This is a genomic window from Mesorhizobium sp. WSM4841 (genome assembly GCF_055811515.1).
On sequence record NZ_JBVVQC010000013.1, the window covers coordinates 1 to 108,468 of the forward strand.

Sequence of the window (108,468 nt, forward strand, 5' to 3'; positions counted from 1 at the left end):
TCAACACCTCCGGCCAAAAGCCAAAAGTGTTACCCATGTGTCCGGTACAAAACGTCACCTATGTCTCGGGTCGCTCACACACCGCGACGAGCAGCAGCCGTGCCGGCGCAGCTGCGCCGGACAGCATCTGCGACGGACGAAGCACCCCAGCGACCGACGGGCGGCCCGTATTTCCGGGCGTGCCCGCCTGAAGCTGCGAGGCGTCAGCCTTGGATGAACGCCAGGAGATCCGGATTGATGATCTCCGGGTGGGTGGTGCACATGCCGTGCGGAAGGCCCTTGTAGACCTTGAGCGTGCCGTGCTTCACCAGCTTGGCTGCAAGCAGAGCGGAGTCGGCAATCGGCACGATCTGGTCGTCATCGCCGTGCATGATCAGGACAGGCACGTCGAGCTTCTTCAGGTCCTCCGTAAAGTCGGTCTCGGAAAAAGCCTCGATGCAGTCGTAATGGGCCTTGGCTCCGCCCATCATGCCCTGGCGCCACCAGTTGTCGACAGCCCCTTGCGAGACCTTGGCGCCCTCGCGATTGAAGCCGTAGAACGGGCCGGCCGGCACATCCCTGTAGAACTGGGCGCGGTTGGCGACCAAAGCGGCACGGAAGCCGTCGAAGACCTCGATCGGCAGGCCGCCGGGGTTACTGTCGGTCTTGAGCATGATCGGCGGCACCGCGCCGATCAGCACCGCCTTGGCGACGCGTCCCTCGCCACCGTAGCGGGCAACGTAACGCGCCACCTCGCCGCCGCCGGTCGAGTGGCCGATATGGACGGCGTTCTTGAGATCAAGGTGAGCGACCAGAGCCGCGAGATCGGCGGCATAGGTGTCCATCTCGTTACCGGTTGCCGTCTGTGTCGAGCGACCGTGCCCGCGCCGGTCATGCGCGATCACGCGATAGCCCTTGTCGAGGAAGAACAGCATCTGGTTGTCCCAGTCGTCGGCGCTGAGCGGCCAGCCGTGATGGAACACGATTGGCTGCCCTGTGCCCCAATCCTTGTAGAAGATCTCGGTGCCGTCCTTGGTGGTGAATGTGCTCATCGTCGTACTCCGTGATGTGGTTGGCTGGATGGGCGGGGGAAGGTTCGTTCCTTCTGTGGACAAGCTATTGCAACGGAGTCATGGTGAGGATTGGCAAAACAGACATTGTACATGGCAAAACTGACAAATGATTGCGGCGCGTGATCCGGTCGAAATCGGCCTCGTTGTATATCCTGGCGTTCAGGGAGCGGCCGTTCTTGGGCTGACCGATCTCTTCCAGCTGGCCAACCGGCTGGCTGCCGAACGGTCGCCGGACGTGCTGAGACTTCGTGTCAGCCATTGGCAGTTGCAAGAGGCGAGCCAAACCGTCATCCGCACCTTCGACAGCGAGCCCGGCCCCGGCCACGGACCTGCCATGGTCATCTTGCCTCCGACCCTGGGTGATCCGATTCCGCGCGAGGCGGCCGCGCCCTATGCCGACTGGCTCAGGGCCCGCCATGCGGCGGGCGCGACGCTCGGCTCGGTCTGCGCCGGCGCCTTCGTGCTTGCCGAGACCGGTCTGTTGTCGGGTCGTGCGGCGACCACGCACTGGGCCTATCGCGACGCGCTGGCGATACGCTTCCCCGACATCGTGCTGGATGCCGACAAGCTGGTCATCGACGATGGCGACATCATCACCGCCGGCGGCTACATGGCCTGGACCGATCTCGGCCTGAAGCTCGTCGACAGGGTGCTCGGGCCGACCGTGATGATAGAAACCGCCCGCTTCATGCTGGTGGACCCGCCGGGGCGCGAGCAACGCTTCTATAGCCCCTTTGCTCCCAGGCTGAGCCATCGCGACGAAGCTATCCTCAAAGTGCAGCACTGGCTCCAGGCGAGAGGCGCGCGCGATGTGACGCTTGCCACCATGGCGGAGCATGCGGCCTTGGAGGAGCGGACCTTTTTGCGCCGCTTTCGCAACGCCACCGGCCTCAAGCCGACCGAGTATTGCCAGCACCTGCGCGTCGGCAAAGCGCGTGAGATGCTGGAAGCGACGACCCGATCCATAGACCAGATCGCCTGGGATGTCGGCTATGACGATCCTGGCTCCTTCCGCAAAGTTTTCGCCAGGATAACCGGCCTGGTGCCCGGCGATTACCGCAGGCGCTTCGGCGTGGAACGGGCGGCGCCGCCGGACGGTGGGATCTGAACGTGGCGGCAGTGGCGGCACTACCCGACGGCTGCGCGAGGCGATCGGACTGAAACGGAAGCGCGGGTGAGCCAATGACTGACCGATCAATCACGAGTTGCGACGAATGCGGCAGCACATATTTCGTCGAAAGCAGCGCAATGACCAGCCTTTGTGCTGAATGCGCGTTTCATCTCTATGGATGCCCGCCTGCGAACATCAGTTCGAAAACGGCCGATGCACAGGCTGCGGGTGGAATGGCTCTCGGTCAAAATCTATCGCCGACATTATCTCGTGGGAGAGCTCATAGGCGGGAGCGTCGACCTCGTAGCATTGTCGCGCGCATCTGGCGCAGACAACCCATGTTTAACGAGCGCTTTCGACGAGACGATTTGCCTGTCCCTCAACCTGAGCGCCAAATTCTGCAGTGGCAAACGAAATGATGCTGCTTAGGCGTGGCGCCATGCGTCGGTCACGGTGGTAGATGAGAGACATGGGCCGTTCATTCAGGTGCCAATCCGGGAAAAGCCGGACGAGAAGGCCAGCGCGTATATCCGAAGTCAGCAGTATGGATGGTTGCATAATCACGCCCAACCCAGCACGCGCAGCCATGCGGACAGCCTGACCACTATTGACGGTGATCGAGATTTTGGGAGCGACTTCGACCAGATCCTTGCCTTTCGATAGCCTCCAGGGCGACCGGGCTGCAGGGGTAAAGCCGATGGCTTCGTGGACGGAAAGCTCGCGAGGATGATCCGGGGTGCCCATGCGGGCAAGGTAATCCGGTGCAGCACAAATCATCATTCGATAGGGAGCAAGGTGACGAGCAATAAGGCGGCTATCCGGCAACGCTCCAATGCGAAACGCGATGTCGAAGCCTTCTTCCACGATATCGACATTGCGGTCGGTCAACGTGATATCCAGCGTCACGTCAGGGGCAATGTCGCGATAACGCTGCAAAGCTGGCATTAAAACCTCCGTCCCAAAAGTCGTCGGCGCTGTGATCCTCAGTTGCCCGCGAGGTATCGTCTGAGATGCCTCTGCGTCCTGATCCGCAACAGCCACACGATCCAGGATGTCCCGGCACTGCTCGACATAGCTCGTGCCAAAATCCGTCAAGCTCTGACGGCGGGTGGTCCTATTCAGAAGGCGTGTGCCGAGCCGCTCCTCCAGCGCGGCCACATGTTGCCCCACCATCGCTGGCGATATGCCGAGTTTTGCCGAAGCAGCGCTCATTGAGCCCTCTTGGACCGTCGCCACAAAAACCTGCATGGAGCGAAAAAGAGCCATTCGATACTTCTGCTTTCAAATGAATAAGCTTTTTGCCGAATTATCATGAGATAGCACAGGAATTACAGCTGCCATGTTGCAATTCACCGAAGGAACAAAGACATGGCACAAACCAGATTCATGGGCAAAACGGTTCTAGTTACGGGTGCGGGAACGGGTATGGGGCGGGCCGCTGCCCTTCGGCTGGCTGACGAAGGTGCACAGATTGCCCTTGTCGGACGCCGTTACGATCCGATCAGCCAATTGCAGTCGGACATCGAGGCAGCAGGCGGCAACGCAGTCGCGATTGCTTGCGATATTGCTGACAACGATGCAGTCGCGGCGACTGTAGGGATGACAATTGAACGCTTCGGGAGACTGGATGCCGTATTCGCCAATGCCGGAATTTTGGGCGACTTCAAACCATTGGCAGTGACCGACGCGGATGATTTCGACGTGTTGATCGGCACCAACCTTCGGGGGACGTTCTTTACGATCAAGCATTGCCTGCCGTTTCTGGAAGGCGGCAGCATACTCATCAACGCCTCCTGGACGGCGGGCGCAGTGATGCCGGGGGCCGGGGCTTACGCGAGTACAAAGGGCGCATTGCTTGCCATGATGCGTACGTTCGCGGTCGAGCAAGGCCCTCGGAACATCCGGATCAATGCCATCAATCCGGGTATCATTCTGACCCCGATGGCGGATGATGTCATAGGCCCTGTTTTTGCCAAGCGCCTAGCCGCCCACACGCCCCTCCGCCGTAACGGCGTATCAGAAGATATCGCAGGTACAGTTGCTTGGTTGCTTTCAGACGATGCAAACTTCGTCACGGGGCAAGAGATCACTGTCGATGGTGGGTACACTATCGGGGGGCTCCGGCCGTAGGTTGATCCAACCGGCATCCGTTCCCTGACCTAATCCAGGATCGCACCTTAAAGAACGCTTTCGATATCGGTCTTCGAAAAGTCATCAGCGCCGTAGAGGAAATCCTGGCTTCGCGCGGCGGATGGCCCGGCCTTTGCCTTTTCGGCGCCGGATGCCCGCATCGCCTCCAGCAATGCCCGGCAGCTTTTCCTGTCCGGCATCGCCTTGATGGCAACCAGGCGCACGGCCGCATGACCGTGACGGGTCAGAATGACTTCGTCACCTGCCTCGGCACGACGCACCAATTCTGTCAGCTGTCCCTTGGCGTCTGTAACGGATACCTGCATCGGCCCCTCTTCTATGGACCATCCTCTGGTCCATATTTACGAGGAAAATAGCCCGTTCACGGTCCATTATAACAGCCAAAGACGGCGCGGGACTACGTTTATCCGTGAGCGCGGTTGCCAGTGCCGTACGCGCGACTACCGACCCCTCATTGAAGGCAAGCTCGCCGGGAAGAGAACCCCAACCGCCTCATCTCCCGGCGAGCCTACAACCTGATTTGATACGCAATCAGGACCGGGGTTAGCCGGCAAGACTGACGTTGCAAGACAGATGCCAGTCTTCGTTTCCCGAAATGGAACACCGGCAGGGGTGGTCATTTTCCGCGTTCGACCAATCGGTGTTTCGACTTTGACGTAGCGTCCGGCGTCGTGTCATCCTGCGGGAACGGCGGGACGCCGATGTGAGGCGGGGCAAGTAGAATGAATGCTTCCTACCCTGGTGAAGAAGCAACAGCCGAACAGGTACTGGGACTCGCAAGCGAATTCAGAAATGCAGCGATCCGCCTGCTGGAACATCGACGCAAGGGTAACGCGCTTTCCCTGGTGCCCTGCCGTTTCACCGCCCTTCACGCAATCGAACTCTACCTCAATGCCCATCTCCTCCTGACTGGTTCTGATCATAAGGCGTTGCGTGGTCTGCAGCACGATTTTGCGACACGTACCGCAAAGGCGATCGCCTCGGGGCTGGTCCTGCGGAACGCACGGCACACCATCTGTCCCAACTTACTGGAAACCGAGAATATTTAGTGACGCGATACGGTCCAGAGATGACCACCGCCCTGTCGCAAATCAACAGGCTGATAGCGACTTTAAATGAAGTTGCGGCGAAAGTGGAAGAGCCTGCAGCCCTCCGAGGCAGCACGCCAAAGCCCACTGCAGTCTAAATCTCAAACTCGCCCTGCCCCTCATCCATGGCGCTGACGGTTTCGGCGGCGAGCGCCCTCGTGATCGGCGTCTTGCGCTCGAGCGCGGTGCGATCCAGCCGCTCCACCACCCGCATCGCGGTTGCCAGCGAGCGCTCGATGCGGCGCACCAGATATTGCACGACATGCGGCTCGACTTCGACCTGGCGGTCGGCGAACAGTTTGGTGATGACGCCGGCCAGCAAGAGATCGTCGGGCTCATGGATCTCGACTGTCGCCGCCGCCTTCAGCCGCGAAGCGAGGTCCGGAAGACTGACGCCCCAGGCGGACGGAAAACGCCGCGCGGTCAGCAGCAAGGTCGAGCCGGCCCCGCGCACCGCGTTGATCAGATGGAACAGCCCCTCTTCATCGACCGGACCGGCATCGACATCGTCGATCAGTGCCGGCCGCGCGCCGAGGCTGGCCATGCAGTCGCCGATCCGCCCGGCGTCGACCTTCACTGCGCCGGCGCGGGCGCGCCAGATCGAGGCCAGGTGGGTTTTTCCAGAACCAGCCGGACCGGCGAGCACGACCACCGGCGACGGCCAGTCCGGCCAGCGATCGACCAGCGCCACCGCTTGGCTGTTGGTGCCGGAGACGACGAGTTCGTCGCGCGAATAGCCGGTGCCGTGGCCGAGATCGAGCGGCAACTGGCGCGGCGGGTCGATCTTGTTGTTGTCCGGCATCTGGCTCAACTGCGCGGTCCACCGCTCCCGCGGCGACGCGCCGGCAGCGGCGGGACAGGTTCGGTGTTGTGGCCCTTGTAGAGCGGCGACTCCAGGTATCGAGCGATGGCAAAACGCACCAGAACGGCAACGGCGGCCGAGGCCGGCACGGCGATCAGCAAGCCGACGAAGCCGAACAGCGCGCCGAAGGCAAACAGCGAAAACATCAGCCACACCGGATGCAGGCCGACGCTTTTTCCGACCAGCCTCGGCTGCAGGATGTTGCCCTCGATGAACTGGCCGACGAAGAACACGCCGGCCACCGCCGCGACCATGGTCCAGTCCGGCCAGAACTGGACGAAGGCGACGCCGACGGCCAGCACCAGCCCGGTCAGCGAGCCGACATAGGGAATAAAGGAGATCAGCCCGGCGAACAGGCCGATGAGGATGCCGAAATTCAGGCCGGTCAAGGTCAGGCCGGTGGCGTACATGGCGCCCAGTACCAGGCACAGCGTGCCCTGGCCGCGCACAAAGCCGGCGGTGGCGGTGTTGATGTCGTTGGCGATTGCCCTGACGGTCTGGACATAGTCGCGCGGCACCCAGCTGTCGACAATCGCCACCATGCGGTCCCAGTCGAGCAGCATGTAGAAGGCGACGACGGGCGTGACGACGAACAGGCTGACCACCGACACCAGCGCCACGCCGGAGCTCCAGATCGAGGTGAACACCGTGGTCAGGAGGCCGAAGCCGGAGGTCAGCAGCGAGTTCAACCCTTCGCGCAGGCCATTGGCGTCGACGCCGAATTGCTCTTCCAGCCATCTCGGATCGAAGCTGGTGATCAGGCTCTGCAGCCGGGTCAGGTATTCCGGCAGCTTGCTGGCGAAATCGGCCATCTGCGAAGCCAGCACCGGAATGAGGATGACGAAGGCCAGCACCAGAACGACGATGAAGGCAAACAGGATGACAATCGTCGCCATCAGCCTGGACAGGCCGAGCCGCTGCAGCCGGTCGGCGACCGGGTCGAGGAAGTAGGCTAGCACCATGCCGGCGACGAACGGCAGCAGGATGCCGCTGAAGACATAGAGGAAGATCGCGAGGATGATGGCGCTGATCAGCCAGAAGCGGATTTGGCGGCGAAACACGCCGGACGCGGCAGCATCGGCGGCCGCAGCCTCGGCTGCCGCGTCGATGTCCTGGTCAGGTGTCCGGTGTGGAGCCTTCGCCATAGCCGCTCATATGCCTCAGCCAAGCCACGAGATAGGCCGCGGCCGAAGCCACGGTCAAGACCCCGGACAGCAATATGAGTACCGGCCTGAGCGGGTCGAGATTGATGGCGAGGGCAAGTTCGCCCAGCACCACCGCCGCCAGCCCGATCTGGATGGCGGTGTTGGCCTTCGACACGAACAGCGGCTTCATCTCGACCGGGTGGGTCATGACGGTGGACAGAACGACGGCGCAGACGATCAGTGCATCGCGCGACACCATGGTGACGACCAGCCACAGCGGCAATTCACCGATGAAGCCCAGCACCACGAACACCGAGACCAGCAGCAATTTGTCGGCCATCGGATCGAGATAGGCGCCAAGCTGGGAAAACTGATTGAAATGGCGGGCAATGAAACCGTCGACGCCGTCGGAAATGCCCGCAATCAGGAAGCCGGCGAAAGCCCAGTCCCAGCGCGCCTGCAGCATGGCCAGCACCACGCCCGGCACCAGCACGAAACGCATGATCGTGATCATGTTGGGGATGGTCAAACGCATATCCCGTCGCTTCTGTTTTGATGATACATGATGGAGATGTGAGGGTAGGGCAAGTGAGAGCGACGCAGAAGCTGCCAATCTCGCCCCTTGTGGAGGAGAGATTGGCTGTGTTCAAGGCTTTCGCCAATCGCCAATGTTGGAGATTTGCCTGAAGCCTCTGTCCACTCTTTTGTGATGCCGAAAGTGCCTGAGCCAGCCGTTATCCTTGCGAGGCGCAGCCGTTCATGCGAAGAGCCCCGGAAAGCAGGAAAGAGTGATGAGCAAGCGCAAGAACGGGCTCACCTATGCCGAGGCGGGTGTCGACATCGATGCCGGCAATCTCATGGTCGAGAAGATCAAGCCGCTGGTGCGCGCGACGCGCCGGCCGGGCGCCGATGGCGAGATCGGCGGCTTTGGCGGCCTGTTCGACCTCAAGGCCGCCGGCTTCATCGACCCGGTGCTGGTCGCCGCCAATGACGGCGTCGGCACCAAGCTGAAGATCGCCATCGATGCCGGCAAGCACGACACGATCGGCATCGACCTCGTCGCCATGTGCGTCAACGACATCGTCGTGCAGGGCGCAGAGCCATTGTTCTTCCTCGACTATTTCGCCACCGGCAAGCTCGACCCCGACCAGGGTGCGGCGATCGTCGGCGGCATCGCCGAGGGCTGCCGGCAGGCCGGATGCGCGCTGATCGGCGGCGAGACGGCGGAAATGCCCGGCATGTATCACGGCAACGACTACGACCTTGCCGGCTTTGCCGTGGGCGCGGCCGAACGCGGCCAACTGCTGCCGACCGACGACATCGTCGAGGGCGACGTGCTGTTGGGACTGGCCTCGTCGGGGCTGCATTCAAATGGCTTTTCGCTGGTCCGCCGCATCGTCGCCACCAGCGGCCTTGCGTGGACCGATCCAGCGCCCTTCAACGATGAAGCCACGCTGGCCGAGGCGCTGCTCGAGCCGACCCGCATCTACGTCAAGTCGATCCTCAAGGCGATCCGTAACACGCATGGCATCAAGGCGCTGGCCCATATCACCGGCGGCGGTTTCCCGGAAAATATCCCGCGCGTCCTGCCGAAGGATTTTTCCGCCGAGCTCGACCTCGACGCCATCGAAGTGCCGGCGGTGTTCTCATGGCTGGCGAAGACCGGCGGCGTGGCGCCCGAAGAGATGATGCGCACCTTCAACTGCGGCGTCGGCATGATCCTCGCCGTCGCCTCCGGCCAGGCGGCACAGGTCGCGGCCGTGCTGCAGGAGGCCGGTGAGAGCGTGACGCCGATCGGCCGCATCGTGCCGCGCCGCAACGCCGGCGTGATCTATCGGGGCTCGATCGGCCTATGAGCGCGCGCAAACGCACCGTGGTGCTGATTTCGGGACGCGGCTCCAACATGACGGCGCTGATTGCCGCGGCCAGCAACCCGGACTATCCGGCCGAGATCGTCGGCGTCATTTCCGACCGGGCCAATGCCGCCGGTCTCGGTATCGCGGCGGCGCGCGGCATCGCCACCAAGGTGATTTCGCGGGCGGACTATAGCAGCAAGGAAGCGCATGACGGGGCGATCGACGCCGCACTTGTCTCGTTCGGCGCCGAGTTCGTGGCGCTGGCCGGTTACATGCGCATCCTCGGCGCGCGCTTCGTCGAGAAATGGCTGGGACGGATGATCAATATCCACCCTGCCCTGTTGCCGGCCTTCAAGGGGCTGGATACGCATGCGCGAGCTATCCGCGCGGGCATCCGCATCCATGGCTGCACGGTGCATTTCGTCACGCTGGACATGGATGACGGCCCGATCATCGCCCAGGCCGCTGTGCCGGTGATGGTCGGCGACAATGAGGATACGCTCGCCGCGCGCGTGTTGAAGGCCGAGCACCGGCTTTATCCGCTGGCGCTCGGGCTGGTCGCCGAAGGCAAGGCGCGAATGGAAGGCGGTCGCACCGTGCTGGCCCACTTCGCCGACGATGCCGACAACAGCACCTCCGTGGTGATGGCCCCCGATCCGCTGCGCGAGGAGACCGACCTCGAGCATCTGGCGCGCATCACGCCCTGAGGCCCATCCTTGAAGATGGTGGCAATTATTGCCACCATCTTGGCAAGGAGACAGTTTGATGGCGACAGTCGAAAAAGTCAGCGTGGCGCTTTCCCCGGAACTGCTGGACATGGTCAAGAGCGCGGCGGCCAGCGGGCAATACGGTTCGGCAAGCGAAGTGATCCGCGAGGCTCTCCGCGAATGGCGCCTTCGCCAGCCCTTGCGCGATGCGGAAGCGCAGCGGCTGCGGAAAGCCTGGACGGAAGGGCTGGAGAGCGGCCTCTTCGCGCCTTTCGACATCGAGGAGATCAAGCTGAAGGCGCACAGCCGGTTCAGCGACGCTGCCAAAAAAACACCACGGCGTGGCTGACATCCTCATTGTCCGCAGCCCGGCCGCCGAAGACGATCTGATCGACATCTGGTTTGGCATTGCGGCGGAGCTTGCCGCGGATCGCTTTCTGGACGCGATTGCGGCGCGCATCCTGCAATTGGAGACATTCCCGCAATCCGGTCGCCAGAGACCCGACATCGGTGCCGAAGTGCGAGCATTGACGATCGGCAATTATCTCGTGCTTTATCGCCTTGCCGAACAGCGCGTCGAAGTCGTTCGCGTCGCGCATGGCGCACGCGACGTCTCAACATTATTTTGACAGATGCAGACAGGCAAATGGATCTCTTCGACAGCGCTATGCGGGCAAAAGGTGATCTGGCCGGTGCCTTCGAGTATGATGAGGCAGACAATCCAACGAATGCCACGGCGTACTTCTATCTGTATCGAGTCGAGGACGGGCGAGTGGGTTCCGTCATCGATGCAATTCACATTCGATCGGGCGATTGGGCCATTACTGAAGCAGACATTTCGGTCAAGTGGGATAAGGATGAACGGCGCGTAGGTTTGTTCATCTTTGGTGCGCTTTGGGCGACCTTTGATACCGCCATGGGCACAAAACATGGCGGCGGATATGGGAAAGACTTTCAGCCCGACATTCCTTGGTCTTAAATTGAACTCATGAAACAACTCCTTCTTCTGCGTCATGCCAAGTCGAGTTGGGACGATCCTGACCTTATTGACTTCGACCGGCCGCTTTCCGGGCGCGGGCTGAAGGCCGCGCCGCTGGTCGGGCGCGAACTGGCCAGGCAGGGCTGGCTGCCGGACCTGGCGCTGGTATCGCCCGCGTTGCGCACCCGCGACACATGGCGGCTGGTCTCGGCGGAATTGCCGGCGAAAACGCCGGCCAAATTTGTCCAGGCGCTCTACGAGGCCGGTGCGGCAGACATTCTCGCCAAGGTACGGCAGGCAAAAGCGGCAACAAGCAGCCTTTTGGTGATTGGCCATAATCCCGGCCTGGAGGAATTCGCGCGCCGGCTTGCGGGCGCCGGATCGGATGCCGCGGCACTCAAAAAGCTTGAAGAGAAATTCCCGACGGCAGCCCTGGCCCGCTTCGTTTTCGACGGTGACTGGGCACGGCTGGCCCTCGGCGATGCGCGGTTGACACACTGCGTTTGGCCGAAGGACCTGCGCTAAACGAGGGCTGTGACTTGATATACAAAAGCAGGAACGGCGGGCCAAGCCCGCCGCTCTTTGAGTTCCGAAGCTTGAGGATTTAGCGGCCCCAGTTGCCCCGGCCGGACTGAGGCACGACCGGTTCAGTCGTGCCGGGCTGGATCGTCGCGTTGGTATTGACGGTATTGTGCTCGGCCGTAAACGGCTTGCGGATCGAACCCGTGAACATATTATCGACAACAGGCGCATTGCCAACAGGCGCGGCCGGCTGGTTGACGCCGTCCGAACCATAATGGTCGCTGCCGGCAAAGGCGCTGCCCGTGGCAATGAGGATGGCGGCAGCGGTGAGAGCAATCTTGGTCATTTCAGGTACTCCAGTACTTTCATACTTTCAGTATTGTTGTCCGTCTCGTGGCGTGCCTTGGGAGGATTTCGCGTCGCTCGGACCACCCCGAGGTGGGTTGGCCATGCAGCAGTTTCCAATCACAAAGATGTTCCGGCCACGCCCTGAACCGGGTGCTTGAAATCCGCTAAAAGGCTTCCTTCGCCACAATCTTTGAACTTCTTCTCAATGCTTTAGGCGAATACGTCTGCCGCGCGGCCTGGCCATTTGCTGAGCCGACGTTCACTCTATCTTACACAATGCGTCAACAAAAACGAACCGATCGGTTCGATTTCCTGCACAAATGAAATCGCAGATCCGCCGGTTTTGCGCTGCCGCTCTAGACGTGCACGTCACCAAAGGAGAGTTCGCCCTCGTCGCCAGCGGTCAGGAACGCCGTGACCAGCAGGCCGGCATAGAAGGCGGCGACCAGCACGACGATGACCAAGCCGGGAATGGGCCCCAGAGCAGCGCCGGCAACGGCCTCGCGCACCGAGCTGACAAAGTCGATGCGGACACCTTCGGTTAGAAGACTGGGGGTCGACAGTTTCAGGATCCAGGCCAGCAGCAGGATCAGCAGCATGTGGATGTAGTTTCGACGCAGACGGCGCGCCAACGCCGCTCGTTGCGAAATGAGGAATTTTGGAGTGCGCAGGCTTTCGCCGACGACCAACAGCCAATCGGACGCGAAGTCCGGCTGCGGCGAGAATATCTGCGCGAAATAGTGCCGTTCGAACTGCCGCACGCGGGCCCGGTAAACGTCGAAGAAGCGATATCGCCGCGCTTCTATCCACAGCAGCAACAGGACAAGCAGCATGGCAAAAAGCAGCACGCCGTGATGCGCGCTGGCTGTCGAAAGCGAGATGGACAACATCGCCGCAACGACCGTTATCGCCCAATTACTCGTCCGGTCCAGGCGATCGCGCCACCCCGTCATGCGCAGAATCTCGGCGCGATGAAAGTGCGACATCGTGGTTACGAGTTCGCCGGGCGAAAGCGTTCTTCCAATGGGGTCCGGCGCTGCCAACACTTCTGCCATCACCATGTCTCCACCGCCACGCAAAAACGGCTGGTTGGATATATCGTTCCGAGGCCTCACTTCGCCGCGCGCAGCCAGACCTTGTTGTCGTGGAACGCAGCACCGCCATAGGGCGCCGGCGCATCGGCGCCGGTCAGGACGTTGATGCCCTCGCCGCGCTCGTGGGCGCTGTTGGGCCAGATGCCTTCGGCGACCACGACGCCGCGCTTGACGCCGTCGAACAATCTTGCGTGCAGCACGACTTCGCCGCGCGCATTGCCGATCTCGACGCGGTCGCCATTGGCCAGCCCATAGGCTGCCGCATCGTCCGGATGCAAAAGCAGTTCCGGCCGGCCCTCCTTGGCCTTCGACACCGGCGTCTCCGAAAAAGTCGAGTTGAGGAAATTGCGCGCCGGCGAGGTGGTCAGCCTGAACGGATGCGCCGCATCCGCCACCTCGATCAGGTCGACGTGGTCGGGAAATTCCGGCAGGCTTGCCACCGGCCCGAACAGGCCCATGCTTCTCGGCGGCCGGTTGGGCGCCGCCTGCCCGGTCCAGTCGGCGCGGAAGCGGAATTTTCCGTCCGCGTGGCCGAAGCCGCTGATAAAATGCGCCGCCTCGAAATCCGGCTGCAAGTCGACCCACTTCTCTTCCTTGAGGCTCGAAAAACTACCCAGGCCGCGCTTGCCCAAAATGATGTCGATGTGCTGCTGCTCGGTCATGCCGAAGCCAGGCTTGTCGCCAACGCCCAGCCTTTTACCGAGTTCCTCGATGACGAAATGGTTGCTGCGCGGCCCTTCCGGCGGGTCGATCAGCTTCGGCCCGAGCGTGATGTGCTGGTTGCCGCCGCCCTTGTAGATGTCGTCATGCTCTAAAAACATCGTCGCCGGCAGCACGACATCGGCGAGTTTTGCGGTGTCGGTCATGAACTGCTCGTGCACGCAGGAAAACAGGTCGTCGCGCAGAAAACCCTGCTTCACCAGCCGCTGCTCCGGCGCGACATTGACCGGATTGGTGTTCTGGATCAGCAGCGCGGTCACCGGCGGGCCGCCATAGAGCGCATCCTCAGCGCCGGTCAGCACCGGGCCGATGCGCGAATGGTCGAGATGGCGGATCGAGGGGTCGCGCATCCGCGTGCCTTCCAGCAGTTCCTGGTTCAGCTTGAAGATGCCCGAATTGGAATGGAAGGCGCCGCCGCCCTCATACTGCCAGCAGCCGGTGACCGCGGCGATCGAGGCGGCGGCATGCATGTTGACCGAGCCGTTGCGCTGGCGCGAGAAGCCGTAGCCGAGGCGGAAATAGGTTTTCTTGGTCGTGCCGACGAGGCGGGCGAAGGCCTCGATCTCGTCGACCGAAAGCCCGGTGATATCAGCCGCCCATTGCGGCGTCCTCGTCTGAAGATGCGCTTCCAGACCGTGCGGGTCGTCGGTGTATTTTTCCAAATAGGCGCGGTCTGCCATGCCGTCACGGAACAGCACATGCATCACCGCGGAGGCCAGCGCGCCATCGGTGCCGGGCTTCAGCACCAGGCCGAGATCGGCCTGCTTCATCGTCGCGTTTTCGTAGACGTCGATGACGACGATTTTTGCGCCGCGTTCCTTGCGCGCCTTGATCGCGTGGGTCATGACGTTGACCTGGGTGACCACGGCATTGGTGCCCCAGACCACCACGCAGTCGGACTTGGCCATCTCGCGCGGGTCGGGACCGCGCAACGCGCCGGCGCCCATCATCCAGCCGGTCCAGGCCAGATTGGTGCAGATCGACCCGAAGAAGCCGGAATACTTTTTCGCGTGGCGCAGCCGCTCGATGCCGTCGCGCTGCACCAGCCCCATCGTGCCGGCATAGTAATAGGGCCAGACCGTCTCCGAGCCGTATTTTGCCTCGGCCTCGATAAACTTTTCGGCGACGAGGTCGAGTGCGGCCTCCCAACTCGCTTCCTTCCAAAGGCCCTCGCCCTTGGCGCCCGCGCGGATCAGCGGCTTCAGCAAGCGGTCGGGATGATGGACGCGGTCGGCATAGCGGGCGACCTTGGCGCAGATGACGCCTGATGTGTAGCTGTTGGCCCTGGCGCCATGGACGCGGCCGATGCGCTTGCCGTCGAGCAGCTCGACCTCGAGCGCGCAGGTCGACGGGCAATCATGCGGACAGGCCGAATGGCCGATCCTGAGCTTGGCGTGCTGATTCATGGGAGCAGACTAGTCGGTTGCGAAAGCGGCGTGTAGGGCCAGATGCAGCGCTAACTTGCTTCTCCTTGCTGAGGCAAGCTGAAAATCTGGCGACCGCCAGCGCGGAGCCGTTAGAACTGCGTCGTCAACGCCGTCAGCCACTCGGGCGAAGCGTTGACGAGTGCGGTTTCCAACGCCTTGTCGAACCCAGACAGAATCGCGGCGGCGGTCATCACCAGCAAGACGCCTAAAGCGACCTTCAGCCCGCTGCCGGCGCCTGCGATGTGGCTGCGCCAACTCAGCAAGGTCTCGCGGGACAGTAGTCCGAGGATCAGCAACGGCACGGCAGCACCGAGACCAAACAGGACCATGGTGACCCCAACCTGGCCAAGGTCTTGGCCCTGCGCTGCAAGGACGGAAGCGGCACCGAGAGTCGGGCCAACGCAAGGGCTCCACACCGCGCCGAGCAGCAGACCGACGCCGAACTGCCCCCAAAGGCCAACGGAGGAAAAGCCGCCAAACCGCTGCTCGACCCAGTTGCCGGCCGGACCGGCCGCAAGCGCGATATGCGCCTGGAATGCCGGCACGATCAATATCGTGCCGAGGACGAGCATCAGAACTGCGGCGGCGCTGCGAAAGACACCGCCGTCAAGCCCGACGGAGAACCCGATCGTGGCGACGAAAAGCCCTATGGCCGTGAAGGATATGGCAAGTCCTGCGGCCAGCGCGATGGGGCCATAGCGATGCTGACTGACGGCAGCACCGAGCACGACCGGGATCAGCGGCAGCACGCATGGCGACAGCGTCGACAGCACCCCGGCCAGGAACGAAAATATGAAGCCGAGTAGCATCGCCGCCGCTCAGATCGTTTTATCAAGCAATTGCTTGATGGCATCCGCCTTGGTCACGCCAACAAGCCGACCGACTTCCGTTGCGCCCTTGAAGGTGATCAGCGTGCTCTGCATCCGCGCACCAAGAGCCCGAACAACCTCTTTTTGGGAATCGAAATCGACTTCGAAAACGGCCAGGTTTGCGTGCTCGGGCGCAGGCAGCAACTGGCCGAGCACCCGCTTCTGCGCCTTGCAGATCGGACACCAGCTGGCGGTGATCTCGACCAGGATCGGCTTGCCTGCCTTTTGCGCCTCTTCGAAGGCCTGCTGTGTGTAGGCCATGCGGCTGGCCGCCAGCGCCGCCGGAGCCGAGGCGAGGCCCGATATTGCGGTCAGGCCGATGAGGAAGGTGCGACGGTCTAGCATTTCTTGACTCCTGAAGGTGTCGGCGGGCAAGTAATCCCGCCATGGCGGACATGAGGATATGGTCCGTTGTTCGCGCCAGCGACGGCGAACGTTACAGGCTCACGGTAATGTTACCGAGGCCGCCCTTCCCTTGTGTCCACGTGCATTCGACGCCGTCAGCAGCCATCAGGTGCTGACGCCAAGCGCACCAGTGGCTTCAGCAAGCGCTCGGGACTATGGACGCGGCGGCGTAACGGGCGACCTTGGCGCAGATGACGCCTGATGTATACGTATCGGCCTTGGCGCCGTGGACGCGGCCGATGCGCTTGTTGTCGAGCAGCTCGACCTCGAGCGCGCAGGTCGACGGGCAATCATGCTGACAGGCCGAATGGTAGATCCTGAGCTTGGCGTGTCGATTCATGAGGCCAAACTAGCCGTTTATGGCGGCGGCGTGTAGGGCCAGATGGGCCTTCCCTTCTCCGCTTGTGGGAGAAGGCAGAGGGGCGTCGCGCTACTCCGCCGTGCCTTCCTCGTATTCCGCCGACATCGACAGCCATTTTTCCTCGTGGCCGGCCAGCGTCTGGGCAAGCTGCGAGCGCTCCTTGGCCAGCCGTGTCGCCGTCGAGGGGTCCTTTTCATAGACCGCCGGATTGGCGAGCTCGTCCTCGATCAAATCGATGCGCTTGCGGATGCGGTCCATCAGCGCTTCGGTGGCGCGGATCTCCTTGGCCAGCGGCTCGAAGGTGGCGCGGCGCGCTGCCGCGTCGCGGCGGCGGTCGGCCTTCGAGGCTTTTTCGGCCTCGCGCTTGCCGCGGCGGTCGCCGGACACACCGGTGACCAGCGTCTTGTAGTCATCGAGGTCGCCGTCATAGGGGTTGACCGTGCCGTCCTTGACCAGCCACAGCCGGTCGGCCGTCGCCTCGAGCAGATGGCGGTCGTGCGAGATCAGGATGACGGCGCCGGGAAATTCGTTCAGCGCATGGATCAGCGACTCACGGCTGTCGATGTCGAGATGGTTGGTCGGTTCGTCGAGGATGAACAGGTTTGGCCCCTCGAACGCCGACAGGCCCATCAGCAGCCGCGCCTTCTCGCCGCCGGACAGGTCCTTGGCGGCGGTGTTCATCTTCTCGGTGGTCAGGCCGAACTGGGCGACGCGGCCGCGCACCTTCGATTCCGGCGCTTCCGGCATCAGCCGGCGGACATGCTCATAGGCGTTTTCATTCGGTCGGAGATCGTCGAGCTGATGCTGGGCAAAGATCGCCACCTTCAGGCCGGGCGCCACCGTCATGGTGCCGGTCTCCTGCTTCAGGCGGCCGGACAGCAATTTGGCGAAGGTCGACTTGCCGTTGCCGTTGGCACCGAGCAGCGCGATGCGATCGTCAGCATCGATGCGCAGCGTCATCTTCTTCAGGATCGGCTCACCCTGGACATAGCCGACATTGACGTTGTTGAGCGCAATGATCGGCGAGGCCACCGTCTTCACCGGCTCGGGAAAGGAGAACGGCCGCACGTTGTCGTTCACAATTGCGGCGATCGGCTTCATCTTCTCCAGCGCCTTGATGCGCGACTGGGCCTGTCTCGCCTTGGAAGCTTTGGCGCGGAAGCGCTCGACGAAGGACTCCATGTGCTTGCGTGCGGCTTCCTGCTTGACCCTGCCCTTCTCCTGCAATTCGCGCTGCTCGGTGTATTGGCGCTCGAACTGGTCGTAGCCGCCGCGCCAGAAGGTCAGTTTCTTCTGGTCGAGATGGACGATCGAGTTGACGGCGCGGTTGAGCAGGTCGCGGTCGTGCGAGATCAGCAGCACCGTGTGCGGATATTTCGACACGTAGTTTTCCAGCCATAGCGTGCCTTCGAGGTCGAGATAGTTGGTCGGCTCGTCGAGCAGCAGAAGATCGGGCTCGGCAAACAGCACCGCCGCCAGCGCCACCCGCATGCGCCAGCCGCCGGAGAAGGACGAGGCCGGCCGCCGCTGGGCGGCGTCGTCGAAGCCGAGGCCGGCGAGGATGGTGGCAGCGCGCGACTCGGCCGAATGGGCGTCGATATCGGCCAGCCGCATGTGGATATCGGCGATGCGGTGCGGATCGGTCGCCGTCTTTTCCTCCTCGAGCAGTGCGGAGCGTTCAAGGTCGGCCTTGAGCACGATCTCGATCAGCGGTTCCTCGGTGCCGGGCGCTTCCTGCGCTACCTGGCCAATGCGCGTGTTCTTCGGCAGGCCGATCGAGCCGGTCTCGGAGGCGAGGTCGCCAGTGATCGCCTTGAACAAAGTCGTCTTGCCGGTGCCGTTGCGACCGACAAGCCCCGCCTTGCTGCCGGCCGGCAAGGTCAGCGAGGCATGGTCAAGAAGCAGGCGTCCGGCCATGCGGAGCGAAAGGTCGTTAATGATCAGCATGGCCGCGCTTTTGCACGGGACGTCAGCGCTTCGCAAGACCTTGAGCGCCGCTTGGCCGCATAAGGTATGAAAATGCCCGGCGCGGCCGGTTGCTTAATGCCGCGGTGGGGAAGACGATTGATCCGATCGCCGGCCTCGCCGGATCAGAGGCCAGCTTTGAATTGGGCCGGGACCCTGCTGCGACGGCGCGGCGCCTGGCGAGCATCGACTTCTCGCATCCGAAAATTGCAGTTTTGTCACATTTGTCAGTTGATTGCCTGTTCAAGGCGGTGGTCTTCCGCGATCACCCCATGACGCAACGGCAAGACTCAGCTATCTCTAGGTATGCGGCGGACCTGATACCCGCCTGGCCGGCGTCATCGCTCCCCTCCCAAGCGGCGCCGGCCACCTTTCCTACTGCGTTCCATCACTGCGCCGACGGCGCGCCGGGTTGATCATCGCCTGACGTCGAGTTGGGTGCAGGGTCGACCTGCGGGTTTTGATCGGCGCCGGGGGCCTTTGTCGGTGGGATGTTGTTATCGCAAGCCGCGACAGCCAGCGCCGCCGCCAAAGCCAGCGAGATTGATAGCTTGTTCATCGCAACCTCCTGTCACCGGGCAAACGAGACGGTGCCGATTTGGTTGCACGCTCAGGCAGAGCTCGGGGCCTTTGGAAAGCGGGGAACAAAACGCGGCCTCTTCGGTTGGTTCATACCAGTGGAGAAAATCATGATCCGTCTGCTCATAGCCGGAGCCGTCATCTACGTGGCCTACCGCATAGTCAGGGAAATCATTGACGAAGTGCCCGACGACTTCGATCCGCTGTTGCTACCGCCTCCCGATGACGACAAGTCGTTGCCGCGGCAGTCGGCGGCAATGGGCGTAGAGCCCCAGCGCTAGGTCCATCCGCCGGGGCGAGGAAACGCTGCATCGCTGTTGCGAACAAAGCAGAAACGATGCTTGATGGGCAATGAACCTCGCTGCCCGTGATTCGACCTTCCGGCCTGCCTATCTCGCGAAGCTGAACGCCGAGCAGTGCCTTGCCGTCGAGCATGGCGACGGCGCGGTCGCCGGGCCGTTGCTGGTGATCGCCGGCGCCGGCTCCGGCAAGACCAGCACGCTGGCACATCGCGTCGCGCATCTGATCGTCAGGGGCGCTGATCCCAGGCGCATCCTGCTGATGACGTTTTCGCGCCGCGCCGCATCGGAAATGGCCAAGCGGGTCGAGCGCATCGCCGGCGAGGTACTCGGCCGTGACGCTTCCGTTATCACCGATGCGCTGAGCTGGGCCGGCACGTTTCACGGCATCGGCGCCAGGCTGCTGCGCGACTACGCGCTGGAGATCGGCCTCGACCCGGCCTTCACCATCCATGACCGCGAGGATTCGGCCGACCTGATGAACCTCGCCCGGCACGAACTCGGCTTCTCGAAGACCGAAGGCCGTTTTCCAACCAAGGGCACATGCCTGGCGATCTACTCGCGTGCCGTCAACGCGCAGGCGCCGCTCGGCGAGATTCTCGGTTCGGTGTTTCCCTGGTGCGCCGGCTGGGCAGAACAGCTTAAGGCGCTGTTTGCCCGATATGTCGAGGCCAAGCAGGCGCAGAACGTGCTCGATTACGACGACCTGCTGCTCTACTGGGCGCAGATGGCCGGCGAGCCGGAGACATCAGCGCATCTGGGTGGGCGTTTCGACCATGTGCTGGTCGACGAGTACCAGGACACCAACCGGCTGCAGGCCGCGATCCTCACGGCGCTCAAGCCGGACGGATCCGGACTGACGGTGGTCGGCGACGACGCGCAGTCGATCTATTCGTTTCGCGCGGCGGAAGTGCGCAACATCCTCGACTTCCCCAAACAATTCGCGCAGCCGGCCGAGATCGTCATGCTGGAGCGCAACTACCGCTCGACCGAGACCATCCTGGCCGCCGCCAATGCGGTGATCGGCGAGGCCTCGGAGCGCTTTACCAAGAACCTCTGGTCGGAGCGCAGATCAACCGAAAAGCCGAAGCTGGTCAGCGTTCGCGACGAGGCCGAGCAGGCGAGTTACGTCTGCCAGGCGATCCTGACCGAGCGTGAGGCCGGCACGGCGCTGAAGGCGCAGGCCGTGCTGTTTCGCGCCTCGCACCACAGCGGGCCGCTGGAGATCGAGCTGACACGCCGCAACATCCCGTTCGTCAAGTTCGGCGGGCTGAAGTTCCTCGACGCCGCCCATGTCAAGGACGTGCTGGCGGTGCTGCGCTTCGCCGAAAACCCGCGCGACCGCGTCGCCGGTTTTCGCGTGCTGCAGCTTTTGCCCGGCATCGGCCCTTCGGCGGCTTCGCAGATCGTCGACACCATGGCGACGTCGCTCGACGAAGCGATGGGGCTGGCGCGCTACCGGCCGCCGCAACGCGCCGCCGACGACTGGCCGGGTTTCGTCGCGCTGTTCTCGCAGCTTCGCACCGGGTCGGGAAAATGGCCTGTTGATCTCGAACAGGTCAGGCTCTGGTATGAGCCGCATCTTGACCGCATCCACGAGGACGCAACGACGCGCCGGGCCGATATTCTGCAGCTCGAACAGATCGCCTCGGGCTACGCCTCGCGCGAGCGTTTCCTCACCGAGCTGACGCTCGATCCGCCGGATGCGACCAGCGACGAGGCCGGGCCGCCGCATCGCGACGAGGACTATCTGATCCTGTCGACCATCCATTCTGCCAAGGGCCAGGAATGGAAGAACGTCTTCGTGCTCAACACCGTCGACGGCTGCATCCCTATCGACCTCGCCGTTGGCAGCAAGGCGGACATCGACGAGGAGCGCCGCCTGCTCTACGTGGCGATGACGCGGGCCAAGGACGGCCTGCACCTGGTCATGCCGCAGCGCTTTTTCGTCCACGGCCAGGCGGCGCGCGGCGATCGTCACGTTTACGCTTCGCGCACCCGCTTCATCCCGGCCTCGATCCTCAGCGCCTTCGAACAGACATCGTGGGCGAGCGTCCAGGTCAAGGACGATCCGCGCCGCCAGCCGCAAGTGCGCGTCGACCTTGGCGCCCGCATGCGTGACATGTGGAAATAGGCCGCCTCTTCGGCACGGCGCTCATGCCAGGGGACTTGGTGGCGAAAACCAAATTTCGGCAACATGGAACCTGATGCCGCAATCCGCGTTTCTGGGCGTCCGATTCAGATCGGAGAGCGGCGTCCGCCGTCACCTCCGCCCAATATGAGAGGCCAGAATGCACGACACGATGCCCTTCACCCCGGTCGCCGTTACCGTCGGCGCCGGCCATAAGCGCATGCTCGCTTCGCTCTTCGACATGCATGAGTTCCTGACCGAGTTTCCGCCATCGCGACGACGCCTGAGCTATGGCGCGGCCGTGAAAGCCTGCGAGGCGGCACGCGCCGGCGAGATCTCGCCCGAAGCGGCACGCGATGCCTTGGTCACCTTCGCGGTGACGGCAGGCATTCTCTGGCCTTCCGCCCAGCCGGCGGTCTCGGTCAAGCCGGTCGCCCGGGGCCAGGGCGGATACGCCGCCTGACTGGCTAGGCCCCTTTTTCGACTATGGCCCGTCGAAGATGCTGTTCGTCTTCGACGGGTTTTCCAGTCAATTCGATCCGGATAATCCGAAATCAGGCGTAGGCGCGCCCCTCTTCGCTCCTCTGGAACAGCGTCAGGTCGAGTGGCACCGAAGGCCGGCCAAGAACGGTCAGGATCGCGTGCGCCTGGCCGCGGTGATGGGTCTGGTGGTTGAAGAAATGATCGAGCGCCGGCGCCAATCGCTGCGAGACGGTGCGCATGTCGGAGACGGTCATGTAGGAGAAGCGGCCGGACAAAGCCTTGTCGCTTAACGCCCTGACCCAGTCGATGATCCTTTTGTCTTCGGCCTCGCGCGCTAGCCGCAAACCCGGCAAGGCACGGTGCAGGATCGTGTCGAGCCTGGCCGGCGCGTCGCCCTCGCCGGTAAAGCGCCTCATCCAGATGCGGTCGGCGGTCAGAAGGTGGTTGAGCGTGCCCATCATCGAGCCGAAGAAAACCCCGACATTGCGGTGGAATTCCTCCTCATCGAGATCGGCGGCGGCATCGTAGATGCGGCTATTGGCCCATTGATTGTAAGCCGCAAACATCATGAAGTGCTGTTTCATCTTTTTCTCCCGACCCGCGAGACCCCGTTTCGGGTGCCTACCCGCATCTGCCCGAAACATCGCTCTAGTAGACCGCAAGGAAGCTGCCGCCAATGACCATTCTGCTCTATGACCTCGTCGGACGCGATACCGCCCGTCCGTTCAGCCCGCATTGCTGGAAGGCGGCGATGGCGCTCGCCCACAAGGGGCTCGACATCTCCACCGTGCCGACACGTTTTCTCGAAGTGCCGACAGTTGAAGGCGGCGTTTCGAAGCTCGTTCCGGTGATCCGCGACGGCGAGAAGGTGGTCGCCGATTCCTTCGCCATCGCACTCTATCTCGACGATGCCTATCCCGAGCGGCCGACATTGTTTTCCGGCGACGGCGGCAAGGCGATGGCGCGCTTCATCGAACGCTGGTCGCAACTGACCATCCATCCCTATGTCACCACTGCGGCGATCATGGACCTACACGCCATGCAGGACGAGGCGAACGCCGCCTATTTCCGCCAAAACCGCGAGCAGCGCTTCGGAAAGAGACTGGAAGAGGTCATGGCGGCGCGCGACGCCGGCCTTGGCGCCTTCCGCGCCTCGCTGGAACCGTTGCGCTCGACGCTCGCCTATCAGCCGTTCATCGGCGGCCAATCACCGCTGTTTGCCGACTACATCGTCTTCGGCGCGCTGCAATGGGCGCGCATCGCCTCCCCCTACCGGTTGCTCGACGACAGCGATGTGGTGGCGCAGTGGTTCGAGCGCTGCCTCGACCTGCATGATGGCCTCGGCCGCAAGGTGACGGCGGCCGCCGCCGCCGCATAGGGGAGTAAGGCAGTAAGGGAGTAGGGAGTAGGGAGTAGGGAGTAGGGAGTAGGGAGTAGGGAGTAGGGAGTAAGGAGTAAGGAGTAAGGAGTAAGGAGTAAGGAGTAAGGAGTAAGGAGTAAGGAAGTGCCGTAGTAGTTCTCAAAGGAGAAGGCCGTCAGGATGACGATCGTCGTCATCCACGGTGCATCATTCTTTCGGGGAAAGTTCAGGGCGCCGTTCAATGCCACAAAGATATCGATCGGCGCACTTGCCGTGGCAGCTGCCTTCACTGAAATGCCCGCTCTCTCGAGTTTTTCCAGGAAAGCCATCGTCACGAAGCCGCCCTGCGACCACCCGGCTAGGAAAAGTCCGGCGCTCCCAATCTTCAGATGATCAAGCACGGCCCGGCTTGCTGCCAGCATGTCGAAAGTGGCCTGGCCTGCTGATGGCTGCCCTTCACCAGATAACCCTCGGGCTCGTCGGAGTCCCCCAAACCAAAATAGTCCGCGCCGACAAGGACGTATCCTTGGCCGGCGAACTGAGCGATCATTAGCTGGGTTTCCGGGGACTGATCCGGAAATGAGGGCACTTCCTGTTTTCCATACGCGGTTCCGTGCTGGTATGAAATCATCGGGAAGGACGTCCCGTCCCTGTCAGGAACGGCAATGAGCCCGGTTGCGGTGATCGGCTTGTTGCCGCGCTCTGGAACAATGGACGAATAGGTGACGCGGTACAGCCGGACAGCGTTGCGGGCCGGACTGTAGGTCTCGGACAGCCCGGCGAACCGATGCGTATCGGTTTGGAGTATTTGGTTCAGCCGATCGACATCCCAGCGATCAAGATATTCGTATTGCACATCGGAGGTGACCCTCTGACCGGTCGCTCTCCTGTGCTGCGCAGGGCAAGCAAGCCAAGGCATTGGCTAGGAGAAGCGCAACGAATGCGAACGTCCGAACAAGACTCGTCATTTGTCGTGTCCCATCAACAGGTGGCGCGTCACTTCGATTGTCAGCGCGCCGATACGTCCCGCTGATAATACGACTTTATCGGGTCGTCGTGTAGCCGCTTTCTCCAATCGGCCGCTTAAAATGACAACCGAGATGCGCCAGAGTCTCCGCTAAATCAGAGCGCCGCTTGTCTCAAATTCCCTTGCGAAGTGTTGAGAACGAATGTCCTGCGCGCCATCGGCAAAAAAATGTCTGCCCCGGCGGGCAGACATCAATAAGCTGGATACCGGTAGGCGAAACCCTAATTCGCGATAATGAACACTCTCCAGACGTTCATCGCCATCATCGCGCCGCTCCTAATCCTCGTGGCAGCGTTGTATGTCCTGTCGTTATGGTTCTAAGTGATGGCGGTGGATCCGCTTGGGCCTTTCGGGCAGTGACCTCGAATGCAAGCCGCGCCTCTTCGCGATCGCCTTGCGTCAAGTCTGCTATCAGCATTTCGGCGGCCGCTTATTAACTCCAGTCGCACAACCGTGTCACCTTGAGCTGATAGACTACGGACCCTGACATCCTGCTCGGCCATCTCGGCCTTGAGCAGTTGCGACAGCTTCGGGATGGCGGGAGCCCTGTGAGTTCTGCGACGGCCTGTGCCATGCCGTGCATCTTGGCTTTCTGAGCATGCCGACGATGGCGGCGCTTGCGCGATCATGACGAGCATCAACCTAGCGTCCGCCGCTCTTCACGACATGGATAATGCCGCTGATTGCGCGACGAACATCGACGCGCGGCCTGCCTCGGGAGTCAGTCCGCAGATGTGGTTCAAGCAGCCCAAACTGCTCCTCGCCGAGCCAGAAATGTTCGCGATTGATAATTGGTCTCCCCCTCAGAGATCCGCGCAGCCTGCTGCTTATAATCACAGCCGTCTCGATCGACCGTTTAAGGCTTCAGGTTTCCAGGCTGCCCTTCGACTGTCAGGCCATCTTCCTCTCGCCACCCGCAGATTGCAGCGACCATCTGCACAGCGGCCGATGACCTATGGTGCCGCGATAGCCGGACAGGACTCTTGCCGACCTATCGGCAGAAGAATGGACGCGTGGGTTGTACTTGCGATCTGTCAGCCGCGGCGGTCAGGAACTCCCGATCGCGGGCAATTTAGCCCTGCAGCGAGGCGACCTGCTGCGTTTGGTCGGCCCGGAGCCGGTAGTGCAGAAAGCCGCTGCCACAATTGGCACCATCGTTGCTCCGCACCACGCTACCGATTTCATCGTGCTGGGCCTGGCGATCTTTTTCGGCGGTGCCGTCGGTGTCCTGCTGACTTTTTTGGTCGGCGGCATCAAAATCTCGCTAAGTACCAGCGTGGGCACTTTGCTCGCCGGGCTTCTGGTCGGCCATTTGCGGACTCGTTACCCGCTGTTCGGGCGCATTCCTGATGGCGCCATAGCGTTCATGACATCTCTTGGACTCGCAGCTTTCATCGGGCTGACCGGAATCCACGCCGGGCCGATCTTTCTGTCGGCTCTTAAGGAGGCGGGCCTCGGGTTGCTGCTCGGAGGCATGGTGGTGACCTTGGCGCCACAGATCGTGGGACTGGCGTTCGGCCATTTCGCCTTGCGCATGAATCCGATTCTCCTGCTTGGAGCGTTGACGGGGGCGCAGACGGTGACCGCAGCAATGGCCGCCATCCAGGAGCGATCAGGAAGTGCCGTAGCGGTGCTTGGCTACACGCCAGCATATCCAATCGCAAACATCCTGCTGACAACTTGGGGAACGATCGTGGTCGCGGTAATTGCTAGCTGAAAATGGCATGAAAAGGTTGCTAGGCGAGAACGACGTCGCCAATCCCATCAAAGTCTATCCAAGTGAAGCCCAGCGAGATGGTGTTGGAGATCAACGCTAACGTAATCACCTCGGCGGGGCGCTGATGTCCTTTAGGTTCGGACGGGATGAAACCTCCTATGGATTGCGGCAAGCATAGGATGCCGGGCTCGCTTACGCTGGCGCTACGGTCGAATTTCAGTAACGCTCGCTTCCCAACATGTCGCAGCATACAAAGGCCGGCGTCGAATTCATTCCCGAAAAATGGCGGAGGGTCCGGAGTGCGGCTGCGGAAGTCAAAATCCTCTGACGGATTGCAAACTTGAAATCGGAATGGCCAAGGCCATTCGATTCGCGTCGGGCGTCCAACACTCTGGTCCGCCAGCTTTCCGCCTTCCCTGAAACCGCGCTTGGGGGTATGGGACGCTTTCCACGATTTCGTAGCTAGAAATGCAGATAGATGCTCACTCCTGAGCCATTGTAATAGTGCGGGTAGTAACCACGGTGGCCGTAATAGGGGCTAAAGCCGTAATAGGGGCTAAAGCCGTAGTAGGGGCGATAAAAGGGTCGGTAGTAGGGCCTATAATAGCGGCGCGGGTAACACCCATAGTAGCCACACCCCCGCAATGCGTACCGTCGGTTCCAGTGACGACCACCCCGCCAGTGACCATAGTTGTGTCGCCAGTGTCTACGATGCCAAACCTGTTCGACGGCGCTGTTCTGCACCTGCTCAGATTTCGGAATAGAGAGAGGCGCGGCATTCAAAGGCAAGGCAAAAGCCGTACCGAAAACTGCGGCCACAAGGACAGACAAGAGCTTTTTCATGGCCCTCCTCCTTCGCTGGGCCAATGTTACACCATGGAACCTGAACCGCCGATGAACGCGGGCGCGCCTGATCCGACTGTGAACCAAAATAGCCCGGCCAGCATCGCCTGCCCTCCTGCCCTCTCCCCTACTCCCTTTAGCAAAGGCAGCACGACATCATGACCTCAGGACCGGAATTCCCAGACGATTTTCGCGCCGAGCTGGTCAATCTCTTCCTGTGGCGGCGGGACGTCAGGCGATTCAAGCCGACGCCGCTCCCAGATGGCGCGCTGGAGCGGCTGCTTGACGTCGCCAGCATTGCGCCCTCGGTCGGGCTGAGCCAGCCCTGGCGTTTCGTCATGGTCGAGAGTGCTCAGTGCCGCGCCGCCGTCAGGGCATGCTTTGAGCGCTGCAATGCGGAGGCGCTCGCATCTTTCGGCGGCGAACGCGCCGCGCTCTATGCGCGCCTGAAACTTGCCGGCCTGAACGAAGCGCCCTGCCAATTCGCGGTTTTCGCCGACCGCGCGACAGAACAGGGGCATGGGCTCGGCCGCCTGACCATGCCTGCGACCATCGAATATTCGGCGGTGATGGCAATCCACACCTTTTGGCTGGCGGCGCGCGCGGAAGGAATAGGCATGGGCTGGGTCTCGATCCTCGATCCGGCCGAAATAGCGACGATCCTGGACGCGCCGCCGGAGTGGACGCTGATCGGTTACTTCTGCGTTGGCTACCCGAGCGAGAACCACAGCGTGCCGGAACTGGAACGGGAAGGCTGGGAAGTCCGGCGCGCTCCGATGGTGATAAGGCGGTAGTGCAACGGCGACGCTGCCATCCTCTCTTGCAGGGAAGAATGGATATCATGGGATGGTTTCGCCGATCGCTGCGTTGCCAACAAGACACCATGGCAAAGCCAGCCGTGACGGCCTTGATCTGAGGAAGGGCACAAAATGTTTCGCTACGACGTGCAAGCCGAGATCTGGGTCTATCCAGGCAAGGGCGGCTGGCATTTTGTGACGCTGCCGCCGGAGCTTGGGGCACGGATCAAGACGGCGATGGCGGGGATGGCACGCCCCTGGGGCTCGCTTGGCGTGGAAGCCGTCATCGGCCAGACCAGATGGCGGACATCGCTGTTTCCCGACAAGAAATCCGGCAGCCTGCTCTTGCCGATCAAGACGGCAGTGCGGGTCCGCGAAGGCCTCCGGGCTGGCGACACGGCCAAGCTGACGATCGAGATGCAGTTATGACAACATTGGTTCGGGCCGACGGCGATGCGCCATCCGGCGCAGAAATGAGCGCCGCGCCGGCCTCCCCTTGGCAAGCCGGCGGGCGGCTTGTATAGAGCCCGCCACCCTCAATTCCACTCTCCATCACAAGGACGACCCTATGGCGCTCGAACGCACCTTTTCCATGATCAAGCCGGACGCGACCCGGCGCAATCTCACCGGCGCCATCACCCAGATGCTCGAAGAAGCCGGCCTGCGCGTCATCGCTTCCCGCAGGGTGTGGATGAGCCGCCGCGAGGCGGAAGGTTTTTATGCCGTCCACAAGGAGCGCCCGTTCTTCGGCGAGCTGGTCGAGTCCATGTCGTCGGGCCCGACCGTCGTGCAGGTGCTGGAAGGCGAGAACGCCATTGCCAAAAACCGCGACGTGATGGGCGCCACCAACCCGGCTAATGCCGCCGAAGGCACCATCCGCAAGGTACACGCGCTGTCGATCGGCGAGAATTCCGTGCACGGCTCCGACGCGCCGGAGACGGCCGCGCAGGAGATCAAATACTGGTTCTCGGATACCGAGATCGTCGGCTGAGTCGATAGTCCGTCACGACGTCATATGCAAAAAAGGCCAGCGCCATGCTGGCCTTTTTTTGTTGCGGCGATCCAGCGCCCGGACGCCGGGCCGACACCTCCAACTGCGCATGATGCTCAAAAACCGAAACCGGTTTTTTGAGCGATCAGGTCGCAGCATTGAACCGCAGGATGACGCGGTCGTCCTTGTCGACGATGATGAGCTTGCCGGCGTCGATATGGTAAGATGCCGCCTTGGCCAGCGCCGCGAACAGCGCCTTTTCCTCGGCCATGATCTCGGACGCGCAGGCCTTGAAGGTCGAACCGATGTCACTGACGGCGATCGTCGAACCATCGACTTTGGCGGTGGCGAAGTAGACGTTGCAAGGGCCGCTGCCGCCGGCCTTGCCGGCCTCGTCGATCCTGAACGTCGCCTGCGGCTCGGCGATCACACCAATGCCGTCGATATACTCGATCAGCCAGCTCTGCCCGAACACCGGGGCCGCTGCCGGCTCCTCGCTCGACGTCACCATCTTCAGCATGATGGTCTGCGGCGCGTCGCTCAGCGGATCGACCTGGTGGCGCGTATCGGAGATGAACAACAGCCTGTCGTCGACGGTGATGCGCGCCTGCAGCGCATAAGTCATATCAGGCCCGATCACCGACGGGTCGAAGCTGATCTCGAACTTGATCGGCACCTGGCCGGCCGGCGCCACCTTGTGCTCGCCGATGACAGCGGCCGGCGCGTCGGCCAGCGAGACATCGGCAAGCTGCACTGAAAGCACGGCGTTGGGCGGCAGCGCAATGCGCTCGCGATACGTCACCTCGCCCTTCAGGGTCTTCTCGGCAGCGACGGACAACCCAGGCACCACCAGTATACCAACGACCAGCGGCACGAGACCGAAGATGAAGAACTCGGCGATCCTGCCCAGCATGATCCTGCTCCCCATAGCGCACCAAACTGGTCGGAAGGTCTCGCAGGATTGCGGTAGTTCCGTGGCGCCCCACACGGACTATTCGCACGGCGGTGCCTTCCGGCGGCTTGCGGCCTTGTCGGCCTCCTTGGCGTGACCGGCAAAATTTTGCTCAAGCCAAGCCCCAGGCGATCACGAAGTCGTGTTCCCAAACAGATGTAACACAGGGAACTTCCGGACCGAACTGACCAATGCGCGCTTGAGGAACGGCGCGCTCAACAACCCAACCGGAGGTGAAATCATGTCAACAAGATCAACCGTGAGTGCGGCCCTTCTGGCCAGCGCCGTTGCCACGGCTCTTGCTTCTTTTGCGACGGCCGCGCCGCTGACCGAGGCACAGGTCAAGGCGGCGATGGATGCCGGCAAGGAGAAGTGCTTTGGCGTCGCCATGAAGGGGCAGAACGACTGCAAGGCAGGTGCGGGAACCACATGCCAAGGCACCTCGACTGTCGATTACCAGGGCAACGCCTGGAAGTTTGTCGACGGCGGCACCTGTACGACGATGGACCTGCCCGGCGACCGCAAGGGCTCGCCCACGGAGCTGACCCGCGACATCCCGTCGTAAGCAATGCAACCTGCCCGGAAAGCGGAGACGAAGATGAACGGACTGGCCACTTACCCAGCATCCCCCATGTCGAAAACCTCGCGCTTTCCGGCGCACCCGGTCGCCGGCCTTGCCGGCACCAGTTTCAAGCACGAACATTTGCAGGCAATCATTGCCGGCGGCAGTAAGGACGGTTTCTTCGAGGTCCACGCCGAAAACTACATGGGCGCCGGCGGCCCGCCGCACGATGCGCTGACTAAGATCCGCAGCGACTATCCCGTTTCGCTGCACGGGGTGTGCATGTCGATCGGCGGACCGCGGCCGCTCGACAAAGCGCATCTCGGTCGTTTCAAGGCGCTCGTCGACCGCTATGAGCCGGCGCTCGTTTCCGAGCATCTCGCCTGGTCGACCCACGACACCACCTATTACAACGACCTGCTTCCCCTGCCCTATACGCCGGCAACGGTTTCGCGCGTGGCGGATCACATCGACGAAGTGCAGGGGACGATCGGCCGCCCGATACTGCTCGAGAACCCCTCGACCTACGTCCTTTTCCCGGCATCGACTATGAGCGAGACGGATTTCATCCGAGAGCTGGTGCGGCGTACCGGTTGCGGCTTGCTGCTCGACGTCAACAACGTCTTTGTTTCAGCCACCAATCACGGCTTTTCAGCCCTTTCCTATCTCGCGGATTTCCCGCTTCAGAATGTCGGCGAAATCCATCTGGCCGGGCACGCCGAGCAGGAGGATGACGAGGGCGATCTGCTGCTCATCGACAGCCATGACGGCCCGGTCGCCGACGCGGTCTGGAAGCTTTTCGATGTCGTGATCGGCCGATGCGGGCCGCTGCCGACGCTGATCGAATGGGATAGCGACATTCCCGATTGGCCGGTGCTCAAGGCGGAGGCCGCCGCCGCCCAGGCGATCCTCGACCGTCATGCCGACAGCTTGTTCGGAAAAGCCCATGCCGCAGGATGAGCTCCAGTCGCGCGATCTCGGCCGCCGGTTCGACTATGCCGCGGCATTCACCGCCGGTTTGCTCGATCCTGACCGAGCCCCCCCTGAGGTTGTCTCGGGGCCGAACGGCAAGGCTCCGATCAAGCGATATGCCGTCTACCGCAACAACGTCACGGTCAGCCTGATCGATGCGCTGGCCGCCAGCTTTCCAGCGACGCTGCGCATCACTGGCCCGGACTTCTTTCGCGCGATGGCGCGCTTTCATGTCCGCGAAACGCCACCCACCTCGCCGCTCCTGTTCGAATACGGCCGCGACTTTCCCGATTTCATCGAGCGCTACGAATACGCGCAGTCGATGCCGTGGCTGGCCGACGTGGCGCGCATGGAGCGTGCCTGGCTCGACGCCTATCATGCCGCCGACGCGGAACCGTTGGCTTCCGGAGCACTGGCGTCGATCCCGCCCGAACGACTGGCCGATACCGTGTTTGTGTCGCACCCGGCAACGCGCGCCATTCGCTCGCACTATCCAGTCGTGACGATCTTTGCGGCCAACCGGAGCGACGGTCCTGTCGGGCGAATCGACGCGGGCGGCCCTGAAGATGCGCTGGTCACGCGACCCGGGCTCGAAGTCTTCGTTCGCCACCTGCCGCCCAGCGGCGCGGTTTTTCTGGATCGCCTCATGGCGGGTGAGCCGCTCGGCGCGGCGGCCGCGGCGGCATTTGCGGAGCGTGCCGAATTCGACCTTTCCGCCAACATTGCCGGCCTGCTGCAAGCAGGCGCCTTCACAGCGGCACACCAGGGAGGATGAGCATGACGAAGCATGGGCAGAACGCCAGCACCGAGCCGCGAGGAATCGCCGCCCTCGTCGAGAGGGTGAATGCCGCCCTTCGCACGAGTGCCACACCGTCGCTGACGCAGTTCGTCCTGCGCTGCGCACTCGCCGTCCCGTTCTGGCGGTCCGGCGTCAACAAATGGGACGGCTTTCTGCAATTGAATGAAGTCGCCGTGCTGCTTTTCAGCTCGGAGCTCAAGCTGCATCTGCCCGGCGGCCCTTACGATTTTCCCGCACCTGGGCTGGTGGCGTTCGTCTCAGGATCTGCGGAAATCCTGCTGCCAATTCTTCTTGTTCTCGGCCTGGCGACACGACTGGCGGCATTCGGCCTGCTCGTGATGACGCTGGTCATACAGCTCACCGTACCGGACGGCTGGCCGCTGCACATCACCTGGGCGGCGATGGCGCTTGGCATCATGGCTTGGGGACCCGGCCGGATTGCGCTCGATTACTGGATCGGCACTGACAAAGGCTGATGGGGCTGATCGACTCCCACCCCTCCGGCGATGACGCGAAGCATCAATTTCGTTTCGGCACGGCCTGCTTCCAGCGGCTTGCCGCCTCGTCGTCGGCCTCCTTGGCGTCGACCCAGCCGCCTTGCGAGCCGTCGGTATGGTGTTCCTTCTTCCAGAACGGCGCGCGCGATTTCAGATAGTCCATCAGGAAGCTCGCCGCCTCGAACGCCGCCTGCCGGTGCGTGGAGGCTGCTACCACCAGCACGATGTTCTCACCGGGCGCGATCCTGCCGTGGCGATGGATGGCGGTAAGCCCCTGCAGCGGCCAACGGCTGATCGCGTCGGCGGCGATGCGGCCGATCTCGGCCTCGGCCATGCCAGGATAATGTTCGAGTTCGAGTGCCGCCAGCCTGCCCGCTTCATCGCGGCAGAGACCCGAGAAAGTCACCACGGCGCCGATGTCGGCGCGGCCTTGCGTCATCTTGGCGATCTCGGCGGCGACATCGAAATCCTCCGCCTGGATGCGCACCGTCGGCACCACCGCGCCGGGCATTTCAGCCACCCGTCATCGGCGGGAACAGCGCGATCTCGCGCGCGCCTGATATCTTCTCGCGGTGCTCGACGTGTTCCTGGTTGATGGCGACGCGGATCACGTCAGGATATTGCAGCGCGTGCTCGTACTCCTCGCCGCGCGATTTCAGCCAGCGCAGCAGGTCGGCCACCGTCTCGATGCCGGCGGGCAAGTCGACGACCTCTTGCGACTTGCCGATCCGCTCGCGCACCCAGGCGAAATAGATGAGCCTCGTCGACATGCTACTCGTCCATGATGTGCTTGAGGCCGGCGCGGAAATAGTCATAGCCGGTGTAAAGCGTCACAAGCGCGGCGATCCACAACAGCACCAGCCCGGTCTGGGTGGTCAGCGGGAAGATCTTGTCGCCGGCAGGTCCCGCGAGCAGGAAGGCGATGGCGACCATCTGAATGGTGGTCTTCCACTTTGCCAGCTGCGTCACCGGTACCGAGACCTTCAGCGCCGCCAGGTATTCGCGCAGGCCCGAGACCAGGATCTCGCGGCACAGGATGATGATCGCTGCCCACAGCGACCAGCCGGCGATGCCGGCATGCCTATCGGTGTCGGCCGCCAGCAGCAGCAGGCACGTGGCGACCAGCAACTTGTCGGCGATCGGATCGAGCATCTTGCCGATATTCGAGGTCTGCTGCCAGGCGCGCGCCAGATAGCCGTCGAAATAATCGGTGATCGAGGCCAGCAGAAAAATGATCAGTGCCGACCAGCGGGCGAAGTCGCTCGACTTCAGATGCCCTTCGAGAAAAAAACACAGCACAACCAGCGGCACCGCGAGAATGCGGACGTAGGTGAGCATGTTGGGCAAGTTGAATGCGCGCTGGGCCATATTTTTGGGAACTCTTTCTGCCTGCCTACTCAAATCAGAAGCGAATGTGGGGGGTCAACAGGCGATAGTCGATGGATCAACTGAAAATAGCCGAATCCATCAGCTCTCGTGGAAATGGTTGTAGACCAGCTTCGCCACCTGCTCGGAAATGCCGTCGACCTTGACCAAATCCTCGATCGCAGCGCGGCTGACCGCCTTGGCGGTGCCGAAATGCATGAGCAGCGCGCGCTTGCGGCCCGGGCCGATGCCGCTGATCTCGTCGAGCGGGCTCTTGACCATCTCCTTCTTGCGGCGGGCGCGGTGCGAGCCGATGGCGAAGCGGTGGACCTCGTCGCGCAGCCGCTGGACGAAATAGAGCACCGGGTCGCGCACGGGGAGCGAAAACGGCGGCTTGCCCCTCACGAAGAAGCGTTCGCGGCCGGCGTCACGGTCCTGGCCCTTGGCGATGCCGATGGCCTGGACACGGTCCTCGATGCCGAGATCGGCGAGTATCTTGCGCACTGCCGTCATCTGGCCCTGGCCGCCATCGATGAGGATGACGTCTGGCCAGGCCGGGAAGCCGCCCGCATCCTCGATACCGTCGCCCTGTTCGGCCAGGGTGTCGTCCGCCGCCTGTTCGCTCTGCGGCATATCGCCATGTTCCTTCAGCAGCCGGGAAAAACGCCGCTCCATCACCTCGCGCATCATGCCGAAATCGTCTCCCGGCGTGATCTCGGTCGAGCGGATGTTGAATTTCCGGTACTGGTTCTTCACGAAGCCTTCCGGCCCGGCGACAACCATGGCGCCGACGGCGTTGGTGCCCATGATATGGGAGTTGTCATAGACCTCGATGCGCACCGGTGTTTTTTTCAGGCCGAAGGTCTCGGCGAAGCCGGTGAGCAATCTCCCTTGCGTCGAGGTCTCGGCCAGCCGGCGGCCGAGCGCCTCACGGGCATTCTGCAAGGCGTTGTCGGTCAAATCCTTCTTTTCGCCGCGCTGCGGCACCGAGATCGCCACCTTGCGACCCGCACGGGTGGAGAGCGCCTCCGCCAGCAATTCTTGGTCCTCGACGCCATGCGATAACAGGACGGTGCGCGGCGTCGGCTTGTCGTCATAGAATTGCGCCAGGAACGAGCCCAGCACCTCGGCTGCGTCCAACGCCGGATCGGCCTTGGGGAAATAGGCGCGGTTGCCCCAGTTCTGCCCGGTGCGGAAGAAGAACACCTGGATGCAGACCTGGCCGCCTTCCTGGTGGATGGCGAAGACATCGGCCTCGTCGACGGTCTGCGGGTTGATGCCCTGATGGCTCTGCACATGCGACAGCGCCGCCAGCCTGTCGCGATAGATGGCAGCGCGCTCGAAGTCGAGGTTTTCCGCAGCCTGCTGCATGGCGGCGGAGATATCGGTCTTCACCTTCTGGCTACGGCCGGACAAGAAGTCCTTCGCCTCGGCGACCAGCCTGGCATAGTCACTATGCGAGATTTCGCCGGTGCACGGGCCGGCGCAGCGCTTGATCTGGAACAGCAGGCACGGCCGGGTGCGGTTCTCGTAGAAGGAGTTGGTGCAGCTCCTGAGCAGGAAAGCGCGCTGCAGCGAATTGATGGTGCGGCCGACGGCGCCGGCCGAGGCGAAGGGACCGAAATAGTCGCCCTTGCGCGAGCGCGCGCCGCGATGCTTGTAGATGCCGGGCGAGACATGATCGCCGGTCAACAGGATGTAGGGGAACGACTTGTCGTCCCGCATCAGCACATTGAATCGCGGCCGCAAGCGCTTGATAAGGTTGGCTTCCAGCAGCAGCGCTTCGATCTCGGTGCGGGTGACGACGAACTCCATCGTCGCCGTCTCGCGCACCATGCGGCCGATGCGGCTGGTGTGGAAACGGCCTTGCGCGTAATTGGTCACCCGCCTCTTCAGGCTGCGCGCCTTGCCGACATAGAGCACGTCGCCTGCGGCATTCATCATGCGGTAGACGCCGGGCGCGTTGGGCAGCCGTTTGACCAGCGTCTGGATGACTTCGGCGCCGACCATGCCGTCGGCATCGCCGGCATGCGGCGTCCAATCGATGGCCGTGAAGTCGACGTCAGGGCCGCCCGAACCAGGAGCTGACGGTTCGACGATCTCCTCCGCCGCCTCGTCCTCGAGGTCGACATCGGGGGGCAGATCGTCGGCGGTGCCGCCTTGTTTGTGTTTCTGGTCCATGGGACTCATTCGACAATGCCTGTCACATCCGGTGTCTGCCATGCAAGGTGCTGGCCGCCGTCGAGTGCGATCATCTGGCCGGTGACCGAGCGCGCGCCCCAGAGATAGCGGATGGTGGCGCCGAATTCAGGCAATTCCGGGCCGCGCTTCAGGATCAGCCCGTCGACCTGCGCGGCAAAGTCGCTGTCGTCCTGGCGCGCGCTCTTCAGCGTCGGGCCGGGGCCGATGGCGTTGACGCGAATGCGGGGTGCCAGCGCCTGCGCCATCATCTGCGTCTCTGTCCACAATGTCGATTTCGACAGCGCATAGGAGAAATAGCGTGGCGTCGGGCGCCAGACGCGCTGGTCGATCATATTGACGATCAGCCCGTCCTGGCCTTCCGGCAGCGCGCGAGCGAATTTTTGCGCCAAAAGTGCCGGCGCCTTCACATGGATGGCGAAGTGACGGTCCCAGGCAAGCCAGTCGAAGTCCTGAACCGTATCGTCCACGAACAGCGAGGCATTGTTGACCAGCAGTGTAACAGGCCCGAGCGCGGCTGCGGCGCGGCCGACCAGGTCGCCGACCGCGGCCATGTCGGTCAGGTCGGCGGCGACCACAGCGGCGCGGCCATCCTGGCCAAAATGGCCGCCGTTGATCCGCGCAGCCAACGCTTCCGCCTCGGCCCGCGAGCGGTTGCAATGGATGGCGACAGCAAAACCGTTCGCGGCCAGATCCTCGACGATTGCCTTGCCGATCCGCTTGCCCCCGCCCGTCACCAGCGCCGTTCCAGCGGCCTTGCTCATCCTGTCAATCCTCAATGGGCTTCGATTTCAGCCAGTCGGCGAAATATGGCCGGCCAAGCGTTAAATGCCGTTCGGACCTTGGGCAGCATTGTGGCAAAGCGGCCGGATCGGTCTTTCGACTGTGGCCGGGACTCGGCCGTCAGACCGCAATATAGGGCTCCGGACCCCTTGCTCCAAGCGGTGTTCAGCGCGGCACGGCAAAGCCTCCTGACACTATCTGTTGCGCAGATACAACGTCAAAATTCAGCCTCATTCGTGCCCGGTAATGACCCAAGTTCAGGTTCGCTTCAGCCGCATTTCGACACGACATTCGGAACCGTTGAGCGCCAGACCCGTTTATCCCCCCGGCGGGTTGAGGGCGCTTGTGAAAAGCAAGCCTGTGCCTGTGGCTTAAGGAGTAAAGAACAATGCAAGCCAATCTTAAATTTGCGCGACCGCTGGCGGTGGCGTTTGGGCTCTTCGCCCTCGGCGGAACCGCCTATGCTGCTGACGTCATCTCGGAAGAGCCGCCGGCACCCGCCCCGATCGTCGAACTTCCGGTCGCTTCCTGGGCCGGTCCCTATGCCGGTGTGAGCGTCGGCTACGGCTTCAGCGGTCATGCTGATGCCGACGATTTCGGCGTCGACGTCGACACCGATGGATTCGTCGGCGGCGTCTTCGGCGGCTACCAGTGGCAGCAGGAGAACTTCGTGTACGGTGCTGAAGCCGATATCGGCTATAGCGGCATCGAGGGCGACGATGGTGGCGTCGAGGCCAAGGGCGGCTTCGAAGGCTCGCTGCGCGCCCGCCTCGGCTACGCCGTCACCCCGGAAATCCTGCTCTACGGCACCGCCGGTGGCGCGCTCAAGAACCAGGAGATCGAAGCCGCTGGTTCCAGCGACGAAAACACCATGCTGGGCTGGACGGCCGGCGTCGGTACCGACATCAAGATCACCGACAATGTGTTCGGCCGTGTCGAGTATCGCTACACCGACTTCGGCGACAAGGACTTCGACGGTATCGGCAAGGTCAAGTCGAGCGACAACCGCGTCACCTTCGGCGTCGGTATGAAGTTCTAAATTCGTCCAAGCCACGACACGAAAAAGCCGGGCCTCGTGCCCGGCTTTTTTTGATCTTTTCTCTGGCTGGGTGCCAACCAGCTCACGCCGGGACGCAGGGTTTCAGCTCCGGAAACTTCTCGTCGAAGCGCGCTGCCCAGCGGACCAGCCGGCTGCGGCCCTTTTCCCATTTTCCGGCAAAGCGCAGCGAGAGATAGCCAAGGCAGGCGCGCAGCGCCAGTTGGCCGGCGGTGATCTTCTTCGGCAGCTTTGGCGGATTGGCGTTGAGCAGATCGAGCGCGTTGGTTATCTTCGCCCACTGGCGGTCGAGCCAAGGCTGGTAGACCATGTCTTCGGGGCGCGTGCGCCGCTCATAGACCATCGACAGCGCGCAGTCGCAGATGCCGTCGGCCAGTGCCTCCAGCACTTCTGCCTCAAGGCGCCTGTCGGGATTGCGCGGGAACAGCGCGTTCTTCGACATGCGGTTGAGATGCTGGGTAATGGCGCGGCTGTCGTGGACCGAGCGGCCGTCGTCGAGCACCAGCACCGGGATCTTGCCGAGCGGATTGGTGTCGATCAGCTCGGCTGGCTTGTCTTCGGTTTTTATCGGCACGAGATCGACGGCGATGCCGGCATAAAGCGCGGCCATGCGCACCTTGGAACTGTAAGGGGACGTGGAGGCGTAGAACAGTCTGGGCATGATCGGGTTCCTGGTTGCCGAGTACAGAGCGCGTGGACGCGCAAAGAATGCTGTAGCACTTAGAATTTGCGCATGATCCATTTCCGCGACACTGTTGGCCGGGCATGCCGGCATGATCAACAGCCCACAGGCGGAAAAACCGGGCGCCACGGCAGACGACCGTTCCTCTGCGATCTTGAGGCAATGAGCGGTACGGCAGTTGCAGCCCAAGAGAATCTGAACAGGTCAGACAGACCCGAACCTAGCCACCGGTCTTGCACCGAGAATTCCTCTGCGGGCACAGAGAAATGCCCCACCGGACTTCGCCGTGCGGCGAAGTCCTGGGAGCTGCGAAAAGCTGTCTTCCCTCCGCCTCTATTCTTGCCCGAGCACTGACCCTGCGAGCGAGGCGCCTGTCCGGCACCCGCCCTTAACTGTCTTCTCCGCGAGCGAAGAAACGCGATTACTTCTTGGCCTTCGCCTTCGCGGGCGCTGCCTTCGCCTTCGGCTTGGCCGCCGGCGCTGCTTTCTTCACCGCTACCGAAGACTTCGCTGCAGCCGCTTTCTTTGCCGGCGCAGCCTTCTTGGCCGGTGCAGCCTTCTTTATCGGCGCAGTCTTGGCAGGTGCTGCTTTCTTCGTTGCCGGCTTCGCCGCGGCTTTCGCGGCCGGCTTCTTGGCCGGCGCTGCTTTGGCCTTGGCTGGTGCTGCTTTCTTCACTGCCGGTTTTGCCGCGGCTTTCGCGGCCGGCTTCTTGGCCGGCGCTGCTTTTGCCTTGGCCGCGGCGGCCTTCGGCTTGGCAGCAGGTGCTGCTTTCTTCACAGCGGCCGCGGCCTTTGCCGCCACTGCTTTTACTGGTGCTTTCTTTGCCGGTGCCTTCTTTGCCGGTGACTTGGATGCCGGCGCTTTGGATGACTGTTTAGCCATATCATGCCCCTTAGTTGTGCCGACGGCCGTTAATGACCCGGCGCGTAATGCATATCTGACTCGCGCTTGTCTAGCCAGCGAAGCATTAGCATGATTTTTTCAGTTTAAGTTTTGGTTACAGGCGACACACGCTCGTGCTGATTTCGCAAAATGCCGTTTCTGCTCTTCGATCTTTGCCGACGGTTTGCTACAGACATTGTCCGCGCTTTGCCGGACCAATCTTGCTACGAAGCGCTGAAGGTTAGCAAGCGTTTTGCTCGTTGATCATCGACCGGCAACACCATGATGCGGCTGCTTCAACGATCTCATCGTCTTGTCAACCGGACGATCTACACAAGCTGCAAAAGCAGGACGCGGCCCCGCTCTGCGCCAGGACCTTGCCTGCGTTCGAGAGGGGCAATTTTTTGCTAAGGTTGACAGATTACTCTATTCAGCAGAGTATTCTGCAGTATGCGGGAGAAGCGCATGTCATTCGCGCAAGATCGAGCGGCGCTGTCCCAGATCAGTGAGACTGAACGCCGGACACCACAGCAGGCCCGATGATGGCTGCCGACGAAATCATCCACCAGAGCGTGCGGCTCAGGATCATGGCCACGCTGAATTCTCTGGAAAGGCGCAATGCGCTGGAATTCGCCCGATTGAAGGCCATCGTCTATGCGACCGACGGCAATCTCGGCGCGCATATCGATACGCTTGCCAAGGCGGGATATGTCGATGTCGAAAAGCTGTTTGTCGGACGTCGGCCGCAAACGCGGGTCAAGGCGACGTCAATCGGACGGCGCGCCTTTCGCGGTCACGCCGCCTTCCTTCGCGCCATCCTCGATGAGGCGGAGCAGCCAGGTAAACGCGTTCAGCGCAGGACGCGGCAGCGGCCGTTGTAGACCATCCAGCGGTCGAAGCCCGAGACGCAGAATTCGACATTGTCGCCGATCGAGGCAAAGCCCTGCCCTTCCTCGATCAGATACCAGATGGTACGGGCGTGGCCGTCGGACAGGCTGACGGTGGCGCCGCAATAGCGGCGGCCGATCGGCCAGGTTTCGTTGGCCGGCAGATAGCGGTGCTGGTGGATGCGCTGGAAATCTGTGATCTCGACATCGGGCAGATTCGGCACGTGGTGCACCTGGTAGGAGAAGCGGCTGGTGATCTTGTTCAGCACCCAAGCCTCACCGCAAACTCCGCTGTCTTCGTCGACGTAGACGGCAAGGTCGGCAGCCTTTGCTGCCTGGGTGACAGCCAGGGACGTGCCGAGTGGCGTGCAAAGTGCGATCAGTGCGGCAAGAGCGGATTGGGCGAAGCGAGTCATGGCAGCCTCTTATGGTCGATTGCGCGCACTGTGCGGATTCGCTTGCGCGCGGTCAAGCGGTTGTAGAGACAATGGTTTCCTAGTTCGAAATCGCCTTCAGCCAGGACAGGCGCGCGAATACCTCTGCCGCCCTACGGCGCCAGCCATTCCAGCGTCCAGTGCGCCGGTTTTTCAACGGCAAGCAATGTGTGCAAAGCCGGCAGCAGCGTGCGCAATTCGCCTTCCAGCGTGAACGGCGGGTTGACCACCACCATGCCGCTGCCGTCGAGGCTGGGCTCGGCCGATGGCGGCCTGATCTCGAAGCCGATGTCGAGCAGCTTCGGGACGCCTGACTGCACCAGCGCCTTCCGGAAGGCGGCGACCGCCTTGCGGTCCTTGACCGGATACCACAAAGCATAGATGCCGCCGGGCCAGCGCTTATGGGCTTTCCGCAGCCCGTCGACGAGGCGATCGAACTCGCCCTCCTCCTCGAACGGCGGATCGACGAGTACGAGGCCGCGCTTTTCCTTCGGCGGCAGATGCGCGCCGAGCGCCAACCAACCGTCGAGCTCGATCACCCGGGTCTGGAAATCGCCTTGGAATAGCGCCCTCAGTTTCGCGGCATGCTGGCGATGCAATTCGATCGCCGACAGCCGGTCCTGCTTGCGCATGAGATGACGCGCGATCAGCGGCGAGCCGGGATATTGTTTCACGCCGCCTTCGGGATTGAGCGAACGGACAGCTTCCAGATAAGGTGCCAGTAGTGCTGCCGCAGGGGCGCCGATCTCGGCGCCGACCAGCCGGCCGATGCCGCCTTGCCATTCGCCGGTCTTTTGCGCTTCAGTCGACGCCAGGTCGTAGCGGCCGATGCCGGCATGGGTGTCGATGACGCGAAACGCCTTGTCCTTCTGTTTCAAATATTCGACGAGCCGGCTCAGCACGACATGCTTGACGACATCGGCGAAGTTTCCGGCGTGATAGGCGTGGCGGTAATTCACGAGCTAACTCGAGCCCCTGCCCCAGCGCGGCGGTGGCGGCTGCGAATTCGGATTTTGCGGTCGCCGCCCGCCGAAACGCAACGCCAGCAGCAGCCCGATCAGGCCGGCCGCCATCAGCGAGAAGCCGACCGGCCGCGCCCGGCGGTCGATCTCGCCGACACCGGAGCGCAGCACGAGATCCACCGCCCGCATCTCAATGCCTTCGGCGTCGCCGGGGCCGACGGTGAAGATGTAGGGGCCAGGGCTGACCATCGGGATCAGTCCTGCCTCGTCGCGAAAGATCTTGTCCGGCAGTTGCGGGCTGACCTGGCGCGGATTTTCCGAATGGGTGAACTGCAGTGTCGAGGCGAGCACCGTCCTGCCACCGGTGGCGGCGGTCAGCGTCAATACGGTGCGCTGTTGCGATACGACGATGCGTTCGGTCCTGGCGGTAAGATCGACCAGCACCCGCACCGGCGCGTCGCGGCCGGACAGCGGCACCGTCACCGGCCTGAACCGGCCCTGTTCGTAGACCCGCCAGGTGCCGATCTCATGGCCGGAGAAATTGGTCATCGCCCAGGGATAGACGACGCCGATGCCGGTGCCGGCGAGCAGGATCAGAAGAAACAGAAAGCGCATGCGCTCGACTACCTAGCCCTGTTGTTGTTTGACCATGATCTCGTCCGAAAACCGGTTCCCACTTTTTGCTTCGCTGACCTTCGGTTCGGGATCATGATCTAGCGCCGCCGCGGGCGCGTTCCATCTCGTCCCAGGAGCCATGTCGACGCCGAGATCGAATGTCGTATCGAATTCGGCGGTGCCAAGATAGGACAATAGCATCGGACCCAAAGGTGGGAACCGGTTTTGGGAAAATTCGAATGATCGGAACGGCCGAAAGGGGGGATCAGCCCTTCCCCTTCTGGAGGATCGATTCCGATGCGCGCTTTCCAGTCTCATCGAACAGATGCAAATGTTGCGGCGGGAATGCCACCGTCACCGTCGGACCGGCCGTGAGCGCGGCCCGGTCGAGCGTGAAGACGTTGAATGGCAGGCCATGCAGGCCGAGATGCAGGATGATGCCGAAGCCGGTCGGCTCGATCAGGTCGACCGTCGCCCTCAGGCTGCCCTCCGAGGCCGGCGATATCTCGACATGCTCCGGCCGGATGCCGAGCGTTACCGCCGCGCCTTCCTCGAGTTGATAGGCTGACGAAAGCGCAATCAGCGTTCCGTCAGGCAATCGTGCGCCGGCCGTGCCTGCGCCGACCTCGTAGCGTGCCGACAGAAAATTCATGGCCGGCGATCCGATGAAGCCGGCGACGAACAGGTTGGCGGGGCGATCGTAAAGCTCCAGCGGGCTGCCGACCTGCTGCACCACGCCCTCATGCATGGCGACGATCCGGTCGGCCAAGGTCATCGCCTCGATCTGGTCGTGGGTGACATAGATCGAGGTCGCGCCGAGATCGCGGTGCAGCTTCTTGATCTCTGCCCGCATCTGCTCGCGCAAGCGCGCGTCGAGATTGGACAGCGGCTCGTCGAACAGGAATGCCTTGGGCTGTCGCACGATCGCGCGGCCCATCGCCACGCGCTGGCGCTGACCGCCCGACAGTGCCTTCGGCCGCCGCGCAAGCAGCGGCTGCAGCTCAAGCTTCCTGGCCGCATTGCTGACAGCGGCCGTGATCTTCTCGCGGGCGGCCTTACGGATCCGCAGGCCATAGCTCATGTTCTCGGCGACATTCATGTGCGGGTAGAGCGCGTAGGATTGGAACACCATGGCGATGTCGCGGTCCTTGGGCGCCCGCTCATTGACGCGCATGCCGTCGATCCGGATCTCGCCTTCGGTCACCTCCTCGAGCCCGGCGATCATGCGCAGCAGCGTGCTCTTGCCGCAGCCCGACGGCCCCACCAGCACCACGAACTCGCCGTTCTTTATCGACAAGTCGACGCCGTGCAGCACGGAGACGATGCCGAAATTCTTGCGGACGTTGCGGATGTCGATCGATGCCATGAAACCTCACTCAGCCCTTGACCGCGCCGGCCGTCAGGCCCTGGACCAGATAGCGCTGGATGAACAGGAAGAAGAGGCAGGCCGGGATCAGCGCCAGTACGCCGGCCGCCATCATCTGCCCGAAATCGACCGAAAATTTCGACACGAAGGTGAGCAGACCGACCGGAAACGTTGCGGCGCTGTTGCCCGAAATCAGCATCAGCGCGAACAGCAGCTCGCTCCATGCGGCGGTGAATACAAAGCCCAGCGTCGCGGCGATGCCGGGCAGCGTCAGCGGCAGGATGATCTGGCGAAACGCCATGAACTGCGTGGCGCCATCGATCTTGGCCGCCTCCTCCAGTTCCTTGGGAATGCCGTCGAAGAACGACTGCATCAGGAACGTCGCGAAGGGGATGTTGAAGGCGGTGTAGACGACCACCAGCCCGGTCAGGCTGTTGGTCAGCCCGAGCGGCGAGAGCATCTTGAAGATCGGCGCGACCAGCATCACCAATGGAAACATCTGGGTGAGCAGCATCAGCGCGACCAGCCAGTATTTGCCGCGGAAGGTGAAACGCGACAACGCATAGCCGGAGAGGGACGCGAGCAGCGTCACGATCACGGCCGTTGCGCCGGCAACGATCATGCTGTTCCTGAAGAAGACCGGGAATGCGCTGTGGGCGAGCACGAAACGGAAATGTTCAAAGCTCATCCGCGACGGCCACATCCGCACGCCCTCCGAATAGAGCAGGTCGTTCGGCGTCACCGATACTTTCAACAGCCAGAACAGCGGGAACAGCGCAAAGACCACGTAGCAGAGGATCGCAAGGCGGTGCAGCGCGGTGCCGAAGGTCGAATACCTGTTCATCTGGTCATCCCCCGACCCATCACGACCGATCCATCAGGACTTGCCGCAGCATGACGATCAGCATCGAATAGGCGAGCAGCAGGACGAGCAGCACCAGCGCGATGGCCGAGGCGTAGCCGAAATCAAGGGCTCTGAAGGCCTGCGTGAAGATGTAGCTCGCGACGATCTGCGTGCGGTCGGCCGGCCCGCCGCTGGTCATGACGATGATCAGGTCGGCGAAGTTCGAGATCCAGACAGTGCGCAACAGCACGGTGATCGCAATGGTCGGCGCCAGGAATGGCAACGTGATCGACGTGAACCGCCTGATCGCGCCGGCGCCGTCGATCGCCGCCGCCTCGTAGAGGTCGCGTGGGATAGCCTGAAGCGCGGCCAGCAGCGTGATGGCGAAGAAGGGAATGCCCCACCAGACGTTGGCGATGATCGGTCCCCACATGGCGAGCTGCGGATTGGAAAGGATGTTGGCCGGCTCGCTCATCAGGCCGAGCGCATAAAGCCAATGCGGCAGCGGTCCGATGACGGGATTGAACAGCCACGCCCAATTGAGCCCGGTGAGGAAGGTCGGCACCGCCCAGGGCAGGAACACCAGCGCCTGCGCTATGGCGCGGCCGGCAAACGGCCGGTCGAGCAACAGCGCCAGGACCAGGCCGAATACGAACTGCAGGAAGACGGACGCGCCGGTCCACCACAGCGTGTTGCGCAGCGCCCGATAAAAATTTTCGTCGTCATAAAGGGTTCGAAAATGATCGAGCCCGACATACCCGCCAGAGAAGGGATTAAGCAAGTGCACGTCACGGAAGGCGTAGGACAGGCCTAGCACCAGCGGCGCCAGCATGATGGTGACGATCAGAATCAGCGCCGGGGCGGTGTAAAGATATGGCTCGGCGTGGCGCGTGATCCGGTCGACCAGCGACCGGCGGCGCGATTCCGGGAACCCGGCGGTGGCGTCAAAAACCATCAGCTAACGCTTTCGTTCCAATTGGACATCCTTCCAATCGACCATGGACGAGGCCTATCGGAGCCACCCGGCGATGGGCGGCTCCGATGCTCTAGGTCCGCCGTTTATTTCTTGGCCAGGTACTTCTGCTGCGCCTTGGTCAGATAGTCGGCCCACTGGTTGGCCATTTCCTCGGGCGTGATGTCGCCGAGCAATGCCTGTTGACTGGTCTTGATGACCATCGAGTCCTTGAAGAAGGCGAACTCCTCGAGATAGGTCGGCATGACCGTCGGCACCGCATCCTTGTCCTCGAGTTCGGCGAACCAGCCCTTGAACTGCTCGCTTGCGTAGAAGGGATCCGTTTCGGCCGACTTGTGGACCGGCAGCGCACCGGTGCGCTTGTTCCACTCGACATTGCCCTCGGGCCCTTCAAGCGTTTCGATCAGCTTCCAGGAGAGGTCCTTGTTCTGGCTTGCCGCCATCATCGACCAACCGGCATAGCCGATGGTCGGGAACGTCTTGCCGGACGGCCCCTTCGGCATGGTCGTGACGCCGTAGTCTTCCGGCTTCATCCGCTCGGCGATTGCGATCAGCGCGTCTGGATCCTGATCAAGCATTGCGCAGGTGCCGGTGTAGAATCCGGCGACGATTTCGTTAAAACCCCAGTTGACGCTGTCCTTCGGTGCCAATCCCTTCTTGTACAGGTCGACGACCCAGGTCAGTCCCTTGACCCAGCCTTCGCTGTTCATCGTCGAGGTGCCGTCTTCATTGAAGAACTTGTTGGACCCGGCCATGGTTGCGCCGAACATGATCCAGCCGTTGAGGCCGCCCGGCCCGCCGCGCAGGCAGTAGCCATATTTGCCTGGAAGCTTGGATACTTTTTCCGATGCCGCCACGAACTCGTCCATCGTCTTGGGCGGCTCGGTGACACCAGCCTCCTGGAACAGCTTCTTGTTGTAGAACATCGCCCGGAGATAGAAGCCGTAGGGCAGCATGTAGGCGGTGTTGTTCACGTCGCGGCCGAGTTCGAGCGCGCGATCGGTGAGGCCCGAGGTGTGCTCCCATTTGGCAAGATAGGGTTCGAGGCTCTCGAGAAGACCGTTGTTGGCATAGAGCGACAGCCAGGTGTCCGGCATCTCCATGACGTCGGGGATTTCGCCGGCGGACACCATGGTCGCGAATTTCTGGAACGCCTCGCCCCAGGGCAGCGAGATGACCTCGACCTTCGTGCCCGGGTTGGCGGCCTCGAATTTGGAGACGATCGATTTCAGGGTTTCGGTGCGTTCGGGGCTGGTGATCACCTCCACGAGCTTCAGCGTCGTGTCGGCGAGTGCAGCACCCGACATCAGTACGGTGGCGAATGCGGCGATAAGAAGCTTCTTCATTTTCCGTTCCCTTCTTGTCTGGTTGCTTCAGGTCTTTTCTTCGGAAGCGGCTGTGATAGCCGTTTCCAGGTCACTCCACAGCGCCTCGGTTCCCTCGAGGCCGACATGGAGACGCACGGACCGCGGATGGACGCCGAACGCCATCGCGGAATTGGGTTGGGCCTTCTGCTGCAGCACGACCTCGCCGGGCACGATGAGGCTTTCGTGGCCGCCCCAGGACACGCCTAGCTTGAACAGCTTGAGGTGGTCGGCAAACGTCCGGATGTCGATGCCGTCGCGGAAGACAAATGAGAACAGGCCCGACGTGCCGGTGAGCCCCGCAGGAAGCAGGTTGGCCAACCCCGGATGGCAGACCTTCTCGACGATCGGATGATCCTGCAGGCGCCGTGCGATTTCGAGGCCGGAGGCCTGATGCGCGCGCATCCGGATCGGCAGTGTGCGCAAGCCACGAATCAAGAGCCAGGCGTCGAATGGCGACAGCTTGCCGCCGAGATATGGGTAGGCTTCGCCGCGGATGCGGCCAATCAAGTCCTTCGAGCCCACGACCACGCCGGCGACGACGTCGCTGTGGCCACCCAGATACTTGGACGCGGAGTGGACAACCACATCGACGCCGAGCGACAGCGGCCGCTGGAAGACCGGGCTGGCCCAGCTGTTGTCGATGATGGTCGGGATGCCGCGGGACTTTGCCAGCGCAGCGAGCGCACCGATGTCATGGGTTTCCATGACCCAGCTGGTCGGGCTTTCCATATAGAACAGCTTGGCGCCAGGCAGGGCGCTCGCGACAGCGGCTTCGTCGCGCCCGTCGACATAGGTCACCTCGATGCGCATGCGCGCGAGCAGCGTCCCGAACAGCCGGAACGCGTCCGGGTAGATATGCCTGACCGCGACGATGCGGTCGCCCGGCTCGACGAAGCTCAGCACTGCCGACGAGATGGCGGACATGCCGCTCGCAAAACCGATCGCGTCCTCGGCGCCCTCCAGCTTTGCCAGCATTTCCTCGAACATGCGCACGGTCGGGTTTAGCCCGCGCGTGTAGGTCGGCCGCACCTTTTCGCCGCGGTACGTCTCGAGCATCTCGTCATAGTTCGGGAAGGTGAAGAGCGAGGTCTGCACGATCGGCGGCACGACGGCATCGAAGGCGTTGCCCTCGTCATGCGCGGCGATCAGCGATGCCTGGTCGAAAAAATCGGGACCGTTCATTTCGACATTTCCTCGATATCCTCTTCCACGATCTCGAGGATCTTCAGCGTTTTTCCCCGCGCCAGCTCCGCGTCCCTGGCGACGATGGCATCGAACAGTTCGCGGTGATACGGGAACGATCGCCGCGCGAAATCCTGCCGGTCAAAAGGATGGTCCCAAAAGCGCTCGAACGCTTCGCGCATCTGCCCCAGGAGCTGCCGGAAAAGCGGGTTGTGCGTGGCGTCGTAGACGGCCAGGTGAAAGGCTAGGTCTTCCGGACCCGACGTGCCGGTGGCGAGATGGACGCGCTCCATCTCGATGAGTTTTTCCTCGATCGTCCGCAGATCGTCGACAGTCCGCCGCCGCGCCGCGACCATGCTTGCCTCGGCCTCGATGCCGCGGCGTACCTCGAGGGTGTGCAAGAGACCATCGCGCAGCTCTGCCGTATCGAGCGACAGCGGCAAATGGATCGTGCCGGCGGATATCGGCTTGAGCAGATAGGTGCCGCTGCCTTTGCGGGTCTCGGTGACGCCGAGCGCTTCGAAACGCCCCATCGCCTCGCGTATCGTCGAGCGCCCGACGGAAAGCGCGGCCATCAATTCGCGTTCGGTCGGAAGCCGGTCACCGCTCTTCAACGCAGCGCGCTCGACATAGTCGGCCAGCGCTTCCATGACCTGCTTGCCGCGATCCAATGGCGGGAGCGTGGCGATTGCCACACGCGTAGCAGATGCCCCGGGCAGTTCGCCGCGCGCTCGCATGGGAACCTACATACAAAATTGGTCTGACATCTTAGCAGATTTGCGCGCGGCCGACCTTTCGTCAAGTGCCCTGGGCAGTGTCTCAGTTTGCATTTCGGCTCACGACCCGCTGTGGAACCTTAAACCTTGCCGCAAAGGCTTCCGCTGCGACGTTGCAAAAATCAGGTGCAAAAACTGTCGTTTAAACGGGGATTTTGCGACAGTCGCTTTGAGCCAAAGCTACCGTTCAGCCTCATCCTGGAGAGAGGCCATCGAGGAGGAAACCGAGGCCTTTCCGGAAGGTGCCGCCCCAATCGTTATCCAACAGCAGACGAGAGCGTTCGATTGTCGGGTAGCGTTCGCTGAGACGTGTAAGGCGTTGCTGCGCGGCGACCCTGTCGTCGTCCGAGAGGTCGAAGCTCGCCCGGGTGATGGTGGCGCCCATCACATAGTTCCAGAGCGACCATATCGCGACGTTCACATCTGCGTCCGCAACCCCGGCTCTGGACAAGGTGTTGCTCAGCAGTTCCAGGCGACTGAGTATGTTCGGGCCGAGTGCCCGGCGCGGCAACAGCGATGCCGACCAGGGATGGCGCAGCATGCTGGCGCGCCAGTCTTCGAGCATATGAACGACTTCTCCGCGCCAGTCTCGAGACTCAACCATTTGCGGCGGTCCGCGATATTCGAGCACCGAGTCGAGCGCCAGATCAAAGACATCCTCTTTGTTGTCGACGTGCCAATACAGGCTCATCACGCCCGAACCGAGGCGATCGGCCAGCCGACGCATCGTCAATCCGTCGACTCCCTGGGCGTCCAGCAGTTCTACCGCGGTCGCCACGATGCGTTCCCGAGAGAGCGGCGGTTCACTGCGCGGCTCCTGCACGGGCTGGAGCCGCTCATTTATCCCTCGTTTGCTCCGGGCGCCGCTGCGTTTTGCAGCCATCCGTCTCCCTCGCTGTTCAGAACGTCGATTTTGAACCGGCAACGCGACGAATGTCGATCTTGAACGATTGACTCGTACGGCGTACCATACGATGACTCGTACATCGCACGAGTCATCGTATGGGCGATACGGTTAAAGTTCAATCATGCCGGCCGCGAGGGTACGTTGCTCGCAGAGCCAAGAGAAAATCATGTCACGCGCAAATCAAGCATCTGCTTATCGGAGGGCTAATCATCATGACCATTGGAGTTCCCGCTGCGACAACAGCGAGTGAGAAGGATCTCAAGCTGACCATCGTCAATCCACAAAACCTCTACGACCCGTCGCCGAATGGCTACAGCACGGCGGTGATCACGCCCCGCGATGGCCGGGTGGCCTACATCTCCGGACAGGGCGGCCAAGACAGCACGGGAGCCTTGTCGCCCGACTTCGCTGTCCAGGTTGGGCAGGCCTACGCAAATTTGCGTACCGCCCTCGATGAGCTCGGTGCCAGGCCGGATCAGGTCGCCAAGCTCACGGTCTTCGTGGTCGATCACGATATGTCCAAGCTTGAGGTGTTGACCAAGAACGTCAAGAAAATGTTCGGTGAGGCGCTGCCGGCGCAGACCCTGATTCCCGTTCCCAAGCTTGCAATTGACCCCATGCTCTTCGAGGTGGAGGCCGTCGTCATTCTGGAGTAGTGATGCCGGTCGCCCTTCGCACATATCCTGAGCTTCGCGATAGTTTCACCCTGTCCATCCGGTCAATGGTTTGCCTGTCGCAAATGTCCCTCGCAAAAGTGGGTGTCTCGCGACCGATTTTTGCGACAGCCGCAAGAGGCGCTCGCCACCCGAATGCGACGGTCATGTATTGTGCGGATCGAGGAGCCGAATGTGATGGCATTGGATGGTGTACGTGCCTTGGTATTCGACGTATTCGGCACTGTCGTCGATTGGCGCAGCGGCGTGGCGCGCGAAGCTGAATCGTTCCTGAAGCGGCATGGAGCAGTATCCGCCATTCCTACCGCTTTCGCGGATGCGTGGCGCAGCCGTTACTCCCCAGCGATGGAGGAGGTGCGCAGCGGCCGGCGGCCTTTTACACGGCTCGACGTGCTGCATCGGGAGAATCTGGAAGCTGTTTTGCCAGAATTCGGGATCGACCCGGCTTCGGTGCCAGCGTCCGAACTGGACGAACTGAACCTGGCATGGCACCGATTGGAGCCATGGCCGGACGCGGTGGCCGGCCTCACACGGCTGAAGGCCCGCTATATCATCGCACCGCTCTCGAACGGTAACATCGTCCTCATGCTCAACATGGCGAAGCGTAGTCGCATCCCCTGGGATGCGATCCTCGGCGCCGAAGTCGTGCAGGCGTACAAGCCGATGCCGCAAGCCTATCTTCGCACCGCTGACGTCCTGGCAATGAAGCCAGCTGAGATCTGTCTTGTGGCCGCCCACAATGGCGACCTTGCAGCGGCTCGGGCATGCGGATTGCGAACAGCCTTTGTCCCGCGTCCGACCGAGCACGGGTTAGCGCAGACCACGGACTTGCACCCTGATCAGGCCTGGGACCTGGTGGCCAGCGACTTCATTGACTTGGCTGAACGGCTTCAGGTGTAGCGCGTCTCAACGATCAGCAAACCACCCCCTTCAGTGTTCTTCCCGGTTTCGGTCCGATGCTTTCTTCGGCGTCGTGAGCCAATTGCTCCGCGATCTATCCCGGGTTGCGGATAGCCAAGATGGCAGGCTTTACTACGCCTTGCGTTCCCAGCGCCGGTCCCGCCCTTCACCGAGCGACTGCCAGAATCCCGAGCACCGACGCGACGGTAGCGAGCAGGATTCGAACGTTGTGGACCATGAGCCAGGTGTCTAGCCGGGCGGGCACCTGATCCAGGGGAATCGACTTGGTGGCGAATTGCGCGTTGGTCGGAAGGAACCAGGCCATAGTGAGAACCAGAACGGCAGCGACACAGGCGATCGCCCCGATCCACAGTGCACGTAGTCCTCCCTCGCTCCAACTGAGCCAGAGCGAACCGATCAGGCCGATGAGGGTCGGAACGACGACAAGGGGGATCGTCCTTATGATGAACCGGTCGTTCTGGCTAAACCAATCGAGGAATTCGGCAGCCGGAAGGCTCTTCCAGTAGCCGCCCAACGTTACGCCGATCGTCAGCATGACGCCGGCGAACATCGCCGAACCAGAGATAGCGAGAATGTTGAATAGGAGTCGCAACGGAATCTCTCCTGCCTTTCTTTTCTTTCGATTTTGATGACTTCGAACTCTTGCTGACGCCACGCCTACGCGAGGCAGACGCCCGCCACGCCGACTTTTTGAAACAGGTGCGGGGAAGCGACCGCCGAAGCTTGATAGACTGAGAGTTTCGCCCTGAACTCCGGATGCATGAACGCAGTCCGGAAGTCTGCTGTCGATCCCCAGACGGCATAGTTCAGATAAGTAGGACTTTCGCCGACCGCGCGGTGAAGCTGGGTCGAGATGAAACCCGGCTGCTGTTTCATGAACAGCGCATCGTCCTGCCAGGCTCGGAGAAAGGTCTGTTCGTCCGCCTTGTCGAGCGTGAATACGTTCACGAGCACGACGGAAGCAGCATCGATTGCGATCTGACGTTCGATCGGGAATGCAGGGTCCAGTGGGCGCATAAGAGACATGATAGGTTCCTTTCCAATTTGGTTATACGATGTCGATCTGGTATGATGCACACGTAGCTAATTGACATTATAATGTCAATACCACCCTATGGTGACAAATGGACGAAACAACGAAGACCCCAAATCGAACGCCGGCGGGTGAAGCCTTGACCGATCTCATTCTCGGCCTGTTCAGGGTCAATAACCTGACTTTGACGTGGGGCGATCGGCTCGTGGCTCCGCTTGGGCTGACCAGCGCCCGTTGGCAGATCCTCGGCGCCATTGTCGCAGCCGAACGCCCGCAGCCGGTCGCGTGGCTCGCACGCGATCTCGGTGCCAACCGCCAGAACGTGCAGCGCATCGTCAACGATTTGGCGAAGGAAGGGCTCGTCAGGTTCGAACCCAATCCGCATCACCGCCGCGCGCACCTTGTCGTGCTAACCGATAAGGGACAGCAGACCTATGATGCCGCGATCAGATTGTACGAACCACGGGTCAACACGCTCGCGGAGGGGTTTCCCATCGAAGACCTCGAAACGGCCGGCCGTGTCATGAAGGCGCTGCGGAAGAAATTCGAAGGAGAAGAAGATGCTGAAGAGCAGAGCTGATCGCTACGGCACGATAGCGGTCTCAATTCACTGGCTGAGCCCCTTCTGATTCTGGCCCTGCTGGGCTCCGGCTTTCAGGCAGCGAAGGCCATGGATGCGGCCACCACTGCGGTTTCCTCCGTGTCACATTCCGGTAGCGATCATAGTCCTGCTTCTCTCACGGCCTTCCGTATCGTCTGGTGGCGGCGGTTCGATCGGAAGCCGTTTCCTCTGGAGGGATCGCCTCGCTCGCAGGAGCGTGTCGCGTGCTGGGTTCACGTCGCCTTCTACGTTGTCATTCTGCGTATGGCTGCCAGCGGCATCGGGATAGCCAACGCGGCAGCTTTACGCCTTGCGTTCCCAGCGCCGGTCTGAAGACTGCTGCCAGTAGGTGACCGCGTGGCCGGCTTCCTTCATCGTCTTCCAGTGCGTGCGCGCCGCCTCGACCTGGGCCGCATCGTGGCCGTCGAACAGGAACACGGCGCGTTCATAGCCGAGAAGCTCCGGCGGCACCGCGCCGTCGACCAGGAAGCGTATCTGCGCTTCGTTGGGGTTGTCCTGGCCGGTTGTCAAAAGGATCGGCTGCTCGGCCAGATAGGATTCGCGGTCGGTCGCATGCGCCAGGAAGGAATCGTCTCTGAAAATCCAAAGATGCTGGTCCAGCGCGTCGCGCCGCTCCTCGGTGCCGGTCTGCACCACGGCGCGCCAACCGCGATCGACGCTGCGCTCGAGCAGGCCGGGCAGCGCATCCTCCAGAGTCGATTCGGTCAGGTGGTAGAACAGGACGTCGGCCATGATTGCGCCTTGAAAGGCCTCACCCCTCGTAGTTGTCGCGCACCAGCCGGTCGAGCAGTCTGACGCCGAAGCCGGAGGCCCATGACTGGTTGATCTCGCTGGACGGCGCGCCCATCGCGGTGCCGGCGATGTCGAGATGCGCCCAGGGAGTATCCTTGACGAAGCGCTGCAGGAACTGCGCCGCGATGATGGCGCCGCCATAGCGGCCGCCGATGTTCTTCATGTCGGCATTTTTCGAATCGATCAGCTTGTCGTATTCGGTGCCGAGCGGCATTCGCCACACTCGTTCCTGCGTCGCCTGCCCGGCGCTCGTCAGCCTGTTCGCCAATTCGTCATTGTTGGAGAACAGGCCGGCATAATGCTGGCCGAGCGCGACCATGGTGGCGCCGGTCAGCGTCGCCAGATTGACCATGAATTTCGGCTGGAAGCGATCGTTGCAGTACCACAGCGCATCGGCCAGAACCAGACGGCCTTCGGCGTCGGTGTTGAGCACCTCGATGGTCTGGCCCGACATCGAGGTGACGATGTCGCCGGGGCGCTGCGCATGGCCGTCAACGGCATTTTCCACCAGCCCGATGACGCCGACGACATTGGTCTTGGCCTTGCGGGCGGCCAGCGCGTGCATCAGCCCGGTCACGGCCGCCGCGCCGCCCATGTCGCCCTTCATGTCCTCCATGCCGGAGGCCGTCTTTATCGAATTGCCGCCGGTGTCGAATGTGACGCCCTTGCCGACGAAGGCAATCGGGCTGTCCTTGGCCTTGCCGCCGTTCCATCGCATGACGGCCAGGCGGGCGCCACGCGGCGAGCCTTGCGCAACGCCGAGCAGCGCGCCCATGCCGAGCTTCTTCATCTCCTTCTCGACCAGGATCTCGACCGTGACGCCGAGCGCTTCCAGTTCGTTGACGCGGGCGGCGAATTCCACCGGCCCGAGTATATTGGCCGGTTCGTTGACCAGATCGCGCGCCAGCAGCACCCCGTCGATTACCGCCGCCTCGTCGGCGAATGCCTTTTTCGCCGCAGCCGGATCGGTGGTATGGATGGTCACCTTGACCGGCTTTTTGGGCTCGGCCTTGTTGCCGTCGCGCTGGCCGTCGCCATTCTCCTTTTTCGTCTTGTACTTGTCGAAGGCATAGCTGCGCAGAAGGATGCCCGCGGCAAGCTGTGCCGCTTGCCTGCCGCCGACGTCAGCACCCGGCAGATCGAGCACGACGGCCACCTCTGTCGCCTTGCGCAGGGACGCAGCGATGGTGCCGCCAAGCTTGAGCCAGGCATGGTCGTCGAGCCCCGAGACCTTGCCGGCGCCGACCGCCACCAGCCGGTCGAGCGATGTGCCCTCCGGCGCCAGCACTTCGACCAGGCCGGCGAATTTGCCGGAAAAGTCGGCCACCGGAAACGCCCGCTCCAGGGTCTTTGCCGGATCGCAAGCCTTTGCAGCATCGCCGAGACCGCCATCGTTGGCCGCCAGCACGAAGACACTGCCCTTTTTGGGCGCTGCGAATTTGGCGAAGGCGATCGAAGGTCTCGAAGTCATCATGTCCTGCTTTCGGGAACGGCGTTGGATTTTTGGGAGAGTGCCTTGGCGAAACTAGATATTTGGCTGTTTCCGATCGGAAGCACCACCCCAATTTTCAATCATCACCCCTGCCTGACGATCCTCCTGCGCGAATGCGTTGGCCTGAATTCGTGCGTTTGGCGAAGCAACCGCGAATGCTTGGCCGCATGCCGGTAAACCACAGGCCGGGCAATTTCGGGTTCGTCTCGCCGCCGTCGCAGCTACGGCGGCCAGGACCGTGATCGGCGCGACATTTGGTCGTTTTCCGGCATTTGGCAAGACTTTGCCGGAATCCGATCCCATATGGCGGATGGAATCGATGGCGATTCGTCGCGGCACGGCCCCGCTTTCCTGCCGCAACGTGTTGTTAACCATTGATGTTCGCCCTTTCTTATCCATTGCCGCCGACACTCCGGCCCACCGGAAATATCGATCTGGGACGGGAACCAGATCGAACCGCCAACGGACCGGTTGTAGAGTCGTCGCCGGGCGACTACCTTGTCTGGAGGCATGATGCCGTTCGGCAAAATCGAGAAAAGCCTTCATGAAGGTCGTTGAACGCTACATCATGCGTCGTGCGTTGGCGGTCTTCCTGGCAGCGCTCATCTGGACGCTGGCGATCGTGTGGACGACGCAGGTGCTCGCCCGCATCGACCTTGTCACCGACAGCGGGCAGTCGGCGCTGACCTTCTTCGAAGTCGCTGCGCTGATCATTCCGTCGATCGTCCCGATCGTCGTGCCTTTCGCCCTGGTGGTCGCGGTCGCCCAGACACTGAGCGCGATGAATTCCGATTCTGAGCTTGCCGTCTTGAACGCCGCGGGCGCTTCGCGCTGGACCATCGTCAGGCCGATCATGCTCCTGGCGCTGGCGGCCAGCATCTTTTCGTTTGCCGTCGACAACGGCGTCGACCCCTATGCACGACAGAAAAACCGCGAGCTGGTGGCGTCTTCGCGTGCCGATCTTCTGTCGCTGATTATCCAGGAAGGCACCTTCCGCAAGATCGATGACGGCTTGTTCCTGCAGATTGGCGAGCGGCTTCCGGACAACCGCCTTGGCGGCATTTTCGTCGCCGATTCACGCGAAGAGGGCGTCAACCTTATCTACTACGCCAAGAGCGGCGCCATCATCGATAGCGGCGACGAGAGGGTGCTGATGATGAACGACGGCGTTATCCATCGCGAAACGCTGGCCGGCGATCTTTCGGTCATCCGGTTCACCTCCTATGCCTTCGACCTGTCCGCCTTCATGTCAGCCTCATCGGACGTATTGCTCTTGCCGAAGGACCGGACGACCCAGTACCTGCTCAATCCCAGTCCGAACGACAAGATATTCCAGAAAAGGCCGAACAAGTACCTGGCCGAGCTCCACCAGCGTTTTTCCGAATGGTCCTATTCACTCGTTTTCGCGCTGATCGCGCTTGCAGTGGCGGGAGACGCGCGCTCCCATCGCGAGGCGCGCATTCATCCGCTGATCACGGCCATCGCGATTGCGCTTTTCGTGCGCTGGCTTGGTTTCTTTGCCGCCGGCAAGGCCGACAACGTTCCGCAATACACCTATATGGTCTACGGCGTCCCTATCGTGGCGTCCGCAGTCGCGACATGGTTCATCGTCTCCAACCGGACCATGGAGCTGCCGGTCGCCTGGGCCGACTGGATGACGAATTTCGCCGGCCGCTTCGGTGACGGCTGGAGCGCCCTGAAGCTCCGCTTCGCCAGGCGCGGCGCTTCTGGCCAAGGGGCCGGCTGATGGGCTGGATACGCTAATGGGCTGGACTCTGGGCAGATACTTCTTCTTCCGCTACGTGACGATCACCATCTGGTTCTTCATCGGCCTCCTGGCGCTTGTGTTCCTGATCGACTTCACCGAGCTTTCCGGCCGCACGACCGGCTTGCCGGGTTTTACCTACGGCACGGCGTTCGCCATTTCAGGGTTGCGGATGCCGATGATCATGCTGCAGACGGTGCCCTTCGTCGGCCTGTTCTCGGCGATGGCAACGCTGGTCTCGCTCAACCGCAGATATGAACTGGTCATCGCGCGTTCGGCCGGTGTGTCCGCATGGCAATTCCTGCTGCCGTGCTGCATCGGGGCGCTGCTGTTCGGGGTGTTGTCGGTCGGCGTCATCAACCCGATCGCTGCGCATGCGTTTTCCTGGTCCGAAAAAATCGAAACCCAGCTCCGCTCCGGCAAGTCGACCACCGTCTCGGCCGACGCCGAGCCCTGGATCCGGCAGAAAACCAGTTCCGGCGATACCATCATCGGCGCGCGCGCCATTCTCAATCAGGGCCTGGAGATGGCCGACGCCGTCTTCTTCGTCCTCAACCCGCAAGGTGACATCGTCGAACGCAAGGACGCGGCGCACGCCTTTTTGCGGGACGGCTACTGGGAACTGCAGGACGTCAAGGTTTTCCGGGACGGCAACATCCAGTCGGTGGCAAGCGACCGGGTGCCGACCAATCTCAAGCCCGAATTCGTGCAAGAGCGGCTGGCGCGCCCGGAAACCATTCCTTTCTATGATCTGCCCGGCAAGATCGAGGTTGCCCGCTCCTTCGGCCTCAAGGCAAATGCCTTTGCCATGCAGTTCGATTCGCTGGTGGCGCTGCCGTTCCTTCTCGTCGCCATGACGCTGATCGCCGCAACGGTGTCGATGCGATTTGCGAGGATGGGCCAATCCGCAACGATGATTCTGGGTGGCGTCCTGGCCGGGTTTCTGCTTTATGTCGTGACAGTGCTGGTCAAGGCATTCGGCGTGGCGGGATTCGTACCCACAGTCGTGGCTGCATGGGTTCCGGTTGTCGTGGCTATGTTCTTCGGGGTGACTTTCTTGCTGTACAAGGAAGACGGCTAGTGAGGGGGGCGGCTTTACGCATCCATAGGCAGGCCGGTTTGGCGCGCCTCTATGGGGCGAGCGCCTTGGCATGCCTGCTCGCTTGCGTCGTCCCGAATATCCCGGCTTTTGCCCAGGATATCAGCGACATGGCAGCCGACGTTCCCGCCGGCTCGCAAATGCTGCTGGCGGCGGATACGCTGGTCTATGACAACGACAACCAGACAGTGACGGCCGTCGGCGGCGTGCAGATCGATTACGGCGGCAACCGCCTCGTCGCCCAGCGGGTCGAATACAATCGCAACACCAAACGCCTCGTCGCCAGCGGCAATGTCGAGGTCATCAACAGCGACGGCACCAAGATCTATTCGCAGCACGTCGACATCACCGACGATTTCGCCGACGGCTTCGTCAACGCGCTGCGTGTCGAAACCGTCGACAAGGCTTATTTCGCCGCCGAAAGCGCGGAGCGCATGGGCGGCGTGTTGACGACGTTCCACAACGGCGTCTACACGGCGTGCGAGCCGTGCGAGGACAAACCGGACAAAGCGCCTACCTGGCGCATCAAGGCCAGAAAGATCATCTGGAACGGCGAAAAGAAGACGGTTCGCTTCGAGAATTCGAATTTCGAGTTCTTCGGCTTTCCGCTCGCCTATCTGCCGGCCTTCGAGATTGCCGACCCGACCGTCAAGCGCAAGAGCGGCTTCCTGATTCCAGGCATCGCCTACGAGAGCGATCTCGGCATCGGCGTCAAAGTTCCCTATTATTTCGCGCTCTCACCAACTTACGATCTCACCGTCACCGGCAGCGGCTATACCAAGCAGGGCTTCCTCGGCGAAGCCGAGTGGCGCCAGCGCTTCAACAACGGCCAGTACAGCCTGAAGATCGCCGGCATCCGGCAAGAGGATCCCGACGAGTTCATCAACAGCGACGGGCACAATGTCGATTCGGGTGCGCCCGGCGACCCGAACAAGTTTCGCGGCATGATGGGCACCAAGGGCCAGTTCGCTATCAATCCGCGCTGGGACTTCGGCTGGGATGTCCTGTTGCAGACCGACAAGAACTTCTCACGCACCTACGCCATCGAGGACTTCAACGACAGCGTGCATCGCTCCTCGATCTACCTGACCGGCCTCAACGGCCGCAACTATTTCGACGTGCGCGCCATGCGCTTCGAGGTCCAGGAAGAGACACTCCCTGACGATCCGACCGCACTCGCCGGCAAGCAGCCCTGGGTGCTGCCCTCGCTCGACTACGCCTACATCCCCGACATGGCGGTGGGCGGCGGGCAGTTGTCGTTCAATGTCAACGCGCAGACCATCAGCCGCGACAGGCTGGATACGGTCCTTGCCGATCCGAACAACAATGCATCCGTCAACAGAGTCCGCGGCATCGAGGGCCAGTCGGGCCGTCTCACCGCCGAAGCGGAATGGAAGCGCACCTTCACCACCGATGGTGGGCTGCTGCTGACGCCGCTGCTGGCGCTGCGCGGCGACGCAGGCTATGTCAATGCCTCTTCGGGATCGCTCAATGCCATCAATCAGATGGCGTCTAACCTCGGCGTCGACGACGATATGCGATCGTCGCTCGCCCGCTTCATGGCGACCGCCGGGCTGGAAATGCGTTGGCCGGTGCTGTTCTCGTCGACCAGTTCCAGCCACATCTTCGAGCCGATGGCGCAGGTGTTCGTGCGTCCGAACGAGCAATATGTCGGCGGCCTCGCTGTCCCCAACGAGGACGCGCAGAGCTTCGTCTTTGACGCCACGACATTGTTCGAGCGCGACAAGTTCTCCGGTTACGACCGCTTGGAAGGCGGCACGCGCGCCAATATCGGGCTGCGCTATTCCGGCGCCTATGACAATGGCTGGAGCACCAACGCGCTGTTCGGCCAATCCTACCAGATTGACGGCCAGAACTCCTTCGCGGCGCCGGACCTTGTCAACGTCGGCGCCGATTCGGGCCTCGAGAACGCGACCTCCGATTATGTCGGCCTTGTCGGCTTCAACAGCCCCAGGGGGCTTTCCGGCTCGGTCAGCGGCCGCTTCGACGAGCAGAGCTTCGAGGTTCGCCGCGCCGAGGTGAAGGCAGCCTATTCCGGCCTGCCGATTTCGTTCAGTGCCAAATACGCCTTCATCCAGGCGCAGCCACTCTATGGCTTCACGACCGATCGCCACGAGGTCACGCTCGGCGCGTCGACGCAACTTGCAGAGAACTGGCGTGTCTTCGGAACCGGCACCTACGATCTGGAGCAAAGCGTCCTTGTCAAGGACGGGGTCGGCTTTGCCTATAGTGATTCATGCTTCACCTACTTGATGACATTCTCGGAATCCCGCGACCTGAGCACCAAGGAAGTGTCGCAGAACATCGGTTTCAACCTGTCGTTCCGCACGCTCGGCGATTTCGGCTCGACACAAAGTTCCATCGACACTGTCCAGTAGCAGACGACTGGCCAGCAGCAGACGATCGGAACGGGCGGCCGGCCAACGCATCGGCCCGAAATCGGGAATTGATTTTCGGAAAGCACGATTCAAAGTGTCAGAGCGTATCTTGTACGTCCAAGTGGACGCACATCGCTTCTGACGACATCGTTTCGCCGCATAGGGCAGGCACGGATTCCAGCTCCCTCAAAATGGGATAGAATTGGGCCGGAACCGAGATAGAATTGGGATGCTTTCGATGAGGAAATACCTCTTTTCGGCAGGGTTCGCGCTGCTGGTGGCGGCGACCTCGGCCTCGATCACCATGATGACGCCGCCGGCTTTCGCCAGCCAGATAAAATACGTCGTCAACAACGTACCGATCACCACCGGCGACATCCAGCATCGGGCTGCCTTCCTGCGCCTGCAGCGCAAGAAAGGCGACGCCGCCGAGGAGATGATCGAGCAGACGCTGCGCGTCGCCGAAGCCAAGCGTCTCGGCATCCGCATCAGCGACGCCCAGGTCGACGCCGCCTATCAGCGCTTTGCCACGACCAACAAGATGCAGCTCAAGCAACTCGACGGCGTCATGGCGCAGTCCGGCGTCGGCAAGGAGCATTTCAAGGAATTCATCCGCTCCCAGATGGCCTGGAACCAGGCGCTGACCGCGCGCCATCGCTCCGACAGCGGCGGCGCCATGAGCGAGCAGGACGTGGTCAGGCGCATGCTCGACAATGGCGGCACCAAGCCAACCGCCATGGAGTACATGCTGCAGCAGGTCATCTTCGTCGTGCCGGCGGCCGAGCGCAGCGCGACGCTGGCCAAGCGCAAACGCGAGGCCGACGCCATGCGCGCCCGCTTCAACGGCTGCAACACCTCGCGCGAATTTGCCAAGGGCCTGATCGACGTCACCGTTCGCGATCTCGGCCGGATACTGGCGCCGCAATTGCCGCCGGACTGGGCCGACCAGATCAAGGCCACCAAGGTCGGCGGCGCCACCGCCACGCGCGAAACAGACCGCGGCGTCGAGTTCATCGGCATCTGCTCGTCGCGCGAAGTGTCCGACGACAAGGCCGCCCAGATGGTGTTCCAGAGCGAAGGCTCGAGCGGCAAGGATGCCGACGAGCTCACCAAGAAGTATGTCGAGGAGTTGCGGAAGAAAGCCCGCATCGTTGAGCGCTGAAGTCGCCAGAGGCAGAGCTTCCGCTGGCGCTGAGCGCCGGTGATCCATCCGGCGTCGGGCCGGAAATCGCCATTGCTGCCTGGCAGGCGCGCGACAGCGCCGGTGTGCCGCCCTTCTATCTTATCGCCGATCCGGCGTTGATCGCCGCACGGGCGCGCCTGCTCGGCGCCGATGTGCCAATCACGGAGACAATGCCAGCCGAAGCGGCGCGCGTCTTTACACGCGCGCTGCCCATCATGCCGCTTGCCATCCGCTTCGTCGACAGCCCCGGCCGGCCGGACCCAGCCAACGCCGCCGGCATCATCGAGGCGATCGACCGCGCTGTTGACGACTGCCTTGGCGGCCGCGCAGCAGCAGTCGTCACGTGCCCGATCGCCAAGAAGCCGCTCTACGATGCCGGCTTCCATTTCCCCGGCCACACCGAATATCTGGCGCATCTGGCGACGCTCCACACCTGCGCAGATGCGATGCCGGTGATGATGATCGCCGGTCCCGAGTTGCGCACGGTTCCGGTCACCATCCACATTGCGCTGCGCGAGGTGCCGAAAACGCTGACGACGGAGTTGATCGTCGCGACCGCCCGCATCACCGCCGCCGACCTCGAACACCGCTTCGGCATCGCCAAGCCGCGGCTTGCCATTGCCGGCCTCAATCCGCATGCCGGCGAAGGCGGCGCGATGGGCGCCGAGGACGAGCGCATCATCCGCCCGGCGGTCGACAGGCTGAGGGCGGAGGGCATCGACGCCTTCGGGCCGCTGCCGGCCGACACGCTGTTCCATGCCCGCGCCCGAGCCGGCTACGATGTGGCGCTGTGCATGTATCACGACCAGGCGCTGATCCCGGCCAAGGCGCTGGCCTTCGACGAGGCGGTAAACGTCACGCTCGGCCTACCCTTCATCCGCACTTCACCGGATCACGGCACCGCCTTCGATATCGCCGGCAAGGGCATAGCCCGGGCTGACAGCCTGATCGCTGCGCTAAGGCTCGCCCGCAGGCTTGCCGACACCGGGACGAGGGCTGCCGCCGCATGAGCCTGTGCACGAGAGCGGTCGCATGAGCATCGACGGGCTGCCGCCGTTGCGCGCGGTGATCGAACGCCATGGGCTGCAGGCGAAAAAGGCGCTCGGCCAGAATTTCCTGCTCGACCTCAACCTGACCGGCAAGATCGCGCGCGCCGCCGGCGACCTGAAGGACGCCACGGTGATCGAGGTCGGTCCGGGTCCCGGCGGCCTGACCCGGGCGCTGCTTTCCCACGGCGCCGGTCGGGTCATCGCCATCGAGCGCGACGAGCGCTGCCTGGCAGCGCTCGCGGAGGTGTCAGATCACTATCCGGGCCGTTTGGAGATCATTGCCGGCGATGCGCTAAAGACGGATTTTGCAGCGCTTGCCAAAGGGGCGCATGGGGGCAATGGATCTGTGAGGATCGTCGCCAACCTGCCCTACAATATCGGCACCGAACTTTTGATACGCTGGCTGACCGTCGCCGAGTGGCCGCCCTTCTACGCATCGATGACGCTGATGTTCCAGCGCGAGGTGGCCGAGCGCATCGTCGCCCGCCCCGGCAGCGATGCCTATGGCCGGCTGGGCGTGCTGGCAGGCTGGCGGACGGAGGCAAAAATCGCTTTCGACGTGCCGCCGCAAGCGTTCACGCCGCCGCCCACGGTTGTGTCGTCGGTGGTGCATCTGGTGCCGCGGGCGAGTCCCCTGCCCGCCGAGGTCAAGAAGCTCAGCCGCGTCACCGAAGCGGCCTTCGGCCAGCGCCGCAAAATGCTGCGGCAGAGCGTCAAGAGCCTCGGCGGCGAAGCCCTGCTCAGCCGCGCCGGCATCGATCCGACGCGGCGGGCGGAAACCTTGAGCGTCGAGGAATTCGTGCGACTGACCAACGCGGTGTGATTGCGCCGGCCCCTAGTCCGTCTTCTCGTCGAGCAACCCCGAGACGAAATCGAACAGGCCGGGCCGGCGATCGCGTCTGAGCCGCTCGGCGGTGACGATGCCGCGCACTTCGGCGAAGGCACGGTCGAGATCGTCGTTGATGATGACGAAATCATATTCCTTCCAGTGCTCGATCTCGTTGCGGGCGTTCTTCAGACGCGTCTCGATCACCGATTCCTGGTCCTCGGCGCGGCGCTTCAGCCGCGCCTTCAATTCTTTCATCGAGGGCGGCAGGATGAAAATCGAGACGATGTCGGAGCGCATCTTCTCCTTGAGCTGCTGGGCGCCCTGCCAGTCGATGTCGAACAGCATGTCGCGGCCCTGTGCCAGCGCCAGTTCGGCCGGTTCACGCGGCGTCGCATAGCAATTGCCATGCACTTCGGCCCATTCGAGCAGTTCGTCTGAATCGCGCAGCCGCTCGAACTCGCGCACGGTGCGGAAATGATAGTGGACGCCCTCGATCTCGCTGCCGCGGCGTGGCCGCGTGGTGACGGAGACCGACAGTTCGAGACTGGAATCGCTCTCCAGAAGATTGCGCGCGATCGTCGACTTGCCGGCGCCGGACGGCGACGACAGCACGAGCATCAGACCCCGGCGGCGAATGCGGGAACCCAAATCCCTGGCAACCATAGGCTCCTTGGCAACCATCAGGGTTACTCCAGATTCTGGACCTGTTCGCGAAACTGGTCGACCACCGCCTTCAGCTCCAGCCCTATGGCGGTGACACCAGCGGCGTTCGACTTCGAACACAGCGTATTCGATTCGCGGTTGAATTCCTGTGCCAGAAAATCGAGCTTGCGGCCGATGGCGCCGCCGCCTGCCAGCAGCACCCGGCCGGACGCCACATGCGTCTTCAGCCGATCGATCTCCTCGCGGATGTCGGCCTTGGTGGCCAGGAACGCCGCTTCCATATGCAACCGGCTGGCGTCGAGATTGGCGGAGGCATCCATCAGCAGCCGAACCTGCTCGGCAATCCGTTCGCGGATCACCGCCGGCTCGCGCGACGGATCGGCCTCGGCGCGCAGCGTCAGCGCCTCGATAGCGTCGATATGGCCGGACAGTAGCGAGCGCAGGGCGGCGCCCTCGCCCTGGCGTGCCTGCTCCAGCCCGCCCAGCGCCACTTCGAGCGCCGAGAGAATTGCGCTGTCGAGCACCGCCCGCGCCTCTTCGGTTTCGGTGGTTTCGGGGATGTCGAGCACGCCGCGTAGCGAAAGCAGCCCGTCGGCTGTCGCAGGCGCTGCGCCGAACTGCTCCTGCAGCCGCTTGGCCAGCCGTGCCAGATCCCTAAGGAAGACCTCGTTGACCACTGGCTGCGCCTGCTGGCCGGCGGCGCGGCCGACGGTCAGCGTTGCCTGGAAATTGCCGCGCGCAAAGCGCTTTTGCACCGTCTGCCTGACGGCCGGCTCCAGTCGCTCGAGGCCCTGCGGCAGCCGCAGCCTGACCTCGACGCTCTTGCCGTTGACCGACTTGACCTCCCAGGCGATCGACGTGCCGTCATGTTCGGCGACGGCCCGCGCAAAACCGGTCATGCTCTGCAAATTCATAATGCCCTTGCTTCCCCCTGGCGCATGATCCCGGAAGCGGTTCCGGGCCAGATCATGCGCGGCTTCAAAATGCCGGAGCGCCTCTTCGCGCCGGATCGGACGCAGACGCTCCTGATCTCAAAATCAGCACGTCCGCTGCCGTCAACGAATCGGAGGGACGATCCCAGAACCGTCCGGCGCTACTGCGGCGCCGCTCCCGCATCGCCATCGCCGCCGTCAACCGGCGCATCGGTCTGACCTTCCACCTTGGCGGCGTCGGCCTTGGCAGCACCGGCCTTGGCGGATTCGTCGGCCAGCTTCTTCTGCAGCGCCCGGTAACGGGCGACGTTCTCATTGTGCTCGGCGAGCGTCGCGGCAAAGACGTGACCGCCGGTGCCGTCGGCGACGAAATAGAGGTCGTCGGTCTTCGACGGGTTGGCTACCGCCTCCAGCGCCGCACGGCCGGGATTGGCGATCGGCGTCGGCGGCAGGCCATTGATCAGATAGGTGTTGTAGGGCGTCGGCTTCTTGATGTCCGACTGGTAGATCGGGCGGTCGGCGGGTTTGCCCTTGCCGCCGAACAGACCGTAGATAATGGTCGGATCGGACTGCAGCCGCATGCCCTTGGCCAGCCGGTTGAGGAAGACGGCGGCGACCCGTGAGCGTTCGTCGCCCTTGCCCGTCTCCTTCTCGACGATCGAAGCCAGGATGACGAAGTCGTCGACATTGGCCAGAGGCAGATCGGGGGCGCGCCGCTGCCAGACATCCTCGACCAGCTTCTTCTGATCCGCCAAAAGCTTCTCGACCATCTGCTGGCGTGTCGCGCCGCGGGTGAAACGCAGCGTGTCGGTGGCAAGGCTGCCCTCGGGTGGAATGGTCGCCGGCATATCGCCGTCGAGCGCTGCCTGATCGGCGATGCGCTGCAGCGCCTGCTCGACCGTCAGTCCCTCGGGGACGGTCAGCGAATACATCACCGACTTGCCGCTCTTCAGCAACTCCATGATGTCGCGCATGGAGGCCTGCGGCTTGATCTCGTATTCGCCGGCCTTCAGTTCCGAATCATTGCCAAAGGCACGCACGCCAAGGCGGAAGATGCGCGCGTCGCTGATCAGTCCGCGCCGCTCGAGCTGCTCTGCAATTTCCTGGACGCCGGTGTTCGGCTTGACCAGGAAGGTGTCGGCATTGGCCGACGGGCCGGGCTCGTTGAATTCCTGCTTGCCGAAATACAATGCAAAACCGGCCGCCAGAACCAACAGCATCACCAAGGAGATGACGAAGTTCATAAACACGACGAACTGGCTGCGCGAGGCGCGCGAGCGCTTGGGCGGCGGCGTGCCGGCTTCAGGCCGCAATGCTTCGCTGGCCGTCTTCGGCATGATCGGACCCGACGGTGCGGACCGTTGCCCGAATTCCCCATTGTCCGCCGAATTTGTGCTCATGGCGCCCTACCGTTTGATCGTGCAACGAATCCCCTTGGGCACAGTAGGGGCGAATATGGCAAAATTGACGGCACGCATAGACCGTGCCGGTCGGCGGACCGGTCAGCCATTGTAGCGCTGGAAGACCAGCGAGGCGTTGGTGCCGCCGAAGCCGAAGGAATTGGACAGCGCCACGTCGACCTGGCGGGCGCGCGGCTTGTGCGGCACCAGGTCGATCGCCGTTTCGCGCTCCGGGTTGTCGAGATTGATGGTGGCCGGCGCGATGTTGTCGCGAATGGCGAGGATCGAAAAGATCGCCTCGGCGGCGCCCGCCGCACCCAGGAGATGGCCTATCGACGACTTGGTCGACGACATCGATATTTTCGACGCGGCATTGCCTACCAGCCGCTCGACGGCGCCGAGCTCGATCGTGTCGGCCATGGTCGAGGTGCCGTGCGCGTTGATGTAGTCGACGTCTGCGGGCGTCAGCTTGGCCCGGTTCAGCGCCGCAACCATGCAGCGGAAGGCGCCGTCGCCATCTTCGGCCGGCGCGGTGATGTGATAGGCATCGCCGGTCAGGCCGTAACCGGTGACCTCGGCATAGATCTTGGCGCCGCGTGCCTTGGCGTGTTCCAGTTCCTCCAAAATGACGACGCCGGCGCCTTCGCCCATGACGAAGCCGTCGCGGTCGCGGTCATAGGGACGCGAGGCCGTTTCCGGAGCGTCGTTGCGGTCGGTGGACAGCGCACGGCAGGCTGCGAAACCGGCGATCGACAGCCGCGTCACCGGCGCCTCGGTGCCGCCCGCGACCATCACGTCGGCATCGCCCCACATGATCAGCCGAGCGGCGTCGCCGATGGCATGCGCGCCGGTGGAGCAAGCGGTGACGACGGCGTGGTTGGGGCCTCTCAGCCCATGCCGGATCGAAACCTGGCCGGAGACGAGATTGATGATCTGGCCGGGGATGAAGAACGGGCTGATGCGGCGCGGTCCGCGCTCCTTCAGGATCAACGCGTTCTCGGCGATGCCTTCGATGCCGCCGATGCCGGAGCCGATCAGCACGCCGGTGGCGCACTGTTCCTCATGCGTCTTCGGTGCCCACCCCGAATCCTTCAGCGCCTCGTCGGCGGCCGCGAGCCCGTAGAGGATGAAGTCGCCGATCTTGCGCAGTTCCTTCGGCTCGAGAACGGCCTCGGGATTGAAGGTGGCGTCCTCACCATTACCGCGCGGAATGACGTGGGCGACCTTACAGGCAAGATCCTCCACCTCGAACTCGGTGATGCGCTTGGCTGCGCTGCGGCCGGTAAGAAGCTCCTTCCAGCCATGCTCGAAGCCTACGCCGAAGGGCGAAAGCAGCCCAAGGCCCGTGACGACGACACGCCTCATCGCAGGTCCTCCTCGGTGATGACTGCAAATAGCGTCAGGCAGAAGCCTTATCGATGTACTTCACCGCATCGCCAACAGTCAGGATGGTTTCGGCCGCATCGTCCGGGATCTCGACGCCGAATTCTTCTTCGAACGCCATGACGAGTTCGACCGTGTCGAGACTGTCCGCGCCCAGATCATCGATGAAGCTCGCCTGCTCCGTCACCTTGTCGGCATCGACGCCAAGGTGCTCGATAACGATCTTCTTGACGCGCTCTGCGGTGTCACTCATTTGGGCATCCTCGTCTTTTGTTTGTCTGTCTTCGTTAGCGGGCAGAATGCCGCTAATCAAGCTGAAAGATGGTCCGGCCGGAAACGCAACAGCACCGGGCCGGTTTTTGCCCGAACCGCCGGGTTGCGGGCCGCATTACACGAAAATCGGCCTGGGTCCAAGGCGAAAAGGGGTGTTTTCCCGCAACTGTCAAATCATCGCCATGCCGCCATTCACGTGAATGGTCTGGCCGGTGACATAGGCAGCTTCGTTGGAAGCGAGGTAGGCGACGGCGGAAGCGACTTCGGCGCTGGTGCCCATGCGCCGTGTCGGGATCGCTGCCATGATCGCCTCTTTCTGCTTGTCGTTGAGCTTGTCGGTCATCGCCGATTCGATGAAGCCCGGAGCGACGCAGTTGACGGTGATGTTGCGGGTGGCGATCTCCTGCGCCAGCGACTTGGAAAAGCCGATCATGCCGGCCTTGGAGGCGCAGTAATTGGTCTGGCCGGGATTGCCGGTGACGCCAACCACAGAGGTGATGTTGATGATGCGGCCATGCCGGCGCCGCATCATCGGATGGGTCAGTTCGCGGGTCAGCCGGAACACGGCGGTCAGATTGACTTCGAGCACCGTATCCCAGTCGGCGTCCGCCATGCGTACGAACAGACCGTCCTTGGTGATGCCGGCATTGTTGACGAGAATGTCGACGCCTTCGAGATCGGCCTCGACCTGCTGGCCGAGCGCCTTGACCTCGTCGCGATTGGAAAGGTTCGCCGGGAACAGCTTGACCCGCTCGCCGAGCTCGGCCGCCAGCGTCTCCAGCTTTTCGACGCGGGTGCCGTGCAGGCCGACAACGGCGCCCTGCGCATGCAGCACCCTGGCGATAGCCTCGCCGATGCCTCCCGATGCGCCTGTGACGAGCGCCTTGCGGCCGGTCAATTCGAACATGTCTTGTCTCCTGATCTAAGAGAACACCCTACACGGGTGGGGTCAAATCTCGGCGGTTATGCGAGCGCCGCCAGCGCCGCCTCGACACCCGCCGCCGTGCCGACAGCGCCGGTGGCGATATCGCGGTTGATGCGCCGCGCCAGTCCCGACAGCACCTTGCCGGCGCCCACCTCGTAAAGTGTCGCAATGCCATTTGCGCCGAACCACTCCACCGTTTCGCGCCAGCGCACGCGGCCGGTCACCTGTTCGACCAGGCGGCGGGCGATTGCGTCCGGATCGCTGGACGGGGTGACCGACACGTTAGAGACTACGGCCACCAACGGCGCGTTCTTCGTGACCTCGGCCAGCGCATTGCGCATGACCTTGGCCGCCGGTGCCATAAGCGCCGAATGGAAAGGTGCCGAGACCTGCAGCATCAGCGCCCGCTTGGCGCCTTTATCCGTGCACAGCCTCGCCGCCAGTTCGACCGCCGCCCTGGCGCCGGAGATCACCAGTTGGCCACCGCCATTGTCGTTGGCAATCTGGCAAACTGAATCTTTGGCTGAACCTTTGGCCGCTTCAGCGCAGGCGTCTTCGACATCGGCCTGTTCCAGCCCGATGATCGCCGCCATGGCGCCCTCGCCGGCCGGCACTGCCGCCTGCATGGCATTGCCGCGGATACGCAAGAGCCGGGCGGCATCGGCGACCGAAACGAAACCGGCGGCGGCAAGCGCCGAATATTCGCCGAGCGAATGGCCGGCGACATAGGCGACCTTGTCCTTCAGCGAGAAGCCGCGCGATTCCAGCGCCCGGATCGCGGCAAGTGACACAGCCATCAGCGCCGGCTGGGCATTGGCGGTCAGCGTCAGCGTCTCTTCCGGCCCTTCCCAGATCAGCTTCGACAGGTTTTCGCCGAGCGCGTCGTCGACCTCTTCGAAGATCTTCCGCGATTCCGGAAAGGCGTCGGCGAGGTCCTTGCCCATGCCGACAGCTTGGCTGCCCTGTCCCGGAAAGGTGAATGCAACGGCCATGTGTGGCTCCCAACCGGCTGATTTTTTCCTGCCTGTGACGCAAGGCGGGCGGGCAAGTCAAGTCCGGTATCGGCCCGACCCGGGCCACTCCGGCTCGGTATTGCTGGCCGAGTACCTGTTCCAAAAGGCTTTTTATCGATCACTCATGATGAAAATCGCTCACGATTCGTTTGCTGGCTCTTCTTATTTCAGCCACAGGCGCTAGCTTTTCGTGACATATCGATGACAGCTCAATGACGCTTTTGTGTATGGTCGGGGGAATTGTAAGGTGGCAAGGACTAGGAAGGGCGCTGGCAAAGCCGCGCCACAGTTTCTGGAAGGCGATCCGGCCACCGGCTATCTGCCGGGCCGGAAATGGCCTGTTATCCGTTATGGCCTCGTCAGCCTTCTCGCCGCCACCATCCTGGTTTTTGCGATCGAACTGATCGTGCGCGGCGACTTTGCCGGTACCGTCGCATTCTTCCTGCAGCCCTTCAAGCCGGGCTGGACCACCATCATCATCTTCGCGCTGATTCTGATCGGCCTCGACGCAGTGCTCGGCCGCAGCCACCAGAGCCTGATTATCGTCGCGCCGCTGACCCTGGCGCTGGCCTTCGTCGGCCATCAGAAATCGCTTTATCTCGGCGATCCGCTCTATCCGACCGATTTCCTCTATTCACGCCAGATCGTAGCGCTGATGCCGCTTCTGGTGCGCGAACGTCCGGGAACCGCCATCGCTCTGGCGGTCGGCATCGTTGGCAGCCTCTCGCTGCTCGTTTATGGCTGGCGGCTGTGGCGCCGCCGGGTACCGGCGCTCGGTCGCAAGGGGCGGCTGGCCAGGCTGACGCTGACCGTGCCGCTGCTCGCCTTCTTCGTGTCGATCATGGATTACGCGACGTTCTCGTGGACCCGCGACCGGCTGCAAATCATCCCGATCATGTGGGACCAGAAGGAAAATTACGCCTCCAACGGCTTCGCACTGGCCTTCGCGCTCAACGTGCCGATGGCCCATGTCCCCGCGCCTGCCGGCTACTCCGACAAAGCGATCGCGGCGATCGAAAGGCCTGATGTGAAGGCATCGGTACCGACCGAGAAGCCAGATATCATCATCGTCATGAGCGAATCCTTCTGGGATCCGACCGAACTGCCCGGCGTCACCATCACGCCCGATCCGATTCCCAACGTGCGGGCGCTGCGCTCTGGCCACGTATTCTCGCCCGAATTCGGCGGCATGACCGCCAATGTCGAGTTCGAGGCGCTGACCGGCCTTTCCAACGCCTTCCTGCCGGCCGGCAGCATCCCCTACCAGCAATATGTCCGCGCGCCGGTGCCGTCGATGGCAACGTTCCTGAAGAGCCAGGGCTATGAGACGCGCGCCATCCATCCGGGCACAAGCTGGTTCTGGAACCGAACGCCGGTCTATGCGGAGTTCGGCTTCGATGACTTCAAGTCCGAAGAAAACATGCCGTATCTCGAAAAGCGCGGGCCGCTAGCGTCGGACGCGGCAATGACCGACGAGATCATCCGCGAAGCCGACGCCACGGACAATCCGTTCTTCTACTTCGCCGTCAGCCTGCAAAACCACGGACCCTACGAACCGAATCGCTACTACAATCCGACCCACAAGGTGCAGGCTCCGACCAGCCAGTGGGCAAAGGATTCGCTGCTGAGCTTCACGGAAGGCGCATCCGACGCCGACAAGAGCCTCGAGCGCCTTGTCGAATGGGCGAAGAACCGGCGGCGACCGACGGTCATCGCCTTCTTCGGCGACCATCTGCCGCCGCTCGGTCCTGTCTATGTCGAGACCGGCTTCCTCAAGGATAACGTCGCGCCACGCAAGGAGCCGCCCGACCAGATGCTGCTGCATCACCGAACACCGCTGATCGTATGGTCCAACCGCACCGGTCCGGTCGCGGACATGGGCACTGTCAGTCCAGTCTTTCTGCCCTACCATGTCCTGACCACGGCCGGGATCAGCCACCCCTATTACACCGGCTTCCTCGGCCAGATGCGCGAGCGCTACAGCGTCGTCGACCGCAATTTGTTGATGACGCCGGCGGGCGAGGCCACGCCGGACTGGGCGCGCAAGAAGAAAATCGACCCGGCCATTCGCGATTTCCGTCTGCTGCAATACGACATGATGTTCGGCAAGCGCCGCGCAGCGCCCGATTTCTTCCCGGAAACGGTGAAGAAGCTCGTTCCGCATACAAGCTGAAGATGCCGCGACATGTCGCCCTCGCGGCGGCGGATTTTCGGCTCGCCCTTGCCTTGCGGCCAAATTCCTGTATAGACGCCCGCAATCTGCCGGTCCTTGCTGGGGGCTGAACGGAGGGCCGGAGGTTTTTTCGAAACCTTCGTGTGGAGCCAGAAGCGCTTCCGCCTCCCGTGTCTCCGCTCTCGACCGTCTCGTCATGCTCCTTTCTTCCCCGCCCCCTAGGGATCGGCGGGTCAGAGAAGTTGCAGAGGCTTTTGCCGCCGGGAACCGGGAGAGAAACGAAGAAAGGCAATAGAACAATATGGCTCTTTACGAACATGTGTTTCTTGCCCGGCAGGACCTCTCGCAGCAGCAGGTCGATGCGCTTGTCGAACAGTACAAGGGCGTCATCTCCGCGAATGGCGGGTCCGTCGGCCGGGTCGAGAACTGGGGACTGAAGTCCCTCACCTACCGGGTCAACAAGAACCGGAAGGCATACTACACGCTGATGGACATCACCTGCCCGCCGGCCGCACTCAACGAGATGGAGCGTCAGATGGGCCTGTCCGAGGATGTGCTACGCTTCCTCACCATCAAGGTCGATGCGCATGAGGAAGGCCCGTCGGCGATGATGCAGAAGCGCGAGGAGCGCTCGGAACGCGGCGGCTTCGGCGACCGTGACCGCGGCCCGCGCTCGTTCGGCGACCGCGATCGCGGCGACCGTGGCGATCGCCCGCCGCGCAGCTTCGGTGGCGACGCCGGTGCAGAACGTGGTCCGCGCCGTCCGCGCGAAGGTGTTGAAGGGGGTGCAGAATAATGGTCGACATCAACCAGATCCCGACCCGGCGCCCGTTCCACCGCCGCCGCAAGACCTGCCCGTTCTCCGGCGCCAACGCGCCCAAGATCGACTACAAGGACGTACGTCTGCTGCAGCGCTACATTTCCGAGCGCGGTAAGATCGTGCCGTCGCGCATCACCGCCGTCAGCCAGAAGAAGCAGCGCGAGCTCGCCAAGGCGATCAAACGCGCCCGCTTCCTCGGCCTGCTGCCCTACGTGGTTCGCTAGCACTCTTTCAGCGGGCGGTTCGCCGCCCGCTTTTCCCACGGCGACGGGCGCCGCGGGGTTGCCATCAAATCCCGGGTTGAGGTGAAGACCTCTAACTGCCGCGACAGGCAGGACAGCGACACAGGCGGCGACGCCCTCAGCTTCCTGACCTGTTCCAAACAATTCGGCGTCGATGCCAGCGATTTGGCGCCCAAACGAAGGAACAAAACCATGGACGTCATTCTTCTCGAGCGCGTTTCCCGCCTCGGTCAGATGGGCGATACCGTCAAGGTCAAGGATGGATTCGCCCGCAACTTCCTGCTGCCGCAGGGCAAGGCGCTGCGCGCCAACGAAGCCAACAAGAAGAAATTCGAAGGCCAGCGCGCCCAGCTCGAAGCCCGCAACCTCGAGCGCAAGTCCGAGGCCATGCAGATTTCGGAAAAGCTCGACGGCAAGAGCTTCATCGCGGTGCGTTCGGCCGGCGAAACCGGCCAGCTCTACGGCTCGGTGTCGACCCGCGACATCGCCGAGTTGCTGACGGCGGAAGGTTTCTCGGTCAACCGCAACCAGATCCTGCTCAACCAGCCGATCAAGACCATCGGCCTTACCAATGTGGCGATCGCGCTGCATCCGGAAGTCGAGGTCACCATCACGCTAAACATCGCCCGCACGGCCGACGAAGCCGAGCGCCAGGCCAAGGGCGAGACGCTGACCACCGCCGAAGCCATCTATGGCGAAGACATCAACGACAATGCCCGCCCGGACAACTTCTTCGACCCCAATGCCGAGTTCGAAGGCGGCGAAGACAACGGCTGATTGCACGTCACAAGCGTCAGAGCGGCGCTTTAAAACGTTTCGTCGGCTTCCAATCATTTCTGGACCAATGCCCGGGCCCCTCGCCTGGGCATTTTTGTGCCAAAAGGAACTTTTCGAACCCCTATATGTTGAGGCAGACTACAGCGCCGCGCGTCCTTTGGACGCGGAAAGGATTCTGTAGAACTTTGGTTTGGCGCATGATCCTTTCCGAAAATCGATTTCGATTTTCGGGGTCATGCGCCAAGACAGCGTGTCTGACCGAGAGGGGACATTGGTCATGAATATTCTGCTGAAACGCATTCTCGACCGCCTGGTGCGCACCGGCAATCTCAAAGTCACCGGACCGAAAGGCCTCTCGGTGATCTTCGGCGACGGCAGCGGCGATCTGGTGCACATGCACATCAAGACCGCGCATGCCGAGCGCGCCATCACCTTCGATCCGATGCTGGCGGTGCCGGAAGCCTATATGGACGGTGAACTCGACATACTCGAGGGCGGCGTGCTGGGGGTGATGCGCATCGCCTTCCAGAACATGGGTAGCGGCGGCATCGACGCCACCTGGTCGAAGGCGATCGAGGGCCTGCGCCACGCCTTCCGCCGCCTGCAGCAGATCAACACGGCGGCGCGCGCGCGCCGTAACGTGCAGCGCCACTATGATTTGTCGGGCGACCTCTACCGGCTCTTCCTCGACGAGGACATGCAGTATTCCTGCGCCTATTTCGAGCAACCGGACATGACGCTCGATGAGGCCCAGGCCGCCAAGAAGCGCCACATCGCCGCCAAGCTCAGGCTGAAGGCCGGCCAGACGGTGCTCGACATCGGCTCCGGCTGGGGCGGGCTCGGCATCTATCTCGCCAAGTCCTTCGACGTCGACGTGCAAGGTGTGACGTTGTCGACCGAACAGCATGGCGTCGCCACCGACCGCGCCCATGCGCAGGGGCTGGAAAACCGCGTGCATTTCGAAGTGAGGGATTATCGCGAGCTCAACGAGCGCTTCGACCGCATCGTCTCGGTCGGCATGTTCGAGCATGTCGGCGTCAACCACTACCGCACCTTCGTCGACAAATCGGCGACGCTTTTGAAGCCGGACGGCGTCATGCTGCTGCACACGATCGGCCGCTCCGGCGCGCCGTGGGCAACCAGCGCCTTCATCCGCAAATACATCTTTCCCGGCGGCTACATACCCTCGCTCTCTGAAGTAATGCCTGCGATCGAAAAGTCGGGCCTCATCGTCACCGACATCGAAATCCTGCGGCTACATTATGCCGAGACGCTGAGGCATTGGAGCGAGCGCTTCGCCGCCAATCGCGACAGGGCCAAGGCGATCTATGACGAGCGTTTCTGCCGCATGTGGGAGTTCTACCTGGGGGCCTCGGAAGCAGCCTTCCGCTGGCAGGATCTGGTGATCTTCCAGATCCAGATTGCCAAGAAGAACGACACGCTGCCGATGTCTCGCGACTATATGGCTAAATGCGAGAAGGCGCTGGAGATGCGCGACATGGGACATCGCCCAAAAGCCCCTGCCGCCAAGCCCGCGCGGCGCCGCAAGGTGGCTGATACGGAATAGACTGTCGACGATCACGCCATTGCCGCTTGCCATTGCCGGCCCGCACGCTGAAAAAGGTCTCGTCGCCGCCGCGAGACCTTTTTTCATGACCTATCTCATCTACATCGTTGCTGCCCTTGCCGAGATCGCCGGCTGCTTTTCGATCTGGGCGTGGTGGCGGCTGGAAAAGTCACCGTTGTGGCTGGCGCCGGGCCTGGTCTCGCTCGCTTTGTTCGGCTTCCTGCTGGCGCTGGTAGACATCAGCGCGGCGGGCCGCGCCTATGCTGCCTATGGCGGCATTTACATCGCCGCCTCGCTCGGATGGCTGTGGCTGGTGGAAGGCGTTCGCCCCGACCGTTGGGACCTCGCCGGTTCCGCGCTCTGCATCGTTGGCGCTTCGGTCATCCTGCTCGCACCTCGGGGTGCCTGAGCTATGGAACTGCCTATCCCGCTTCGACAGGGCGTCGAGCGCCTCCTCGAAAAAGTGCCGCTGCCGACGCTGAAGCAAGCGGCAAAAACGCTGTCGGACCGCTACCGCGCCGAACTGCGCGACGGGCGCCTGCACATGGCCGAGGAGATGGCGGTCAAGGCCTATCTGGCGACGCGGCTGCCGGCAACCTATGCCGCCGTCCATGCCAGCCTCGATGCGGTCAGCGAACCAAGGCCCGATTATGCGCCCAAAAGCCTGCTCGATGTCGGCGCCGGCCCTGGTACCGTGCTTTGGGCTGCGCTCGATCTCTGGCCCGACCTCGAGCAGGCGGTGCTGATCGAGGCGAGCGCCGCGGTGCGCCGGGTCGGCGAGGCGCTTGCCACTGAGGCGATGACGGCCAGGATCGCCTGGCTGGCCGGCGATGTCACCATCGACCTTGCCGATCTCAAGCCGGCCGAGCTGGTCACCTGCGCCTATGTGCTGGACGAGATCGGACCGGCGTCGCTGCCAAAACTCATCGACCGGCTCTGGCACCTGACCGACGACACGCTGCTGGTCGTCGAGCCGGGCACGCCGGCCGGATGGCAGCGCATTCTTGCCGTGCGCCGGCAACTGATCGAGGCGGGAGCGCATGTGCTTGCGCCTTGCCCGCATGAGGAGCCCTGCCCGCTCGTGCCGCCCGACTGGTGCCATTTTTCGCAGCGCGTCGCGCGTTCGCGCCTGCACCGGCTGGCCAAAGACGCCGACGTGCCATGGGAGGACGAGAAATTCATCTATCTCGCCGCCTCCCGCCAAGCTGTTGCCCCACCGCAGGCGCGTGTGATCGCACCGCCGAAATCAGGCTCCGGCAAGGTCCTGCTGAAACTTTGCGAAAAGGACGGCAGTGCCGATGAGAAACTGTTCACCAAGCGCGACGGCGATGTGTTCAAGGCCGCCCGGCGGCTGGGCTGGGGCGACGCGCTGCCGGAGTGATTGGCAGCTATTTTCCTGTTTTGTTCTCGCCCGAGAACGGCTAAGCTCGCCGTCTTGATTCGAGTCAATCAAGATTCTTTCCACCGAAAAACCTCGGCTGTGAATCGCGGGCACCAAAGCTGATTGGACGGGGACTGATGCAGATATGTCATCACCGACTTATCCCGTTCTGATATCGAAAGACCGGGATCGAAATCGGGGACATCATGGCAGAGGCAGCGCGAAAATTCGGCGTGGCGGAAACACCACTCTATCGGGAGGCGCCGAACAACATAGAGGCCGAGCAGGCGCTGCTCGGCGCCATCCTCGTCAACAACGACGCCTTCTACCGCGTCTCGGACTTCCTGAAATCCGGCCATTTCTACGAGCCACTGCATCGCAAGATCTTTGAAGTAGCCGCCGAGCTCATCCGTATGGGCAAGATAGCGACTCCGATCACGCTGAAGACCTTCCTGCCGGCCGACGAGAAGGTCGGCGACATGACGGTCGCGCAATATGTCGTGCGGCTGGCCGTTGAGGCGGTCACCGTCGTCAACGCCGCCGACTACGGCCGCGCCATCTATGATCTGGCCACACGACGCGCGCTGATCACCGTCGGCGAAGACATGGTCAACATCGCCTATGATGCGCCGGTCGACATGTCGCCGTCCGAGCAGATTGAGGATGCCGAGCGGCGCCTGTTCGAACTGGCCGAAACCGGCCGCTATGATGGCGGCTTCGAGAGCTTCACCGACGCGGTCAAAACCGCCGTCGACATGGCCAACGCCGCCTATATGCGCGACGGGCACCTGTCGGGCGTCGCCACTGGCCTGCGCGATCTCGACCGCCGGATGGGCGGCCTGCAGCCGTCCGATCTGATCATCATCGCCGGCCGCCCCGGCATGGGCAAGACATCGCTTGCCACCAACATGGCCTTCAACATCGCCGAGGCCTATGTGCCGGCGCAACAGGCCGACGGCTCGTTCAAGGCGGCCAATGGCGGCGTCGTCGGCTTCTTCTCGCTCGAAATGTCATCGGAACAGCTCGCCACCCGCATCATTTCCGAGCAGACCGAAATCCCGTCGTCAAAAATCCGTCGCGGCGAGATCAGCGAGATGGACTTCGAAAAGCTAGTCGCCTGTTCGCAGACCATGCAGAAGATCCCACTGTTCATCGACCAGACCGGCGGCATTTCTATTGCTCAGTTGTCTGCCCGCGCGCGTCGTTTAAAGCGCCAGCGCGGCCTCGACGTCATCGTCATCGACTATATCCAGCTGATGCAGGGTTCGAGTGCCAAATCCTCGCAGAACCGCGTGCAGGAGATCACCGAAATCACCACCGGCCTGAAGGCGCTGGCCAAGGAGCTTGCCGTGCCGATCATCGCGCTGTCGCAGCTGTCGCGCCAGGTCGAAAGCCGTGACGACAAACGCCCGCAGCTTTCGGATCTGCGTGAATCGGGCTCGATCGAGCAGGACGCCGACGTGGTGATGTTCGTCTATCGCGAGGAATATTATCTGAAGAACCGCGAGCCGAAGCCGGGCACCGACGAATACATCAAATGGGAACACGAGATGAACGAGATGCGCGGCAAGGCCGAGGTCATCGTCGCCAAGCAGCGCCACGGACCGACCGGCTCGGTCAGCCTCGCCTTCCAGGGCGAGTTCACCCGCTTCTCCGACCTCGCCGAAGAGCATCATATTGCGGAGAGGTTTGAGTAGACATGGGTAACCGTTTCGGGTTTCCGGCCTCTCTTGCTCACGCGCTCCTAGGCGCGGCTGTCTTGCCCGGGATCGCTTCCGCTTGTTCCATGCCTGCCGGCTGGACGCCGCAGCGAGCATTTGCAGAGGCGGCCTTGGTGTTCCATGGCCGGGTGACAGCCACGGAGCTTAGTTCAACAAAGCTTGGGGATGTCCCAGCCGACGCGGGCGATGGCCGGATACTGGTTAACGTACGCTACGAGACAATCGAGGTGTTCAAGGGCAAGCCGGAAGCGAGTGGTACGATCTCTACGACCACGCTGATCATGGGAGGATGTGGTGTACCCGTCCTAACCGGCCAGCATTTCCTGTTTTATGTTGACGGATTTGATGAGAAGGCGCGGAAAGGCCTGCCTGAACTTGCCGGCCAGACACAAGGTATGATCTCCATCTACGACACGCAGATGTTACCGCCCAATCCTGAGTTGCTCGACGAGGCGCTTGCCGAAGTCCGCGCTCACGCCAAGAAGCACTGAATTGCATCCACACTCTCCAAACCACGCTCGGATACGTGGACAGTTCCAGTCAGCCACCATTCAAAACTGGGTGCGGCTCCATGGCTAAATCCCGCATCCAGTTCATCTGCCAGAATTGCGGTTCGGTGCATCAGCGCTGGGCCGGCAAATGCGATGCCTGCGGCGAGTGGAATACGCTGGTCGAAGAAGGCACGTCCGGCGGCATCGGCTCGGGTCCGGCCAACACCCGCAATGCCCGCAAGGGCCGCGCCGTGGTGCTGACGACTTTGTCCGGCGATATCGAGGATGCGCCGCGTATCGTCTCCGGCATCGGCGAACTCGACCGCGCCACCGGCGGCGGTTTCGTGCGCGGCTCGGCCCTTCTGGTCGGCGGAGATCCCGGCATCGGCAAGTCGACGCTGTTGACCCAGGCTGCCGCAGCACTGGCGTCCAAGGGCCACCGCATCGTCTACGTCTCGGGCGAAGAGGCGGTTGCCCAGATCAGGCTGCGTGCGCAGCGGCTCGGCGTCGCCTCGACCCCGGTTGAGCTTGCCGCCGAAACCAATGTCGAGGACATCCTCGCCACCATCGCCGACGGCAAGCGGCCGGACCTCGTGATCCTCGATTCGATCCAGACCTTGTGGACCGACATGGCCGATTCGGCTCCCGGCACCGTCACCCAGGTGCGCGCCGCCGCCCAGGCGATGATCCGCTATGCGAAATCCACAGGCGCGGCGATCGTGCTCGTCGGCCACGTCACCAAGGAAGGCCAGATCGCCGGGCCGCGCGTCGTCGAGCATATGGTCGACGCGGTGCTTTATTTCGAGGGCGAAGGCGGCCACCACTACCGCATCCTGCGCACGGTCAAGAACCGCTTCGGACCAACCGACGAGATCGGCGTCTTCGAAATGTCTGATATGGGCCTGCGCGAGGTCGCAAATCCGTCCGAGCTTTTTCTCGGCGAACGCCATGCGAAGGCGCCGGGCGCCGCGGTTTTCGCCGGCATGGAAGGCACCCGCCCGGTGCTGGTCGAGATCCAGGCGCTGGTGGCGCCGTCGTCGCTGGGCACGCCGCGCCGCGCCGTCGTCGGTTGGGACGGCGCCCGGCTGTCGATGATCCTCGCCGTTCTCGAAGCCCATTGCGGCGTCCGCTTCGGCACGCATGACGTCTATCTCAACGTCGCCGGCGGCTACCGTATCTCGGAGCCGGCTGCCGATCTGGCGGTAGCGGCCGCACTGGTTTCCTCGCTCACCGGTCTTGCCCTTCCCGCCGATTGCGTCTATTTCGGCGAAATCAGCCTTTCGGGCGCCGTGAGGCCGGTTGCGCATGCGCAGCAGCGCCTGAAGGAAGCCGAAAAGCTGGGTTTTGGAAGCGCGGTTCTGCCCTTGGGCAGCGAGGAACTTGCCGGCGGGATAGGGGCCGGCGCTTTCCAGCCCACCGAGCTTGCCGATCTCGTGGCGCGCATAGCCGGCTCACGGCGCAGCCGCGCCGACGAGCAAGAGTGACGCGGCTCATGAAGTGGGGCAAAAGACATGCCGATTACGCTGCTTGACGGAATTCTCGTCGGCTTCACCTTGGTCTCGGCGATGCTCGCCATGGTTCGCGGCTTTTCGCGCGAGATCCTCTCCGTCGTCTCCTGGATAGCGGCGGCGGCTGCGGCGTTCTTCTTCTACCAACCGGTCCTGCCTTACGTTCAGCCCTATGTCGACAATGAGAAGATTGCCATGGTGGTGGCCGCCGGCATCGTCTTCATCGTCGCGCTGATCGTCGTCTCCGTCATCACCATGAGACTCGCCGACTGGATCATAGATTCCAGGGTCGGCGCGCTCGACCGCACGCTCGGTTTCCTGTATGGCGCGGCGCGCGGCATCCTGGTCGTCGCGGTGGCCCTACTGTTCTTCAACTGGCTGGCCGGCCCGAAGGCTCCGGGCTGGGTCGCCAACGCCAAGTCGCGGCCGCTGCTCGAATCGATCGGCGCCAAGCTCGAAAGCCTGCTGCCCGAGGATCCGGAAAACGCGATCCTCAACAGGCTCAATCCGAATCAGCCGGCACCCGAGACCGGAGCCGAGACACCTCCGGCGGCGGACGCACCCGCGGCGGACGCACCGGCAACCGGCGACGATGCTCCGGCGCTCGACGGCAGCGAGACCAACGCGCCACCAGCCGACAATGCACCGGCCAATCCGGCGCCGGCAAACTGACGATCATGTGAAAGCGGCAAACTCTACGTTGCTCTCGAGCAGTCATCACACTATATAGCGACTTTAGCGGAGCTGAAGATGGCAGACGCAGACGACTTGCTTTCCGCCGAAGCTGACGATCATTTCCATGACGAATGCGGTGTGTTCGGTATTTTTGGCCGGCAGGACGCCGCGGCTATCGTCACGCTCGGCCTGCATGCATTGCAGCATCGCGGCCAGGAAGCAGCGGGTATCGTTTCCTATGACGGCACCCAGTTCCATGTCGAACATCACGTCGGCCTGATCGGCGACACCTTCACCAAGCAGCGCGTCATCGACAGCCTGCAAGGCAACCGCGCCATCGGCCACACGCGCTACGCCACCACAGGCGGCGCCGGCCAGCGCAACATCCAGCCGTTTTTCGCCGAGCTCGCCGATGGCGGCTTCGCCGTCGCCCACAACGGCAACCTCACCAACGCCATGACCGTGCAGCGCGCGCTGCAGAAACAGGGCGCGATCTTCTCATCGACCTCCGACACCGAGACGCTGCTGCATCTGGTCGCTACCAGCAGGGAACGCGATCTCAACTCGCGCTTCATCGATGCGGTGCGCCAGGTCGAAGGCGCCTTCTCGCTGGTGGCGATGACTTCAAAGAAGATGATCGGCTGCCGCGATCCGCTCGGCATCCGGCCGCTGGTGCTCGGCGATCTCGACGGCGCCTGGATCCTGGCTTCCGAAACCTGCGCGCTCGACATCATCGGCGCGCGTTTCGTGCGCGACCTGAAGCCCGGCGAGATGGTCGTCGTCACAGCCAAGGGTATCGAGAGCCTGTTTCCGTTCGAGCCGCAGAAGACCCGCTTCTGCATCTTCGAATATGTTTATTTCGCGCGTCCGGATTCGTCGGTCGAAGGCCGCAACGTCTACGAAGTTCGCAAGCGCATCGGCGCCGAGCTGGCGCTGGAAAGCCCGGTCGAGGCCGACATTGTCGTGCCGGTGCCGGACAGCGGCACTCCGGCGGCGATCGGCTTTTCGCAAGCCGCGGGCATCCCGTTCGAGCTCGGCATCATCCGCAATCACTATGTCGGCCGTACCTTCATCCAGCCTGGCGATTCGATCCGCCACATGGGTGTCAAGCTCAAGCACAATGCCAACCGCCGCATGATCGAAGGCAAGCGCGTGGTGCTGGTCGACGATTCGATCGTGCGCGGCACCACCAGCCAGAAGATCGTGCAGATGGTGCGCGATGCCGGCGCCAAGGAAGTGCACATGCGCATCGCCTCGCCGCCGACGCGCGCTTCGTGCTTCTATGGCGTCGATACGCCGGAGAAGTCGAAGCTGCTTGCGTCGCGCATGTCGGTGGAAGAGATGGCCGAGTTCATCCGCGTCGATTCACTCGGTTTCCTGTCGATCGACGGGCTCTACCGCGCCGTCGGTGAGGCCGGCCGCGACAATGAGCAGCCGCAATTCTGCGACGCCTGCTTCACCGGGCAATATCCGACCCGGCTTGCCGACTTCGAAGGTTCGGACAATGTGCGCACGCTGTCGCTCTTGGCGGCAGGAGGTTCGTAGGTCTTGCTGCAACCCGCGAATTTCGCCGGTTTGCAAATTTCGTCGCGATTGCTGTGTCGCGCCCCCTCTGTCCTGCCGGACATCATAGAGCGCTAACCTTCGGAGCTGCCCGGTGACCCCTGCCCTCGACCTTTCCGGCCGCGTCGCGGTCGTCACCGGTGCCTCGCGCGGCATCGGCTACTTCATCGCCCTGGAACTTGCCGCTGCCGGAGCGCATGTCATCGCGGTTGCCCGCACCGTCGGCGGGCTGGAAGAACTCGACGACCAGATCAAGGCGGCGGGCGGACAAGCTACACTTGTGCCGCTCGACCTTGCCGACATGGCCGGCATCGACCGGCTGGGCGGCGCCATCCACGAGCGATGGGGCAAGCTCGACATCCTGGTCGCCAATGCGGCCGTGCTCGGCGTCATCTCGCCGATCGGCCATGTCGAGGCCAAAACCTTCGAAAAGGTGATGACCATCAACGTCACCTCGACATGGCGGCTGATCCGCTCGGTCGATCCGTTGCTCAGGCTCTCCGATGCCGGCCGCGCCATCGTGCTTTCCTCCAACGCCGCCCATTCGGCGCGGGCCTTCTGGGCGCCCTATGCGGCGTCGAAGGCGGCGGTTGAGACGATGATGCGTTCCTGGGCGCATGAGACAGAAAACTTGGCCCTCAGGGTCAATGCCGCCGACCCCGGCGCCACCCGCACCGCCATGCGGGCGCAGGCGGTGCCCGGCGAGGATCCGGAGACGCTGCCGCATCCTTCAGAGATCGCCAAACGCATCGTGCCGCTGGCCAGCCCTGCGCTTAGGGAAACCGGGCTGATCTTCCAGGCCAAGCACAGCCGCTTTGTCGCCTACCGGCAGCCGGAGTAGACGCATCGCGCATGTTGACGGAAGAATTGCGCCGCCACCGACGTTATTGGAACGCCAAATTTTCCCAAACGGAGGACCACCATGCGCAGACTGCTTGTCGTCACCGCCGCTGCATCGCTAGCAGCCGTCGGCGTCGCATTCTCACAGGATGCGACGATGAGCTTCTTCGTCACTAGCGTCGGCTCGGGCAAGGGCGCCGATCTCGGCGGCCTCGCGGGCGCCGATGCGCATTGCGGCTCGCTGGCTGAAGCGGCCGGCATCACGGGCAAGACATGGCGCGCCTATCTCTCGACCAGCGACACCGACGCACGCGATCGCATCGGCAAGGGACCGTGGTTCAACGCCAAGGGCGTCAAGATCGCCGACGATGTCGCTTCGCTGCATAGCGATGCCAACGCAATCACCAAGCAGACGGCGCTCGACGAAAAGGGCGAAATGATCAACGGCCGCGGCGACAAGCCCAACCGGCACGACGTGCTGACCGGCTCCAAGCCCGACGGGACGAAAATCGCCGACCAGACCTGCGGCGACTGGACGCTCAGCGGAGCAGAAGGTGCAGCGATGACGGGCCATCACGACCGCACCGGTCTCGACGATTCGGCCGCCGCCAAATCGTGGAATTCCTCGCACGCCTCACGCGGCGGCTGCAGTCAGGAGGCGCTGAGGAGCACCGGCGGCGACGGCCTGTTCTACTGCTTTGCCGTAAACTGAGCCGTTCCAACAGACGTAGGACATTCACGCGGGCTGTGATGCCGTGGCGAACCACCGCGCCCGGCCGCGCTTTCGTCGATTGCCCAGAGTTGATAGGATCGCCCGACTCCCACAACAAACGAGGAAATCCCATGGCGGCTCCGAGCGTAGCGTTGGTCTGGTATCTGGTGATTGCCGGCCCGCAAGGCGGCATGGTGGTGCTGCCCAGCACGTTTGACACCCGCGAACAGTGCACCTCCGCCGTCACCGAATATCAGAAGCAGCCAACGCCGGCCGGCTGGTCGGTGCAGTGCGTGCCGAGCGCCTCGCCCTTCGCCGACGAGGGCGAAAGTGAATAAAACTGGCAGCGCGCGTTTCAGCGGCGCGCGCTCACCGTCAGTTCCGGCCTGGCATTGATGGTCTGGAACACCACGCAGTAGCGTTCGGTCAGCTTGAGCAGCGTGTCGACGCGCTCTTGTGGCTCGTCACTGTCGAGGTTGAAATTCAACCGGATGGCGCGGAAGCCAACCGGCGCATCTTTTGCCACGCCTAAAGTGCCGCGAAAATCGAGATCGCCTTCGGCCTCCACCGTGGCGGCACCGAGCTTGAACTCCAGCGCCGTCGCCACCGCCTTCAGCGTCACGCCGGCGCAAGCGACCAGCGCCTCCAGCAGCATGTCGCCCGAGCACAGTTCGAGCCCGGAACCGCCGGTCGCCGGATGCAGCCCGGCAACGGCGAGCGCCCTGCCGGTCTCGACCTTGCAGGCGATCGACTGGTCGTCGATCGAGCCCTTGGCCCGAAGCGTGATCAGCGCGCGCGACGCGTCATCGCGATAGGCCTCCTTGAGCGGCGCCTGCATGGCCTTCAGTCCGGTCGCGTCCATGTCCAACCCTTTTCGGCAGTCGGCTTTATCGCTCGTCAGGATACTCGAATAGAACCGATACGGCCTAAAAACTTCGATTTCACGACGTTTGGACCGTAGTGACAAGCTGTCCAGACATTGCTGCGTCATTAGCAGAAAAAACGGTCGACCAGCAGGGCCACCGCGCCGCGAAGTGTTTCTTGGCGCGGCGCTGATCTTTGGGGCCGGCCTGCTGATCATCGGCAACGAACATTTCCACAAGCGGCTGTAGGATGCGCCAACCGCTGCTGACAGTACGATGTCAGGACAAGGCAGCATAGTCTGGTGACATGACGGGATCCCTAAGCATGCCAGCCACCACTGACACCGCCGCCGAGCGCACCCTTGGCATCATCCTGGTTTCGGCGTCGGCGGCGGTGTTCGGCCTCACCGGCGTATTGACCAAGTCGATCCATGCCGACCCGCTCACCATCACCTGCTGGCGCGGCTTCGTCGGCTCGATCCTGATCACCCTCTATGTGCTTTGGCGCCGCCGCCGCTCCGGCAGGCGTGAAAGCCTGCGTCTCGGGTGGCGCGGCTGGCTGCTGGCGATCGAGGGCGCGCTGGCCAGCATCGCCTTCATCTCAGCGTTCAAATTCACCTTCGTCGCCAACGTCGCGATCATCTACGCCACCGCGCCCTTCGTCACCGCGCTGCTTGCCTTCATGCTGGTCCGTGAGCGCTTCCGACTGCAGACGCTTGCCGCCGCCGCCGTGTCGCTCAGCGGTGTGGCGATCATGGTCTGGTCCGGCTTCGGTACCGGGCATCTGTTCGGCGACGGGCTGGCGCTGCTGATGACAATCGGCAGCGCGCTCTACATGATCATGGTGCGCGCTTTCCGCGACACGCCTGTGGTGTGGGCCGGAGCGATGTCGGCGTTCCTTTTGTTCGTGCTCGGCTGGTTCGTCACCGATCCACTGGCGGTTTCGGCCAGAGACGCAGTGCTGCTCGTCACCTTCGGCATGTCGTTCGCGCTGGCCTCGATCCTGTGGACGGAGGGCGCACGGCTCATCCCGGCAGCCGAATCCGGCCTGCTAGGCTCGGCTGAAGTGCCGTTCGCGATCCTGTTCGCCTTCGTGTTCCTGGCCGAGGTCCCGCCGGCCGCCAGTATGATCGGCGGCGCCATCGTGCTCTGCGCGGTGTTCGCCCATGCCGGGCGTGACTGGCACGTGGCGAGGCAGCGCTCTGCCTGAGAAAAACTGCCCCTGAAATAAATTTGTAAAGTCATGGAACCATCATCGGGTTCAGGCATTGTTGGGTTCGACGGGTCACCCCAAGTCCCCCCAAACCCCTCGGCCCGTCTAACCTAGAGCCGACCGCAAGGTCGGCTTTTTCTTTTTGCGAAATCAGCTTGGTGCGCCTGCCAAGGCAAGATTGCCGCTGAACAGCGCAGCCAGATGCTGTGCTGGGGGCTCGGCATCCTGGCGCAGCCGGATGGCGAACTCGGCGATGGGAACCGGCGGCAGCCCAAGGTCGCGCGGTGCCTCGACGATGCCGGAATGGGCAAAGCGCGCCGTCCGCAGCGTCAGCGCGATGCCGGCATTCACCGCTGTGCGCAGTCCTGCCAGGCTGGCACTGCCGGCGGCGATGCGGTAGCGGCGGCCGGTCGTGTCGAGTGCCGCGATCGCTGCTTCACGAAAGCCGCAACGCGGATCGAGCAGCGCCAGCGGCAGCTCGTCCTGGCGCGAAACCAGCCCCTTTTGCGAACAGAGCCAGACCATCGGCTCGCGGAGCACGCCGACTTCGTCCGGCGCCGGCGCCTGGCGCATGGCGATCGCCAGATCGAGGGTGCCGGATTGCAGCGCCTGCGCCAATTCGGCGGAGCGGCCGACGCGCAATTCGATCCTGACGCGTGGATGACTCACGGCGAAGGCCCTGAGCAAATCCGGCAGGCCGCTGTCGGCGAAATCTTGTGTCGTGCCTATGGCCACGCGCCCATCGGCTCGCACGCCCTTGAGGGCCAGCCACGCCGCGCGATGCACTGCCAGGATACGCCGTGCGTGGCCGACCAGATCCTCCCCGGCCGGCGTCAGGACGCGGCCCCGCCCCTGCGGCACCAGAAGCGGTTCGCCGACAATATCCTCAAGCCGCTGCATCTGCGTGGTCACCGCCGACGCCGAGCGGCCGACAACTGACGCCGCCTGCGCCAGCGAGCCGCCATCGACGAAGGCGAGAAAGGTTTTGAGGAGATCGGGGTCGAGCATTCGCATAATTCGATAATATCAAAGTGTCTGCCAAAAACAATTTGATTTTCATAATGAAAGAGCGATGGCAAAGATTTCTGACGGCGAAGAGATGCCGCGTAACCCGAGGAGAAAAATTATGCCGATCATCAATGTCAGCGTCACCGGCAGGCCCGATGCCGCTCTGTCCGCCACCATCGCCAGGGAAGTGACCGAACTGACCGCAATGCATCTGCGAAAGGATCCGACCATCACCGCGGTCGCCATATCCTATCTCGACCCGCAGCATTGGTTCGCCAGCGGCAAGTCGCTGGCCGAGCACGGCGCCAAGACCTTCTGGCTCGACATCAAGGTGGTCGACGGCACCAACACCAAGCTCGAATTGGAAGCCTATCTCAAGGCGATCTTCGCCGCCTTTGGCCGCATGCTGGGTGAGATGCACGAAGAAAGCTACGCCTTCGTGCACGAAGTGCCGCCCGCCGCCTATGGCTATGGCGGCAAGACACAGGAATTCCGTTTCATCAGCGGGAGGTTGAAAGCGGCTTGAAGGGCGCCGTTCAGTTCCACGCTCATCCCGCAAGTCATATTAGCGACGGTGAAGCGTAACAGGCCTGCAGCCAGCCCTGGTCGAGCAGCATTGACGTTGAGCCCACTTCGTCTAGGTTCTCATTGAAGCGGCCAGGAAAGAGCCGCGACGTGAGAATCCGTTGGGAGAGACGCGGCATGACCCTGACACTGGCGCTGCTTGCGGGCCTCGTCGCGGCCTGGCTGCTGATCGCCGTGGTGGAAAAATTCCGCCTCGGCCTGCGCTTCACCCAGGCGCTGCTCTACGTGCCGTTCAAGCTCGCCTACCGGGTCGCCGATGATCGTATCAAGATCGCCCGCAGAACAGCCGCCCCGGTCATTTACGTCATTTCGCACCAGTCGCGTCTCGAACCGGCGCTGATGCTGTCACTGCTGCCGGAAGACACCCTGCACATCCTCGACGAGGTCTCGGCGCGATCGCCCTGGCTCGAACCATGGCGCGAGCTTGGCCGCACCATCGCTTTCAACGCCGAGCATGTCTTCGTCAGCCGCCGGCTGGTGCGGGTGCTGAAGGGCAAGGGCCGCCTTGCCGTCTATCTGCCGGATGCGGTCGAGCCTGATATCAAGACATTTCGCCTGTTTCGCGCCGTCACCCGCATCGCCATGCAGGCCGACGCCCGCATCGTGCCGATCTTCGTCGCCGGTGCGCGCACTCTGCCGGTATCGCTGACGCCGGCAGACAAGGCGCCCCGGCGCTGGTTTCCCCTTCTGTCGATCAGTGTGCTGGAGCCAATGACCATCGCCGAGCTGGTGGCACGAAATCCTGAACAGTCCTCGAACACCAATGCGCTGTTCGACCGTGTCGCTGAAGCCCGCCTTTTCGGCAGCGATCTTAACCGCGGCCTGTTCCTCGCCATACGCGACGCCGCCGACCGTGTCGGCGCCTCGCATCCTATCGTCGAAGACGTGGTCAGCGGCACGCTGAACTACAGAAAACTGTTCATCGGCGCACGTGTGCTGGGCCGCCGCTTCGAGGCGGTGACGGCGCCGGGCGAAGCGGTTGGACTGCTGCTGCCCAACGCCAATGGCGTCGTGCTGTCGCTCATTGGCCTGTTGTCGGCGAGCCGGGTGGCGGCGATGATCAACTACACCGCAGGCCCGGCCAGCGTGACCGCCGCCGTGCGCACGGCGGAGATCCGCACCGTGGTCTCGTCGCGCGCCTTTGTCGACAAGGCCAGCCTCGCTGACATCGTCGCGGCGGTAGAAGAAGGCGGCGCCAAGCTGTTGTGGCTGGAGGATGTGCGGGCCAGCGTAACCGTACTGGACAAGCTCGCTGCCGCCTTGCTGTGGCGCTGGCCGCTACAGCGGCAGAATGCCGCCAAGCCAGGGGTGATCCTGTTCACTTCAGGCTCGGAAGGCACGCCCAAGGCGGTGGTGCTGTCGCACAGGAACCTTCTCGTCAACGCCATGCAGGCCGAAGCCCGCATCACCATCTCACCGGCCGATATCCTGCTCAACGTGCTGCCGGTGTTCCACTCGTTCGGGCTCACCGGCGGCACCATCCTGCCGCTGGTCACCGGAGTGAAACTATTTCTCTATCCCTCGCCGCTCCACTACAAGCTGATCCCCGAGGTCGCACGCAAGGCAAGGCCGACCGTCATGTTCGGCACCGACACGTTCCTCGCCAACTATGCGCGCACCGCCAAGGACGGCGACTTTTCCAGCCTGCGCTTCATCGTCGCCGGCGCCGAGGCTGTGAAACCGGAGACACGCCGCGTCTACCGAGAGCGTTTTCAGGCCGAGATCATTGAGGGTTTCGGCCTGACCGAGGCGTCACCAGTCGTTGCCGTCAATACCGCCATCCACGGCCGCGACGGCACGGTCGGGCGGCTGTTGCCGGCCATGCGCATGAAGCTCGAGCCGGTCGAGGGCATTAGCGGCGCCGGACGGTTGTGGCTCGACGGGCCGAATTTGATGATGGGCTACATGACATCAGATAGGCCCGGCGAATTGCAGCCGCTCGACGGCTGGCACGATAGCGGCGACATCGTTTCGGTCGACCGCGAAGGCTTCATCACCATTCGCGGCCGGGCCAAGCGCTTCGCCAAGATCGCCGGCGAGATGGTGTCGCTGGGCGCAGTTGAGATGCTGGTGCAGTCGCTATGGCCGGAAGAGCACCACGCTGTGGTGGCGGTGCCGGACAGGCGCCGCGGCGAGCGCATCGTGCTGGTCACCACCGCTGATGACGCCGACCCCGATGAATTGCGCAAATTTGGCAGACAAGCCGGTGCCGCCGATTTGATGGTGCCGAACGACATCGTCAAGGTGGAGGAAATCCCGGTGCTGGGTTCAGGCAAGACCGACTATGTCTCGACCCGCAAGCTGGCGATTGACCGGCTGGGGCTCAGCGCGGCAGCTTAGCGCTTAGAGGACCACCACTGACAACAGCAGGATGAACCCGACCGCCATCATCAGCAGGCCCGGCCAGTTCTGCGACAGGCCGAGGAAACCGAGGCCGCGCCGCCGCGGCTCAAGTGTTGGGCCTGGCGTTACGAGATTTGGCGTCGAGCTATCCGCCGCCGTGCGAACAGGTGCCGGTTCGCTGAGCCGCCCGCGCCATAGGGCTGCGCCAGCCATGTACACAACGCCAGCGACAATGAGCAACGCACCAATGAGGACGACAGCCATTTCTCCTCACTCTTCTTCAACTCCTGCGCCTGGCACAGCAACTTGAGAGATTGGTAGCAAGGCGCTTCGCGAGGTCGCTCGCCTCGCTGAAACAAAACGGTCAAGATGCCCGGCAGGTTCCCGCTAGAGCGGGATGCGTCCGAATTGAACTGGGCATCCCGCTCTATCTATTTGTTTTAGCCGCATTTCTGCGACGCCAAGTGGTTCCACTTGGCTGCAAATGCTTGAGGTGACCGTCGGAGCGAATTGGCGACAGGCCTGTCAGCCGATGTCTGAAGGCGGCACCTTCTCGCCTTCGCGCTTGGCGCGCCTGGAATAGGCGCGTACGCTGAACGGCAGGAACAGCAGATAGCCGGCGACCGACGCTGTCAGCGTGTACCAGGGGTAGGTCATCAAAAGCAGGATATGGAGGACGACGCCGAGGATGATCGGCAGCACCTTGTCGCCCGGGACCTTCAGGCTCTTGCCGGAATAGACCGGCAGCCGGCTGACCAGCAGGAAGGCGACCAGAACGGTGAAGCCGGCGGCGACGAAGGCGGCAGGGCGGGACGGCTCCACGCCAAGCCGCAGGAAGTACAGATAAAGCGGCAGCATCACCAGCACTGCACCCGCCGGCGCCGGCACGCCGACGAAATACTCGGTTTGCCACTGCGGGCGATCTGTTTCTTCGTCGAGCACGTTGAAGCGAGCGAGTCTCAGCCCGCAGGCGATGGTGAACAGGAGCGCGGCAATCCAGCCCGGCGAGCCGGCTTGGTCGAGCAGGAAGGCGTAGAGCACCAGCGCAGGTGCTACGCCGAAATTGACGATGTCGGCCAGCGAATCCATCTGCGCGCCGAATTTGGACGTCGCCTTCAGCATCCGCGCCAGGCGGCCATCGATGCCGTCGAGGAAGGCGGCGAGCAGCACCATCACCACTGCCGGCTCGAAACGGCCTTCGAAGCCGAAGCGGATGCCGGACAGGCCGGCGCAGATGGCGAGCACGGTGACGAGATTGGGCAGCACCATGCGCATCGGGATTTCATGGATTCGCGGACCGCCGCTGCCATGCGCCTCGAATTTCTTGAACGGCGCGCCCACGGCTCAGGACACCCGCACGAGCGGCGTTGCGGCAATGCCGCCGAATTCGGCCAGTATGGTTTCACCACCGACCGCGGTCTGGCCGACGGCGACACGCGGCGTTGCGGCCGACGGCAGGAATACGTCGACGCGCGAGCCGAAGCGGATCAGCCCAAAGCGCTCGCCGATGCCGATCGTGCCGCCGGTCTCGGCCCAGCAGACGATGCGCCGCGCCACCAGGCCGGCGATCTGCACCGCGGCCACCGTGCCGTTGGGGCTGTCGATGACCAGGCCGTTGCGCTCGTTGTCGGCGCTCGCCTTGTCGAGTGCGGCGTTGAGGAACTGGCCCGGCCGATGCTCGATCCTTGTGATGCGGCCGCGCACCGGCGCCCGGTTCACGTGGCAGGAAAAGACGTCCATGAACACCGAGATGCGGGTCATCTCGCCGCCGCCGAGGCCAAGTTCGCGCGGCGGCACGGCCGGACCGACCGCCGTGATGATGCCGTCGGCCGGGCTCACCACCAGCCGGTCATCGACAGGCGTGACGCGCTCGGGGTCGCGGAAGAAATAGACGCACCAGGCCGTCAGGATCAGGCAGACCCAAAACAGGATCGAAGAGAAATAGCCGAGGAAAAGCGTCACCGCTGCGAAGGCGGCGATAAACGGATAGCCTTCGCGATGGATCGGAACGAACGTTTTCTTGATCGTGTCGACGAGGTCCATGGAATGGAAACAGCCTAGTTTCAGGTCCGGCCTCAATAGCGGAAACACCCTGTGGCCGCAACGCAACAATGAGCGAAAGCCGGTTCGGCGGCGGTTGCGTTGGGGCACGTATCCGGTTCACGCATATTGGAACCGATCCGACCTTTGCGAAAAACCGTCGCAGTTGTCGGCGCGCGGCATCCTCGCCCGTCCTTGGTGAGAGGCGCTTTATATCGGCCGAGTGGGGCGCCTACGGCACGAAACCTGGGAGCCCGCAATGCCGTCGCAGAAATTAGCAGCCAAAGAAGCAAATGTCGTGATGAACGGTCTGGCGTTCGGCGAGTCGCCGCGCTGGCATGATGGCAGGCTTTGGTTCTGCAACTGGGGAACCGGCCAGATCATCGCCGTCGATGCCGACGGCAACAGTGAGGTCATGCTCACTGTGCCGGCCACCCTGCCCTATTCGATCGACTGGCTGCCGGACGGTCGCCTGGTCGTCGTCTGCGGGCGTGAGGGGTTGGTGCTGCGGCAAGAAGCAGACGGTACGCTGGCCACCCACGCCGATCTGCGGGGTTTTTCAACGAGCCCTTGGAATGAGATCGTCGTCGACGGGCGCGGCAACATCTACATCAATGGCGGTGGGCCGGCGCCGGCTCCCGGCCAGCATTTCGGCCCCGGCACCATCGTGCTGATTGCGCCGGACGGGTCGGTGCGGCAGGTGGCGGACAAGATCGCCTTCGCCAACGGGATGGCGGTGACGCCTGACAACAAAACGTTGATCGTCGCTGAATCCCACGCCAACAGGCTAACCGCCTTCGACATCGCCGCCGATGGCAGCCTCGCCAACCGGCGGCGATGGGCCGACCTCGGCAACGGCTTTCCAGACGGCATCTGTCTCGATGCCGAAGGCGCTGTCTGGTATGCCGACGTGCCCAACCGGCACTGCGTGCGCGTGCGCGAAGGCGGCGCAATGCTCGAGAGTGTCGATGCCGATCGCGGCTGCTTTGCCTGCATGCTCGGCGGCGCCGACGGCAAGACACTGTTCATCGTCGCCGCCGAATGGCGCGGCTTCGAACACATGATCAGCGATGCCCGCACCGGCCAGGTGCTCAGCATCGAGGCTTCCGCACCGGGCGCCGGCTGGCCATAAGGGCTACGACACTTCCGAGGGGTGGCGGCGGACGACGACGCCGAACTCGTCGCGCTCGCGAGCAATGCGCAGCCGCTCCTCGGCCTCGGTTGCCTCACGCTGGCGGTCCCACATCGACGCGTACAGACCGGCCTTGCGCATCAAGGCGGCATGCGTGCCACGCTCGGCGATCTGGCCGTCCTGCAGCACGATGATCTCGTCGGCCGAAATCACCGTCGACAGCCGGTGGGCGATGACGATGGTCGTGCGGCCCTTACTGACGAGGTCGAGCGCCGCCTGGATCTCCTGTTCGGTATGGCTGTCGAGAGCCGAGGTCGCCTCGTCGAGCATCAGGATCGGCGGCGCCTTCAAAATGGTGCGGGCGATCGCCACGCGCTGCTTCTCACCGCCCGACAGTTTCAGCCCGCGCTCGCCGACCATCGAACGGTAGCCGTCGGGCAGCCGCTCGATGAATGGCCCGATCTGAGCGAGTTCTGCCGCCTTGTGCACATCCTCCTCGCTGGCATCGACGCGGCCGTAGCGGATGTTGTAGGCGATGGTGTCGTTGAACAGCACGGTGTCCTGCGGCACCATGCCGATCGCCGCGCGCAGGCTCTCCTGCGTCACGTCGCGAATGTCCTGGCCGTCGATCAGAATCTTGCCGCCCTGGATGTCGTAAAAGCGGAACAGGAGCCGCGAAATGGTCGACTTGCCGGCGCCCGACGGCCCGACAATGGCAACCGTCTTGCCGGCCGGCACTTCGAAGCTGATGCCTTTCAGGATCTTGCGGTTGGGATCGTAGGAAAACTGCACGTCGCGGAACTCGACCTTGCCGGCGCCGACGACCAGCGGCCTGGCACCCGGCTTGTCGACGATCTCCTGCGGCACATCGAGCAGATCGAACATCTGCTCGATGTCGGTCAGACCCTGGCGGATTTCGCGATAGATGAAGCCGATGAAGTTGAGTGGCACCGAAAGCTGGATTAGCATGGCGTTGATGAAGACGAAGTCGCCAACCGTCTGCGTACCAGCCTGCACCTCCAGCGCCGAAAGGCACATCACGATAACCGTGCCGAGACCGAAGATGACGCCCTGGCCGAAGTTCAGCCAGCCGAGCGAGGTCCATATCCTGGTGGCGGCGGTCTCGTAGCGCGCCATCGAACGGTCGAAGCGCTCGGCTTCCATGCTCTCGTTGTTGAAATATTTGACCGTCTCGAAATTGAGCAGCGAATCGATCGCCTTGGTGCTGGCGTCGGTGTCGCTGTCGTTCATGTCGCGGCGAATGACGATGCGCCAGTCGCTCGCCCTGATGGTGAACCAGATGTAGAGCCAGACCGTCACCGCCACCACGGCCACGTATTTCCAGCCATAGGTGACGGCGAAGATGGCGGCCGTCAGCGCGAATTCGAGGATGGTCGGCAAGGTGTTGAGCACGGTGAAGCGGACGATCGTCTCGATGCCCTTGGTGCCGCGCTCGATGATGCGCGACAGGCCGCCGGTGCGGCGCTCGAGATGGAAGCGCAGCGACAGTTGATGCATGTGGATGAAAGTGCGGAAGGCGAGCTGGCGCACCGCATATTGTCCGACGCGGGCAAACAGCGCGTCGCGCAGCTGGTTGAAACCGAGCTGCACCAGCCGCACGACATTGTATGCGATGACCAGCATGACCGGCGCCAGCAGGAAGGCCGGCAGCGGCGGCACCGACTTGGCATCCCCGGCTAGCGCATCGGTCGCCCATTTGAAGAAATAGGGGCCGGCAACCAGTGTCAGCTTGGCGACCACCAGAAGCACGGTCGCCCACACCACCCGCGCCCGGAGGTCGGCCCGGTCGGCCGGCCACATATAGGGCCAAAGATTGCGCAATGTCTTGACGGTCGAACCGGATTCAGCGGAAACGGTTTTTTCGGCCATTTTTATCGCCTTTTTCTTATATCTCACTGCTTGACCGTCACCTTTTCCGAAACCGGCTTCCACTTTTCGCTGACGCGGTCCTTCGATTCGGGATCATGATTAGCGGCCGGTGCAGCACGAATTGACGAGCGCGGCCAGCGATGCGGAAACATCGGCGAGCGCATCGCCGTCGACTTCATAGCGCGAGCGTTGCCGGTCCGGCTCGTAGCGGACCAGCCCGGCCTCGACCAATATCTTCAGGTGCTGCGAAACGGTGGACTGCGCCAGGTCGAGATGGTCGACGACCTCGCGGCAGCAGCAGGAGCGGCTGGCCGACAGATGCCGGAGGATCTCGATCCGGGCCGGATGCGAAAGCGCGGCGAGCTTCGCGGCGACGGACTGGCTGTCGGCGAAGCCACAGGTCTTCTCGGTCAAGGGAGCGTTCATCGTCTATCGGCGATAGACGATGAACGAACTTTCCGCAAGAGAGCCTAACGAAGAAAAAAGATTTCTGCTGGACCTCTAGTTGGACTTGGCAGGGGCGGTCGTCATCTGGTCGCCCATCGCCTTGAGGTTGGCGGCTTCGCCTTCCTGCGATTTTTCCGGGACCTTGAACACCTGCCCCGGCCAGATGCGGTCTGGATTCCTGATCTGATCCTGATTGGCGAGGTAGATGGTCGAGTAGCGCACGCCTTGGCCATAGACGCGCCGCGAGATCTGCCACAGCGTGTCGTGGCGGCGGATGATGACGGCGCCGTCGGCGTGTTCGAGCTTCGGTGCCGCGGTCTCGGGAATTTCAGCCGATGTGGCAGGTGGAGCAGGCGCGGTCGTGTCCGCGGCGGCGGGCGGCTTGGCAGGCTTCTGCTCGGCGGGCGCCACGGCGGCGACCGACTCGCCCGGCTCGCGCTCGAACGGCACGGCGGCACGGGCCACCACCTTGACCCCGTCGGCATCGAGTGCGTCGACATGGATGGTGTAGGTGTCGACCGGAATGTTGCGCGTCGCCTCGACCAGGAAGTGGCCGTCGGGCGAAGTTTTCGCGTCGCCGAGCAAGATGTCGTTGGCATAGGCGCGCACCTTGCGGCCTGGATCGGCGAGCCCGGCGACGAAGATCTTGTTGCCGTCGATCTCGATCGCTTCGACGATGATCTTTGGCCCTGCAGCTGGTGTTGCCGGTGCGACCGGCACGTCCGGAGCCGGCGCGGGGACGGCTTCGACAGTGGCCGGCGCCGTGGCAGCCGGTGCGCCTGGGGCTGGTGCTGCGGCAGCGGGGTCCCCGGCAGCCGGAGCGGCCGCCTTGTCGCCGGCAGGGCCTTCAGGCTTCTTCCCGGGTGTAGGAACGGTGAGCAATTCGGAGGGCTTGCCCGGCTCCTCGATCATCGCCAGCACCTGGCCAGCAGGACTCTGGGGAATCGAGACGACGGCTGTCTGCGCAGAGGGGGTCACGACATTGCCGGTCATCGAACGCAGCGCGATCGTGTAATCGCCGGGTTTCAGCGGATCGTCGAGAACGATGGCAAAAGCGCCATCGGCACCGGCGACTGTCGAGCCGAGAACCGTCGAACCGTTGAGAATCTCGACCTTGGCGTTGGGTGCGGCATTGCCGGCGACGACGATAGAGCCCCTGATTTCGACCCGAACGATATCGAAGGTCGGCGCGATCGCATCGGCCGCGGCCGGCGCTGCCGGTGCCATCGCATCTGAGGCCGGCGCGGGCGGAGGCGGTCCATCGGTCCCCGGCTCGGCCGGCTTCTTCACCGGCGGCGTCAGTGATGCCACTTCCGCCGGTGGCGCGCGATTGAGATACGGGTCGAGCGCGCCCGATACATAGGCGGTCCCCGCCGCGGCGACGGAGCCGCCGACGGCGAACAAAAGCGCCTTCATTGGATTAATCGTCATATTTCCCTGCCCTTAGCCACCTAATGCCGGTCTAGCCTGTTTTGCCCAAACCGACAAGAAAAAGGGGACTGACAAGAAAAAGGGGCCAGCAAGAAAAAGCCCGCCCGGGCTTGACCGCGAATAAAGACCCAATCACCAATCATCTCATGAACACGATTCGATCTATCTGCGTCTATTGCGGCTCGTCTCCAGGCCGCGATGAAACCTATGCCAAGGCCGGACACCTGCTTGGGCGTTCGATCGCCAAGTCCGGCCTGCGTCTGATCTATGGCGGCGGCACCAGGGGCATCATGGGAGCCGTTGCCGAAGGCGCGTTGCGGGCTGGCGGCAAGGTGACGGGCATCATTCCGCGCTTCCTGATCAACAGGGAGGCCACCGAAACCGCGCTTAACCGGCTCGACGAGCTCGTGATCACCGACAACATGCACGAGCGCAAGCATACGATGTTCGAGAAATCCGACGCCTTTGTGGCGCTGCCGGGCGGCATCGGCACGGTCGAGGAAATCATCGAGATCATGACTTGGGGCCAGCTCGGCCATCATCGCAAGCCGATTGTCTTCGGCAACGTTGGGGGATTCTGGGATCCGATGCTGGCGCTGCTCGACCATATGATGGCCGAAGGCTTCATCCATACCGCGCAGCGGGTCAGGCCGCTGGTGGTCGACGATCCGGAAGCGATCGTCGCCGCCATCATGGTCGCCGGATCATCGGTCGACGCACCGACCGAAGGTGTGCAGTCGGTAATCGACAAGCTTTAAGGCAATAGGGGAGTAGGGGAGTAGGTAGTGAATGCCGCTCATGAACTCCCCTATTCCCCTATTCCCCTATTGCCGACGAAGGCGCCGTTGCCGTAGGCCGGACCGAGCGACGCGCCTTTGGAAAAGGTCAGTCCCAGCGAGGCGGTATGGGAACCCAGCGCATAGTCGGGCTTGACCGCCCTCGCCACGAGATCGGGGCGCTGCGGCTTGACGCGTTCGTCGACGTTCTGTCCGTAGTAGCTGTAAGGCCAGCCGTAGAAAGCGCCGTCACGAACCGAGGTCATGTAATCCGGCACGAGATCGTCGCCGATTTCGTCACGCCCGTTCACGGCGACCCAAAGCTCGCCAGTTTCAGGGCTCCAGGAAAGCCCGTTCGGGTTGCGCAGCCCTGACGCGAAGACCCGGGTACCGCGGGTCGACCGGTCCACTTCAAGACGGCGGCGCGGTTCTTCTCCGCGGCCATGCCGTTTTCTCCAACGTTACTGTTGGAGCCGACGGTGACATAGAGCTTGCGTCCATCCGCGCTTGCGATCACATCCTTGGTCCAATGATGATTGAGATCTCCGGCCGGTAAGTCGACGATCTTTCCGGCGGCGTTGTGGCTCGGGTCTGGCCATTGGAGTAGGGGAAAGCGACAAGCGCGTCGGTATTCGCGACATGCGCCCATACATTGCATCACGACGGCGAGCAATTGCAGGCACGCGCCAGGCTCTTGCAGGACGAGCTGATGGCCAAGCTGACGACGCAGTCGAACCAGTTGCTTTACATGCTGTCGGTGATGACCGCGGTGCTGTTGCCGATGACGATCATCTCGGGCCTGTTCGGCATGAATGTCGGCGGGCTGCCGCTGGTCGACACGCGGGTGGGCTTTTGGGTGGCGTCGGCGATATCGCTCGCGGTCGCGGCGGTCGTCTATCTGTTCGTCAGGCGTCTGGGGCGCGGGATGTAGCAGCAACCGCTACAAGGTGGCGCGAAGATCCTCGATGACAGTGCCGCCAGCGCGCACTTCCGCTTCGTGGTTCGGCTCGCGCCACGTCTCAGCAAGGGCTGCCGCATACCATTCGCGCATTGCCGGCAGAGCCAGCAATCGCGCCGGATAGGTGGCAGCTGCGCCCTCGAAGGACAGTCCGTAGGACTGAACCCTAAACGCCACCGGGGCAAAGAAGGCGTCAACGGCGGTGAAGCGATCGCCAGCCAGGAACGGTCCGCCAAAGCGGCGCAGCCCATCGCCCCAGAGATCGCCGAGACGGAAGAGGTCGTGCTTCAGCGCATCCGACATCGGCACCGGCGCGACGCGGACACCGCAATTCATCGGGCAGGAGCCGCGCAAGGCGGTGAAGCTCGAATGCATTTCGGCCGCAGCCGACCGCGCCCAGGCTCGCGCCTTCGCGTCGGCAGGCCAGACGCCGGCGTGGCGCTCGGCCAGATATTCGACGATGGCGAGCGAATCCCAAACCGCCCAGCCATCGTCAATCAGGCACGGTACGCGGCCGCTGGGCGAGAACGGCCGGTAGAGCCTCCAGCTCGATCCGGTCGGAAACGGTGTCAGCCGCTCCTCGAAGGGGACGTCCAATATCCGCATCAGCACCCAGGGCCGCAGCGACCACGAGGAATAATTCTTGTTTGCTATGTGTAGCACGTACATCGAAAATCCCTCGTTCTAACGCACTGCCGGCCGGATCTCGCGGCCGCGGAACATCGACCAGGAATAGATCGCCAGCGCCGTCCAGATCAGGCCGAAGGCGATGGCCTGGATGCTGCCGAAGGGTTCGCCGAAAATCAGCACGGCGATCAGGAACACAATGGTCGGCGCGATATACTGCATGATGCCGATGGTAGAGAGACGCAGCAGCTTGGCCCCGAAGCCAAACAGCAGCAGCGGTATGGCGGTGACCGGGCCGCAGCCGATCAGCAGCGCGGTATCGTTCAGCGAACTGGAGACGAAATGGTCCTGCCCAGTGACGACGAGATAGATGATGTAGCCGAGCGCCGGCACCGACAGCAAAAGCACTTCAAGCAAAAAACCCTGGCTAGGACCGATCGGCAGCGTCTTGCGGAAGAAGGCGTATGCGGCGAAGGAAAACGCCAGCACCAGCGACACCCAGGGCAGCTTGCCGGCGTCGATCGTCAGCACCGCGACCGCGATGGCCGCCAGCACCACCGCCGCGATTTGCAGCCGGTTGAGCCGTTCGCTGAGCAGCAGCGCGCCGACAACGACGCTGACAAGCGGGTTGATGTAGTAGCCAAGCGCGGTCTCGATGGTACGGTCGACCGCGATCGCCCAGACATAGATGCCCCAGTTGACCGAAATCAGCGCCGCCGTCAGCGCCGCCATAGAAATGATGCGCGGCGAACGCAACGCCGCTTTGAAATCCGCCGTGCGGCCGGCCCAGATCAAAACGGCGGCCGCGATCGGCACTGACCAGACGATGCGGTGCGCGATGACTTCGGCCAGCGGCAGGTGTGCGACCGCCTTCATATAGAAGGGCAGCAACCCCCACAGGAGATAGGCGCCCAGCGCCAGCAGGAAGCCACGCCGGGCCTTTGAGTCTGCTTCGAGCTGAATTGCTTGCGTGGCCATGGCCCAACGCTATGCGCCAGCCGCCGGGCCAAGACCATCGCAAAGTTCTGATGGATCAATGGACTTTCGCTGATGGTTCAATCCTACTCTGCCGCGACCAGCCCAGCCAACTCGCGGTTCTTCATCAGCTTGTAGACGATCGAATCCATCAGCGCCTGAAACGAAGCGTCGATGATGTTTTCTGAGACGCCGACCGTCCACCAGCGGGCGCCGGTGCTGTCATGCGATTCAATCAGCACGCGGGTGATCGCCTCGGTGCCGCCATTGAGGATACGCACCTTGAAGTCGGCAAGCTCGAGGTCGGCGATCTCGTTCTGGAATTTTCCGAGATCCTTGCGCAGCGCGATGTCGAGCGCGTTGACCGGACCGTGCCCCTCCGCCACCGACATCTTCTCCTCGCCGTCGACCAGCACTTTGACGATCGCCTCGGAGACCGTCTTCAGCTGGCCGTTGGCGTCGAAGCGGCGCTCGACCATGCAGCGGAACGAGGTGACGCTAAAGAATTCCGGCAGGCCGTGCAGCATCTTGCGCGCCAGCAGCTCGAAGCTGGCGTCGGCGCCTTCATAGGCATAGCCCTCGGCCTCGCGCTCCTTGACCACTGATATTAGCGCATCGAGCCGGTGGTCGTCCTTCGGCATTTCGATGCCGCGCCGTTTCAACTCGGCGAGGAAATTGGCCTTGCCGCCCTGGTCCGAGACCATGACGCGGCGGCGGTTGCCGACCGCTTCCGGCGGCACATGCTCGTAGGTGGCCGGCTCCTTGGCCAGCGCCGAGGCATGGATGCCGGCCTTGGTGGCGAAGGCGGAAGCACCGACATAGGGCGCCTGCGCTTCCGGCGCACGGTTCAACAATTCGTCGAAGGCGCGGGAAAGGCGCGATATGCCGGCCAATGCTTCGGCCGAGATGCCTGTCATAAAACGGTTGGAAAAGGCCGGCTTCAGCGCCAGCGTCGGCACGATCGAGATCAGATTGGCGTTGCCGCAGCGCTCGCCGATGCCGTTCAGCGTGCCCTGGATCTGGCGCACGCCGGCCTCGACGGCGGCCAGCGAATTCGCCACCGCCTGGCCGGTGTCGTCATGGGCATGGATGCCGAGATGGTCTCCGGGAATGCCGGAGGCGATGACCTTCTCGACGATAGCACGCACTTCCGACGGCTGCGTGCCGCCATTGGTGTCGCACAGCACCACCCAGCGCGCGCCGGCGTCGTAGGCGGTCCTGGCGCAAGCGAGCGCATAATCGGGATGGGCCTTGAAGCCGTCGAAGAAATGCTCGCAGTCGACCAGTGCTTCCTTCCCGGCAGCAACCGCCGCCTCGACCGAGGCCTTGATCGCCTCGAGGTTTTCTTCGTTGGTGCAGCCCAGCGCGACGCGGACATGGTAGTCCCAGCTCTTGGCGACAAAGCAGATGGCGTCCGACTTCGACTGGACCAGTGCGGCAAGGCCTGGATCGTTCGAGATCGACACGCCTGCCCGCTTGGTCATGCCGAAGGCGACGAATTTGGCACTGGCCGTGCGGTGCTCGGCGAAGAAAGCGGTGTCGGTCGGATTGGCGCCAGGATAGCCGCCCTCGACATAGTCGACGCCGAACCCGTCGAGCAGCCCGGCGATGGCAATCTTGTCCTCGACCGAAAAGTCGATGCCCGGCGTCTGCTGGCCATCACGCAGTGTCGTGTCGAAGAGATAGAGGCGCTCGCGGCCCATGCTCATTTCCCCGCAAACCGATCCGTCGCCCGGATCAGCCGGTCGAGGATGCCCGGCTCCGAATAGGCATGGCCGGCACCCTCGATCAGGTGGAAATCCGCCTTCGGCCACGCCTTGTGCAGCGCCCAGGCATAGCGCGCCGGGCACGGCATGTCGTAGCGGCCATGAATGATGGTGCCGGGGATATCCTTCAACTTGAAGGCATCACGCAGCAATTGCCCTTCCTCCAGCCAGCCGGCATGGACGAAATAATGGTTCTCGATTCGGGCGAAGGCGACGGCGTAGTCGTCTTCGCCAAACCGGCTGCTGGTTTCCGGATCGGGCAACAGCGTGATCGTCTCGCCCTCCCACAGGCTCCAGGCGCGGGCGGCCTCGACCTGCGCCTTGCGGTCGCTGCCGACCAGCCGCTTGCGATAGGCGGCCATCATGTCGCCGAACTCGGCCTCGGGGATCGGCGCCAGGAAGCGCTCCCATTTGTCGGGAAACATTTCCGAGACGCCGAACTGGTAATACCATTCGAGTTCCGCGCGCGTCAGCGTGTAGATGCCGCGCACGACCAGTTCGCTGACCCGCTCGGGGTGCGTCTCGGCATAGGCCAGCGCCAGTGTCGAGCCCCACGAGCCGCCGAACACCAGCCATTTGTCGAAGCCGCACATGTCGCGCAGGCGCTCGATATCGGCGACCAGATGCCAGGTGGTGTTGGCCTCGAGCGAGGCGTTTGGCGTCGACTTCCCGCAGCCGCGCTGGTCGAACAGGATGACATCGTAAAGCTTCGGATCGAACAGCCGCCGGTGCTTCGGGGAAATGGTGCCGCCCGGTCCGCCATGCAGGAATACGGCCGGCTTGGCACCCCTGGTGCCGGAACGCTCCCAGTAGACCTGATGGCCGTCGCCGACATCCAGCATGCCGGACTCGTATGCCTCTATCTCCGGATAGAGGGTGCGCAGTTCACTGCTCATAATTTCAGGCCCTGCTGCGGCCAGTTGGCCGTCTCGTGATCCGGATGCTGGAAGGAGATGATCGATTCCTGCCGGGTGTAGTAGTCGGGATCGTCATGGACCGGCGCGTCGAAGATCTTCTCCACCCAGGGCAGCCGGGCGGCGTAGTTGACCTGGATCTGCGGTGCGAGGTCGGAGCGATCGTCAAAAGCGCCGATGGCGATCTCAAGCCCGCCGGGCTGCCTGTAGGTCAACGGCGTGCCGCAGCGGGCGCAGAAGCCGCGATCGATGTTGACCGACGACTGGAAATAGCTCGGCTCCTCGCGCACCCATTCGACGCCGTCCTTCGGCACCGTCACCAGCGCGCCGAAGAAGGAACCGAACTGTTTCTGGCACATGCGGCAATGGCAGATGGACGGGCGTCCAAGCGCCCCACGAATGCGGAAACGCACGGCGCCGCACTGGCAGCCGCCGGTTCGAACGGTTTCGGTCATGATCTTTCCTCCGGCGGCCATTGTTCGGTGTCGTGGTCGGGGTGCTGGTAAGAGACGAGGTCGGCGAGATACGAGGACGACGAAAAATCGGCCATCGTGTCCTCGCCGGGCAATTCGTGGATGTGATCGACATAGGGGAGTTTTGCTTCGATGCCCCACTGGATGGTCGGCGCGATCTCCTCCGGATCGTCGAAGGCGGCGATGGCGAGTGCGATGCCGTCGGGCGCCTCGAAGGTCAGCGGCGTGCCGCAATCGGCGCAAAAACCGCGCCATGCGGCGTTGGAGGAGCGGAAGCGTTTGGGCTCGCCGCGCGTCCAGTCGAGTTTTGCGCCACGCACGGACACCAGCGGCAGGTAGAAATTGCCGCTTGCCTTCTGGCACATGCGGCAATGGCAGACGGAGGCGTCACCCAGCGCGCCTTCGACACGGAAGCGCACGGCGCCGCACTGGCAACCGCCTGTGTAGACTGGTCTGTTGTCTAGGCTCATTGCTTCACTCCGGGGTATGGCAGACGGCTTCGACATTGTTGCCGTCGGGGTCGAAGACAAAGGCGCCATAGTAGTTCGCATGATAGTGCGGACGCAGGCCCGGCCCGCCATTGTCCTTGCCGCCGGCAGCGATGGCGGCGGCGTGGAAGGCATCGACCTCGGCGCGGCTGCGCGCGGTGAAGGCGACGTGCTGGCGGTCCTTCGGCTTGTCCTTGCCTTGATGCAGCCAGAACACCGGCCGGTCACGGCCATAGCCGCCGACCTTCGCACCGCCGGTATATTCCTGCGGCACCATGTAGAGCAGCGAGGCACCGAGCGGCGCCATCGCCTTATCATAGAACGCCTTCGACGCGTCGAAATCGGAAACGGTGATGCCAAGATGATCGATCATCTTTTTACCTCCCAGGTGGTGATGCGGGCGCTGGTGACGGGGTCCTTGCCGTCCTTCAACTGGATACCTTGCGCCAGCAATTCGGCGCGGATGCGGTCGGCCTCGGCCCAATTTCCAGCAGAGATGAGGGTCAGGCGTTTGGCGATCGCCCTGGCGATGGCGTCTTCATCGACTTTGGCCGGCGTAACGTCGAAGCCAAGGAACAGCAACGCCGCCTTCAGCGAAGCGGCAGCATCGTTGCCCGCTGCGGCAGCGTTACCGCCACCGGCAGCATTGAAATCCACAGCCTCGCCGGCCAACTGCGTCAGCACCTGGAACGCAGAATAGGTTGCGAGATCGTCCGACAGGGCTTCCACCACTTCCACCGGCAATTGCATTGCCGCCGCCGGTGCGATATCCGCCGCCCGCTTCCATTTACGCAGCGTATTTTCCGCCTCTTCCAGCTTGCGCACGGAAAAGTCGATCGGCTCGCGATAATGCGTCATCAGCATCGCCAGCCGCAGCACCTCGCCCGGCCATTTGCGGCCACCAAAGGTCTCGGTCTCCAGCAACTCGTTGATCGAGTAGAAGTTGCCCAAGCTCTTGGACATCTTCTGCCCCTCGACCTGCAGGAAGCCGTTGTGCATCCACACTTTTGCCATCACATCGGTGCCGTGGGCGCAGCGCGACTGGGCGATCTCGTTCTCGTGGTGCGGGAAGATCAGGTCGAGCCCGCCGCCATGGATGTCGAAGACCTCGCCGAGATAGGCGGCCGACATCGCCGAGCACTCGATGTGCCAGCCCGGCCGGCCCCTGCCCCACGGGCTGTCCCAGCCCGGCTCTTCCGGCGAGGACAGCTTCCACAGCACGAAATCGCCAGGGTTCTTCTTGTGTGGATCGACGGCGACGCGAGCGCCGGCCTGCTGTTCGTCGAGATTGCGCTTCGACAATTGGCCGTAGTCCGGCATCGAGGCCGTGTCGAACAGAACTTCGCCTGCCGCAACATAGGCATGGCCGCGTTCGATCAACCGTTGAATCAAGGAGATCATGTCGACTTTGCCATCGGCGCGCGGCTCGACGAATTCGGTGGCGCGCGGCTCGACCGTCGGTTCCAGGCAGCCGAGCGTTGCCACATCCTTGTGGAACTGGTCGGCGGTTTTTTCGGTGACCCGCCGGATCGCCTCGTTCAGCGACAGCTTTCCCGAGGCAATCTCGCCGCCGAAATCGCGCAGTGCGCGGTCATTGATCTTGTCGTCGACATCCGTGATGTTGCGTACATAGGTGACGTGCGCTTGCCCGTAGAGATGGCGCAGCAGACGGAACAGCACGTCGAAGACGATCACCGGCCGCGCGTTGCCGATATGGGCAAAGTCGTAGACCGTCGGGCCGCAGACATACATGCGCACATTGCGCGGATCGATCGGGAAGAAATCCTCCTTGGTCCGCGTCAGCGTGTTGTAGAGGCGCAGGCCCTGCGATGCGTCAGACATTCGTGCCTTCCCGGTGCGTTACTTTTTGGCTGGGCCCACTTGCGCCGAGACGCAAATCAGGCACCAGCCTGCTGGCCGGGGCGTTTGTCCACTCTAGAAGGAAGATAGGCGAAAACGTCCGGACCAGCGCGAAGCTAGCCAATAATGCAAATGCCACAAATGGCGAAAGACGTTCTCATGAGCGGCTTTATCGCCTCACCCAGTGTTGCCGTCAAGTCGCAACTTTCGGCAAAAGAGTCGCTGGATCACAGGTAATGACGCAGTGAAACATTTTATTAAACATCTCGGCACAGTCATGAAACATTCGCCGGCTAGATCACCAGATGTCACGATTTGGTCGGATTCGACCAGCAAACGCGGACACGAAGACGTTACCAGGGAAGAGAAAAATGCCCCGAACCAAGCAGGACTCCAGCAGTGCCAAGCAACCGGCGCTCGCCAGCCAATACCGGGCGATCGGCCCGGCCGCGATCGTCGCCGCCCTTCTCCACACAGCGAAGAAGAAGAAGCCGGTGCAGAAGATCATATCGCCGCGCGCTGCCTGATGTGACGTGCGGCCGGCCGGTCGCCAGTAAATGGGGTGCCGGCAATGAAGGCGCTGAAGCGCCCCAGGAAATAGCAGCTACTGCTAAAACAAGGTCATCTGATTGTCGTCCGCGCCGGGCTTCTGGCGCCTGGCCTTCCCGGGCTCCGGCCCCACGACGCCCCCCTGAATCTCCGGCCCGGTGTTGGCGACCTTGTTGACGAGGTCGGAAACCGGAACAGCCTCGAAGAAATCGAGCAGTGCCGGTCTGAGCAGGTCGGCCACGTCGCGCGGCTCCAGCGTGCGGCAATCCAGCCAGCGGGCGAAATCCTGCGGATCCATCACCACCGGCATCCGGTCATGGATATGGGCGATGTCGGCATTGGCGTTAACGGTCAGGATGGCGCCGGTGTCCATCTCCGAACCGCCCGGCTCGGCATAGGTCTCGATCAGCCCGGCGAAGGCGACAAGCCCGCCATGCTTAGGCCGCACCCAATAGGGCTGCCCCCTCTTGCCGCCCGATTGACGCCATTCGTAGAAGCCGGAAGCCGGGACCAAAGCGCGGCGATGGCGCATGGCGGTGCGAAACGAGACCTTTTCCGTTGCTCCCTCCGAGCGGGCGTTGAACAGCAGCGGAAACTCACGCGTGTCCTTCACCCAGGCTGGAATCAGTCCCCAGCGCACCAGCATCGGCTGCCGGTCAGGCAGATTCGAGCCTGACGCCTGCGGCAAGCCTGCAATCGCCATCAGGACCGGCTGCGTCGGCGCGATGTTGTAGCGGGCCGGAAAATCCTCCAGCTCCGTCAGACCGAGAAAGGCGGCAGTCTGGTCCGGCGTGGCGGTCAAGGCGAAGCGTCCGCACATAAGCTAAAAACTCGTTGAATTGGTCGGATGCGAAGGTGGCAATGGAACCGGCGTTGCGCAATCGCTAATGCTTCTTCAAGCCGACCGGTCCACAACGGGCTGCAGCAAATGACGATCGGAGATCCATGGACGAGATGCGCAAGATACTCCCGGCTGTCTCGGTCGCCATTGTCCGCGGCAACACGGTGCTGCTGGTCAAGCGGGCGCGGCAGCCTTCGCAAGGATTCTACGCGTTTCCAGGCGGCAAGGTCGAGGCCGGCGAGACGCTGCAACAAGCCGCGCAGCGCGAATTGCTGGAAGAAACCGGGTTGCAGGCTCACAACTACCGCCCACTTCGGGAAATCCACATCGACGGCGGCAGCGACGGGCACCCGGTCGACTATCTGCTGACGGTGTTCGGCGCCACCTATGTCGGCGGCGAGCCCGTAGCCAGCGACGAC

117 protein-coding genes and 4 pseudogenes (1 of these 121 only partly in view) are annotated in these 108,468 nt (G+C 62.9%); 56 read left to right on the forward strand and 65 right to left on the reverse strand.

Annotated features, from left to right (window positions below):
• Positions 1 to 203: 203 nt before the first annotated feature.
• The gene (locus AC0L14_RS16940; protein WP_473527997.1) at positions 204 to 1,031 is read right to left on the reverse strand and encodes an alpha/beta fold hydrolase; all 828 of its coding nucleotides are present in this window, start codon (positions 1,029 to 1,031) and stop codon (positions 204 to 206) included.
• Positions 1,032 to 1,158: 127 nt separating this feature from the next.
• Here AC0L14_RS16940 and AC0L14_RS16945 point away from each other — a divergent pair, with 127 nt between their 5' ends.
• Positions 1,159 to 2,160: a GlxA family transcriptional regulator gene (locus AC0L14_RS16945; protein WP_473527998.1), complete on the forward strand. Its 1,002-nt coding sequence runs from the start codon at positions 1,159 to 1,161 to the stop codon at positions 2,158 to 2,160.
• Between the two features lie 345 nt (positions 2,161 to 2,505).
• On the opposite strand, the gene AC0L14_RS16950 is transcribed toward AC0L14_RS16945, so the two are convergent.
• Positions 2,506 to 3,429, reverse strand: a complete 924-nt coding sequence (locus tag AC0L14_RS16950; protein WP_473750185.1) for a LysR family transcriptional regulator — start codon at positions 3,427 to 3,429, stop codon at positions 2,506 to 2,508.
• 102 nt (positions 3,430 to 3,531) lie between these two features.
• Between AC0L14_RS16950 and AC0L14_RS16955 the strand changes: the two genes are divergently transcribed.
• Positions 3,532 to 4,293: an SDR family NAD(P)-dependent oxidoreductase gene (locus AC0L14_RS16955; protein WP_473528000.1), complete on the forward strand. Its 762-nt coding sequence runs from the start codon at positions 3,532 to 3,534 to the stop codon at positions 4,291 to 4,293.
• Positions 4,294 to 4,340: 47 nt separating this feature from the next.
• Here the strand turns inward: AC0L14_RS16955 and AC0L14_RS16960 are convergent, their stop codons facing one another.
• The gene (locus AC0L14_RS16960) at positions 4,341 to 4,619 is read right to left on the reverse strand and encodes a type II toxin-antitoxin system Phd/YefM family antitoxin (RefSeq protein WP_473528001.1); all 279 of its coding nucleotides are present in this window, start codon (positions 4,617 to 4,619) and stop codon (positions 4,341 to 4,343) included.
• A 417-nt stretch (positions 4,620 to 5,036) separates the two neighbouring features.
• On the opposite strand from AC0L14_RS16960, the gene AC0L14_RS16965 reads away from it, so the two are divergent.
• Entirely contained in the window at positions 5,037 to 5,363 is a 327-nt protein-coding gene (locus AC0L14_RS16965) for a hypothetical protein (RefSeq protein WP_473486747.1), read from the forward strand.
• 133 nt (positions 5,364 to 5,496) lie between these two features.
• Here the strand turns inward: AC0L14_RS16965 and hdaA are convergent, their stop codons facing one another.
• From hdaA to AC0L14_RS16980, 3 genes are read right to left on the reverse strand one after another with little or no spacing between them, the layout of a single operon-like run.
• Positions 5,497 to 6,204: a DnaA regulatory inactivator HdaA gene (gene hdaA, locus AC0L14_RS16970; RefSeq protein WP_473486776.1), complete on the reverse strand. Its 708-nt coding sequence runs from the start codon at positions 6,202 to 6,204 to the stop codon at positions 5,497 to 5,499.
• A gap of 5 nt (positions 6,205 to 6,209) precedes the next feature.
• The gene (locus AC0L14_RS16975; protein ID WP_292577472.1) at positions 6,210 to 7,409 is read right to left on the reverse strand and encodes an AI-2E family transporter; all 1,200 of its coding nucleotides are present in this window, start codon (positions 7,407 to 7,409) and stop codon (positions 6,210 to 6,212) included.
• The gene (locus tag AC0L14_RS16980; protein ID WP_473750224.1) at positions 7,381 to 7,938 is read right to left on the reverse strand and encodes a CDP-alcohol phosphatidyltransferase family protein; all 558 of its coding nucleotides are present in this window, start codon (positions 7,936 to 7,938) and stop codon (positions 7,381 to 7,383) included. Before AC0L14_RS16980 ends, AC0L14_RS16975 begins: the two co-directional genes overlap by 29 nt.
• A 262-nt stretch (positions 7,939 to 8,200) precedes the next feature.
• On the opposite strand from AC0L14_RS16980, the gene purM reads away from it, so the two are divergent.
• From purM to AC0L14_RS17010, 6 genes are read left to right on the forward strand one after another with little or no spacing between them, the layout of a single operon-like run.
• The gene (gene purM, locus AC0L14_RS16985; RefSeq protein WP_123151294.1) at positions 8,201 to 9,265 is read left to right on the forward strand and encodes a phosphoribosylformylglycinamidine cyclo-ligase; all 1,065 of its coding nucleotides are present in this window, start codon (positions 8,201 to 8,203) and stop codon (positions 9,263 to 9,265) included.
• A complete protein-coding gene (gene purN / locus AC0L14_RS16990) occupies positions 9,262 to 9,972 on the forward strand; it encodes a phosphoribosylglycinamide formyltransferase (RefSeq protein ID WP_473486745.1) in 711 nt (236 codons plus the stop codon). Before purM ends, purN begins: the two co-directional genes overlap by 4 nt.
• Positions 9,973 to 10,030: 58 nt before the next feature.
• Positions 10,031 to 10,321: a type II toxin-antitoxin system ParD family antitoxin gene (locus AC0L14_RS16995; protein ID WP_473486744.1), complete on the forward strand. Its 291-nt coding sequence runs from the start codon at positions 10,031 to 10,033 to the stop codon at positions 10,319 to 10,321.
• The gene (locus AC0L14_RS17000) at positions 10,314 to 10,601 is read left to right on the forward strand and encodes a type II toxin-antitoxin system RelE/ParE family toxin (protein WP_473486743.1); all 288 of its coding nucleotides are present in this window, start codon (positions 10,314 to 10,316) and stop codon (positions 10,599 to 10,601) included. The genes AC0L14_RS16995 and AC0L14_RS17000 overlap by 8 nt, the downstream gene beginning before the upstream one ends.
• 17 nt (positions 10,602 to 10,618) lie before the next feature.
• Entirely contained in the window at positions 10,619 to 10,951 is a 333-nt protein-coding gene (locus AC0L14_RS17005; RefSeq protein ID WP_473486742.1) for a hypothetical protein, read from the forward strand.
• Positions 10,952 to 10,960: 9 nt separating this feature from the next.
• Positions 10,961 to 11,476 (forward strand): SixA phosphatase family protein, encoded by a 516-nt coding sequence (locus tag AC0L14_RS17010; protein ID WP_473486741.1) that lies wholly within the window; start codon positions 10,961 to 10,963, stop codon positions 11,474 to 11,476.
• A 79-nt stretch (positions 11,477 to 11,555) separates the two neighbouring features.
• Here the strand turns inward: AC0L14_RS17010 and AC0L14_RS17015 are convergent, their stop codons facing one another.
• The 8 genes and pseudogenes from AC0L14_RS17015 to AC0L14_RS17050 all read right to left on the reverse strand — a co-directional run bounded on the left by AC0L14_RS17015 (position 11,556) and on the right by AC0L14_RS17050 (position 19,221).
• On the reverse strand, positions 11,556 to 11,819 hold the full coding sequence (locus tag AC0L14_RS17015) for a DUF680 domain-containing protein (RefSeq protein WP_123151291.1): 264 nt from the start codon (positions 11,817 to 11,819) through the stop codon (positions 11,556 to 11,558).
• A gap of 358 nt (positions 11,820 to 12,177) precedes the next feature.
• Positions 12,178 to 12,876, reverse strand: a complete 699-nt coding sequence (locus AC0L14_RS17020) for a DUF2270 domain-containing protein (protein ID WP_473486740.1) — start codon at positions 12,874 to 12,876, stop codon at positions 12,178 to 12,180.
• A 56-nt stretch (positions 12,877 to 12,932) separates the two neighbouring features.
• Complete coding sequence (locus AC0L14_RS17025) at positions 12,933 to 15,041, reverse strand: molybdopterin-containing oxidoreductase family protein (protein WP_473528004.1); 2,109 nt, start codon at positions 15,039 to 15,041, stop codon at positions 12,933 to 12,935.
• 110 nt (positions 15,042 to 15,151) lie between these two features.
• Complete coding sequence (locus AC0L14_RS17030; RefSeq protein WP_473486738.1) at positions 15,152 to 15,871, reverse strand: cytochrome c biogenesis CcdA family protein; 720 nt, start codon at positions 15,869 to 15,871, stop codon at positions 15,152 to 15,154.
• Positions 15,872 to 15,880: 9 nt separating this feature from the next.
• Positions 15,881 to 16,306 (reverse strand): thioredoxin family protein, encoded by a 426-nt coding sequence (locus AC0L14_RS17035; protein WP_473486737.1) that lies wholly within the window; start codon positions 16,304 to 16,306, stop codon positions 15,881 to 15,883.
• A gap of 131 nt (positions 16,307 to 16,437) precedes the next feature.
• Positions 16,438 to 16,676: pseudogene (locus AC0L14_RS17040) on the reverse strand (molybdopterin oxidoreductase family protein); the annotation flags it as partial.
• A gap of 90 nt (positions 16,677 to 16,766) precedes the next feature.
• The gene (locus AC0L14_RS17045) at positions 16,767 to 18,644 is read right to left on the reverse strand and encodes an ABC-F family ATP-binding cassette domain-containing protein (RefSeq protein ID WP_473641083.1); all 1,878 of its coding nucleotides are present in this window, start codon (positions 18,642 to 18,644) and stop codon (positions 16,767 to 16,769) included.
• Between the two features lie 406 nt (positions 18,645 to 19,050).
• The gene (locus tag AC0L14_RS17050) at positions 19,051 to 19,221 is read right to left on the reverse strand and encodes a hypothetical protein (protein ID WP_165848808.1); all 171 of its coding nucleotides are present in this window, start codon (positions 19,219 to 19,221) and stop codon (positions 19,051 to 19,053) included.
• A 130-nt stretch (positions 19,222 to 19,351) separates the two neighbouring features.
• Between AC0L14_RS17050 and AC0L14_RS17055 the strand changes: the two genes are divergently transcribed.
• The 3 genes from AC0L14_RS17055 (at position 19,352) to AC0L14_RS17065 (ending at position 22,134) form a co-directional block, all read left to right on the forward strand.
• The gene (locus tag AC0L14_RS17055) at positions 19,352 to 19,522 is read left to right on the forward strand and encodes a hypothetical protein (protein WP_473486734.1); all 171 of its coding nucleotides are present in this window, start codon (positions 19,352 to 19,354) and stop codon (positions 19,520 to 19,522) included.
• 70 nt (positions 19,523 to 19,592) lie between these two features.
• The gene (locus tag AC0L14_RS17060; RefSeq protein WP_473750186.1) at positions 19,593 to 21,674 is read left to right on the forward strand and encodes an ATP-dependent helicase; all 2,082 of its coding nucleotides are present in this window, start codon (positions 19,593 to 19,595) and stop codon (positions 21,672 to 21,674) included.
• Between the two features lie 157 nt (positions 21,675 to 21,831).
• Positions 21,832 to 22,134: a DUF982 domain-containing protein gene (locus AC0L14_RS17065; RefSeq protein WP_473528010.1), complete on the forward strand. Its 303-nt coding sequence runs from the start codon at positions 21,832 to 21,834 to the stop codon at positions 22,132 to 22,134.
• 91 nt (positions 22,135 to 22,225) lie between these two features.
• Here AC0L14_RS17065 and AC0L14_RS17070 read toward each other — a convergent pair whose 3' ends face one another.
• Positions 22,226 to 22,738 carry a DinB family protein gene (locus tag AC0L14_RS17070; RefSeq protein ID WP_123151283.1) on the reverse strand — a complete coding sequence of 171 codons (513 nt, stop codon included), beginning with the start codon at positions 22,736 to 22,738 and terminating at the stop codon, positions 22,226 to 22,228.
• Positions 22,739 to 22,830: 92 nt separating this feature from the next.
• Here AC0L14_RS17070 and AC0L14_RS17075 point away from each other — a divergent pair, with 92 nt between their 5' ends.
• Positions 22,831 to 23,532 (forward strand): glutathione S-transferase family protein, encoded by a 702-nt coding sequence (locus AC0L14_RS17075; RefSeq protein ID WP_473750187.1) that lies wholly within the window; start codon positions 22,831 to 22,833, stop codon positions 23,530 to 23,532.
• A gap of 128 nt (positions 23,533 to 23,660) precedes the next feature.
• Here AC0L14_RS17075 and AC0L14_RS17080 read toward each other — a convergent pair.
• Both AC0L14_RS17080 and AC0L14_RS17085 read right to left on the reverse strand, forming a co-directional pair.
• Positions 23,661 to 24,482 (reverse strand): annotated as a pseudogene (locus AC0L14_RS17080) (alpha/beta hydrolase family protein); the annotation flags it as partial.
• A gap of 704 nt (positions 24,483 to 25,186) precedes the next feature.
• Positions 25,187 to 25,330: pseudogene (locus AC0L14_RS17085) on the reverse strand (IS5/IS1182 family transposase); the annotation flags it as partial.
• Between the two features lie 235 nt (positions 25,331 to 25,565).
• On the opposite strand from AC0L14_RS17085, the gene AC0L14_RS17090 reads away from it, so the two are divergent.
• Positions 25,566 to 26,258, forward strand: a complete 693-nt coding sequence (locus tag AC0L14_RS17090; protein WP_473528014.1) for an aspartate-alanine antiporter-like transporter — start codon at positions 25,566 to 25,568, stop codon at positions 26,256 to 26,258.
• Positions 26,259 to 26,720: 462 nt separating this feature from the next.
• Here AC0L14_RS17090 and AC0L14_RS17095 read toward each other — a convergent pair whose 3' ends face one another.
• A complete protein-coding gene (locus AC0L14_RS17095; protein WP_473528015.1) occupies positions 26,721 to 27,101 on the reverse strand; it encodes a hypothetical protein in 381 nt (126 codons plus the stop codon).
• Positions 27,102 to 27,259: 158 nt separating this feature from the next.
• Between AC0L14_RS17095 and bluB the strand changes: the two genes are divergently transcribed.
• From bluB to ndk, 3 genes are all read left to right on the forward strand, one after another.
• On the forward strand, positions 27,260 to 27,895 hold the full coding sequence (gene bluB / locus AC0L14_RS17100; protein WP_473528016.1) for a 5,6-dimethylbenzimidazole synthase: 636 nt from the start codon (positions 27,260 to 27,262) through the stop codon (positions 27,893 to 27,895).
• Positions 27,896 to 28,030: 135 nt separating this feature from the next.
• Positions 28,031 to 28,327 (forward strand): DUF1905 domain-containing protein, encoded by a 297-nt coding sequence (locus AC0L14_RS17105; protein ID WP_192362266.1) that lies wholly within the window; start codon positions 28,031 to 28,033, stop codon positions 28,325 to 28,327.
• 139 nt (positions 28,328 to 28,466) lie between these two features.
• A complete protein-coding gene (ndk, locus tag AC0L14_RS17110) occupies positions 28,467 to 28,889 on the forward strand; it encodes a nucleoside-diphosphate kinase (RefSeq protein WP_095496596.1) in 423 nt (140 codons plus the stop codon).
• 145 nt (positions 28,890 to 29,034) lie between these two features.
• Here the strand turns inward: ndk and AC0L14_RS17115 are convergent, their stop codons facing one another.
• Positions 29,035 to 29,802 (reverse strand): YbaY family lipoprotein, encoded by a 768-nt coding sequence (locus tag AC0L14_RS17115; protein WP_473528017.1) that lies wholly within the window; start codon positions 29,800 to 29,802, stop codon positions 29,035 to 29,037.
• A gap of 280 nt (positions 29,803 to 30,082) precedes the next feature.
• Here AC0L14_RS17115 and AC0L14_RS17120 point away from each other — a divergent pair, with 280 nt between their 5' ends.
• The 4 genes from AC0L14_RS17120 to AC0L14_RS17135 are packed head-to-tail and all read left to right on the forward strand — an operon-like array spanning position 30,083 to position 32,650.
• Positions 30,083 to 30,406, forward strand: coding sequence for a BufA1 family periplasmic bufferin-type metallophore (locus AC0L14_RS17120; RefSeq protein ID WP_123149885.1), 324 nt, complete (start codon positions 30,083 to 30,085; stop codon positions 30,404 to 30,406).
• A 33-nt stretch (positions 30,407 to 30,439) separates the two neighbouring features.
• Positions 30,440 to 31,363, forward strand: coding sequence for an MNIO family bufferin maturase (bufB, locus tag AC0L14_RS17125; protein ID WP_473528018.1), 924 nt, complete (start codon positions 30,440 to 30,442; stop codon positions 31,361 to 31,363).
• Entirely contained in the window at positions 31,350 to 32,150 is an 801-nt protein-coding gene (locus tag AC0L14_RS17130; protein WP_473750188.1) for an HvfC/BufC N-terminal domain-containing protein, read from the forward strand. Before bufB ends, AC0L14_RS17130 begins: the two co-directional genes overlap by 14 nt.
• Before the next feature lie 2 nt (positions 32,151 to 32,152).
• Positions 32,153 to 32,650, forward strand: coding sequence for a DoxX family protein (locus AC0L14_RS17135; protein ID WP_473750189.1), 498 nt, complete (start codon positions 32,153 to 32,155; stop codon positions 32,648 to 32,650).
• 43 nt (positions 32,651 to 32,693) lie between these two features.
• Here the strand turns inward: AC0L14_RS17135 and AC0L14_RS17140 are convergent, their stop codons facing one another.
• The 5 genes from AC0L14_RS17140 to AC0L14_RS17160 all read right to left on the reverse strand — a co-directional run bounded on the left by AC0L14_RS17140 (position 32,694) and on the right by AC0L14_RS17160 (position 36,999).
• Positions 32,694 to 33,182 carry a molybdenum cofactor biosynthesis protein MoaE gene (locus AC0L14_RS17140; RefSeq protein WP_473750190.1) on the reverse strand — a complete coding sequence of 163 codons (489 nt, stop codon included), beginning with the start codon at positions 33,180 to 33,182 and terminating at the stop codon, positions 32,694 to 32,696.
• Between the two features lies 1 nt (position 33,183).
• The gene (moaD, locus tag AC0L14_RS17145; protein ID WP_473750191.1) at positions 33,184 to 33,441 is read right to left on the reverse strand and encodes a molybdopterin converting factor subunit 1; all 258 of its coding nucleotides are present in this window, start codon (positions 33,439 to 33,441) and stop codon (positions 33,184 to 33,186) included.
• A gap of 1 nt (position 33,442) precedes the next feature.
• The gene (pgsA, locus tag AC0L14_RS17150) at positions 33,443 to 34,039 is read right to left on the reverse strand and encodes a CDP-diacylglycerol--glycerol-3-phosphate 3-phosphatidyltransferase (RefSeq protein ID WP_065008950.1); all 597 of its coding nucleotides are present in this window, start codon (positions 34,037 to 34,039) and stop codon (positions 33,443 to 33,445) included.
• A 99-nt stretch (positions 34,040 to 34,138) separates the two neighbouring features.
• A complete protein-coding gene (gene uvrC, locus AC0L14_RS17155; RefSeq protein ID WP_473528021.1) occupies positions 34,139 to 36,226 on the reverse strand; it encodes an excinuclease ABC subunit UvrC in 2,088 nt (695 codons plus the stop codon).
• Complete coding sequence (locus AC0L14_RS17160) at positions 36,223 to 36,999, reverse strand: SDR family oxidoreductase (RefSeq protein ID WP_473750192.1); 777 nt, start codon at positions 36,997 to 36,999, stop codon at positions 36,223 to 36,225. The genes uvrC and AC0L14_RS17160 overlap by 4 nt, the downstream gene beginning before the upstream one ends.
• Before the next feature lie 407 nt (positions 37,000 to 37,406).
• Here AC0L14_RS17160 and AC0L14_RS17165 point away from each other — a divergent pair, with 407 nt between their 5' ends.
• On the forward strand, positions 37,407 to 38,057 hold the full coding sequence (locus AC0L14_RS17165) for an outer membrane protein (protein WP_473750193.1): 651 nt from the start codon (positions 37,407 to 37,409) through the stop codon (positions 38,055 to 38,057).
• A gap of 82 nt (positions 38,058 to 38,139) precedes the next feature.
• Here the strand turns inward: AC0L14_RS17165 and AC0L14_RS17170 are convergent, their stop codons facing one another.
• Positions 38,140 to 38,736: a glutathione S-transferase family protein gene (locus tag AC0L14_RS17170; RefSeq protein ID WP_473486718.1), complete on the reverse strand. Its 597-nt coding sequence runs from the start codon at positions 38,734 to 38,736 to the stop codon at positions 38,140 to 38,142.
• A gap of 449 nt (positions 38,737 to 39,185) precedes the next feature.
• Here AC0L14_RS17170 and AC0L14_RS17175 point away from each other — a divergent pair, with 449 nt between their 5' ends.
• Together AC0L14_RS17175 and AC0L14_RS17180 are read left to right on the forward strand one after the other, a co-directional pair.
• On the forward strand, positions 39,186 to 39,734 hold the full coding sequence (locus AC0L14_RS17175; protein ID WP_473486717.1) for a hypothetical protein: 549 nt from the start codon (positions 39,186 to 39,188) through the stop codon (positions 39,732 to 39,734).
• A 448-nt stretch (positions 39,735 to 40,182) separates the two neighbouring features.
• On the forward strand, positions 40,183 to 40,521 hold the full coding sequence (locus tag AC0L14_RS17180; RefSeq protein ID WP_473750194.1) for a transcriptional regulator: 339 nt from the start codon (positions 40,183 to 40,185) through the stop codon (positions 40,519 to 40,521).
• Here AC0L14_RS17180 and AC0L14_RS17185 read toward each other — a convergent pair.
• The 10 genes from AC0L14_RS17185 to AC0L14_RS17230 all read right to left on the reverse strand — a co-directional run bounded on the left by AC0L14_RS17185 (position 40,491) and on the right by AC0L14_RS17230 (position 49,929).
• Positions 40,491 to 40,943, reverse strand: coding sequence for a hypothetical protein (locus AC0L14_RS17185; protein ID WP_095496612.1), 453 nt, complete (start codon positions 40,941 to 40,943; stop codon positions 40,491 to 40,493). The genes AC0L14_RS17180 and AC0L14_RS17185 overlap by 31 nt on opposite strands.
• A 131-nt stretch (positions 40,944 to 41,074) precedes the next feature.
• A complete protein-coding gene (locus AC0L14_RS17190; RefSeq protein WP_473750195.1) occupies positions 41,075 to 41,920 on the reverse strand; it encodes a 23S rRNA (adenine(2030)-N(6))-methyltransferase RlmJ in 846 nt (281 codons plus the stop codon).
• A 3-nt stretch (positions 41,921 to 41,923) separates the two neighbouring features.
• The gene (locus tag AC0L14_RS17195) at positions 41,924 to 42,538 is read right to left on the reverse strand and encodes a hypothetical protein (RefSeq protein ID WP_473486715.1); all 615 of its coding nucleotides are present in this window, start codon (positions 42,536 to 42,538) and stop codon (positions 41,924 to 41,926) included.
• A 265-nt stretch (positions 42,539 to 42,803) separates the two neighbouring features.
• On the reverse strand, positions 42,804 to 43,904 hold the full coding sequence (locus AC0L14_RS17200) for an ABC transporter ATP-binding protein (protein ID WP_473486714.1): 1,101 nt from the start codon (positions 43,902 to 43,904) through the stop codon (positions 42,804 to 42,806).
• Positions 43,905 to 43,914: 10 nt separating this feature from the next.
• Positions 43,915 to 44,748: a carbohydrate ABC transporter permease gene (locus tag AC0L14_RS17205; protein ID WP_473486713.1), complete on the reverse strand. Its 834-nt coding sequence runs from the start codon at positions 44,746 to 44,748 to the stop codon at positions 43,915 to 43,917.
• A gap of 19 nt (positions 44,749 to 44,767) precedes the next feature.
• Complete coding sequence (locus tag AC0L14_RS17210; RefSeq protein ID WP_473750196.1) at positions 44,768 to 45,703, reverse strand: carbohydrate ABC transporter permease; 936 nt, start codon at positions 45,701 to 45,703, stop codon at positions 44,768 to 44,770.
• Between the two features lie 104 nt (positions 45,704 to 45,807).
• Positions 45,808 to 47,067, reverse strand: coding sequence for an ABC transporter substrate-binding protein (locus tag AC0L14_RS17215; protein ID WP_473528026.1), 1,260 nt, complete (start codon positions 47,065 to 47,067; stop codon positions 45,808 to 45,810).
• Between the two features lie 27 nt (positions 47,068 to 47,094).
• Positions 47,095 to 48,270 carry a PLP-dependent transferase gene (locus tag AC0L14_RS17220; RefSeq protein ID WP_473750197.1) on the reverse strand — a complete coding sequence of 392 codons (1,176 nt, stop codon included), beginning with the start codon at positions 48,268 to 48,270 and terminating at the stop codon, positions 47,095 to 47,097.
• Positions 48,267 to 49,007 carry a FadR/GntR family transcriptional regulator gene (locus tag AC0L14_RS17225; RefSeq protein WP_473486709.1) on the reverse strand — a complete coding sequence of 247 codons (741 nt, stop codon included), beginning with the start codon at positions 49,005 to 49,007 and terminating at the stop codon, positions 48,267 to 48,269. Before AC0L14_RS17225 ends, AC0L14_RS17220 begins: the two co-directional genes overlap by 4 nt.
• A 232-nt stretch (positions 49,008 to 49,239) precedes the next feature.
• Positions 49,240 to 49,929 carry a TetR/AcrR family transcriptional regulator gene (locus AC0L14_RS17230; RefSeq protein ID WP_473528028.1) on the reverse strand — a complete coding sequence of 230 codons (690 nt, stop codon included), beginning with the start codon at positions 49,927 to 49,929 and terminating at the stop codon, positions 49,240 to 49,242.
• A gap of 236 nt (positions 49,930 to 50,165) precedes the next feature.
• Between AC0L14_RS17230 and AC0L14_RS17235 the strand changes: the two genes are divergently transcribed.
• Both AC0L14_RS17235 and AC0L14_RS17240 read left to right on the forward strand, forming a co-directional pair.
• The gene (locus AC0L14_RS17235; RefSeq protein WP_473486707.1) at positions 50,166 to 50,609 is read left to right on the forward strand and encodes a RidA family protein; all 444 of its coding nucleotides are present in this window, start codon (positions 50,166 to 50,168) and stop codon (positions 50,607 to 50,609) included.
• 195 nt (positions 50,610 to 50,804) lie between these two features.
• On the forward strand, positions 50,805 to 51,527 hold the full coding sequence (locus tag AC0L14_RS17240; protein WP_473639406.1) for a haloacid dehalogenase type II: 723 nt from the start codon (positions 50,805 to 50,807) through the stop codon (positions 51,525 to 51,527).
• A gap of 166 nt (positions 51,528 to 51,693) precedes the next feature.
• Here AC0L14_RS17240 and AC0L14_RS17245 read toward each other — a convergent pair whose 3' ends face one another.
• Both AC0L14_RS17245 and AC0L14_RS17250 read right to left on the reverse strand, forming a co-directional pair.
• The gene (locus AC0L14_RS17245) at positions 51,694 to 52,140 is read right to left on the reverse strand and encodes an anthrone oxygenase family protein (RefSeq protein WP_123149753.1); all 447 of its coding nucleotides are present in this window, start codon (positions 52,138 to 52,140) and stop codon (positions 51,694 to 51,696) included.
• 65 nt (positions 52,141 to 52,205) lie between these two features.
• Positions 52,206 to 52,574 carry an antibiotic biosynthesis monooxygenase family protein gene (locus AC0L14_RS17250; protein ID WP_473486704.1) on the reverse strand — a complete coding sequence of 123 codons (369 nt, stop codon included), beginning with the start codon at positions 52,572 to 52,574 and terminating at the stop codon, positions 52,206 to 52,208.
• 98 nt (positions 52,575 to 52,672) lie between these two features.
• Here AC0L14_RS17250 and AC0L14_RS17255 point away from each other — a divergent pair, with 98 nt between their 5' ends.
• Positions 52,673 to 53,161, forward strand: a complete 489-nt coding sequence (locus tag AC0L14_RS17255; RefSeq protein ID WP_473486703.1) for a MarR family winged helix-turn-helix transcriptional regulator — start codon at positions 52,673 to 52,675, stop codon at positions 53,159 to 53,161.
• Between the two features lie 324 nt (positions 53,162 to 53,485).
• On the opposite strand, the gene AC0L14_RS17260 is transcribed toward AC0L14_RS17255, so the two are convergent.
• From AC0L14_RS17260 to AC0L14_RS17270, 3 genes are read right to left on the reverse strand one after another with little or no spacing between them, the layout of a single operon-like run.
• Entirely contained in the window at positions 53,486 to 53,935 is a 450-nt protein-coding gene (locus tag AC0L14_RS17260; RefSeq protein WP_473486702.1) for a DNA polymerase III subunit chi, read from the reverse strand.
• A gap of 19 nt (positions 53,936 to 53,954) precedes the next feature.
• On the reverse strand, positions 53,955 to 55,466 hold the full coding sequence (locus AC0L14_RS17265) for a leucyl aminopeptidase (protein WP_473486772.1): 1,512 nt from the start codon (positions 55,464 to 55,466) through the stop codon (positions 53,955 to 53,957).
• 54 nt (positions 55,467 to 55,520) lie between these two features.
• Positions 55,521 to 55,886, reverse strand: coding sequence for a hypothetical protein (locus tag AC0L14_RS17270; protein ID WP_473486701.1), 366 nt, complete (start codon positions 55,884 to 55,886; stop codon positions 55,521 to 55,523).
• Positions 55,887 to 56,031: 145 nt separating this feature from the next.
• On the opposite strand from AC0L14_RS17270, the gene lptF reads away from it, so the two are divergent.
• The 6 genes from lptF to rsmA all read left to right on the forward strand — a co-directional run bounded on the left by lptF (position 56,032) and on the right by rsmA (position 63,805).
• Positions 56,032 to 57,234, forward strand: a complete 1,203-nt coding sequence (lptF, locus tag AC0L14_RS17275; RefSeq protein WP_473486700.1) for an LPS export ABC transporter permease LptF — start codon at positions 56,032 to 56,034, stop codon at positions 57,232 to 57,234.
• A 16-nt stretch (positions 57,235 to 57,250) separates the two neighbouring features.
• On the forward strand, positions 57,251 to 58,333 hold the full coding sequence (gene lptG, locus AC0L14_RS17280) for an LPS export ABC transporter permease LptG (protein ID WP_473486699.1): 1,083 nt from the start codon (positions 57,251 to 57,253) through the stop codon (positions 58,331 to 58,333).
• A 128-nt stretch (positions 58,334 to 58,461) separates the two neighbouring features.
• Positions 58,462 to 60,750, forward strand: a complete 2,289-nt coding sequence (locus tag AC0L14_RS17285) for an LPS-assembly protein LptD (protein ID WP_473486698.1) — start codon at positions 58,462 to 58,464, stop codon at positions 60,748 to 60,750.
• Between the two features lie 229 nt (positions 60,751 to 60,979).
• The gene (locus AC0L14_RS17290; RefSeq protein WP_473528030.1) at positions 60,980 to 61,912 is read left to right on the forward strand and encodes a peptidylprolyl isomerase; all 933 of its coding nucleotides are present in this window, start codon (positions 60,980 to 60,982) and stop codon (positions 61,910 to 61,912) included.
• Positions 61,909 to 62,943 (forward strand): 4-hydroxythreonine-4-phosphate dehydrogenase PdxA, encoded by a 1,035-nt coding sequence (pdxA, locus tag AC0L14_RS17295; protein WP_473750225.1) that lies wholly within the window; start codon positions 61,909 to 61,911, stop codon positions 62,941 to 62,943. The genes AC0L14_RS17290 and pdxA overlap by 4 nt, the downstream gene beginning before the upstream one ends.
• 22 nt (positions 62,944 to 62,965) lie before the next feature.
• Positions 62,966 to 63,805, forward strand: a complete 840-nt coding sequence (gene rsmA / locus AC0L14_RS17300; RefSeq protein ID WP_473750198.1) for a 16S rRNA (adenine(1518)-N(6)/adenine(1519)-N(6))-dimethyltransferase RsmA — start codon at positions 62,966 to 62,968, stop codon at positions 63,803 to 63,805.
• Positions 63,806 to 63,817: 12 nt separating this feature from the next.
• Here rsmA and gmk read toward each other — a convergent pair whose 3' ends face one another.
• The 7 genes from gmk to fabD form a co-directional block, all read right to left on the reverse strand.
• Positions 63,818 to 64,492, reverse strand: coding sequence for a guanylate kinase (gene gmk / locus AC0L14_RS17305; RefSeq protein WP_473750199.1), 675 nt, complete (start codon positions 64,490 to 64,492; stop codon positions 63,818 to 63,820).
• Positions 64,493 to 64,497: 5 nt separating this feature from the next.
• The gene (locus tag AC0L14_RS17310) at positions 64,498 to 65,388 is read right to left on the reverse strand and encodes a YicC/YloC family endoribonuclease (protein ID WP_473486694.1); all 891 of its coding nucleotides are present in this window, start codon (positions 65,386 to 65,388) and stop codon (positions 64,498 to 64,500) included.
• Positions 65,389 to 65,567: 179 nt separating this feature from the next.
• Positions 65,568 to 66,806: an endolytic transglycosylase MltG gene (gene mltG / locus AC0L14_RS17315; protein ID WP_473639396.1), complete on the reverse strand. Its 1,239-nt coding sequence runs from the start codon at positions 66,804 to 66,806 to the stop codon at positions 65,568 to 65,570.
• A gap of 102 nt (positions 66,807 to 66,908) precedes the next feature.
• The gene (gene fabF / locus AC0L14_RS17320; RefSeq protein ID WP_473528033.1) at positions 66,909 to 68,171 is read right to left on the reverse strand and encodes a beta-ketoacyl-ACP synthase II; all 1,263 of its coding nucleotides are present in this window, start codon (positions 68,169 to 68,171) and stop codon (positions 66,909 to 66,911) included.
• Positions 68,172 to 68,205: 34 nt separating this feature from the next.
• On the reverse strand, positions 68,206 to 68,442 hold the full coding sequence (locus AC0L14_RS17325; protein WP_006203723.1) for an acyl carrier protein: 237 nt from the start codon (positions 68,440 to 68,442) through the stop codon (positions 68,206 to 68,208).
• 189 nt (positions 68,443 to 68,631) lie between these two features.
• Positions 68,632 to 69,369, reverse strand: coding sequence for a 3-oxoacyl-[acyl-carrier-protein] reductase (fabG, locus tag AC0L14_RS17330; RefSeq protein WP_473486691.1), 738 nt, complete (start codon positions 69,367 to 69,369; stop codon positions 68,632 to 68,634).
• Between the two features lie 56 nt (positions 69,370 to 69,425).
• A complete protein-coding gene (gene fabD / locus AC0L14_RS17335; RefSeq protein WP_473750200.1) occupies positions 69,426 to 70,379 on the reverse strand; it encodes an ACP S-malonyltransferase in 954 nt (317 codons plus the stop codon).
• A gap of 268 nt (positions 70,380 to 70,647) precedes the next feature.
• Here fabD and AC0L14_RS17340 point away from each other — a divergent pair, with 268 nt between their 5' ends.
• The 15 genes from AC0L14_RS17340 to AC0L14_RS17410 all read left to right on the forward strand — a co-directional run bounded on the left by AC0L14_RS17340 (position 70,648) and on the right by AC0L14_RS17410 (position 85,208).
• Positions 70,648 to 72,573, forward strand: a complete 1,926-nt coding sequence (locus AC0L14_RS17340; protein ID WP_473528035.1) for an LTA synthase family protein — start codon at positions 70,648 to 70,650, stop codon at positions 72,571 to 72,573.
• 301 nt (positions 72,574 to 72,874) lie between these two features.
• Positions 72,875 to 73,369, forward strand: coding sequence for a 30S ribosomal protein S6 (gene rpsF, locus AC0L14_RS17345; protein ID WP_292204681.1), 495 nt, complete (start codon positions 72,875 to 72,877; stop codon positions 73,367 to 73,369).
• On the forward strand, positions 73,369 to 73,617 hold the full coding sequence (gene rpsR, locus AC0L14_RS17350; protein WP_006203718.1) for a 30S ribosomal protein S18: 249 nt from the start codon (positions 73,369 to 73,371) through the stop codon (positions 73,615 to 73,617). The genes rpsF and rpsR overlap by 1 nt, the downstream gene beginning before the upstream one ends.
• A gap of 210 nt (positions 73,618 to 73,827) precedes the next feature.
• Positions 73,828 to 74,412 carry a 50S ribosomal protein L9 gene (gene rplI, locus AC0L14_RS17355; RefSeq protein WP_095496637.1) on the forward strand — a complete coding sequence of 195 codons (585 nt, stop codon included), beginning with the start codon at positions 73,828 to 73,830 and terminating at the stop codon, positions 74,410 to 74,412.
• A gap of 277 nt (positions 74,413 to 74,689) precedes the next feature.
• Positions 74,690 to 75,979, forward strand: coding sequence for a class I SAM-dependent methyltransferase (locus tag AC0L14_RS17360; protein WP_473750201.1), 1,290 nt, complete (start codon positions 74,690 to 74,692; stop codon positions 75,977 to 75,979).
• Between the two features lie 85 nt (positions 75,980 to 76,064).
• Positions 76,065 to 76,388 (forward strand): YnfA family protein, encoded by a 324-nt coding sequence (locus AC0L14_RS17365; protein ID WP_091590534.1) that lies wholly within the window; start codon positions 76,065 to 76,067, stop codon positions 76,386 to 76,388.
• A gap of 3 nt (positions 76,389 to 76,391) precedes the next feature.
• Positions 76,392 to 77,360 (forward strand): small ribosomal subunit Rsm22 family protein, encoded by a 969-nt coding sequence (locus tag AC0L14_RS17370; RefSeq protein WP_473528036.1) that lies wholly within the window; start codon positions 76,392 to 76,394, stop codon positions 77,358 to 77,360.
• Positions 77,361 to 77,566: 206 nt separating this feature from the next.
• The gene (locus AC0L14_RS17375; protein WP_123149771.1) at positions 77,567 to 79,057 is read left to right on the forward strand and encodes a replicative DNA helicase; all 1,491 of its coding nucleotides are present in this window, start codon (positions 77,567 to 77,569) and stop codon (positions 79,055 to 79,057) included.
• Positions 79,058 to 79,059: 2 nt separating this feature from the next.
• A complete protein-coding gene (locus AC0L14_RS17380) occupies positions 79,060 to 79,572 on the forward strand; it encodes a hypothetical protein (protein ID WP_473486685.1) in 513 nt (170 codons plus the stop codon).
• A gap of 80 nt (positions 79,573 to 79,652) precedes the next feature.
• Complete coding sequence (gene radA / locus AC0L14_RS17385) at positions 79,653 to 81,056, forward strand: DNA repair protein RadA (protein WP_292397778.1); 1,404 nt, start codon at positions 79,653 to 79,655, stop codon at positions 81,054 to 81,056.
• Between the two features lie 27 nt (positions 81,057 to 81,083).
• Positions 81,084 to 81,752 carry a CvpA family protein gene (locus AC0L14_RS17390; protein ID WP_123149774.1) on the forward strand — a complete coding sequence of 223 codons (669 nt, stop codon included), beginning with the start codon at positions 81,084 to 81,086 and terminating at the stop codon, positions 81,750 to 81,752.
• A gap of 78 nt (positions 81,753 to 81,830) precedes the next feature.
• Positions 81,831 to 83,300, forward strand: coding sequence for an amidophosphoribosyltransferase (gene purF, locus AC0L14_RS17395; RefSeq protein WP_473486683.1), 1,470 nt, complete (start codon positions 81,831 to 81,833; stop codon positions 83,298 to 83,300).
• Between the two features lie 112 nt (positions 83,301 to 83,412).
• Positions 83,413 to 84,159, forward strand: coding sequence for an SDR family NAD(P)-dependent oxidoreductase (locus AC0L14_RS17400; protein WP_473528037.1), 747 nt, complete (start codon positions 83,413 to 83,415; stop codon positions 84,157 to 84,159).
• 81 nt (positions 84,160 to 84,240) lie between these two features.
• A complete protein-coding gene (locus tag AC0L14_RS17405; RefSeq protein ID WP_473750202.1) occupies positions 84,241 to 84,870 on the forward strand; it encodes a hypothetical protein in 630 nt (209 codons plus the stop codon).
• A 131-nt stretch (positions 84,871 to 85,001) separates the two neighbouring features.
• On the forward strand, positions 85,002 to 85,208 hold the full coding sequence (locus AC0L14_RS17410) for a hypothetical protein (protein WP_123149778.1): 207 nt from the start codon (positions 85,002 to 85,004) through the stop codon (positions 85,206 to 85,208).
• Positions 85,209 to 85,225: 17 nt separating this feature from the next.
• Here the strand turns inward: AC0L14_RS17410 and AC0L14_RS17415 are convergent, their stop codons facing one another.
• Positions 85,226 to 85,732 carry an OsmC family protein gene (locus AC0L14_RS17415; RefSeq protein ID WP_473528039.1) on the reverse strand — a complete coding sequence of 169 codons (507 nt, stop codon included), beginning with the start codon at positions 85,730 to 85,732 and terminating at the stop codon, positions 85,226 to 85,228.
• Between the two features lie 326 nt (positions 85,733 to 86,058).
• Here AC0L14_RS17415 and AC0L14_RS17420 point away from each other — a divergent pair, with 326 nt between their 5' ends.
• Positions 86,059 to 86,943, forward strand: coding sequence for a DMT family transporter (locus AC0L14_RS17420; protein ID WP_473750203.1), 885 nt, complete (start codon positions 86,059 to 86,061; stop codon positions 86,941 to 86,943).
• A 153-nt stretch (positions 86,944 to 87,096) separates the two neighbouring features.
• Here the strand turns inward: AC0L14_RS17420 and AC0L14_RS17425 are convergent, their stop codons facing one another.
• Entirely contained in the window at positions 87,097 to 87,960 is an 864-nt protein-coding gene (locus AC0L14_RS17425) for a LysR substrate-binding domain-containing protein (RefSeq protein WP_473528041.1), read from the reverse strand.
• A gap of 112 nt (positions 87,961 to 88,072) precedes the next feature.
• Between AC0L14_RS17425 and AC0L14_RS17430 the strand changes: the two genes are divergently transcribed.
• Together AC0L14_RS17430 and AC0L14_RS17435 are read left to right on the forward strand one after the other, a co-directional pair.
• The gene (locus AC0L14_RS17430) at positions 88,073 to 88,480 is read left to right on the forward strand and encodes a tautomerase family protein (protein WP_473528042.1); all 408 of its coding nucleotides are present in this window, start codon (positions 88,073 to 88,075) and stop codon (positions 88,478 to 88,480) included.
• Positions 88,481 to 88,656: 176 nt separating this feature from the next.
• Complete coding sequence (locus AC0L14_RS17435) at positions 88,657 to 90,879, forward strand: AMP-binding protein (RefSeq protein ID WP_473528043.1); 2,223 nt, start codon at positions 88,657 to 88,659, stop codon at positions 90,877 to 90,879.
• A gap of 3 nt (positions 90,880 to 90,882) precedes the next feature.
• On the opposite strand, the gene AC0L14_RS17440 is transcribed toward AC0L14_RS17435, so the two are convergent.
• The 3 genes from AC0L14_RS17440 to AC0L14_RS17450 all read right to left on the reverse strand — a co-directional run bounded on the left by AC0L14_RS17440 (position 90,883) and on the right by AC0L14_RS17450 (position 92,925).
• On the reverse strand, positions 90,883 to 91,146 hold the full coding sequence (locus AC0L14_RS17440) for a hypothetical protein (RefSeq protein WP_473528044.1): 264 nt from the start codon (positions 91,144 to 91,146) through the stop codon (positions 90,883 to 90,885).
• A gap of 261 nt (positions 91,147 to 91,407) precedes the next feature.
• Entirely contained in the window at positions 91,408 to 92,223 is an 816-nt protein-coding gene (gene pssA, locus AC0L14_RS17445) for a CDP-diacylglycerol--serine O-phosphatidyltransferase (RefSeq protein WP_473486675.1), read from the reverse strand.
• A 3-nt stretch (positions 92,224 to 92,226) separates the two neighbouring features.
• A complete protein-coding gene (locus AC0L14_RS17450; protein WP_123149893.1) occupies positions 92,227 to 92,925 on the reverse strand; it encodes a phosphatidylserine decarboxylase in 699 nt (232 codons plus the stop codon).
• Between the two features lie 256 nt (positions 92,926 to 93,181).
• On the opposite strand from AC0L14_RS17450, the gene AC0L14_RS17455 reads away from it, so the two are divergent.
• A complete protein-coding gene (locus AC0L14_RS17455) occupies positions 93,182 to 94,054 on the forward strand; it encodes an SMP-30/gluconolactonase/LRE family protein (RefSeq protein WP_473639377.1) in 873 nt (290 codons plus the stop codon).
• Positions 94,055 to 94,057: 3 nt separating this feature from the next.
• On the opposite strand, the gene AC0L14_RS17460 is transcribed toward AC0L14_RS17455, so the two are convergent.
• From AC0L14_RS17460 to AC0L14_RS17470, 3 genes are all read right to left on the reverse strand, one after another.
• Positions 94,058 to 95,944 carry an ABCB family ABC transporter ATP-binding protein/permease gene (locus AC0L14_RS17460; RefSeq protein ID WP_473750204.1) on the reverse strand — a complete coding sequence of 629 codons (1,887 nt, stop codon included), beginning with the start codon at positions 95,942 to 95,944 and terminating at the stop codon, positions 94,058 to 94,060.
• Between the two features lie 99 nt (positions 95,945 to 96,043).
• The gene (locus tag AC0L14_RS17465) at positions 96,044 to 96,370 is read right to left on the reverse strand and encodes an ArsR/SmtB family transcription factor (protein WP_473486672.1); all 327 of its coding nucleotides are present in this window, start codon (positions 96,368 to 96,370) and stop codon (positions 96,044 to 96,046) included.
• Positions 96,371 to 96,445: 75 nt separating this feature from the next.
• Positions 96,446 to 97,822: a LysM peptidoglycan-binding domain-containing protein gene (locus tag AC0L14_RS17470; RefSeq protein WP_473750205.1), complete on the reverse strand. Its 1,377-nt coding sequence runs from the start codon at positions 97,820 to 97,822 to the stop codon at positions 96,446 to 96,448.
• A gap of 146 nt (positions 97,823 to 97,968) precedes the next feature.
• Here AC0L14_RS17470 and AC0L14_RS17475 point away from each other — a divergent pair, with 146 nt between their 5' ends.
• Positions 97,969 to 98,580, forward strand: coding sequence for an LOG family protein (locus AC0L14_RS17475; RefSeq protein ID WP_123149788.1), 612 nt, complete (start codon positions 97,969 to 97,971; stop codon positions 98,578 to 98,580).
• Between the two features lie 62 nt (positions 98,581 to 98,642).
• Here AC0L14_RS17475 and AC0L14_RS17480 read toward each other — a convergent pair.
• Positions 98,643 to 99,240: pseudogene (locus tag AC0L14_RS17480) on the reverse strand (PQQ-dependent sugar dehydrogenase); the annotation flags it as partial.
• 31 nt (positions 99,241 to 99,271) lie between these two features.
• Here AC0L14_RS17480 and AC0L14_RS17485 point away from each other — a divergent pair.
• Positions 99,272 to 99,529, forward strand: a complete 258-nt coding sequence (locus tag AC0L14_RS17485; RefSeq protein WP_473613662.1) for a CorA family divalent cation transporter — start codon at positions 99,272 to 99,274, stop codon at positions 99,527 to 99,529.
• Between the two features lie 9 nt (positions 99,530 to 99,538).
• Here AC0L14_RS17485 and AC0L14_RS17490 read toward each other — a convergent pair whose 3' ends face one another.
• From AC0L14_RS17490 to cysS, 8 genes are all read right to left on the reverse strand, one after another.
• Positions 99,539 to 100,225 (reverse strand): glutathione S-transferase family protein, encoded by a 687-nt coding sequence (locus tag AC0L14_RS17490; protein ID WP_473486668.1) that lies wholly within the window; start codon positions 100,223 to 100,225, stop codon positions 99,539 to 99,541.
• Between the two features lie 15 nt (positions 100,226 to 100,240).
• Positions 100,241 to 101,161 carry an EamA family transporter RarD gene (gene rarD, locus AC0L14_RS17495; RefSeq protein ID WP_473486667.1) on the reverse strand — a complete coding sequence of 307 codons (921 nt, stop codon included), beginning with the start codon at positions 101,159 to 101,161 and terminating at the stop codon, positions 100,241 to 100,243.
• Between the two features lie 83 nt (positions 101,162 to 101,244).
• Complete coding sequence (cimA, locus tag AC0L14_RS17500; protein WP_473528051.1) at positions 101,245 to 102,861, reverse strand: citramalate synthase; 1,617 nt, start codon at positions 102,859 to 102,861, stop codon at positions 101,245 to 101,247.
• A gap of 2 nt (positions 102,862 to 102,863) precedes the next feature.
• Positions 102,864 to 103,820: a prolyl aminopeptidase gene (gene pip, locus AC0L14_RS17505; protein ID WP_473750206.1), complete on the reverse strand. Its 957-nt coding sequence runs from the start codon at positions 103,818 to 103,820 to the stop codon at positions 102,864 to 102,866.
• On the reverse strand, positions 103,817 to 104,293 hold the full coding sequence (locus AC0L14_RS17510) for a GFA family protein (protein ID WP_127313523.1): 477 nt from the start codon (positions 104,291 to 104,293) through the stop codon (positions 103,817 to 103,819). Before AC0L14_RS17510 ends, pip begins: the two co-directional genes overlap by 4 nt.
• Positions 104,290 to 104,781, reverse strand: a complete 492-nt coding sequence (locus AC0L14_RS17515) for a GFA family protein (RefSeq protein WP_473486663.1) — start codon at positions 104,779 to 104,781, stop codon at positions 104,290 to 104,292. Before AC0L14_RS17515 ends, AC0L14_RS17510 begins: the two co-directional genes overlap by 4 nt.
• 4 nt (positions 104,782 to 104,785) lie before the next feature.
• The gene (locus AC0L14_RS17520; RefSeq protein WP_473486662.1) at positions 104,786 to 105,172 is read right to left on the reverse strand and encodes a VOC family protein; all 387 of its coding nucleotides are present in this window, start codon (positions 105,170 to 105,172) and stop codon (positions 104,786 to 104,788) included.
• Entirely contained in the window at positions 105,169 to 106,641 is a 1,473-nt protein-coding gene (cysS, locus tag AC0L14_RS17525) for a cysteine--tRNA ligase (protein ID WP_473750207.1), read from the reverse strand. The genes AC0L14_RS17520 and cysS overlap by 4 nt, the downstream gene beginning before the upstream one ends.
• A 389-nt stretch (positions 106,642 to 107,030) precedes the next feature.
• On the opposite strand from cysS, the gene AC0L14_RS17530 reads away from it, so the two are divergent.
• Entirely contained in the window at positions 107,031 to 107,186 is a 156-nt protein-coding gene (locus tag AC0L14_RS17530; protein ID WP_095496669.1) for a hypothetical protein, read from the forward strand.
• Between the two features lie 83 nt (positions 107,187 to 107,269).
• On the opposite strand, the gene AC0L14_RS17535 is transcribed toward AC0L14_RS17530, so the two are convergent.
• On the reverse strand, positions 107,270 to 108,028 hold the full coding sequence (locus AC0L14_RS17535) for an SOS response-associated peptidase (RefSeq protein WP_473528054.1): 759 nt from the start codon (positions 108,026 to 108,028) through the stop codon (positions 107,270 to 107,272).
• A gap of 125 nt (positions 108,029 to 108,153) precedes the next feature.
• Between AC0L14_RS17535 and AC0L14_RS17540 the strand changes: the two genes are divergently transcribed.
• On the forward strand, positions 108,154 to 108,468 hold the 5' portion of the coding sequence (locus AC0L14_RS17540; RefSeq protein WP_473486659.1) for an NUDIX hydrolase. 105 nt of this gene lie beyond the right edge of the window; the window shows 315 of its 420 coding nt (coding positions 1-315); its start codon is at positions 108,154 to 108,156; the stop codon falls past the right edge of the window.

Excerpts from the sequence above, each read along its gene's own strand:
- AC0L14_RS16940 (WP_473527997.1), bottom strand. The coding sequence starts at position 1,031 with ATGAGCACATTCACCACCAAGGACGGCACCGAGATCTTCTACAAGGAT.
- AC0L14_RS16945 (WP_473527998.1), top strand. The coding sequence starts at position 1,159 with ATGATTGCGGCGCGTGATCCGGTCGAAATCGGCCTCGTTGTATATCCT.
- AC0L14_RS16950 (WP_473750185.1), bottom strand. The coding sequence starts at position 3,429 with ATGGCTCTTTTTCGCTCCATGCAGGTTTTTGTGGCGACGGTCCAAGAG.
- AC0L14_RS16955 (WP_473528000.1), top strand. The coding sequence starts at position 3,532 with ATGGCACAAACCAGATTCATGGGCAAAACGGTTCTAGTTACGGGTGCG.
- AC0L14_RS16960 (WP_473528001.1), bottom strand. The coding sequence starts at position 4,619 with ATGCAGGTATCCGTTACAGACGCCAAGGGACAGCTGACAGAATTGGTG.
- AC0L14_RS16965 (WP_473486747.1), top strand. The coding sequence starts at position 5,037 with ATGAATGCTTCCTACCCTGGTGAAGAAGCAACAGCCGAACAGGTACTG.
- hdaA (WP_473486776.1), bottom strand. The coding sequence starts at position 6,204 with ATGCCGGACAACAACAAGATCGACCCGCCGCGCCAGTTGCCGCTCGAT.
- AC0L14_RS16975 (WP_292577472.1), bottom strand. The coding sequence starts at position 7,409 with ATGGCGAAGGCTCCACACCGGACACCTGACCAGGACATCGACGCGGCA.
- purM (WP_123151294.1), top strand. The coding sequence starts at position 8,201 with ATGAGCAAGCGCAAGAACGGGCTCACCTATGCCGAGGCGGGTGTCGAC.
- purN (WP_473486745.1), top strand. The coding sequence starts at position 9,262 with ATGAGCGCGCGCAAACGCACCGTGGTGCTGATTTCGGGACGCGGCTCC.
- AC0L14_RS16995 (WP_473486744.1), top strand. The coding sequence starts at position 10,031 with ATGGCGACAGTCGAAAAAGTCAGCGTGGCGCTTTCCCCGGAACTGCTG.
- AC0L14_RS17005 (WP_473486742.1), top strand. The coding sequence starts at position 10,619 with ATGGATCTCTTCGACAGCGCTATGCGGGCAAAAGGTGATCTGGCCGGT.
- AC0L14_RS17010 (WP_473486741.1), top strand. The coding sequence starts at position 10,961 with ATGAAACAACTCCTTCTTCTGCGTCATGCCAAGTCGAGTTGGGACGAT.
- AC0L14_RS17015 (WP_123151291.1), bottom strand. The coding sequence starts at position 11,819 with ATGACCAAGATTGCTCTCACCGCTGCCGCCATCCTCATTGCCACGGGC.
- AC0L14_RS17020 (WP_473486740.1), bottom strand. The coding sequence starts at position 12,876 with ATGGCAGAAGTGTTGGCAGCGCCGGACCCCATTGGAAGAACGCTTTCG.
- AC0L14_RS17025 (WP_473528004.1), bottom strand. The coding sequence starts at position 15,041 with ATGAATCAGCACGCCAAGCTCAGGATCGGCCATTCGGCCTGTCCGCAT.
- AC0L14_RS17030 (WP_473486738.1), bottom strand. The coding sequence starts at position 15,871 with ATGCTACTCGGCTTCATATTTTCGTTCCTGGCCGGGGTGCTGTCGACG.
- AC0L14_RS17045 (WP_473641083.1), bottom strand. The coding sequence starts at position 18,644 with ATGCTGATCATTAACGACCTTTCGCTCCGCATGGCCGGACGCCTGCTT.
- AC0L14_RS17050 (WP_165848808.1), bottom strand. The coding sequence starts at position 19,221 with ATGAACAAGCTATCAATCTCGCTGGCTTTGGCGGCGGCGCTGGCTGTC.
- AC0L14_RS17055 (WP_473486734.1), top strand. The coding sequence starts at position 19,352 with ATGATCCGTCTGCTCATAGCCGGAGCCGTCATCTACGTGGCCTACCGC.
- AC0L14_RS17060 (WP_473750186.1), top strand. The coding sequence starts at position 19,593 with ATGAACCTCGCTGCCCGTGATTCGACCTTCCGGCCTGCCTATCTCGCG.
- AC0L14_RS17065 (WP_473528010.1), top strand. The coding sequence starts at position 21,832 with ATGCACGACACGATGCCCTTCACCCCGGTCGCCGTTACCGTCGGCGCC.
- AC0L14_RS17070 (WP_123151283.1), bottom strand. The coding sequence starts at position 22,738 with ATGAAACAGCACTTCATGATGTTTGCGGCTTACAATCAATGGGCCAAT.
- AC0L14_RS17075 (WP_473750187.1), top strand. The coding sequence starts at position 22,831 with ATGACCATTCTGCTCTATGACCTCGTCGGACGCGATACCGCCCGTCCG.
- AC0L14_RS17095 (WP_473528015.1), bottom strand. The coding sequence starts at position 27,101 with ATGAAAAAGCTCTTGTCTGTCCTTGTGGCCGCAGTTTTCGGTACGGCT.
- bluB (WP_473528016.1), top strand. The coding sequence starts at position 27,260 with ATGACCTCAGGACCGGAATTCCCAGACGATTTTCGCGCCGAGCTGGTC.
- AC0L14_RS17105 (WP_192362266.1), top strand. The coding sequence starts at position 28,031 with ATGTTTCGCTACGACGTGCAAGCCGAGATCTGGGTCTATCCAGGCAAG.
- ndk (WP_095496596.1), top strand. The coding sequence starts at position 28,467 with ATGGCGCTCGAACGCACCTTTTCCATGATCAAGCCGGACGCGACCCGG.
- AC0L14_RS17115 (WP_473528017.1), bottom strand. The coding sequence starts at position 29,802 with ATGCTGGGCAGGATCGCCGAGTTCTTCATCTTCGGTCTCGTGCCGCTG.
- AC0L14_RS17120 (WP_123149885.1), top strand. The coding sequence starts at position 30,083 with ATGTCAACAAGATCAACCGTGAGTGCGGCCCTTCTGGCCAGCGCCGTT.
- bufB (WP_473528018.1), top strand. The coding sequence starts at position 30,440 with ATGAACGGACTGGCCACTTACCCAGCATCCCCCATGTCGAAAACCTCG.
- AC0L14_RS17130 (WP_473750188.1), top strand. The coding sequence starts at position 31,350 with ATGCCGCAGGATGAGCTCCAGTCGCGCGATCTCGGCCGCCGGTTCGAC.
- AC0L14_RS17135 (WP_473750189.1), top strand. The coding sequence starts at position 32,153 with ATGACGAAGCATGGGCAGAACGCCAGCACCGAGCCGCGAGGAATCGCC.
- AC0L14_RS17140 (WP_473750190.1), bottom strand. The coding sequence starts at position 33,182 with ATGCCCGGCGCGGTGGTGCCGACGGTGCGCATCCAGGCGGAGGATTTC.
- moaD (WP_473750191.1), bottom strand. The coding sequence starts at position 33,441 with ATGTCGACGAGGCTCATCTATTTCGCCTGGGTGCGCGAGCGGATCGGC.
- pgsA (WP_065008950.1), bottom strand. The coding sequence starts at position 34,039 with ATGGCCCAGCGCGCATTCAACTTGCCCAACATGCTCACCTACGTCCGC.
- uvrC (WP_473528021.1), bottom strand. The coding sequence starts at position 36,226 with ATGAGTCCCATGGACCAGAAACACAAACAAGGCGGCACCGCCGACGAT.
- AC0L14_RS17160 (WP_473750192.1), bottom strand. The coding sequence starts at position 36,999 with ATGAGCAAGGCCGCTGGAACGGCGCTGGTGACGGGCGGGGGCAAGCGG.
- AC0L14_RS17165 (WP_473750193.1), top strand. The coding sequence starts at position 37,407 with ATGCAAGCCAATCTTAAATTTGCGCGACCGCTGGCGGTGGCGTTTGGG.
- AC0L14_RS17170 (WP_473486718.1), bottom strand. The coding sequence starts at position 38,736 with ATGCCCAGACTGTTCTACGCCTCCACGTCCCCTTACAGTTCCAAGGTG.
- AC0L14_RS17180 (WP_473750194.1), top strand. The coding sequence starts at position 40,183 with ATGGCTGCCGACGAAATCATCCACCAGAGCGTGCGGCTCAGGATCATG.
- AC0L14_RS17185 (WP_095496612.1), bottom strand. The coding sequence starts at position 40,943 with ATGACTCGCTTCGCCCAATCCGCTCTTGCCGCACTGATCGCACTTTGC.
- AC0L14_RS17195 (WP_473486715.1), bottom strand. The coding sequence starts at position 42,538 with ATGCGCTTTCTGTTTCTTCTGATCCTGCTCGCCGGCACCGGCATCGGC.
- AC0L14_RS17200 (WP_473486714.1), bottom strand. The coding sequence starts at position 43,904 with ATGGCATCGATCGACATCCGCAACGTCCGCAAGAATTTCGGCATCGTC.
- AC0L14_RS17205 (WP_473486713.1), bottom strand. The coding sequence starts at position 44,748 with ATGAACAGGTATTCGACCTTCGGCACCGCGCTGCACCGCCTTGCGATC.
- AC0L14_RS17210 (WP_473750196.1), bottom strand. The coding sequence starts at position 45,703 with ATGGTTTTTGACGCCACCGCCGGGTTCCCGGAATCGCGCCGCCGGTCG.
- AC0L14_RS17215 (WP_473528026.1), bottom strand. The coding sequence starts at position 47,067 with ATGAAGAAGCTTCTTATCGCCGCATTCGCCACCGTACTGATGTCGGGT.
- AC0L14_RS17220 (WP_473750197.1), bottom strand. The coding sequence starts at position 48,270 with ATGAACGGTCCCGATTTTTTCGACCAGGCATCGCTGATCGCCGCGCAT.
- AC0L14_RS17225 (WP_473486709.1), bottom strand. The coding sequence starts at position 49,007 with ATGCGAGCGCGCGGCGAACTGCCCGGGGCATCTGCTACGCGTGTGGCA.
- AC0L14_RS17230 (WP_473528028.1), bottom strand. The coding sequence starts at position 49,929 with ATGGCTGCAAAACGCAGCGGCGCCCGGAGCAAACGAGGGATAAATGAG.
- AC0L14_RS17235 (WP_473486707.1), top strand. The coding sequence starts at position 50,166 with ATGACCATTGGAGTTCCCGCTGCGACAACAGCGAGTGAGAAGGATCTC.
- AC0L14_RS17240 (WP_473639406.1), top strand. The coding sequence starts at position 50,805 with ATGGCATTGGATGGTGTACGTGCCTTGGTATTCGACGTATTCGGCACT.
- AC0L14_RS17250 (WP_473486704.1), bottom strand. The coding sequence starts at position 52,574 with ATGTCTCTTATGCGCCCACTGGACCCTGCATTCCCGATCGAACGTCAG.
- AC0L14_RS17255 (WP_473486703.1), top strand. The coding sequence starts at position 52,673 with ATGGACGAAACAACGAAGACCCCAAATCGAACGCCGGCGGGTGAAGCC.
- AC0L14_RS17260 (WP_473486702.1), bottom strand. The coding sequence starts at position 53,935 with ATGGCCGACGTCCTGTTCTACCACCTGACCGAATCGACTCTGGAGGAT.
- AC0L14_RS17265 (WP_473486772.1), bottom strand. The coding sequence starts at position 55,466 with ATGACTTCGAGACCTTCGATCGCCTTCGCCAAATTCGCAGCGCCCAAA.
- AC0L14_RS17270 (WP_473486701.1), bottom strand. The coding sequence starts at position 55,886 with ATGGATAAGAAAGGGCGAACATCAATGGTTAACAACACGTTGCGGCAG.
- lptF (WP_473486700.1), top strand. The coding sequence starts at position 56,032 with ATGAAGGTCGTTGAACGCTACATCATGCGTCGTGCGTTGGCGGTCTTC.
- lptG (WP_473486699.1), top strand. The coding sequence starts at position 57,251 with ATGGGCTGGACTCTGGGCAGATACTTCTTCTTCCGCTACGTGACGATC.
- AC0L14_RS17285 (WP_473486698.1), top strand. The coding sequence starts at position 58,462 with ATGGCAGCCGACGTTCCCGCCGGCTCGCAAATGCTGCTGGCGGCGGAT.
- AC0L14_RS17290 (WP_473528030.1), top strand. The coding sequence starts at position 60,980 with ATGCTTTCGATGAGGAAATACCTCTTTTCGGCAGGGTTCGCGCTGCTG.
- rsmA (WP_473750198.1), top strand. The coding sequence starts at position 62,966 with ATGAGCATCGACGGGCTGCCGCCGTTGCGCGCGGTGATCGAACGCCAT.
- gmk (WP_473750199.1), bottom strand. The coding sequence starts at position 64,492 with ATGGTTGCCAAGGAGCCTATGGTTGCCAGGGATTTGGGTTCCCGCATT.
- AC0L14_RS17310 (WP_473486694.1), bottom strand. The coding sequence starts at position 65,388 with ATGAATTTGCAGAGCATGACCGGTTTTGCGCGGGCCGTCGCCGAACAT.
- mltG (WP_473639396.1), bottom strand. The coding sequence starts at position 66,806 with ATGAGCACAAATTCGGCGGACAATGGGGAATTCGGGCAACGGTCCGCA.
- fabF (WP_473528033.1), bottom strand. The coding sequence starts at position 68,171 with ATGAGGCGTGTCGTCGTCACGGGCCTTGGGCTGCTTTCGCCCTTCGGC.
- AC0L14_RS17325 (WP_006203723.1), bottom strand. The coding sequence starts at position 68,442 with ATGAGTGACACCGCAGAGCGCGTCAAGAAGATCGTTATCGAGCACCTT.
- fabG (WP_473486691.1), bottom strand. The coding sequence starts at position 69,369 with ATGTTCGAATTGACCGGCCGCAAGGCGCTCGTCACAGGCGCATCGGGA.
- fabD (WP_473750200.1), bottom strand. The coding sequence starts at position 70,379 with ATGGCCGTTGCATTCACCTTTCCGGGACAGGGCAGCCAAGCTGTCGGC.
- rpsF (WP_292204681.1), top strand. The coding sequence starts at position 72,875 with ATGGCTCTTTACGAACATGTGTTTCTTGCCCGGCAGGACCTCTCGCAG.
- rpsR (WP_006203718.1), top strand. The coding sequence starts at position 73,369 with ATGGTCGACATCAACCAGATCCCGACCCGGCGCCCGTTCCACCGCCGC.
- rplI (WP_095496637.1), top strand. The coding sequence starts at position 73,828 with ATGGACGTCATTCTTCTCGAGCGCGTTTCCCGCCTCGGTCAGATGGGC.
- AC0L14_RS17360 (WP_473750201.1), top strand. The coding sequence starts at position 74,690 with ATGAATATTCTGCTGAAACGCATTCTCGACCGCCTGGTGCGCACCGGC.
- AC0L14_RS17365 (WP_091590534.1), top strand. The coding sequence starts at position 76,065 with ATGACCTATCTCATCTACATCGTTGCTGCCCTTGCCGAGATCGCCGGC.
- AC0L14_RS17370 (WP_473528036.1), top strand. The coding sequence starts at position 76,392 with ATGGAACTGCCTATCCCGCTTCGACAGGGCGTCGAGCGCCTCCTCGAA.
- AC0L14_RS17375 (WP_123149771.1), top strand. The coding sequence starts at position 77,567 with ATGGCAGAGGCAGCGCGAAAATTCGGCGTGGCGGAAACACCACTCTAT.
- AC0L14_RS17380 (WP_473486685.1), top strand. The coding sequence starts at position 79,060 with ATGGGTAACCGTTTCGGGTTTCCGGCCTCTCTTGCTCACGCGCTCCTA.
- radA (WP_292397778.1), top strand. The coding sequence starts at position 79,653 with ATGGCTAAATCCCGCATCCAGTTCATCTGCCAGAATTGCGGTTCGGTG.
- AC0L14_RS17390 (WP_123149774.1), top strand. The coding sequence starts at position 81,084 with ATGCCGATTACGCTGCTTGACGGAATTCTCGTCGGCTTCACCTTGGTC.
- purF (WP_473486683.1), top strand. The coding sequence starts at position 81,831 with ATGGCAGACGCAGACGACTTGCTTTCCGCCGAAGCTGACGATCATTTC.
- AC0L14_RS17405 (WP_473750202.1), top strand. The coding sequence starts at position 84,241 with ATGCGCAGACTGCTTGTCGTCACCGCCGCTGCATCGCTAGCAGCCGTC.
- AC0L14_RS17410 (WP_123149778.1), top strand. The coding sequence starts at position 85,002 with ATGGCGGCTCCGAGCGTAGCGTTGGTCTGGTATCTGGTGATTGCCGGC.
- AC0L14_RS17415 (WP_473528039.1), bottom strand. The coding sequence starts at position 85,732 with ATGGACGCGACCGGACTGAAGGCCATGCAGGCGCCGCTCAAGGAGGCC.
- AC0L14_RS17420 (WP_473750203.1), top strand. The coding sequence starts at position 86,059 with ATGCCAGCCACCACTGACACCGCCGCCGAGCGCACCCTTGGCATCATC.
- AC0L14_RS17425 (WP_473528041.1), bottom strand. The coding sequence starts at position 87,960 with ATGCGAATGCTCGACCCCGATCTCCTCAAAACCTTTCTCGCCTTCGTC.
- AC0L14_RS17430 (WP_473528042.1), top strand. The coding sequence starts at position 88,073 with ATGCCGATCATCAATGTCAGCGTCACCGGCAGGCCCGATGCCGCTCTG.
- AC0L14_RS17435 (WP_473528043.1), top strand. The coding sequence starts at position 88,657 with ATGACCCTGACACTGGCGCTGCTTGCGGGCCTCGTCGCGGCCTGGCTG.
- AC0L14_RS17440 (WP_473528044.1), bottom strand. The coding sequence starts at position 91,146 with ATGGCTGTCGTCCTCATTGGTGCGTTGCTCATTGTCGCTGGCGTTGTG.
- AC0L14_RS17450 (WP_123149893.1), bottom strand. The coding sequence starts at position 92,925 with ATGGACCTCGTCGACACGATCAAGAAAACGTTCGTTCCGATCCATCGC.
- AC0L14_RS17455 (WP_473639377.1), top strand. The coding sequence starts at position 93,182 with ATGCCGTCGCAGAAATTAGCAGCCAAAGAAGCAAATGTCGTGATGAAC.
- AC0L14_RS17460 (WP_473750204.1), bottom strand. The coding sequence starts at position 95,944 with ATGGCCGAAAAAACCGTTTCCGCTGAATCCGGTTCGACCGTCAAGACA.
- AC0L14_RS17465 (WP_473486672.1), bottom strand. The coding sequence starts at position 96,370 with ATGAACGCTCCCTTGACCGAGAAGACCTGTGGCTTCGCCGACAGCCAG.
- AC0L14_RS17470 (WP_473750205.1), bottom strand. The coding sequence starts at position 97,822 with ATGACGATTAATCCAATGAAGGCGCTTTTGTTCGCCGTCGGCGGCTCC.
- AC0L14_RS17475 (WP_123149788.1), top strand. The coding sequence starts at position 97,969 with ATGAACACGATTCGATCTATCTGCGTCTATTGCGGCTCGTCTCCAGGC.
- AC0L14_RS17490 (WP_473486668.1), bottom strand. The coding sequence starts at position 100,225 with ATGTACGTGCTACACATAGCAAACAAGAATTATTCCTCGTGGTCGCTG.
- rarD (WP_473486667.1), bottom strand. The coding sequence starts at position 101,161 with ATGGCCACGCAAGCAATTCAGCTCGAAGCAGACTCAAAGGCCCGGCGT.
- cimA (WP_473528051.1), bottom strand. The coding sequence starts at position 102,861 with ATGGGCCGCGAGCGCCTCTATCTCTTCGACACGACACTGCGTGATGGC.
- pip (WP_473750206.1), bottom strand. The coding sequence starts at position 103,820 with ATGAGCAGTGAACTGCGCACCCTCTATCCGGAGATAGAGGCATACGAG.
- AC0L14_RS17510 (WP_127313523.1), bottom strand. The coding sequence starts at position 104,293 with ATGACCGAAACCGTTCGAACCGGCGGCTGCCAGTGCGGCGCCGTGCGT.
- AC0L14_RS17515 (WP_473486663.1), bottom strand. The coding sequence starts at position 104,781 with ATGAGCCTAGACAACAGACCAGTCTACACAGGCGGTTGCCAGTGCGGC.
- AC0L14_RS17520 (WP_473486662.1), bottom strand. The coding sequence starts at position 105,172 with ATGATCGATCATCTTGGCATCACCGTTTCCGATTTCGACGCGTCGAAG.
- cysS (WP_473750207.1), bottom strand. The coding sequence starts at position 106,641 with ATGTCTGACGCATCGCAGGGCCTGCGCCTCTACAACACGCTGACGCGG.
- AC0L14_RS17530 (WP_095496669.1), top strand. The coding sequence starts at position 107,031 with ATGCCCCGAACCAAGCAGGACTCCAGCAGTGCCAAGCAACCGGCGCTC.
- AC0L14_RS17535 (WP_473528054.1), bottom strand. The coding sequence starts at position 108,028 with ATGTGCGGACGCTTCGCCTTGACCGCCACGCCGGACCAGACTGCCGCC.